This window comes from Aliidiomarina shirensis (assembly GCF_003987345.1).
GTDB classification, from domain to species: Bacteria; Pseudomonadota; Gammaproteobacteria; order Enterobacterales; family Alteromonadaceae; genus Aliidiomarina; species Aliidiomarina shirensis.
This window is the reverse complement of sequence record NZ_PIPP01000001.1, coordinates 403,700-519,042: the sequence shown is the minus strand read 5'-3', so window position 1 is coordinate 519,042 and position 115,343 is coordinate 403,700. Positions and strand designations below refer to the sequence as shown.

95 protein-coding genes and 1 tRNA gene (2 of these 96 running past the window's edge) are annotated in these 115,343 nt (G+C 45.7%); 65 read left to right on the top strand and 31 right to left on the bottom strand.

All coding sequences use genetic code 11. The features are described 5' to 3' along the window. Together CWE13_RS02325 and CWE13_RS02320 are read left to right on the top strand one after the other, a co-directional pair. Window positions 1–12, top strand: the 3' end of a protein-coding gene (locus CWE13_RS02325; protein ID WP_198677877.1) for an amino acid ABC transporter ATP-binding/permease protein. The gene continues 1,644 nt to the left of window position 1, outside the view; only the last 12 of its 1,656 coding nucleotides appear in the window; its start codon lies beyond the left edge, outside the window; the stop codon is at window positions 10–12. Window positions 13–344: 332 nt separating this feature from the next. Beyond that, a complete protein-coding gene (locus CWE13_RS02320; RefSeq protein WP_126805716.1) occupies window positions 345–2,030 on the top strand; it encodes a putative bifunctional diguanylate cyclase/phosphodiesterase in 1,686 nt (561 codons plus the stop codon). Here CWE13_RS02320 and CWE13_RS02315 read toward each other — a convergent pair. Further along, on the bottom strand, window positions 2,013–2,885 hold the full coding sequence (locus CWE13_RS02315; RefSeq protein WP_126805715.1) for a LysR substrate-binding domain-containing protein: 873 nt from the start codon (window positions 2,883–2,885) through the stop codon (window positions 2,013–2,015). The two genes, CWE13_RS02320 and CWE13_RS02315, sit on opposite strands and share 18 nt — an antisense overlap. Window positions 2,886–3,046: 161 nt before the next feature. On the opposite strand from CWE13_RS02315, the gene CWE13_RS02310 reads away from it, so the two are divergent. The 10 genes from CWE13_RS02310 to CWE13_RS02265 all read left to right on the top strand — a co-directional run bounded on the left by CWE13_RS02310 (window position 3,047) and on the right by CWE13_RS02265 (window position 16,580). Beyond that, window positions 3,047–4,165 (top strand): S-(hydroxymethyl)glutathione dehydrogenase/class III alcohol dehydrogenase, encoded by a 1,119-nt coding sequence (locus CWE13_RS02310; RefSeq protein ID WP_126805714.1) that lies wholly within the window; start codon window positions 3,047–3,049, stop codon window positions 4,163–4,165. A gap of 81 nt (window positions 4,166–4,246) precedes the next feature. Then, window positions 4,247–5,119, top strand: coding sequence for an S-formylglutathione hydrolase (gene fghA, locus CWE13_RS02305; RefSeq protein WP_126805713.1), 873 nt, complete (start codon window positions 4,247–4,249; stop codon window positions 5,117–5,119). Between the two features lie 210 nt (window positions 5,120–5,329). Further along, entirely contained in the window at window positions 5,330–6,685 is a 1,356-nt protein-coding gene (locus CWE13_RS02300; protein WP_126805712.1) for an MBL fold metallo-hydrolase, read from the top strand. A 27-nt stretch (window positions 6,686–6,712) separates the two neighbouring features. Continuing rightward, entirely contained in the window at window positions 6,713–9,355 is a 2,643-nt protein-coding gene (locus tag CWE13_RS02295; RefSeq protein WP_198677876.1) for a sensor domain-containing phosphodiesterase, read from the top strand. Window positions 9,356–9,471: 116 nt separating this feature from the next. Further along, window positions 9,472–10,281, top strand: a complete 810-nt coding sequence (locus CWE13_RS02290; RefSeq protein WP_126805710.1) for an alpha/beta fold hydrolase — start codon at window positions 9,472–9,474, stop codon at window positions 10,279–10,281. Between the two features lie 13 nt (window positions 10,282–10,294). After that, window positions 10,295–11,245, top strand: a complete 951-nt coding sequence (locus tag CWE13_RS02285) for a sensor domain-containing diguanylate cyclase (protein ID WP_126805709.1) — start codon at window positions 10,295–10,297, stop codon at window positions 11,243–11,245. A 210-nt stretch (window positions 11,246–11,455) separates the two neighbouring features. Continuing rightward, entirely contained in the window at window positions 11,456–13,240 is a 1,785-nt protein-coding gene (locus tag CWE13_RS02280; protein WP_126805708.1) for a putative bifunctional diguanylate cyclase/phosphodiesterase, read from the top strand. 126 nt (window positions 13,241–13,366) lie between these two features. Further along, window positions 13,367–14,386: a DUF3667 domain-containing protein gene (locus tag CWE13_RS02275; RefSeq protein ID WP_126805707.1), complete on the top strand. Its 1,020-nt coding sequence runs from the start codon at window positions 13,367–13,369 to the stop codon at window positions 14,384–14,386. 30 nt (window positions 14,387–14,416) lie between these two features. Continuing rightward, on the top strand, window positions 14,417–14,863 hold the full coding sequence (gene trxC / locus CWE13_RS02270) for a thioredoxin TrxC (protein WP_126805706.1): 447 nt from the start codon (window positions 14,417–14,419) through the stop codon (window positions 14,861–14,863). Window positions 14,864–14,906: 43 nt separating this feature from the next. Beyond that, window positions 14,907–16,580: an isovaleryl-CoA dehydrogenase gene (locus tag CWE13_RS02265; RefSeq protein WP_198677875.1), complete on the top strand. Its 1,674-nt coding sequence runs from the start codon at window positions 14,907–14,909 to the stop codon at window positions 16,578–16,580. Between the two features lie 154 nt (window positions 16,581–16,734). Here the strand turns inward: CWE13_RS02265 and CWE13_RS02260 are convergent, their stop codons facing one another. Beyond that, window positions 16,735–17,937: a PDZ domain-containing protein gene (locus CWE13_RS02260; RefSeq protein ID WP_126805705.1), complete on the bottom strand. Its 1,203-nt coding sequence runs from the start codon at window positions 17,935–17,937 to the stop codon at window positions 16,735–16,737. 139 nt (window positions 17,938–18,076) lie between these two features. On the opposite strand from CWE13_RS02260, the gene CWE13_RS02255 reads away from it, so the two are divergent. Further along, window positions 18,077–19,360 (top strand): acetyl-CoA hydrolase/transferase family protein, encoded by a 1,284-nt coding sequence (locus CWE13_RS02255; RefSeq protein WP_126805704.1) that lies wholly within the window; start codon window positions 18,077–18,079, stop codon window positions 19,358–19,360. Between the two features lie 4 nt (window positions 19,361–19,364). Here the strand turns inward: CWE13_RS02255 and CWE13_RS02250 are convergent, their stop codons facing one another. Then, window positions 19,365–19,910, bottom strand: coding sequence for a hypothetical protein (locus CWE13_RS02250; RefSeq protein WP_126805703.1), 546 nt, complete (start codon window positions 19,908–19,910; stop codon window positions 19,365–19,367). A 144-nt stretch (window positions 19,911–20,054) separates the two neighbouring features. On the opposite strand from CWE13_RS02250, the gene CWE13_RS02245 reads away from it, so the two are divergent. The 4 genes from CWE13_RS02245 (at window position 20,055) to CWE13_RS02230 (ending at window position 25,323) form a co-directional block, all read left to right on the top strand. Further along, window positions 20,055–20,131, top strand: a tRNA-Val gene (locus tag CWE13_RS02245). A gap of 187 nt (window positions 20,132–20,318) precedes the next feature. Continuing rightward, entirely contained in the window at window positions 20,319–22,379 is a 2,061-nt protein-coding gene (gene ppk1, locus CWE13_RS02240; protein WP_126805702.1) for a polyphosphate kinase 1, read from the top strand. A 9-nt stretch (window positions 22,380–22,388) separates the two neighbouring features. After that, window positions 22,389–23,930 (top strand): Ppx/GppA phosphatase family protein, encoded by a 1,542-nt coding sequence (locus tag CWE13_RS02235; protein WP_126805701.1) that lies wholly within the window; start codon window positions 22,389–22,391, stop codon window positions 23,928–23,930. A gap of 76 nt (window positions 23,931–24,006) precedes the next feature. Then, entirely contained in the window at window positions 24,007–25,323 is a 1,317-nt protein-coding gene (locus CWE13_RS02230) for a DUF2254 domain-containing protein (RefSeq protein ID WP_157980922.1), read from the top strand. A gap of 56 nt (window positions 25,324–25,379) precedes the next feature. Here the strand turns inward: CWE13_RS02230 and CWE13_RS02225 are convergent, their stop codons facing one another. Next, on the bottom strand, window positions 25,380–26,147 hold the full coding sequence (locus CWE13_RS02225) for an EAL domain-containing protein (RefSeq protein WP_126805699.1): 768 nt from the start codon (window positions 26,145–26,147) through the stop codon (window positions 25,380–25,382). A gap of 289 nt (window positions 26,148–26,436) precedes the next feature. On the opposite strand from CWE13_RS02225, the gene CWE13_RS02220 reads away from it, so the two are divergent. Then, the gene (locus tag CWE13_RS02220) at window positions 26,437–26,679 is read left to right on the top strand and encodes a TIGR03643 family protein (protein WP_126805698.1); all 243 of its coding nucleotides are present in this window, start codon (window positions 26,437–26,439) and stop codon (window positions 26,677–26,679) included. A gap of 89 nt (window positions 26,680–26,768) precedes the next feature. Here CWE13_RS02220 and CWE13_RS02215 read toward each other — a convergent pair whose 3' ends face one another. Both CWE13_RS02215 and CWE13_RS02210 read right to left on the bottom strand, forming a co-directional pair. Next, window positions 26,769–29,183 carry a zinc-dependent metalloprotease gene (locus tag CWE13_RS02215; protein WP_126805697.1) on the bottom strand — a complete coding sequence of 805 codons (2,415 nt, stop codon included), beginning with the start codon at window positions 29,181–29,183 and terminating at the stop codon, window positions 26,769–26,771. A 76-nt stretch (window positions 29,184–29,259) separates the two neighbouring features. After that, on the bottom strand, window positions 29,260–30,165 hold the full coding sequence (locus tag CWE13_RS02210) for a DMT family transporter (protein ID WP_126805696.1): 906 nt from the start codon (window positions 30,163–30,165) through the stop codon (window positions 29,260–29,262). A gap of 252 nt (window positions 30,166–30,417) precedes the next feature. Here CWE13_RS02210 and CWE13_RS02205 point away from each other — a divergent pair, with 252 nt between their 5' ends. The 5 genes from CWE13_RS02205 (at window position 30,418) to CWE13_RS02185 (ending at window position 35,904) form a co-directional block, all read left to right on the top strand. After that, window positions 30,418–30,639: a VF530 family protein gene (locus tag CWE13_RS02205; protein WP_126805695.1), complete on the top strand. Its 222-nt coding sequence runs from the start codon at window positions 30,418–30,420 to the stop codon at window positions 30,637–30,639. 55 nt (window positions 30,640–30,694) lie between these two features. Then, window positions 30,695–31,072, top strand: coding sequence for a YchJ family protein (locus CWE13_RS02200; protein ID WP_126805694.1), 378 nt, complete (start codon window positions 30,695–30,697; stop codon window positions 31,070–31,072). Between the two features lie 123 nt (window positions 31,073–31,195). Further along, a complete protein-coding gene (locus CWE13_RS02195; RefSeq protein ID WP_126805693.1) occupies window positions 31,196–32,257 on the top strand; it encodes an efflux RND transporter periplasmic adaptor subunit in 1,062 nt (353 codons plus the stop codon). Further along, complete coding sequence (locus tag CWE13_RS02190) at window positions 32,254–35,361, top strand: efflux RND transporter permease subunit (RefSeq protein ID WP_126805692.1); 3,108 nt, start codon at window positions 32,254–32,256, stop codon at window positions 35,359–35,361. The genes CWE13_RS02195 and CWE13_RS02190 overlap by 4 nt, the downstream gene beginning before the upstream one ends. A gap of 99 nt (window positions 35,362–35,460) precedes the next feature. Beyond that, window positions 35,461–35,904 (top strand): DUF3010 family protein, encoded by a 444-nt coding sequence (locus CWE13_RS02185; RefSeq protein ID WP_126805691.1) that lies wholly within the window; start codon window positions 35,461–35,463, stop codon window positions 35,902–35,904. A gap of 33 nt (window positions 35,905–35,937) precedes the next feature. On the opposite strand, the gene CWE13_RS02180 is transcribed toward CWE13_RS02185, so the two are convergent. Continuing rightward, the gene (locus CWE13_RS02180; RefSeq protein WP_126805690.1) at window positions 35,938–36,879 is read right to left on the bottom strand and encodes a 1-phosphofructokinase family hexose kinase; all 942 of its coding nucleotides are present in this window, start codon (window positions 36,877–36,879) and stop codon (window positions 35,938–35,940) included. A 262-nt stretch (window positions 36,880–37,141) separates the two neighbouring features. Here CWE13_RS02180 and CWE13_RS02175 point away from each other — a divergent pair, with 262 nt between their 5' ends. Then, entirely contained in the window at window positions 37,142–37,351 is a 210-nt protein-coding gene (locus CWE13_RS02175) for a cold-shock protein (protein WP_007420436.1), read from the top strand. Between the two features lie 97 nt (window positions 37,352–37,448). Here CWE13_RS02175 and CWE13_RS02170 read toward each other — a convergent pair whose 3' ends face one another. The 7 genes from CWE13_RS02170 to CWE13_RS02140 form a co-directional block, all read right to left on the bottom strand. Then, window positions 37,449–39,347 (bottom strand): propionyl-CoA synthetase, encoded by a 1,899-nt coding sequence (locus tag CWE13_RS02170; protein ID WP_126805689.1) that lies wholly within the window; start codon window positions 39,345–39,347, stop codon window positions 37,449–37,451. 118 nt (window positions 39,348–39,465) lie between these two features. Then, entirely contained in the window at window positions 39,466–40,152 is a 687-nt protein-coding gene (locus CWE13_RS02165; RefSeq protein ID WP_126805688.1) for a cupin domain-containing protein, read from the bottom strand. A 214-nt stretch (window positions 40,153–40,366) separates the two neighbouring features. Continuing rightward, complete coding sequence (locus CWE13_RS02160; RefSeq protein ID WP_126805687.1) at window positions 40,367–42,595, bottom strand: NADP-dependent isocitrate dehydrogenase; 2,229 nt, start codon at window positions 42,593–42,595, stop codon at window positions 40,367–40,369. A gap of 218 nt (window positions 42,596–42,813) precedes the next feature. Continuing rightward, window positions 42,814–44,241: an efflux transporter outer membrane subunit gene (locus tag CWE13_RS02155; RefSeq protein WP_126805686.1), complete on the bottom strand. Its 1,428-nt coding sequence runs from the start codon at window positions 44,239–44,241 to the stop codon at window positions 42,814–42,816. Beyond that, window positions 44,234–47,383, bottom strand: coding sequence for an efflux RND transporter permease subunit (locus tag CWE13_RS02150; protein WP_126805685.1), 3,150 nt, complete (start codon window positions 47,381–47,383; stop codon window positions 44,234–44,236). The genes CWE13_RS02155 and CWE13_RS02150 overlap by 8 nt, the downstream gene beginning before the upstream one ends. An 11-nt stretch (window positions 47,384–47,394) precedes the next feature. Next, window positions 47,395–48,552, bottom strand: a complete 1,158-nt coding sequence (locus CWE13_RS02145; protein WP_126805684.1) for an efflux RND transporter periplasmic adaptor subunit — start codon at window positions 48,550–48,552, stop codon at window positions 47,395–47,397. 90 nt (window positions 48,553–48,642) lie between these two features. Further along, the gene (locus tag CWE13_RS02140; RefSeq protein ID WP_198677874.1) at window positions 48,643–49,290 is read right to left on the bottom strand and encodes a TetR/AcrR family transcriptional regulator; all 648 of its coding nucleotides are present in this window, start codon (window positions 49,288–49,290) and stop codon (window positions 48,643–48,645) included. Between the two features lie 206 nt (window positions 49,291–49,496). Here CWE13_RS02140 and CWE13_RS02135 point away from each other — a divergent pair, with 206 nt between their 5' ends. From CWE13_RS02135 to CWE13_RS02110, 6 genes are read left to right on the top strand one after another with little or no spacing between them, the layout of a single operon-like run. Next, complete coding sequence (locus CWE13_RS02135; protein ID WP_126805682.1) at window positions 49,497–50,861, top strand: DUF2868 domain-containing protein; 1,365 nt, start codon at window positions 49,497–49,499, stop codon at window positions 50,859–50,861. Continuing rightward, window positions 50,861–52,228, top strand: a complete 1,368-nt coding sequence (locus CWE13_RS02130; protein WP_126805681.1) for a GTPase/DUF3482 domain-containing protein — start codon at window positions 50,861–50,863, stop codon at window positions 52,226–52,228. Before CWE13_RS02135 ends, CWE13_RS02130 begins: the two co-directional genes overlap by 1 nt. A 56-nt stretch (window positions 52,229–52,284) precedes the next feature. Next, entirely contained in the window at window positions 52,285–53,484 is a 1,200-nt protein-coding gene (locus tag CWE13_RS02125; protein WP_126805680.1) for an amino acid ABC transporter substrate-binding protein, read from the top strand. Window positions 53,485–53,505: 21 nt separating this feature from the next. Continuing rightward, window positions 53,506–54,354 carry an MTAP family purine nucleoside phosphorylase gene (locus CWE13_RS02120; protein ID WP_126805679.1) on the top strand — a complete coding sequence of 283 codons (849 nt, stop codon included), beginning with the start codon at window positions 53,506–53,508 and terminating at the stop codon, window positions 54,352–54,354. Beyond that, window positions 54,347–55,015, top strand: a complete 669-nt coding sequence (locus CWE13_RS02115; protein WP_126805678.1) for a hypothetical protein — start codon at window positions 54,347–54,349, stop codon at window positions 55,013–55,015. The genes CWE13_RS02120 and CWE13_RS02115 overlap by 8 nt, the downstream gene beginning before the upstream one ends. Beyond that, complete coding sequence (locus tag CWE13_RS02110) at window positions 55,015–55,737, top strand: TIGR04282 family arsenosugar biosynthesis glycosyltransferase (protein ID WP_157980921.1); 723 nt, start codon at window positions 55,015–55,017, stop codon at window positions 55,735–55,737. The genes CWE13_RS02115 and CWE13_RS02110 overlap by 1 nt, the downstream gene beginning before the upstream one ends. Here the strand turns inward: CWE13_RS02110 and CWE13_RS02105 are convergent. Beyond that, window positions 55,679–56,611 (bottom strand): radical SAM protein, encoded by a 933-nt coding sequence (locus tag CWE13_RS02105; RefSeq protein ID WP_126805676.1) that lies wholly within the window; start codon window positions 56,609–56,611, stop codon window positions 55,679–55,681. The genes CWE13_RS02110 and CWE13_RS02105 overlap by 59 nt on opposite strands. Window positions 56,612–56,837: 226 nt before the next feature. On the opposite strand from CWE13_RS02105, the gene CWE13_RS02100 reads away from it, so the two are divergent. Both CWE13_RS02100 and CWE13_RS02095 read left to right on the top strand, forming a co-directional pair. Continuing rightward, window positions 56,838–57,344, top strand: a complete 507-nt coding sequence (locus tag CWE13_RS02100) for a YgjP family zinc-dependent metalloprotease (RefSeq protein ID WP_126805675.1) — start codon at window positions 56,838–56,840, stop codon at window positions 57,342–57,344. Between the two features lie 131 nt (window positions 57,345–57,475). Then, window positions 57,476–57,979, top strand: coding sequence for a CC0125/CC1285 family lipoprotein (locus tag CWE13_RS02095; protein WP_241973616.1), 504 nt, complete (start codon window positions 57,476–57,478; stop codon window positions 57,977–57,979). Between the two features lie 14 nt (window positions 57,980–57,993). On the opposite strand, the gene CWE13_RS02090 is transcribed toward CWE13_RS02095, so the two are convergent. Then, window positions 57,994–59,172, bottom strand: a complete 1,179-nt coding sequence (locus CWE13_RS02090) for an ammonium transporter family protein (RefSeq protein WP_126805674.1) — start codon at window positions 59,170–59,172, stop codon at window positions 57,994–57,996. A gap of 4 nt (window positions 59,173–59,176) precedes the next feature. Next, window positions 59,177–59,515, bottom strand: a complete 339-nt coding sequence (locus CWE13_RS02085) for a P-II family nitrogen regulator (protein ID WP_126805673.1) — start codon at window positions 59,513–59,515, stop codon at window positions 59,177–59,179. A 335-nt stretch (window positions 59,516–59,850) separates the two neighbouring features. Between CWE13_RS02085 and CWE13_RS02080 the strand changes: the two genes are divergently transcribed. Next, window positions 59,851–60,756 carry a diacylglycerol/lipid kinase family protein gene (locus tag CWE13_RS02080; RefSeq protein ID WP_126805672.1) on the top strand — a complete coding sequence of 302 codons (906 nt, stop codon included), beginning with the start codon at window positions 59,851–59,853 and terminating at the stop codon, window positions 60,754–60,756. Window positions 60,757–60,791: 35 nt separating this feature from the next. On the opposite strand, the gene CWE13_RS02075 is transcribed toward CWE13_RS02080, so the two are convergent. Beyond that, entirely contained in the window at window positions 60,792–61,829 is a 1,038-nt protein-coding gene (locus tag CWE13_RS02075; protein WP_157980920.1) for a DUF3080 family protein, read from the bottom strand. Between the two features lie 89 nt (window positions 61,830–61,918). Here CWE13_RS02075 and CWE13_RS02070 point away from each other — a divergent pair, with 89 nt between their 5' ends. Next, on the top strand, window positions 61,919–62,545 hold the full coding sequence (locus CWE13_RS02070; RefSeq protein ID WP_126805670.1) for a riboflavin synthase subunit alpha: 627 nt from the start codon (window positions 61,919–61,921) through the stop codon (window positions 62,543–62,545). Window positions 62,546–62,574: 29 nt separating this feature from the next. Here the strand turns inward: CWE13_RS02070 and CWE13_RS02065 are convergent, their stop codons facing one another. Next, on the bottom strand, window positions 62,575–62,784 hold the full coding sequence (locus CWE13_RS02065) for a zinc ribbon domain-containing protein (protein WP_126805669.1): 210 nt from the start codon (window positions 62,782–62,784) through the stop codon (window positions 62,575–62,577). A gap of 126 nt (window positions 62,785–62,910) precedes the next feature. Between CWE13_RS02065 and CWE13_RS02060 the strand changes: the two genes are divergently transcribed. The 9 genes from CWE13_RS02060 to ihfA all read left to right on the top strand — a co-directional run bounded on the left by CWE13_RS02060 (window position 62,911) and on the right by ihfA (window position 72,545). Beyond that, a complete protein-coding gene (locus tag CWE13_RS02060; protein WP_241973615.1) occupies window positions 62,911–63,816 on the top strand; it encodes a DMT family transporter in 906 nt (301 codons plus the stop codon). Window positions 63,817–64,009: 193 nt separating this feature from the next. Further along, the gene (gene thrS, locus CWE13_RS02055; RefSeq protein ID WP_126805668.1) at window positions 64,010–65,926 is read left to right on the top strand and encodes a threonine--tRNA ligase; all 1,917 of its coding nucleotides are present in this window, start codon (window positions 64,010–64,012) and stop codon (window positions 65,924–65,926) included. A 6-nt stretch (window positions 65,927–65,932) separates the two neighbouring features. Continuing rightward, a complete protein-coding gene (infC, locus tag CWE13_RS02050; protein ID WP_126805667.1) occupies window positions 65,933–66,490 on the top strand; it encodes a translation initiation factor IF-3 in 558 nt (185 codons plus the stop codon). Window positions 66,491–66,568: 78 nt separating this feature from the next. Further along, window positions 66,569–66,766, top strand: a complete 198-nt coding sequence (gene rpmI / locus CWE13_RS02045) for a 50S ribosomal protein L35 (protein ID WP_040487138.1) — start codon at window positions 66,569–66,571, stop codon at window positions 66,764–66,766. Between the two features lie 14 nt (window positions 66,767–66,780). After that, window positions 66,781–67,140 (top strand): 50S ribosomal protein L20, encoded by a 360-nt coding sequence (gene rplT / locus CWE13_RS02040; RefSeq protein ID WP_007420413.1) that lies wholly within the window; start codon window positions 66,781–66,783, stop codon window positions 67,138–67,140. Window positions 67,141–67,331: 191 nt separating this feature from the next. After that, window positions 67,332–68,510, top strand: a complete 1,179-nt coding sequence (locus tag CWE13_RS02035; RefSeq protein ID WP_126805666.1) for a hypothetical protein — start codon at window positions 67,332–67,334, stop codon at window positions 68,508–68,510. A 333-nt stretch (window positions 68,511–68,843) separates the two neighbouring features. Continuing rightward, complete coding sequence (gene pheS, locus CWE13_RS02030) at window positions 68,844–69,824, top strand: phenylalanine--tRNA ligase subunit alpha (protein WP_126806151.1); 981 nt, start codon at window positions 68,844–68,846, stop codon at window positions 69,822–69,824. Window positions 69,825–69,847: 23 nt separating this feature from the next. Beyond that, entirely contained in the window at window positions 69,848–72,238 is a 2,391-nt protein-coding gene (gene pheT, locus CWE13_RS02025; RefSeq protein WP_126805665.1) for a phenylalanine--tRNA ligase subunit beta, read from the top strand. A gap of 1 nt (window position 72,239) precedes the next feature. Further along, window positions 72,240–72,545 (top strand): integration host factor subunit alpha, encoded by a 306-nt coding sequence (ihfA, locus tag CWE13_RS02020; protein WP_126805664.1) that lies wholly within the window; start codon window positions 72,240–72,242, stop codon window positions 72,543–72,545. 108 nt (window positions 72,546–72,653) lie between these two features. Here ihfA and CWE13_RS02015 read toward each other — a convergent pair whose 3' ends face one another. The 3 genes from CWE13_RS02015 to CWE13_RS02005 all read right to left on the bottom strand — a co-directional run bounded on the left by CWE13_RS02015 (window position 72,654) and on the right by CWE13_RS02005 (window position 74,763). Next, window positions 72,654–73,316: a ChrR family anti-sigma-E factor gene (locus CWE13_RS02015; protein ID WP_126805663.1), complete on the bottom strand. Its 663-nt coding sequence runs from the start codon at window positions 73,314–73,316 to the stop codon at window positions 72,654–72,656. Next, entirely contained in the window at window positions 73,309–73,944 is a 636-nt protein-coding gene (locus CWE13_RS02010) for a sigma-70 family RNA polymerase sigma factor (protein ID WP_126805662.1), read from the bottom strand. Before CWE13_RS02010 ends, CWE13_RS02015 begins: the two co-directional genes overlap by 8 nt. 108 nt (window positions 73,945–74,052) lie before the next feature. Beyond that, window positions 74,053–74,763: an LON peptidase substrate-binding domain-containing protein gene (locus tag CWE13_RS02005; protein ID WP_126805661.1), complete on the bottom strand. Its 711-nt coding sequence runs from the start codon at window positions 74,761–74,763 to the stop codon at window positions 74,053–74,055. A gap of 183 nt (window positions 74,764–74,946) precedes the next feature. Here CWE13_RS02005 and CWE13_RS02000 point away from each other — a divergent pair, with 183 nt between their 5' ends. Genes CWE13_RS02000 through CWE13_RS01955 form a run of 10 tightly spaced genes read left to right on the top strand, consistent with a single transcriptional unit; the run spans window position 74,947 to window position 83,795 of the window. Then, window positions 74,947–75,879, top strand: coding sequence for a YbgA family protein (locus CWE13_RS02000; protein WP_126805660.1), 933 nt, complete (start codon window positions 74,947–74,949; stop codon window positions 75,877–75,879). Between the two features lie 59 nt (window positions 75,880–75,938). Continuing rightward, the gene (locus CWE13_RS01995; protein WP_126805659.1) at window positions 75,939–77,441 is read left to right on the top strand and encodes a cryptochrome/photolyase family protein; all 1,503 of its coding nucleotides are present in this window, start codon (window positions 75,939–75,941) and stop codon (window positions 77,439–77,441) included. 33 nt (window positions 77,442–77,474) lie between these two features. Continuing rightward, window positions 77,475–77,936 carry a nuclear transport factor 2 family protein gene (locus CWE13_RS01990; RefSeq protein WP_126805658.1) on the top strand — a complete coding sequence of 154 codons (462 nt, stop codon included), beginning with the start codon at window positions 77,475–77,477 and terminating at the stop codon, window positions 77,934–77,936. A 57-nt stretch (window positions 77,937–77,993) separates the two neighbouring features. Next, a complete protein-coding gene (locus CWE13_RS01985; protein ID WP_126805657.1) occupies window positions 77,994–78,734 on the top strand; it encodes an SDR family NAD(P)-dependent oxidoreductase in 741 nt (246 codons plus the stop codon). Between the two features lie 34 nt (window positions 78,735–78,768). Next, a complete protein-coding gene (locus CWE13_RS01980; RefSeq protein ID WP_126805656.1) occupies window positions 78,769–80,067 on the top strand; it encodes an NAD(P)/FAD-dependent oxidoreductase in 1,299 nt (432 codons plus the stop codon). Window positions 80,068–80,072: 5 nt separating this feature from the next. After that, window positions 80,073–80,888 (top strand): DUF1365 domain-containing protein, encoded by an 816-nt coding sequence (locus tag CWE13_RS01975; protein ID WP_126805655.1) that lies wholly within the window; start codon window positions 80,073–80,075, stop codon window positions 80,886–80,888. A gap of 17 nt (window positions 80,889–80,905) precedes the next feature. After that, complete coding sequence (locus tag CWE13_RS01970; RefSeq protein WP_126805654.1) at window positions 80,906–82,150, top strand: SAM-dependent methyltransferase; 1,245 nt, start codon at window positions 80,906–80,908, stop codon at window positions 82,148–82,150. Next, window positions 82,134–82,715, top strand: coding sequence for a DUF2878 domain-containing protein (locus tag CWE13_RS01965; protein WP_126805653.1), 582 nt, complete (start codon window positions 82,134–82,136; stop codon window positions 82,713–82,715). Before CWE13_RS01970 ends, CWE13_RS01965 begins: the two co-directional genes overlap by 17 nt. Further along, window positions 82,708–83,274, top strand: a complete 567-nt coding sequence (locus CWE13_RS01960) for a chalcone isomerase family protein (protein WP_126805652.1) — start codon at window positions 82,708–82,710, stop codon at window positions 83,272–83,274. Before CWE13_RS01965 ends, CWE13_RS01960 begins: the two co-directional genes overlap by 8 nt. Then, entirely contained in the window at window positions 83,274–83,795 is a 522-nt protein-coding gene (locus CWE13_RS01955; protein ID WP_126805651.1) for a DUF3833 domain-containing protein, read from the top strand. Before CWE13_RS01960 ends, CWE13_RS01955 begins: the two co-directional genes overlap by 1 nt. 27 nt (window positions 83,796–83,822) lie before the next feature. Here the strand turns inward: CWE13_RS01955 and CWE13_RS01950 are convergent, their stop codons facing one another. Next, window positions 83,823–84,293, bottom strand: coding sequence for a hypothetical protein (locus CWE13_RS01950; RefSeq protein WP_126805650.1), 471 nt, complete (start codon window positions 84,291–84,293; stop codon window positions 83,823–83,825). A 73-nt stretch (window positions 84,294–84,366) separates the two neighbouring features. Here CWE13_RS01950 and CWE13_RS01945 point away from each other — a divergent pair, with 73 nt between their 5' ends. The 3 genes from CWE13_RS01945 to CWE13_RS01935 are packed head-to-tail and all read left to right on the top strand — an operon-like array spanning window position 84,367 to window position 86,839. Continuing rightward, entirely contained in the window at window positions 84,367–85,122 is a 756-nt protein-coding gene (locus CWE13_RS01945) for a Nif3-like dinuclear metal center hexameric protein (protein ID WP_126805649.1), read from the top strand. Window positions 85,123–85,181: 59 nt separating this feature from the next. Beyond that, complete coding sequence (locus tag CWE13_RS01940) at window positions 85,182–85,970, top strand: methyltransferase domain-containing protein (RefSeq protein WP_126805648.1); 789 nt, start codon at window positions 85,182–85,184, stop codon at window positions 85,968–85,970. Further along, complete coding sequence (locus tag CWE13_RS01935) at window positions 85,967–86,839, top strand: NAD(P)-dependent oxidoreductase (RefSeq protein ID WP_126805647.1); 873 nt, start codon at window positions 85,967–85,969, stop codon at window positions 86,837–86,839. Before CWE13_RS01940 ends, CWE13_RS01935 begins: the two co-directional genes overlap by 4 nt. A 98-nt stretch (window positions 86,840–86,937) precedes the next feature. Here the strand turns inward: CWE13_RS01935 and CWE13_RS01930 are convergent, their stop codons facing one another. Beyond that, entirely contained in the window at window positions 86,938–88,290 is a 1,353-nt protein-coding gene (locus tag CWE13_RS01930; RefSeq protein WP_126805646.1) for a DUF1329 domain-containing protein, read from the bottom strand. Between the two features lie 226 nt (window positions 88,291–88,516). Here CWE13_RS01930 and CWE13_RS01925 point away from each other — a divergent pair, with 226 nt between their 5' ends. The 4 genes from CWE13_RS01925 to CWE13_RS01910 all read left to right on the top strand — a co-directional run bounded on the left by CWE13_RS01925 (window position 88,517) and on the right by CWE13_RS01910 (window position 98,519). Next, window positions 88,517–89,650, top strand: a complete 1,134-nt coding sequence (locus tag CWE13_RS01925; RefSeq protein WP_126805645.1) for a WD40/YVTN/BNR-like repeat-containing protein — start codon at window positions 88,517–88,519, stop codon at window positions 89,648–89,650. Between the two features lie 15 nt (window positions 89,651–89,665). Next, the gene (locus CWE13_RS01920) at window positions 89,666–92,035 is read left to right on the top strand and encodes an efflux RND transporter permease subunit (RefSeq protein WP_241973614.1); all 2,370 of its coding nucleotides are present in this window, start codon (window positions 89,666–89,668) and stop codon (window positions 92,033–92,035) included. 176 nt (window positions 92,036–92,211) lie between these two features. Beyond that, the gene (locus tag CWE13_RS01915; RefSeq protein ID WP_126805644.1) at window positions 92,212–95,166 is read left to right on the top strand and encodes a TonB-dependent receptor domain-containing protein; all 2,955 of its coding nucleotides are present in this window, start codon (window positions 92,212–92,214) and stop codon (window positions 95,164–95,166) included. Between the two features lie 413 nt (window positions 95,167–95,579). Next, window positions 95,580–98,519, top strand: coding sequence for a TonB-dependent receptor plug domain-containing protein (locus CWE13_RS01910; protein ID WP_126805643.1), 2,940 nt, complete (start codon window positions 95,580–95,582; stop codon window positions 98,517–98,519). Window positions 98,520–98,634: 115 nt separating this feature from the next. Here the strand turns inward: CWE13_RS01910 and sbcB are convergent, their stop codons facing one another. Further along, entirely contained in the window at window positions 98,635–100,083 is a 1,449-nt protein-coding gene (gene sbcB, locus CWE13_RS01905) for an exodeoxyribonuclease I (RefSeq protein WP_126805642.1), read from the bottom strand. Window positions 100,084–100,213: 130 nt separating this feature from the next. Here sbcB and CWE13_RS01900 point away from each other — a divergent pair, with 130 nt between their 5' ends. The 3 genes from CWE13_RS01900 to hrpA all read left to right on the top strand — a co-directional run bounded on the left by CWE13_RS01900 (window position 100,214) and on the right by hrpA (window position 105,636). Next, on the top strand, window positions 100,214–101,335 hold the full coding sequence (locus CWE13_RS01900; protein WP_126805641.1) for an isoaspartyl peptidase/L-asparaginase family protein: 1,122 nt from the start codon (window positions 100,214–100,216) through the stop codon (window positions 101,333–101,335). Window positions 101,336–101,355: 20 nt separating this feature from the next. Then, window positions 101,356–101,772, top strand: coding sequence for a CBS domain-containing protein (locus CWE13_RS01895; RefSeq protein WP_126805640.1), 417 nt, complete (start codon window positions 101,356–101,358; stop codon window positions 101,770–101,772). A 123-nt stretch (window positions 101,773–101,895) separates the two neighbouring features. Then, entirely contained in the window at window positions 101,896–105,636 is a 3,741-nt protein-coding gene (gene hrpA / locus CWE13_RS01890) for an ATP-dependent RNA helicase HrpA (protein ID WP_126805639.1), read from the top strand. 77 nt (window positions 105,637–105,713) lie between these two features. Here the strand turns inward: hrpA and CWE13_RS01885 are convergent, their stop codons facing one another. The 6 genes from CWE13_RS01885 to ubiG form a co-directional block, all read right to left on the bottom strand. After that, on the bottom strand, window positions 105,714–105,977 hold the full coding sequence (locus tag CWE13_RS01885; protein WP_126806147.1) for a GrxA family glutaredoxin: 264 nt from the start codon (window positions 105,975–105,977) through the stop codon (window positions 105,714–105,716). Between the two features lie 116 nt (window positions 105,978–106,093). Further along, window positions 106,094–106,387, bottom strand: a complete 294-nt coding sequence (gene yfaE / locus CWE13_RS01880; protein WP_198677873.1) for a class I ribonucleotide reductase maintenance protein YfaE — start codon at window positions 106,385–106,387, stop codon at window positions 106,094–106,096. Further along, the gene (nrdB, locus tag CWE13_RS01875; protein WP_126805638.1) at window positions 106,362–107,492 is read right to left on the bottom strand and encodes a class Ia ribonucleoside-diphosphate reductase subunit beta; all 1,131 of its coding nucleotides are present in this window, start codon (window positions 107,490–107,492) and stop codon (window positions 106,362–106,364) included. The genes yfaE and nrdB overlap by 26 nt, the downstream gene beginning before the upstream one ends. A gap of 7 nt (window positions 107,493–107,499) precedes the next feature. Further along, the gene (gene nrdA, locus CWE13_RS01870; protein WP_126805637.1) at window positions 107,500–109,836 is read right to left on the bottom strand and encodes a class 1a ribonucleoside-diphosphate reductase subunit alpha; all 2,337 of its coding nucleotides are present in this window, start codon (window positions 109,834–109,836) and stop codon (window positions 107,500–107,502) included. 340 nt (window positions 109,837–110,176) lie between these two features. Then, window positions 110,177–110,869, bottom strand: coding sequence for an HAD family hydrolase (locus CWE13_RS01865; RefSeq protein ID WP_126805636.1), 693 nt, complete (start codon window positions 110,867–110,869; stop codon window positions 110,177–110,179). Window positions 110,870–110,905: 36 nt separating this feature from the next. Continuing rightward, window positions 110,906–111,619: a bifunctional 2-polyprenyl-6-hydroxyphenol methylase/3-demethylubiquinol 3-O-methyltransferase UbiG gene (gene ubiG, locus CWE13_RS01860; protein WP_198677872.1), complete on the bottom strand. Its 714-nt coding sequence runs from the start codon at window positions 111,617–111,619 to the stop codon at window positions 110,906–110,908. A 262-nt stretch (window positions 111,620–111,881) separates the two neighbouring features. On the opposite strand from ubiG, the gene gyrA reads away from it, so the two are divergent. Together gyrA and serC are read left to right on the top strand one after the other, a co-directional pair. Beyond that, window positions 111,882–114,551 carry a DNA topoisomerase (ATP-hydrolyzing) subunit A gene (gene gyrA / locus CWE13_RS01855; RefSeq protein ID WP_126805634.1) on the top strand — a complete coding sequence of 890 codons (2,670 nt, stop codon included), beginning with the start codon at window positions 111,882–111,884 and terminating at the stop codon, window positions 114,549–114,551. Then, window positions 114,541–115,343, top strand: partial view of a 3-phosphoserine/phosphohydroxythreonine transaminase gene (serC, locus tag CWE13_RS01850; protein WP_126806143.1) — the 5' portion only. It continues 277 nt past the right edge of the window; only the first 803 of its 1,080 coding nucleotides appear in the window; its start codon is at window positions 114,541–114,543; its stop codon lies off the right edge, out of view. Before gyrA ends, serC begins: the two co-directional genes overlap by 11 nt.

The following is a 115,343-nucleotide window of genomic DNA, read 5'->3' as shown; positions in this document are numbered from 1 at the left end:
ATTCGGCTTTAAATCGGTTGTTTATTATTTCATTTGATTCCTTCAGGCGGCTTCCTCAATTACAGCCTGAGTTGCCGCCGGCTAAATTCCAAGCAATTCAATAACCCCTTTAATTTAGATCAACTTTATTTTGCTTGTAGTGTTAGCGCTACAACCTTATAGGTACTACACTGTGAAAATCTTTACTTTCTTACCCTGCGCTTAATAACGTTATGTTTTATAAGCATATACTTTTTAAACACATCGGTTGTGAACTTTAGCTGGGTAAGCCATCCTCTATTTGCTCATACCGATCATTTGTTGTGAACCACCTCTAGTGGTGGCAAATAAGGCCTTATCGATACATGAAACAGGGATCAAATTCCAAAATTGGACCAAAGGCGCAGCAAACCACGTGGTTACGTAACGTCGTCGATAATCTCTTTGATGCGATTGTAGTAACCGATTTGAAAGGTACTATCATCGATTTTAATCAATCTGCGCAGCTTATGTTTGGTTACCATCCGCGCGATGTGATTGGCAAAAATGTATCTATTTTAATGCCGAGTTCCTTAGCAGTTCAGCATCATCAATATATGCAAAACTCTCAGCTTGGCTCTGGGCCTCGTGTTCTCGGGCGGTTGCGTGAGCTAGAGGCAAAACACAAAGACGGATCCCTGTTTCCTGTCACCATTGGTTTAAATGAAGCTGAGTGGTTGGGTGAGCCCTGTTACATTGGCTCTATTCGAGATATTTCAGAGCGCCGCGAAGCCGAGCACACCATTGAAAGCCTTTCTATGTTTGATCCGCTGACAGGGCTTCCAAACCGAACGCACTTTATAAAGCTGATGCAGCATCAATTGCACTATAGCAATGTGCGTGTTGTGGCAATTAACATGGATTTTTTCAACCGTATCAATATTTCTGCCGGTGAAGCGGAAGGGAATCAGGTATTGAAAGTAATCGCGGCGCGCCTCAGCTATTTAATTTCTGATTACCGCGGTGTTCTTGCGAAAGATATTGAAGATCGGTTTTGGATTGGCTTGGAGATTTCAGAAAAAGATAATACTGGCTATAACCAAGAACGAATGCGTCGGTTACTGGCGGTTCTGCGCGAGGAAATTATTATCAATGGCCACCATTATCGGCTCACCGCAAGTATTGGGGTTGCCAGTATGGAGCAAGGTGGAAGTGCGTCGGAGGTGGTTGCTCATGCAGAAACAGCCGTTCATCAGGCGAAATCAAAAGGGCGTGATCAATTTTCGGTGTACCGCCGAATTATGACAGCACAAGTTATTAGCGAATTTAAATTAGAACAACAGCTACGCCGCGGCATACAAAGCAACGAAATTGAATGCTGGTTACAGAGTAAAGTAGATGACAACGGTAACGTTATTTCCGCTGAAGCATTGGCACGCTGGCGACATCGCGGCAAAATTATTAGTCCAGATAGCTTTATTCCATTGGCGGAGCGCTTAGGACTCATTAACGATATTGGCGAGATTATTGCCGGCTACGTTGCGTGTTGCATTCGCGAGGCCCGGAAGCGTATTCCGAATTTCCAAATCGCAATGAATGTTAGCCCTCGGCAATTTATGCATGAGGATTTCGTTACCAAGCTATGCCTTGCATTTTCTCAGGAACAGGCTCCATTGGCAGGTTTGGTAATTGAAATCACTGAAAATTTATTGATACATGATATCGACGAAGTTAATGCCATCATGGAACAGTTAGCGGCTAAAGGCGTACAGTTCTCAGTGGATGATTTTGGCACCGGTTATTCCAATCTGAAGCGGTTGCAGTGGATTCCCGTAAGCGAACTAAAAATTGATCGCCAGTTTGTTGAAAACGGCATGGATGGTGGGCGAGGGCAAGCCTTGCTTGATACCATTATTATGATGAGCCAAAGCCTTGGAATGACGACGGTGGTAGAGGGTGTTGAAACGCAAGATCAGTTTGAACACCTGAAAAACAAGGGCATTACGCAATTTCAGGGCTACTTGTTTCATCGCCCTGAGCCTATGAGCACGTGGTTAGAGGCGCTTCACTAGGAACTCAACTAAGTGCCGAACTTTTGCTGAAAGATGCCTATTTTGCGGATAAACAGCCCAAATACCATCATCTGGCATTCGAGAACCTTCTAATACCATGGTTAATTTTTTGTCAGCCACGGCTTGTTTTACATAATAGTCAGGTAACTGGGCTAAACCTAGCCCGCGTAAAGCAGCATCAAGTAGCGTTGGGCCGCTATTGCAGCGCAGCCTACCTTGCGGGCGAAACAAAAACGGCTTTCCTTGTTCATTAAGTATTCGCCACCCATCGACACTGCCGAGTAAGCATTGATGTTGGGATAACTCGGCTGGCGTTTGCGGAGTGCCGTGCTGTGCTAAATAATCAGGTGCAGCAACGATATGTTGGGTTCGTGAACTCAACCGGCGTGCTATAAGTGATGAGCTTTCTAATTGACCTAAACGCACGGCAAGATCAAAGCTACCCTGAATGAGATCGAGTTTAGTGTTGGTGAGTTGCAGATCGAGTTCCACTTCGGGATATTCAACTAAGAATTGATTGAGAAGAGGGGCTAGGTGGTATTCTCCGTAGTAAACCGGAGCTGTGATCTTAATAAGCCCTCTGGGTGTAGCTTTAAGGTTCGTAATACTGCGATTTGCTTCATCGAGGCTACTCACGAGGTTTCGGCAATGCTGTAGATATAAGGTACCTTCTTCCGTGAGGCTTACACGGCGTGTCGACCGATATAGCAACTTAATATCCAGCCGCGCTTCAAGTTCGCTAATATTGCGGCTTACTTGAGCTACTGATATATCGAGGTAGCGAGCCGCCTCGGTGAAACTACCCGTATCGGCTACGGCGGCAAATTCACTAATTCCTTGCCAAATTTTTGTCATGGCGCCTCTCGATACCGTTTGTTTAAAAGAAAGAATGTGAGCCTGAGCGTTCTATTATTGCATAAATGAAAAAGTAAATTTAGTTAATTGCTATTATCATTCAATCAGAAACAATTAGAATTGCAGCATACATTTATTTAATGAAATACAAGGAATCAACTATGGATACTATTAAAACACGTGCAGCGGTTGCTTGGGGCCCAGGTGAGCCGCTTACCATTGAAGAAGTTGATTTAATGCCACCGCAAAAAGGTGAAGTGTTGGTGCGAATTGTGGCTACCGGCGTATGCCATACGGATGCGTACACACTGTCGGGTGCCGATCCTGAAGGTATTTTTCCTGCGATTTTGGGCCATGAAGGCGCGGGTATTGTTGAAGCTATTGGTGAGGGCGTTACGTCTGTTGAAGTAGGTGATCATGTTATCCCTTTGTATACACCAGAATGCGGCAAATGTAAGTTTTGTACTTCCGGAAAAACCAATCTGTGCCAAGCGATTCGCGCAACCCAAGGCAAAGGCGTAATGCCAGATGGCACCACACGATTCTCAAAAGATGGCCAGCCTATTTATCACTATATGGGCACATCTACCTTTGCAGAACGCACTGTAGTTCCTGAAATATCGTTGGCAAAAATCAGCAAAGAAGCGCCCCTGGAGAAAGTTTGTTTATTAGGATGTGGTGTGACAACCGGTATGGGTGCTGTGAAAAATACCGCCAAGGTAGAAAAGGGCGATACAGTTGCTATATTTGGCTTAGGCGGGATTGGCCTTTCAGTAATTATCGGAGCAGTAATGGCGGGGGCTAGCCGAATTATTGCCATTGATATTAACGAATCTAAATTTGATATTGCGAAAAAATTGGGTGCTACTGAGTGTGTTAATCCGAACGATTATGATAAACCGATTCAAGAAGTAATCGTTGAAATGACCGATGGCGGTGTGGATTATTCATTTGAATGTATTGGTAACGTAAAAGTTATGCGTTCAGCATTAGAGAGCTGCCATAAAGGTTGGGGTGAATCAGTGATTATCGGGGTTGCCGGCGCTGGTGAAGAAATTTCCACGCGGCCATTCCAATTGGTTACTGGGCGAGTATGGCGCGGTAGTGCATTTGGTGGTGTGAAAGGGCGCACGCAGTTGCCAGATTATGTAAACCGCTATCTTGCCGGTGAATACGAACTAGATACTTTTATTACCCATACCATGGGTTTAGAAGATATCAATAAAGCGTTTGATTTAATGCACGAAGGTAAATCAATTCGTAGCGTTATTCACTACTAAGCGCTAGGCGTGTTTAGTACGCACGAAAGGAAAATGCCTTTCGTGTAACGATACTTGATTTTCCGGCATATGGAGAGGTAAATGGCTTTTTTTACGGGTAATGCGAATGTTGAGTTAAAAGACCAGAAAAAAGTGTTTGGCGGACAGCAATTACGTTTTCGCCATGCATCAAACACACTGCAATGTGATATGGATTTTTCTGTGTTTTTACCGCCACAAGCTGAAGTAGGCAAAGTTCCAGCGGTATATTGGTTATCAGGGCTCACGTGTACCGATGAAAATTTTTCCAGTAAAGCTGGCGCTCAACGTGTAGCAGCTGATCTCGGTGTGGCGCTCATCATTCCGGATACCAGCCCGCGTGGCGAGGGTGTGCCAGATGATCCCGATGGTGCTTACGATTTTGGTTTAGGTGCTGGTTTCTATGTGAATGCAACGGAAGCACCTTGGGCTAAACATTATCAAATGTATGATTACATTGTGGATGAATTGCCTAACTTAGTAGAAAGTGGTTTGCCTGTTAGCGATGCGAGGGCTATTAGTGGTCATTCGATGGGTGGCCATGGTGCGCTTGTGATTGGTTTACGTAACAGTGAGCGCTATAGCTCGATATCTGCTTTTTCGCCGATTGTGAATCCAATCAATTGCGCGTGGGGCAAGAAAGCTTTTGCGGGTTATCTAGGTTCTGATGAGCGCAAATGGCGGCAATATGATGCATCAGTATTGTTGCAGGAACGCGATAACCGTAGCCACGATATTCCGCCAATTTTAGTGGATCAAGGTGATGCGGATAACTTTTACCCGGAGCAATTGCGAACCGAAACATTAATAGCCGTTAATACTGAAACCAGTGCTGGCGCTAAGATTCGGTTTCAAGAAGGGTATGATCACAGCTATTACTTTATTGCCAGTTTCATTGAGGAGCATTTACGTTTTCACGCGAGCAACTTGCGGTAGTTAGCGTATAGAATGTTTGGAACGCTAAAAAGTATGTTGGATTTGGAAGGCGAGCAGGTTATCTGCTCGCCTTTTTTATTTTTTCGACAAAACACTTTCTTGGCGAAACAGATTATCGATCTGCGGAAACTTTGTGCAAAAACAATAAAACTTAAGTGTTTGCAGCTATAGTTATAGAAGTATTGTGTCTTTTAGTAGGGAATAGAAATAATGCGCGTTGTGTTTTTAGGTGGAACAGAAACGGTTACCGGTTCAAAGTATTTGGTAGAAACGGAAACCACTCGTATTCTGGTTGATTGCGGCCTTTTTCAAGGCTACAAATGGTTGCGGCGCCGGAACTGGCAACCATTACCGCTCGATATTGCGAATGTTGATGCGGTTATTCTCACGCATGCGCATCTGGATCACTCAGGCTATGTTCCAGTTCTCTACAAACATGGCTTTCGCGGGCCAGTATATGCTCACCATGCTACCGTAGATTTAGCTTGGGTGTTATGGACAGATTCGGGCCGTATTCAAGAAGAAGATGCTAAGTATCTAGGTAAACATAAACTAAGCAAACACGAAAAACCGGAACCTCTATACACCGAAGAACAAGCCGATAAGGCCCACAAATTATGCCGCCCTGTTGCATTTAAAACACAGTTTCAAGTAGGTGATATCACTATTGAGTTGAATCCAGTAGGGCACATTCTTGGGGCCGCAAGCGTGGTTGTTGAAGCCGAAGGCAAGCGTATTGGGTTTTCCGGTGATGTAGGCCGAAGCAACGATCTGTTGATGTTGCCGCCCCAGCCTATGCCGCCGGTTGATGTGTTGTTGTTGGAATCAACGTACGGAAACCGTTTGCATGAAAATACCGATCCGATGCAAGAATTGGTCGAAGTAATCAGTGATACAGCAAAGGCTGGTGGTGTATTGCTAATTCCAAGTTTTGCTGTTGGCCGAGCGCAGTTGGTACAGCACTTAATTGTAAGTTTGATGGATAGCGGCCAAATCCCGCGTATGCCGGTGTTTCTTGATAGCCCTATGGCTATAAGGGTTTCTGATATCTACCGGCGACACAACGAACATCACCGTTTAACGGCAGAACAGTGTGCGCGTTCTGAACAACTGGTTGAGTATACAAAAAGTATTGATGATTCAAAGGCAATTGCTGAACAGAAAGGGCCGCATATCATCATTGCAGGCTCAGGTATGGCAACAGGCGGGCGAATTCTTCATCATTTTAAACATTGGTTGGGCGATCACCGCAGCACCGTTCTATTTAGCGGTTATCAGGCCGGTGGAACACGCGGTGCAAAAATGCTGCAAGGTGTTCAGCATATTAAAGTTCATGGTGAATGGTTGCCCGTTAAAGCTAAGATATGTTCGTTAGATGGGCTCTCTGCCCATGCCGATTATCAGGAGTTAGCCGATTGGCTTTCGCTATCGAAGTTAGCGGACACAACAAATATTCAGCTTGTGCATGGAGAGCCCGATACACTTGAAACTTTCCGGGATTTCCTTTTAGAAAACACCAAATTTGACGTTGATATTCCTGATTACATGAGTATCTTAAGAGTTTAACCGTACAAGCGCATGAGGCTATGTTTGATGGCACAAGCTTCTGAATTAATTATCTTGTTTTTGGTTATTGTCTGCTTAGTGGCATTAGCTGCTTGGTTATTTGTAAAAAACCGTAAACAAAATATTCTTTTAGAAAATGAAAAGAAAGTTCTCACGCTTGTAGCTCAGGATACTGAGCTACAAACAAAGCTTGATAATGTGTGTAAGCTAATTGAGCAACAAATTCCACACGCTCATTGCACGGTAATGATCCGAGATTTCAAAGCCCGCACGCTAAATGTGGTATCTAGCAATAGCTTTCCTGCCGAGTTTTCTGAGCAACTGCGGAATATACCGATTGGTGATGAAGGTGGTGCATGTGGGCTTGCCGTTGCAAGTGGTGAGGCCGTTATCGTTGCTGATATGTTGGCAGACTCTAGATTTGAAAGCTTTATTCCCCTCATTAATGAATACAAGTTACGTGCTTGCTGGAGTTTTCCGTTTAGTTCGAGTAAATCCGAAATTGCCGGCACCTTTGCGTTATATTTCCCGAGTAAACGAAAGCCGTGTGCCCGCGAACTACGATTAATACAGCAAACCCGCGAGCTTGTTGGCTTAGTATACACCCAACATTTGGAGCGTTTACGGCGAGAAGAGAGTGAGGAACATTATCGTTCTCTTCATACTTATAACCCAGAAGCCGTTTTTACCTTAGACACAAACGGATGCTTTGCGCAGATGAATGCTTCCGGTTTACGAATGTTAGAGCTCCCGGAAGAAACGGTACTAGGCCAGCATTATTCAGCTGTAGTGAAAGAAGAAGATAAAGAACGTACGGATAGTCATTTTCGTGCGGCGCTTCGAGGAGAAGCGCAACGCTACGAGATTCAAATCACCAGCCATTCTGGCGCGGTAATGGATCTTGATATCACCAACATGCCGATTGTTGTAAACGGCGACATTACCGGTGTTCATGGTGTTGCTACTGATATCACTCAGCATCGACGCGACCAAGAGCAGTTAAAAATTTTAGAGCGTAGCGTGGAGGCGAGCGTTAATGGCATTGTTATTGCCGATGCGAGGAAGCCAGGTTATCCATTGGTATACATTAATCCTGCATTTGAACGGATAACCGGCTATAGCCAAGAAGAAATGTTAGGTAGGAATTGTAAGGTATTACAGGGCGACGGAACCGATTCCCGAGCCATCGAGCAGATTCGTTCATGCTTGAGAAAAGAGCGTGATGTACAAACCACGATTCGCAACTATCGAAAAGATGGCTCACCGTTTTGGAATGACCTATATATTGCTCCAGTACGCGATAATAATGGTGTGCTAACGCATTACATTGGTATTCAAAATGATGTAACAGCGCGGAAAGAGCAAGAGGAAAAAGTGGCATGGCATGCCACCCACGATCCGCTAACGAGTTTACCCAACCGTTCTTTGCTTGAGGACAGATTAGAGCAAGCTTTTTTGTTTAGCCGCCGGTACAAAAAGAACTTAGCCATCATGTTTATTGATCTTGATGGTTTTAAACCGGTCAATGATTCTATGGGGCACAGTGTTGGCGATGCGCTCCTCAAAGCGGTTGCGGAACGTTTACGAGCAGCTATTCGAGACGGTGATACATTATCGCGGTTTGGGGGTGATGAGTTCGTAGTGGTGTTGCCAAATGCGGGTACTGTTGAGGATATCAACGAAATTGCGGAGCGCTTTTTATTTACCGTTGCTGAACCCTATAAAGTTGGCACGAAAGAACTCACATTAACCGCTAGTATTGGGGTTGCAGTGGGTGATGAAGCGTTAACCGAGCCACGGCTGCTTATTCAGCAAGCAGATATGGCGATGTATAAAGCAAAACGCCGCGGGAATGACAATTTTGAATGGTTTACCAGTGATATTAATGAAAAAGTAGAGCGCCATGTGTTGATGCGCCATGAAATTCAAGAAGCGCTGAAAAACGAGCAATTTTCGTTGGTTTATCAACCTATTTTCGATAGCAATAAACAAATTACCAGTGTTGAAGCGCTTCTGCGTTGGCATCACCCTGAGCAAGGGGTAATTTCACCTATTGAATTTATATCCTTAGCAGAACACACAGGACAAATTATTCCGTTAGGCCGCTGGGTTTTCGAACAAGTATGCCGAGATATGCCGGAGCTGCAAGCGCTCGGAATTCCAACCATTGCAGTGAATTTATCACCACTTCAGTTAAGCCGAAGCCGTTTTTGTAGCGATTTAGAGGTGATTTTAGATACCTATGGGGTGAGTCCAGAGCAGCTAGTGCTTGAAATTACGGAAAACGTTTTAGTAAGTGAACTTACCAACGCTTCTAGTATGCTCAATGAGCTCCATCGTATTGGCTTTAAGATTGCGATCGATGATTTTGGTACGGGGTACTCGAGCTTACGTTATTTACAAGAACTTCCTATTGATATTCTGAAAATAGATAAAAGTTTTGTAAACGATGTGGGTGAAGGGAAAAAATACGAAGGTATTACGCGCGCCATGCTCGCTATTGCGCAGGAGCTGCAACTCCGAGTGGTTGCTGAGGGCGTAGAAACGGAAGATCAGCTAACTTTCCTTAAGAATCATCATTGCCTGTACTTCCAAGGCTACTTGCTTGCTAAGCCTATGCCACTCACAAACCTCCAGAGCTTTCTTCAGAATCAATCTGTAAATGCTTAGAATCATTAAAATATCTGAAGAACTTTAGTTATAGTTAAGCGCGCTATGGTTTTTCTCGCTATTCTGTATTGATTAGCTACTATAGTATTTGCGACAACTGATGACCTAGGAGTTAAATGAACGTCAATACCGATATCATTAAACGAAACAACGTACGCATAGTTGGATCTGGTACCAAGGTACTTCTGTTTGCGCACGGTTTTGGCTGCGATCAGAATATCTGGAACGATACGGTTGCCGCTCTAAAAGGTGATTATCGCATTGTTCTCTTTGATTACGTAGGTGCCGGAAACTCTGATAAAGAAAGCTTTAGCAAAGCTCGATACAGTGAACTGCAAGGCTATGCACAAGACGTACTGGATATTATTCAGGCACTCGACCTGCAAGAAGTTACTTTAATCGGCCATTCGGTAAGTGGTGCAGTGAGTTACTTGGTATCGTTAGAAGCTTCGGAACGCGTTAAGCAAATAATAGCGATTAGCCCCTCATCATGTTACGTCAATGATGAATCATCAAACTATTACGGTGGATTTGATGAATCGGATATTCAAGAGCTGTTTGCTATGATGGAGCACAACTTTTATGAATGGGCTGGATTTCTAGCGCCGAGGGCAATGGATCAACCTGAACGCCCGGATCTTGGTGAGGTGTTAGCATCAAGCTTTCGTGCAAGTGATCCAGTGATATTGCGGAGTTTTGCGCGTGCCACATTCTTGTGCGATGTTCGCGCGTTGCTGCCAAGTGTGCACACGCCCGTACATCTTATTTATGGGAGTGCGGATATGGTGGTTCCTGATTCCGCAATTGAATATCAAATAAACCATTTACCGAATTGCACGGCAACAAAAATGGATTTTAGAGGGCATTATCCGCATGTAAGCGCACCGCACGAAATAGCCGTAGAAATTGAAAAGCACCTCAGATAAAAGGGTAGCCTAAATGACGAGTGTTGAATCAGTTGTTGGCGATATTGATCAATTACCTGCCGGTATTCTATATGTTGATTACTCTGGGGTGATTGTTGCGAGTAATCAGCGCTTTAACGAATGGGTAGGTTCTAATCATTCGTTAACTGGGAAGCATTTTAACGACGTGATATCAGGGGCTGGTCGTATCTTTAATCTTACTCATATTCAGCCAGCTCTGCAGAATACAGGCCACATTGAAGAAATGTTCCTGCACCTGAAATCGTCGAATAAAGAATTATTTTCTGTTGTTTTAAATGCGTATCGAAGCGATGCGTGTGATGTATTTGTATTTCTGCCAATGAAAAAACGCCAGCAATTTGAATCTGAACTTATGGCTGCGCGAAAAGAGGCCGAGGATGCTACTTTGGCAGCCAAAGAAGCTTTTCAGCACCTAGAAAAGGTTCAGGCGGAGCTGCAAGATAAGAATAATCAGCTCGAAGAACTGGCAAGCACGGATCCGTTAACGGGGTTACATAACCGGCGCTACTTTCAGAGTACGTTGGATCGAGAATTGGTGCATTTGCATGAAACAAATGAGCCGGTTTCACTAGTACTGATTGATATTGATCATTTTAAATCGATAAATGATACCCATGGCCATGATATGGGAGATCAAACGCTAGAGGCTTTAGGGGAACTGTTAACCGCGAACATGCGCCAATGTGAATATGTATCGCGTATTGGTGGTGAAGAATTTGCGGTAGTTCTTGCTCAGCAAAACGGGGAAGATGCCGTTCAGTTTGCTGAACGAATCCGCCGTATTGTGGAAAACGCTCGATTTCCAACAGGCCATGTTACGGTGAGCATTGGCGTAGCGGAAGCGCGAGTAGATGAAGGGGTACAAGGTTTATACATGAGAGCTGATACTGCTTTGTATGATGCCAAGGATGCAGGAAGGAACCAAGTTGTTCTCAGTCAATAGCGTGCAGGAGTTTTTTAACTATTAAAATAACGAAACAATTGTTTAGAGGGTTTTCCCTATATTTTTTTGGGTATTGCAGTTATTTGTTGAATCTAAAGGATATAAAAAGTATAGCTATAGTAATAACTTATAGATGGATGTTTCTAAATCTAGGTTAGTTCGGGTGTCTTCACTTTTCCGATATCTAGATTTTGTAGGTGATAGACAAATATGCCGAACGAAAGTGTAACTAATTCAGTTTTCCAAGCCCTTGCCGACGTGTTTACCGTTAGTGAGCAGGAAGGTTTTTTCGATATTCTTACTCAGCGGCTTGCTGAGATTCTCGCTGTGGAGCATGTTTTAATCGCCCGAGTAGATGAAGTCCAACATATTGCTATCGCGCGTTCTTTCTATTCGCTTGGCGAGCATCGCCACGATGTTCATTATTCGCTGGCGGGTACCCCTTGTGAAACTATTAATGAGCGTGCTCCTTGTATTTATGTTGCCGGCGTAGCGGAAAAATTTCCGAGCGATAAGATGCTGGTTGACCTCGGTATCGAGAGTTACTTAGGCTTTCCGATTATTGATCGAAATGGCGAGAAGCTTGGTTTAATTGCGATTATGGCAAATAAGCCGTTAGACAATGCTGATTTGTGCCGTGAGGTGCTGCGAATTGCTGGCGCGCAAGTAGGTTCAGAGTTACAGCGGCGAACGAATGAGCGAATAGTGCATGACCTTGCTTTTAAAGACCCAGTTACGGGTGGGCCTAACCGCCCAGCGTTTATGCAGGAAATTGAAGCGGAAATACGCAAAGCCGATGCAACGAAATTAGGTTTGAGTTTATTGGTGGTAAATATTCGCCGTTTTAAAGAAGTGAACGATACCTATAGCCATAGCATTGGTGATGAGCTATTAGCCGCTGTAGCGCAGCGGCTCCGATCGTTTTTGCAGGATAAAGATTTTGTAGCACGCTTTAGCAGCGATGAATTCGGTATACTTCTGCCAGAATCGCGACAGCAGGATTTACCACAAGCTATTGAGAACATTAAAGCGGCCTTTCACGATACCTTAACCGCCGGCGAGCGGCCCTTCAATATAGATGTACGTATCGGCGCAGCGCACTATCCATCAGATTCCGCGATGGTAGGCTCCTTACTTCAGCGTGCGAGTATCGCGTTAAACCACGCACGCACGGTAAGTACGCAAAGCCGAATTTATGATATATCGATGAGCCAAGAGTTATTGAATGAGCAACACATGCTTGAACGCCTTAAATTGGCGTTACAAGAAGAAACGCTAGAATTGTATTATCAGCCCCAGTTTGATGTGCGCACCGGTGCATTATGTGGCGCAGAAGCCCTGTGTCGGTGGAATGATGAAGAGCTTGGTGCAATTTCTCCAATACAGTTTATTCACTTGGCGGAAGAACGTGGCCTTATTCACTTGCTCGGTGATTGGGTGGTACGCACGGCCGTAGCGCAATTGCAAGAATGGTTGCGTGACTACGAGCCCTTTGAGGGAGCGCTTAGTGTGAATATTTCGGCTCGTCAGTTTGATGACCCGTTTATGGCAAATTACCTCATTGATAAAGTAAGCGATCTTCCGCGTGGTATGTTTGCAGTTGAGCTCACTGAAAGTATTATGATGCGCAATCCTCAGCAGGGTATGCAACAATTGCGGCGATTACACGAAGCTGGGTTTCGTATTGCGGTTGATGATTTTGGTACTGGGTACTCATCGCTTTCATATTTAACTCAGTTTCCTATTTCGCTACTTAAAATTGATCGTTCGTTTATTCAACACATGCGCCCAGGGAATCACCAGCACTCGATTGTTATGACAATTTTAGCGATGGCGAACGTATTAGGGCTTGATACGGTAGCAGAAGGCGTGGAAACTGTTGAACAAGAAAAGCTTTTGAAAGATATGGGTTGTTACTGTATGCAAGGTTTTTTAAGGGGTAAGCCAACCCCAGCAAAAGAATTTGCGGAACGCTGGTTGAACGTAAAACAATAAAAATTTGGAGTTGGTCGATGTCGTTGTTTCCCGTATTAATGCTCGTGTTTATTCCGGTAGCATTTATTGCATTAATTGCCGGTTATCTTATTTGGTTTTTCCGTAACGAAGAAAAGAAACGTTAATATGAGCGATGAAAATCCGCGTTTATGTTTGAACTGCAGCACCCCATTGGAGGGTGCTTTTTGCCATCAATGTGGGCAAGAAGATACGCATTATGTTCGCGGTGTGCTGAGTTTAATAACCGAATTTTTTGGCGAAATGGGTAACTGGGATGGGCGTTTGTGGCGAACGCTACGGCCGTTATTTCTTCGCCCAGCATTTCTTTCAAATGAATATGTGAAAGGGCGCCGCGTGCCTTATGTGCCGCCATTACGGCTGTATTTATTTATCTCGATTGTGGCCTTTATTGTATTTTCACAACTCGGAAGCGGTTTGGGAATAAACGGCAATGGTTTAAGCCCTCAGGAAGCAACCGAATTGCGCGACACTATCCGTGCCGAAATTCGTGATAATACGAACGATGGCGTGAGTAATGACACGAATACCGAAGAAAGCGCCCCCGGTGTTGAAACGCCGGTGGTAACGCCAAGTGAACGGGGAGGAGGTTCGGATATTGACCGTTTGGCGCGCGGCGAACAAACCGTATCGCTTGGATTTTTAAGTGAAGCGGAAAATATCGAGCTCAACGCAAAATTGCAGTTAATGGCACAGCGGCCGAAAATTTTAGTGGATAAGTTCTTCACCGTAGCGCCACAAATGATGCTGATAATGCTGCCTATTTTTGCATTATTTATGAAGCTAATATACATCGGTAGTAAGCGCTACTATATCGAGCATGTTGTATTAGCCTTGCATACTCATGCGTTTATGCTGATCACCCTGTTGCTTATTCTAGGGGTAAACCTGATTCATTCGCTGCTGCTGGATTATGGTATTAGTACATGGTTGATTTGGCCTTTCCCATGGATTCTGAAGGCGCTTTGGTTGTGGCTTCCGGTTTATCTGTTCTTAGCGCAGAAGCGCTTTTATCGGCAATCAAACTTAGTGACGTTTATAAAATTTAACATAACCGCGCTTTTCTATTGCTTCCTACTAAGCATATCTATTGCTTTGGGCGTAATTTGGAGTATCTGGAGTGCGTAGTATTTATGAAGTAGAGGTAGCAAAGAATACATGAGTAATACAATCGTTGTAGCTTGCCCTAGTTGTGCTCAACGCAATAAGATTCCTAGCGAGCGAATATCGGCTCGTCCACATTGCGGCGCCTGTAAAGAAGCACTTATTACAGGTTTACCCTTTGATCTTACGCTAAACAACCTAAAGGCACACATGAGCAGTGATCTGCCGGTTGTTATTGATTTTTGGGCGCCTTGGTGTGGGCCGTGCAAACAATTTGCGCCGATTTTCGAAATGGTAGCGGCCCCCTTTGCTGAACGCGCCCGGTTTGCAAAAGCTAACACCCAAAACGAAACGGTTTTGGGGCAGCGCTATAATATTCGGAGCATTCCTACTATTGCTATTTTTCATCGGGATCAGGAGCTTGCACGAGTTTCTGGCGCAATGCATCCGCAACAGTTGCATAAATGGCTTGATGAAGTACTGAACGAAGTAGGTTGGTAGCGATCGCTCAAATCATCATCCGTGGTGATTTTAGAAGGAGATAATGATGAGTAAAGTATTCAATATCGATCGATTTGTAGCGCAAACCCACGAAGTAGAGAATCAACCGAAGCCACTTGAAAACTATAATTTATTTTTAGCAGATTCTGCATTACAAGATGCGCTTATCCGCGAGGGCGCAGATTGGGCAAAACAAGATGTTACGGCGTTTGGCGAGTTGGCGGGCCGAAGTGATACGATAGCTTTGGGATTTGATGCGAATGCGCAAAAACCACAACTTCGAACTCACGATCGTTATGGTAACCGCGTGGATGAAATTAAATTTCATCCTGCTTATCACCAGCTCATGCAAATCGCGATAGAAAATGGCTTGCATGCCAGCCCCTGGAGTGACCCGAAAAGCGGTGCTCATGTAGCGCGGGCAGCAAAATATTATATGCACACCCAAGTTGAAGCCGCTCACGGATGCCCCGTAACGATGACATTCGCGGCCATTCCGGCGCTGCGCCATCAACCTGAGTTATTGGATAAATTCGGGCCTAAGATTATGACCCAACGTTATGATGGCCGGAATGTTCCTGATGCGGATAAAGCAGGTTTAACCATTGGCATGGCGATGACGGAGAAACAGGGCGGTTCCGATGTACGTAGAAACACAACGCGCGCCTATCCGCTAGAAAAACCTGGTGCTGGCGAGGCGTATGAGTTGGTTGGGCACAAATGGTTTGTTTCCGCGCCAATGTGTGATGCGTTTTTGGTTTTAGCGCAAGCTGAGGGGGGCTTAAGTTGCTTTCTTTTGCCGCGTTGGCGACCTGATGGCACCAAGAATCCACTGCAGATCCAACAGCTGAAAGATAAAATGGGGAATGTTGCCAACGCCTCGAGTGAAACGGAGCTGCGTGGTGCCTTTGCTTGGATGGTGGGCGATGAAGGGCGCGGTGTACGCACTATAATCGAGATGGTGGCGATGACCCGCTACGATTGTATGATTGGTTCATCTGCTGGCATGCGGCAAGCTGTCGTGCAAGCTATTCATCATTGTGATCATCGGGCTGCATTTGGTGCCACTTTGAGTAAGCAGCCGCTGATGCAAAATGTACTCGCGGATTTAGCAATAGAAAGCGAAGCTGCGATGACGTATATGATGCGAATTGCCCGTGCGATGGATAATCAAGATAACGAACATGAACGATTATTATCACGAATTGCAACACCGATTGGCAAATATTGGATATGCAAACGCACGCCAAACCATGCCTACGAGGCGATGGAAGTAATCGGTGGTACTGGCGTGATGGAAACGCATATTATGGCGCGCTTGTTTCGTGAATCACCGATAAATGCGATTTGGGAAGGTAGTGGAAATGTTCAGTGCTTAGATATTCTGCGCGCGATCGATAAAGAACCCAAAGTTCTTGATGCCTATTTTGCGGAACTTAAACGCGCGCAAGGCAGCGATAGCCGATTTGATAGCTTTGTAGCTGAGTTGCAAAGTAGCTTCGCGGATGCACATGATCTGCAATATCGCGCGCGTAATATCGCCGATAGAATGGCCTTGGCACTGCAAGGTGCATTGTTGTTACAACACGCACCAAGTGCGGTGGCTGATGGTTTTTGTGCGAGCCGATTGAACGGCCATTCAGGCTTAAACTACGGCAACCTTCCTGTAGGGGTTGATTGTGAGGCTATTATTAGCCGTGCTCGCCCGCATTCTTGAATATAGTGGGTGGTTTAGAGATATAAGAACATGAACTGCGGGCACTGAACTCGCAAAACGGAAAAGAATATTCCACGAAGATTAAAGGCCGGTATTCGAAAGAATAGCGGCCTTTTCTATTTTTAGAGAAACGGGTTTGCAAATGAATACTTTTTTAATTACTGAGCGTTGGATTGCGTATTCGTGATCGTGTTAATTTGATTTCGCGGCTTTGCAACGCATTCTCGGTGAGCACGGTAATCGATACTGAGCTGCCCTCGGTACCACGAAGGTTTTCTTGCACGTAAGCCGTATCGTGTTCATCTGTAAGTGCAACACCATTGATCGCGAGCACGGTATCGCCAACCGTTATCCCAGCCTTTGAAGCAGCACTTGGATGGAATAGGCCGTGTACCTGAAAGCGGCCGCGTAGCTCGTTTGGCAAAGTAATACCAATTCCCACAAATTCACTGAGTGGTGCAGAAGCGGAAAATCGCTGGCACACGGTGTCGGCAACGGTTTGATTCATCCACATGCAAGAAGTTGCTAGAAGTTGGTTATTGTTATAGGTGTAAAACCAACCGTAAATAGCATGTTGGAAGGTGGTGTACATATTGCTCATGTTACTGCCGGTATATGTTCTTACCCGGCGCATTTCATTCGCATATGGGCTATCCGTCACTGTTAAGCTATTAAATTGCGGGAACTCGGCGTAAGTCATTTGAATCCCACTAATCTGGTCGTTATTAAACTGATAACGTTGTGCTGACCACGTGGTCTGGTCGGTGCCAAAATACTCTGATTGGCTACGAACACTTGCTATAGATTGCCACTGGCCGTGCTGAGAACCATTAATCAATTCGCCTTTAATACGGGCAGTGTAGGTTGTGTTTTGTTGCGTGTTGCTGGCTAGTTTTGTATTCATAGAATATTGCACAACGGCCTCAAACGGCCCGGAAATTGCGCCTTGATTGCATTCTCCCGCGAGAAGATGCACTTGAATCGGCGATATAGTTGTACTTTGATTTAAGGTTCTGGCACCCACACGCATTATGCTCTTCGTCACATTCATTGGTGCATTTTGGGAGATAACGTATGCAGTATTTTGATCTACATCACACGGGATAGCATTGCTGGTATTGAACGTTTCCAAGTTATTTGCCGACGATCTATAGTGCGCGACGACAGCTTGATAATGTTCCATTTCCTGAGCAGTGAGTGCGGGTTGCGCTCTTCCGCCGGGAACCGGGGCGTTTGCGGCATCTGCTAAGCTTTGCATTGCTGCTCGTTCGTACATTGGCCGAGTATCAACACAGCCTGATAATGCTAAACATATAACAGAAGTAGTGGATAAAGCGATGATGGTGCTTGTTTTCATGATGGTTGCTCTTTTTATCAGTTGTTTAATATATAGGCAAAGAGTTCTATAAAATCACGAAAAAATTTAACTAATTGCGATTATCTGCGTTACGAGTACGCTGGGGTTCAACGATTATGACGTTTATAGGGAGCTTGAAATGCGGGTGAATTCGGCCGTGGATGCGGTTTCGGTGCTTGAAGATAATGATGTGATTTGGTGCCAATCAATGGCGGCAACACCTTATTTACTATTAGATGCGCTTGCTGAGATTGCTATGGCGCGCAAGAATTTAACGCTATTGCAGTTGCATACCGAAAAAAGTAGCGCATTGTGTAACCCTAATTTACAGGGGCATCTTCGCCAGCGTGCATTTTTTGTTGGCGCTGCAACTCGCGATGCGGTGAAAAAAGGGTTAGCAGATTACGTACCTATTTTTCTATCGGAAATTCCAAAACTATTTCGTTCGCAGGCACAGCACTTGGATGCTGTGTTGATTCAAGTTTCGCCACCTGATGCGCACGGATATTGTAGTTTGGGTATATCCGTTGAAGCTACGCGAGCGGCACTGCAAATGGCGAAAAAAGTAATTGCGTGGATTAATCCCCAAATGCCCCGTACGCACGGTGATTCCTTTGTGCACCTGAGCCGGTTTACCCGCTATTTTGAGCACAGCGCCGCAATGCCTTTACATGAACAACCCAAACAAAACGAAGTAACGCAACAAATAGGCCGTAATGTGGCGAGCTTGATTGGCGATGGTGATTGCTTACAGATGGGGATTGGTGCAATTCCCGAGGCTACGCTGGCGTGTTTGGGGGATAGGTGCGATTTAGGCATACATACTGAAATGTTTTCCGATGGCGTAGTGCCGTTGGTTCATTCTGGGGTTATCAATAATTCTCGTAAACGTAAGCACAGAGGGCGTATCGTAACTACGTTCGCTATGGGGAGCCAGGCGCTGTACGATTTTGTGGACGATAACCCGGAAGTTGCATTTCTAGACGTTGAATACACTAATGATACATCGGTGATCCGCCAAAATAATCAGGTGATGGCGATAAATAGCGCGCTTCAGGTTGATTTGAGTGGTCAAGTTTGTGCCGATTCATTGGGTACCTCAATTTATTCCGGCGTGGGTGGGCAAATGGATTTTGTGCGAGGTGCAAGTTTATCGGAAGGGGGCCGATCAGTAATCGCGCTACCTGCCACCGCAGCAGGAGGGACAGTTTCAAGAATTAGCGCCATGCTAAGCCCAGGTGCGGGTGTAGTGACGACTCGGGCACATGTGCATTACATTGCAACAGAATATGGGGTTGCAAATTTGCGTGCACGAAGCATGAGTGAGCGAGCTGCAGAGTTAATCAATATCGCAGCGCCGCAATTCCAAGAGCAATTAGCCCGGGAAGCTCGGGATGATTGGGGGCTGCATATCAAAGGATAAACAATTATGGACCGCTATGATTGATTCCGTGCCTGCGCCATAGCCACACAACAAAGCTGAGCCAAGGAAACGCGATGAGGATAAAAATAAATACAAAAAAGCCCCATCCACTGGCCTTACTCTCCTCGTAGGAAAATTGGGCAGCAGGGCTTAACGCATAAATAGTAGGCTGTTCGGTGAGCGTGTAAATTGCACGCTGTTGAAAGTTCTCAGGTATTTCATAGCTGTAAACTTCACGGGGGGTGGTATAACGCGAATCATCAGTATAGTTAAAGGTAAAGGAGTAATGCTCGGTATCTGTGTTTTCATCGTGAATATAATATTCATCGTTTAAATTAACATAGCGGATGCTTAAATCTGCCGCATGGTCTCTTGGATTAACCATATAGCTATCATAGAGTTGCTCTAGATAAGCAAAGCTCTCCAGCCGAGCTTTATCGTTTTGCATCGATTCATAGCCAAAAGCTATAAACACATAAGCAAATAAGGTAACAATAAGTGTTACCGCTGAGCGCCATAAAGCAGAAAACACTTTTTTGATAAACCCCACAAGAGAACCCCGAGTATATTTAGGTTAGATAGTAAAGATATATACTTTTAGCGCTAAAAAAGCACTTAAAAAAGGAAAAAAACTTGCAGCTTTTGAGGTGTAGCACTATCATACCCGCCGCTTGCACTCGTGAGTATCAAATGTGCGTCCTTAGCTCAGTTGGTTAGAGCACCACCTTGACATGGTGGGGGTCGGTAGTTCGAATCTACTAGGACGCACCATTTCTTTTTAGTTCTTGTGTTGAATCAATTTGTATCTTCAATTTCATTCGTCATGTGTAACTGCAGTTGAATATCAATTTCTGCATTCATGGTAGCTTGTCATTTTTATGTCACAAAACTTCTATAGCGTAACGGTGCGCTAATACCCTTGTATTGCGAATTTTTAATTGGCTAGGGGAATTCACCTTTGAAGTTTTTTGCAAAAGAATTGAGCTGGCTATCCTTTAATGAGCGGGTGTTGCAGGAAGCTGCGGATCGAACAGTTCCAGTGATAGAGAGGGTGCGCTTTCTCGGTATTTTTTCGGCAAATATGGATGAGTTTTTTCAGGTGCGAGTTGCCGATGTGCGCCGAGAGATATTCTTTGCAAAAGACTCAGAAGAACGAGAATCGGCGCAACTTTTACTGAAGCAAATTCAAGAGAAAGTAATTGCGTTGCAGTTGAAGTTTGATGATATTCAAAAAGACGTGGTAATTTCGTTAGCGCGCAAAAACATCTTTATTCTTAATGAGAGCCAGCTTTCTGAAACCCAACGAGAATGGGTTATTTCATATTTCCACGACAAAATTAAACGTTACCTTATTCCGCTGATCATTTCCCCAAAATCGAATTTGCTAAAACACCTAAAAGAAGACCGAATTTACTTTGGTGTAGAACTGCGTTTAGCGACTGAGATTTTATATGCAGCCATAGAAGTACCAACCGAAGAAGTATCGCGATTCGTGCGTTTACCGCATCAAAAAAGCAAACGCCGTAAAGATGTTATTTTGCTCGATAACATTATTGCGATGTGTTTGGGCCAGGTTCTGCAGTTAATGTTCGCCTGCGAAGATATTCGCGCTTTTTCGTTCAAATTAACGCGTGATGCAGATTACCGATTACCTCATGATATCGATCAGGGATTATTGGAGCGCATGGAGGAGGGCATCAAACAGCGGGAACAAGCCGACCCTGTACGTTTGGTTTATGATCGAGAAATGCCAGAAGCCATGCTGCGCTTTTTATGTAAGAAATTGCATATGAACGAATACGACTCTCGGGTTGCTGGTGGTAGCTATCGAAATACCCGCGATTATCAAAAGTTTCCAAATTTAGGCCGTAAATCATTAGCGTATCCAGCCTTGCAAACATTAGAACATCCCAGATTCTTAAGGGACAGCAATGTTTTCGATGTGATTTCTGAGGGCGATGTATTGCTATACTTCCCTTACCATAAATTTGCTCATGTTACTGAGTTGCTGCGGCAAGCGGCTTACGATCCGGCTGTGCGGAAAATTCAAATCTGCGTATATCGCGTAGCACCAAATTCACGAATTATGCGTTCGTTGATGGAAGCTGTGCATAATAATAAACAAGTAAAAGTAACCATAGAATTACAAGCCCGATTCGATGAGGAAGCAAATATTGAACTCGCGAAAGAGCTTACCGATGCGGGCGTTCATGTAGTATTTGGTATTTCTGGTTTGAAGGTGCATTCGAAGTTGTTTTTAATTCACCGCGAGGAAGAAAACAATATTCGCAGATATGCTTATATCGGCACTGGTAACTTTAATGAAAAAACCGCGAAAGTGTATACCGACTTTGCATTAATGACGTGTGATCCCGGTGTTTGTAGCGACGTTGAAAACGTTTTCGCTTATCTCGATGCGCCTTATCTCCGGCATTCGTTTAACAAATTGATGATCTCACCCGTAAATCTACGCGAACGCTTTGTTAGCTTGTTGGAACGCGAAATCGAAAATGCGCAACAGGGCAAACGCGCCGAGATATTATTGAAAGTAAACAACCTGGTTGATGAAGCTATTATTGTACAGCTATACCGAGCAAGCAGGATGGGCGTGAAAATTCGGTGTATCGTACGAGGGATGTGCTCATTGCGCGCCGGTGTTACTGGTTTAAGTGAAAATATTGAAGTGCGCAGTATCGTTGATCGCTTCTTGGAGCATCCAAGGGTATATTGGTTTCATAACGATGGCGCAAATAAAGTATATATTTCATCTGCTGATTTAATGACACGTAATATCGATCATCGAGTAGAAGTGGCTTGCCCTCTTGAGGATACTGAAATTAAGCAGCAAGTGATTGATATTATGCAGTTGCAGTGGAAAGATAATTCTAAAGCGCGGGTGATTGATGCGGAGCAGCGCAACGAATATGTGAACCGCGGTAATAGGAAGAAAGTGCGCAGCCAGATCGAAATCTATAATTACTTAGCGGCCAAAGCTCGTGTAATACCACCTTCTAAATAGGCTTTTTTCATGGTTAAACCTTCAGATCCGGCGTTTACAACAACATCCGAAGATGCACCTCAGTTTGCTACGTTAGATTTGGGATCGAATTCCTTTCACTTGCTGACGGCGCGATTTGATAAAGGAACCATGCTACCGCTGCTTCGTTTTAAAGAAAAGGTACAACTAGCCGCCGGTTTAAAAGCGCCTGGAATTCTCAATGAAGAAGCTATCCAAAGGGGCGTAGAAGCACTACAAGGATGCGCACAGCGATTGCAGGGATTTCGCCCAGAGCAAGTGCGCGTTGTGGCCACTCATACACTGCGAATTGCCCATAATAGTGATATTTTGCTTAATCGCGCCAAGGCAATTTTTCCTTTTCCTATTGAAATTATTTCGGGTCATGAAGAAGCCCGCTTAATTTATCATGGCGTGGCGCAAACAACGGCGGCCGATGATTCCCGATTTATTATCGATATAGGCGGTGGTAGTACTGAATTAGCGGCGGGCAATGAGGTATATCCAAAAATTGTTGCTTCTGTAAGCATGGGTTGCATTTCCTACACGGAGTATTTTTTTGCGGGTGGCAAATTAACCCGTAAACGCTTCGATAAAGCTATTATTTCAGCGCGGCGCGAATTAGAAGCGATGCAAGCTGATTTTCGACCTTTCGCTGCCGGAAAAGTTTATGGTACTTCGGGCACCATCAAAGCACTTACTTCTTGGTGTGAAAATCGCTTTGGTACACCTTCAGGAACTATTCAACGTGAGCAGCTTTATGTATTAATTGATACGCTGGTACCGGCGAAGCATATCGCTCAGATTGATCTTAACAATGCTGATTTTGCTGGCTTAGAAACTGATCGTGTTGGCATTATTGCCGGGGGGATCGCGGTGCTTATCGCGGTCATGGAAGAACTTGGTATCAGTGAAATCAGTGCGCATGATGCGGCATTGCGCGAGGGTGTATTGTATCAACTGGCTGAACAAGTGCTTGAGCACAAAGATGTTCAGCAACGCACAATTGATAGTTTAGCTGTGCGTTATGGTGTTGATACTGAACAAGCCGCCAGAGTGCAGGCAACAGCCTTGGAGCTTCTCGCGGCAGTAAAGCAAGAATGGCAATTGAAAGGCAAACTATTTCGTCGCCTGTTAAGCTGGGCCGCATTGCTGCATGAAATTGGTTTGTATATTAACTTCAGTAGTCGACATAAACATGCAGGGTACATTTTACAGCATGCGGATATGCCAGGCTTTAATAGAGAAGAACAACGGGCTACGGCCTTGTTAGCTCGCTATTTTCGGAAAAAAATAGATCCCCATGCGTTTCCGCCGTTTACCCTGTTTGAAACATCTAAAGTTTTGGCGTTGTTAGTATTATTGCGTTTAGCAGTGGTTTTTAATAATGATCGTCAGCATTTATCACCTATTACTTCGGTACAAGTAAAGGGATTCGAGTTACGTATTGCTTTAACTGAGCAGGCTTTGGCTGATCAAGTTCTTATAGAAGATTTAGAGTTCGAGAAAAAGCAATTCGCAAAACTCGGTTTTCTACTATATGTTGGTGAGTAGTATGGTTATGTACATGGTAGCTTAGCTTTGTTAGCTCCTAGCCAAAGTAGCCACATTTAGTAGAAAGGGAATGTCGATGTTGAACAGAATGTATCATGTATGGTTGGATATCCGCGCTAGCTTTTGGTTTTTGCCGACGCTAATCGTACTCACTTCCGTACTACTCGCTTTTGCATTGATTGAACTCGAGGAATATACATCTGCGAGCTTTTTAGATAGTTGGCCTCGGGCCTTTGCAGCAAGCGTTGATGGTTCCCGCAGCTTGCTTTCAACGATTGCTACTACAACAATCACGGTTACCGGTGTGGTGTTTTCTAGCACCTTGGTTGCTTTGTCCTTAGCTTCAAGCCAATATTCCTCGCGGATCCTGCGAAACTTTATGGCCGATAGAGGAACGCAAACATCACTCGGTGTATTTCTCGGCATTTTTGCTTATTGCTTGATCGTGTTACGCACGATAAGTGGTGGCGAGAACCAATTCGTTCCGTCGGTTGCTGTTCTTACCGGGTTAATGCTCGGCTTTTTGGGCATTGCGATACTAATTTATTTTATCCATCATCTAGCTCGGTCTATTCAAGCCAATCATATTTTAGCGGAAGTAGCCTCGGAAACGATTTGTGCGGTTGCAGCTTTGTATCCGGAGCTCTCAGCGCAGGTGAAGCCTGAATCTGATATCGAACTAGAGTTACAGGGTACAGAGCGGTTCTGGCATCCTGTAGCGGCAACGAAGTCAGGTTATTTGCAAAGTTTAGATGTAAATAATCTTGTAGCGTTTGCGGCTAAGAAAGGCGGGGTTATACGTGCCCAACAGAAGGTTGGCGAGTTTGCTGTATCTGGTGTAGGAATTCTATCGGTACATGGTTTTTTACCGAATAAAGAAGAAGCCGAGAAAATTGCGAATATGTGCGCGATTGGCCGACAACGAACGGTGGAACAAGATGTAACTTTTGGTTTGCGTCAGTTAGTTGATGTTGCTCTACGCGCGCTTTCGCCCGGCGTAAATGATACGACCACAGCAACGATGTGCATTGATCAGCTTACGGCCGTGTTTGTTGCCTTAAATAAACGGGATATTGAATCGGCGTTTCGATGTGAGCAGGGGCAAGTTCGCTTAGTGCTTGCAGGCCCGAATTATGCTGATTTGTTCGCTACCGGCTTCGATCAAATTCGGCAAAATGCAGCTGGCAATGTTTGGATATTGAAGCACTTATTATCGGCTTTTCGGATAATCGCACGCGATACCAGTGCGCATGAACGGCGTACCGTTGTGTTAACACACGTGCTTGCGGTAACTGAAGTGGTTGAAGAAACGATTACACTAACACGTGATAAAGATATTCTGCTGGCGTTCGCGAAAGAAACACAAAATGCGGTAGAGAGCATTGAGCATTAGCAACACCGATAAGCATTTCGCGACGTTTCATTGATTAACCAGCGGTTTTACCTAGGTTAAAATGATTGGTAATCAACTTCCGGCAATTCTTCAAAACCCGGTTTAGCAAAGAAGTAGCCTTGCATGAGGTCAACACCTTTAGATTTAAAGTAATCAACCTCTTCGCGCGTTTCAACGCCCTCAGCTAGTGGCGTAATACCTAATCGCATACACATGGTTAGTAGCGAATCGACGATGATTTGTTTAACCGTGATTTCATGAATATTGCGAACCAATTCCATATCGATTTTCATAACCCGCGGTTGGAAACTGGAAAGTAGGTTTAAACCTGCATGGCCGGCACCAAAATCATCAATAGCGGTTATAAAGCCTTGTTCAGAATAGTTTTTGAATATCTTGGTAAGGTGGTCTGCATCATGCACTTGTTCAGATTCGGTAATCTCAAACATTAAATTCTCAACTGGGAAATTACTCTCTTTCGCAGCAAGAAGGGTACTTCGAATACAGTGAGCAGGCTCGTAAACGGCATTGGGCAAAAAATTAATGCTAAGAACGGAATCAAGCTTTAATTTGCCTGCCAAGCGAATTGCTGTTACGCGGCACGCTTGATCGAACATATATCGGTTATCATCGTTCACCTGGCTCAGTACGGACCACGCAGAACTGCCATCGCAGCCACGAACGAGCGCCTCGTAACCGAACATTGTTTTGCTAGCAACATTAACAATAGGCTGAAATGCGAAAGTGAATTTAAAGGGGAGGTCGACGGCACAACGGTTACAACCAATCACTGGTTCCATATCTTTAGGAAAGTTCGTACTCATTCATTTCACCTTTACAAATTATCATCAATAATTTCACTATAGCGTAATTACATCGGGGAAAAAAGCCGTTAAAACCGGCACGTTTAGCGTGAGCCCGTGCGCTGATGTTGCGTGATTCATTTCTTTCACTGGTTTTAAGTTATCGGCTTGTAGTTACGAAACTGAAGTAGGTTTAGGCCAATTTTGATCTTAATTTGCGTGAACTTAAATGGATTCGCGCACGTAAATGAGAATGAACTGGAAATCCAGTTTACCGCACATAAAGCTAATATAGTGGAAAAACAGAACCATGCTTGAACACGAAAAATCGCGAATCATTGAGATGGCGTGGGAGGATCGAACGCCATTTGAAGCAATCGAAGAAACCTTCGGCTATGCCGAAAAAGAGGTGATCAAATTGATGCGTCGAGCGTTAAAACCTTCTTCGTTTCGATTATGGCGAGAGCGTGTTAGTGGGCGTAAAACCAAGCATAAAGCATTGCGCTCACCTGATGTTACCCGCGGTTACTGCCCCACGCAATATAAGCGCTAGTTCCACTATGCAAGGGCATGGCGGTTGCTAAAACAGCGCTGCACTGGTTTAGCAACCGGCTTCTTAACAAACAAATACTTCGTTATGCACTAAATAGGTGAGCCCGGTGGCATTTGCGCTGGGCTGAACGCGTCCATCCATTCATGATGTTCTAAAACGTGTGCCAAACGGCGTGCTAAGTAGGAGGAAAAATAAGCATCATCACCATTCTCAGCGTCTGCTTGAAGTGTTGTTCTCCAATTGTCTAACGCCCACTCTAATTGCCCTCGAACTTCAGGTGCAGTTGCTGAGTTAAGCATGGCTTGCGATAAATGATAAGCCGTAAGATAGGCTACCCGCTGGCTGATCTGGCTATTACTTGCTCGATTCGAACTTGCGTTATCAATTAACCGTTTCGCTAACGCGCCCGGTGTAATATTGGCTTCACCACCGCGTTGAACTTGCCAATTTAAGCGGTTTAAACGCTGTGAATTGAGCAGCAAGTTGAGTGTATGATTTACGCTGGTTTCGGCCATAGTAATGGGATCGGTAAATAGCCCCATGCGGGTTGGGAAATCTTCCCGGCTATCATACGATCCATAGGCTTTCGGTACCAAAAGCTGTTCAATTGATGGGGGTAAACTTAAGAATTCCGCATCTAACGTGCTTATCAGCGCAGCTAGAGCCCGCTGTTGTTCCTGCGCACTAACGGCTTCGTTTACGATGGGCTCACCATTTACAACGTAGCGATAATCAACACCGCCCACCAACTTTACGGCAGCCTCAACTTGATAACGATGCAGTAAGTACATGGGTGCCAACACTTGCTGTAGCTCATCTAGCGGCCGCCCCGGCGCTAAGTTATCTCGGCCAAATCGCGCTAATACATTTTCTCGAACCTGAATCAATCGGTTAAGTTCATCCGTTGCATTTTCACCATTATTCCAAAGATGGGCAGTGGGGTGGCCGCTATGCACAGGGCGGGCATCTCTATCGGAAATAAAGTGCATATCTTTTGCATAGGTTTCTGCTATTAAATTTTGCAGGCCTTCGGTTTCAGCTTCAGCTGAAGCAAATTGGGTATAGCCATAAGCTACGGTAAATTTATCCCATTTGCCCATGCCAGTGGCATACGCGTTATTTAAACTAATTTCACCGTTATCGTTAATGGTAACGAGCGGGTGAGGGTAATCCATTACCGAGGCACGATCTTGTGAATTGGCGGCAAAGTTATGTGCGATGCCTATGGTATGGCCAATTTCGTGTGCTGATAATTGGCGAATACGGTGTAATGCCATGGCTTCGATATCGGCCATAAGTTGTTCGCTATCTTTGCCGTCGGCAAATGGTGCAAGTAAACCTTGGGCAATCAACATATCTTGGCGAACACGCAGGGAACCTAGGGAAACGTGTCCTTTTAAAATTTCGCCAGTACGCGGGTCGATCACCGAGGCGCCGTACGACCAGCCCCGAGTGGCGCGGTGTACCCATTGGATAATGTTATAACGAACATCCATTGGGTCGGCGTCACTTGGGAGATCTTTTACCACAAATGCATCTTTAAAGCCGATAGCTTCAAAAGCTTCTGCCCACCAGCGTGCACCCTCGAGTAGTGCGGTGCGAACCGGCTCCGGCACGCCCGGATCGAGATAATAGATAATTGGTTCAACGGCCTCACTTACGGCCGCATCTGGATTTTTTTTCTCTAAACGATGGCGCGCAATAAAGCGCTGGTCCATCGATTCTTGTAATGGGGCCGCATAGTCTTGAAAGCCGCGCGCGTAATAGCCACTGCTCGGATGAAAAGCCCGCGTTTGGTAACCATCATCAGGCAAGGCGATAAATGAATGATGTAAGTGCACGGTAATAGCCGAAGGCTCGGGCGTTACCGAATTCACAAAACGACCAGCATTTGAGCCAGCGAACGTAACCTTTGCTTCGAGTTCGGTGTTCTTGGGAAACGATTTCATTCGCTCAGGCCATAAAACAGAGCGCGATGTATCAGGTTGGAAACTGCCTTCATTAATATTCTGCAAACGCTGTCCGATATTGTTAATGTCGGTGAATAGAAACGGCGTGTAATCAACTAACACAGCCGCATCGTTTTGAGCCACCACATTAAAACCAAATAGTGCGGATTCAGCGAAAGCCTCTTCTACACTTCTGCGCTCCATTTCATTATCGGTAAGTGCCCGGAATGTTGTGTTCTTTTCAATGAGAAGTGCACGGTTGCCGTGAACACTGAATTCCACCAACCGAGTAGCACCGAGTTGGCCACGATCAAGGCCGAGATCGTTCGAGCCTACGCCTCGCGGTAAACTACTTTGAAAGATAAATTCACCACTATCTGCGGGAATTTCGAGGTAAACTTTGTCGTTCGCAGCATCAAAGTAGAACGTATAAAAACCGCTGTTTACTTCCATGTCAGTCGTAAACTCAGTAATGCTTTTGGTATCGCTGGCAGCGGCTAGCGATGAGGCGAGCAATAGCACAGTGACAAATAGGGCTTGGAAAATTGATTTCATAGTGGTTTCCTGAGCGTGAATGAATAGCTTTTATTGTTGTGATAGGCCATAACCTTGCTGTATTTCTGGCTTGGAATCAAGGCTCTTGCTGCGGTAGGTTTTGTTTCTTGCGAATAGATTCGCGGTGGCTAATGTAAACGCCACTGGCTATTACTACACAAGCACCGGCAAGCACCCAAATACTCGGGAGTTCGTGCCAAAATATGTAGCCCAGTAACAACGCCCAAATCATCGCCGTATATTCGAAAGATGAGAGTACCGAAGGTGGTGCTTGGCGATATGCCTCGGTGAGTAGGTATTGCGCTATTGCTCCTGATACACCGAGCAATAGCAGCCAGGGCAAATCAGATATTGATAATGGTTGCCAATCGCCAAGCGCGAGCAGGCCACAACCCAGTGTTAAGCTCAACACAAAGAAGAACATTAAGGATTCCGAGGTTTCAGTTCGATGCATATAACGCACCAAAATCATGGCGAAACTATAACCTACCGTGGCGAGTAGACCGGAGATAACGCCAATGGAAGCGAAGCCCATAGCATTTGGATTGAGCATAATAACGACGCCAACAAATCCAACGCAAACAGCGCTGTATCGATGAATACCTACTTTCTCGCCGAGAATAGGTACGGATAGTAGAGTAATCATTAGGGGTGCAGCAAAGAATATGGCGTACGCATTGGCAAGCGGCAGTTCTCTGAGGGTAATAACCGTAAGAATTAAAAAAGCGATACTAATTACGCCACGTACAGCGTGGAGTAATAAATTATGGGGTTTTATTTTGTGTACGGTGCGCTGGCTTGCGAGCCATAAAAGTACGAACGGCAGTGATGTGGCACCACGAAAAAAGCTCACTTGAAATGAACTTAGGTGCGCGGCTAAATGCTTCATTGCAACATCCATAAGTGCAAAACAGAATACTGCAAGCAACATAAAGATAATGCCACGGCTGATATGTTCGGATGCTTGATGGGCAGAGTTCATTAATAACGGCTCACTGGCAATAGGCAGAGGAACTTAATGGTTAACGGCTGCTCAGAATACGCAGTGTTAAATATAATATGTACGGTAAAGCTATAGGTTCACAGTATTGTAGCGGCAATTGTGGGTCGACGAAACAGCTGTTGCTTGCCGCTGGCAACCTGCATAATAGGGTGTTAAAGCAGCCTGCAGTTTTCGTTATAGTGGGCCTGTGCAGCGAATATATTTAAACAAATTAATTCAAGAGATTCCCGAATGGCAAATGAACAACCAAATAATCCGTTACACGGCGTTACGTTAGAGCAAGTAGTAGTGAGATTACAAGCGCATTACGGCTGGGAAAAATTAGCAACAAAAATTAATATCAACAGTTTTAAAAATGATCCTTCGGTAAAATCTAGCCTTAAATTTTTGCGAAAAACGCCGTGGGCGCGCGAGCAAGTAGAGCAACTTTATATCGACACGTTCGCAAGCTAGATGAGTTTATGCGTGGGTGGAATAAATTTGAGCAAACACGATACTGGAGAATTAGATGCTTGAAGAGGCAAGTTGCCCGTGCGGCAGCGAGAAGAGCTACGCACAATGCTGTGGTGTTTTTCATCAAGGCGGCGGTGCATCAACGCCTGAACTATTAATGCGCTCTCGTTATACAGCGTTCGTGAAAGGAAATATTCGTTATTTGCAGGAAACTTGGCACCCAAGTACCCGCCCGCCGCTGGATTTAGATGGCAACCCGGAATGGGTAAAGCTACAAATTTTAGAAAGTTGGCAGCGGAATACAAAAGGGTATGTTCATTTTCGTGCCTTTTATCAAGAGCAAGGGGTGCTGCAGATGATGGAAGAGAAATCTAAATTTGTGTATGAAAATGGCTGTTGGTTTTATGTAGAACCGGAAAATTTGAAGCTGTAACTGAAATACCTTTATGTGTCGATGAGTAAAGATTCTTTGCAAATGTGATCATTTATAGGCTTTCTACGTATTCTCTATTCGTGCAAAAACTACAAACCTATCTTCGAAAAACAGGGACATAGAATGAGAGCTGGCTGGGGAAAATCCTTACTTATTACAACGCTAGGAATTGCGTGTTTGTTCTCGTATGCAACAATGGCTCAGCAAAATGGTGCTGATGACAGCACGTTAGTGCTGGTACAAAAGATTGAGCTAGAGCGCGAAAGCCGCACGATCGAAGCTGTAGGTTCGGCGCAAGCCATACAATCGATTATGTTATTTCCAGCAGTGGGCGATATTGTTACTGCCGTGCACTTTTCCCCAGGGCAGCTGGTCGAGAAAGATGAAATATTGGTAGAGCTTGATGCGCGCAGGCAGAATGTTGCGGTAGCGCGGGCTCGGATTCAATTAGCCGATGCCGAACGCACGGTTAGCCGGTTACAACGAACGCGTGAACAAGGTGGCGTTGCCCAAAGTGATCTGGATGATGCAATTACCGCGCGTGATTTACTAGAGGTTACGCTCGAAGAAGCACAAACAGAACTGGAAGACCGTTTTGTTCGGGCCCCATACACGGGGGTTGTTGGATTAACTGATGTGAACGTAGGGGATCGGATTACCCAACAAACGGCAATCACCAGCCTTGATGAACGAAATCAGCTGTTTATTAACTTTCGAGCGCCGGAAGCCGCGCTTGAGATACTTGCCGATGATCCCGAAATCACGGTTCAGCCATGGCAACGCCAAGACGTTACCGTTGCAGTAGAAATTGCCGAAATCGATTCACGTATTGACGAGCTAAACCGAACTATTCGTGTGCGTGCGTTACTGGATAATAGTGCAGACTTATATCGTCCAGGTATGAGTTTTCGGGTAAATATGACATCACTTGGCCAAGAGTTTGTTTCCATACCTGAAGCGGCACTGCTTTGGGGAGCTACCGGTGCTTATGTGTGGCTGGCAACAGCTGATGGTGAGGATTTCGTAGCTGAGCGTATTGATGTGCAAATTAAACAACGGTTAGCCGGCCGTATTCTAGTAGATGCACCTATTCAAAAAGGTGATTTTTTAGTTGTAGAAGGAATTCAAACACTTCGCGCTGGGCAGAAACTTCGTTTTACTGATGATTCTCAGGTGAACCCATGAGTAAAGGTAAGGATAGCTCTGCAGCTAATAAAGCTCGCCAAGATTTACCATCCCTAGCGATACGCCGGCCGGTTCTGATCATTGTTTTGAATTTACTGATCATTATAGCCGGCTTTGCGGCGCTTAACGCGATTGAAGTGCGTGAACTGCCTGATGTCGACCGCCCCGTAGTTACCGTTACTGCTGCATTCCCCGGTGCTGCGCCGGAAACCGTTGATACCGAAGTTACGCGGTTGCTTGAAGGTGCTGTGGCGCGGGTAAATGGGGTTAAATCGATTAGTAGTTCGAGTGAAGAAAATAGTACTCGAATTGTGGTTGAGTTTCGGCCCGGTGTTGATTTGGATAATGCGGCGAACGATCTGCGAGAGTCGGTTGCGCGTGTTGAACGTGAGCTACCACCTGATGTGGAACGCCTAGCCATTATTAAAGCGGATAACAACGCAGACCCAGTGGTGCGGGTTGCCGTAACCAGCGAAACGCTAGATTTCGAAACCATGACCGATAGGGTAGAAACCGATTTAATACCGTTGTTGTTGAATATACCGGGCGTTGCAGATATCGCTTTAAATGGCGATCGCGAGCGAGTTCTGCGCGTCATGATCGATCCGTTAAAGCTGACGAGTTTTGATTTAGCGGTTACCGATTTAGCCGATGCTTTGCGCCAAGCGCCTTTCGATGTACCCGCCGGGAGTATCCGTTCAACTGACCAACAATTAATTGTGCGAGCTGATGCTACCTCAGTTACCGCCGATCAAGTTGCCGATATTATCATTCGTGGTGATACCCGAGTGGGTGATGTTGCTGATGTCTACTTTGGCCCGGCGGATGCACAGAACTTTGTGCGTTTAAATGGGCGGCCGGTTATTGGCCTTTCAATTATTCGCCAAGCAAGCTCAAATACTATTGAAATATCAAATGAAATTCAGGCGCAAATGGCCGGCATCGCTGAGCGCTTTCCAGATTTACAAGTGCTGATAACCTCCGATGACGCTGAGTTTATTCGAGGTTCAGTGCGCGAAGTTTTAACGTCACTCGTTCTTACTGTTCTTTTGGTTATTTTAACCCTATGGCTCTTCATCGGTAACTTTCGCTCAACGATCATTCCAGCCTTAGCAATTCCCGTATCTTTGATTGGTTCTTTGGCGGCGCTTTGGATACTTGGTTTTTCGATTAATATCTTAACGTTGCTCGCCTTGGTATTGGCTACCGGCCTTATTGTCGATGATGCCATTGTTGTTACCGAAAATATTCAGCGCCGTCGTTCTATGGGCCTTGGCGCCCGTGCTGCTGCGGTAATAGGGACACGAGAAGTGTTTTTTGCTGTAGTGGCCACAACGGCAGTGTTAGTGGCCGTGTTTGTGCCCATCGCCTTTTTACCGTCAACTGCTGGCCGGTTGTTTCGTGAATTTGGTGGGGTGTTAGCAGCGGCCGTGATTATTTCCTCCTTTGTTGCGCTTTCGATGGTGCCGGCACTAACAGCGCGTTTACCGCTTTCAAAACCGAGTAGTAGTAAGCTCGCTCAGTTTGGTAATAAATTGCGCGATAGCTACAGTACAAGTTTACATTGGGCATTGAATCGCGCGTGGTTGGTATTCATTGTGTGTGCGTTGGCTGCGGTTTCGTCGGTATGGGTTTATCAAACGCTTGATAGTGAGCTCTTGCCGCCTGAAGATCGAGGCCGAATCGCGATTTTTGCAACGGGGCCCGATGGCGTCGGCTTAAACTTCATGGATCGTCAGGCCGACCGAATTGAAGAAGTATTGTTGCCTTATGTTGACGACGGCGAAATTGAAAACATTGTGACGGTTGTAGGGCAGTGGGACCCGAACCGTGTGTTCGTAGTTGTGCCACTAAAGCCTTGGGAAGAACGAACGCGTAGCCAACAAGAGATTATAAATGAAATTCGTGGCCCCTTATCTGAAATTCCCGGTGCGCCTGCTCGCGCTTCTGGGGCTAATAGTTTAAACCTTCGGGGAACCGGCGGCGGCTTGGATCTCGCTTTAACGGGCCAAGACTATGAAGAAATTTATGCTGCTGCGTTAAAATTCTCTGGATTAATTCAAGATAGAATTCCAGAACTCGGCGTGCCGAACTTAGGCTATCAACCAACGCAACCGCAGTTGCGCGTAAACATTGATAGGCTGCGGGCGGAAGAACTAAATGTTCCGCTTTCTGATATTGCGGCAACATTGCGTGTAGCAATAAATGGTGATGATTTAGCCGATTTGAATGTAGGGGATCAATCAATTCCGATTATTTTACAGGCATCTCGGAATTTAGTAGAAAATCCTTCCGATTTAACGAATTTATATGTGGGCTCGCGCGATGGCGGTTTAGTTCCGTTATCTAGCCTTGCAACGATTAGCGAAGAGGGCGTGGCGGCAGAGCTTGAACGGCAGGCTCAGCGGCGTGCTATCGAAATGGATATGGAGCTACCCGATAGCATTACTATTAACGAGGCGGTATCGCGGTTACGTGATTTAGCGCAAGAGGAACTTCCATCGGATATCGGATTAGTATTCTTAGGTGAAGCGCTGGCATTTGAAGAAACGACACGTGATGTTACGTTAACGTTCGTGTTCGCACTATTAATTGTGTTCCTAGTATTAGCCGCACAGTTTGAGAGTGTGAACAGTGCTGTTGTGGTGATGGCAACGGTTCCATTCGGCATTGCGGCAGCGCTTTTCGCACTCTTATTGACCGGGAATTCGATAAACATTTATTCGCAAATCGGTTTGGTGATGTTGATTGGCTTGCTAGCAAAGAATGCAATTCTATTGGTGGAGTTCGCCGATCAAATGCGTGATAGCGGGCGTTCAGTGCGTGAAGCTGTAGAAGAAGCGGCGAAAATACGCTTACGGCCCATTATGATGACATTACTATCGACGCTACTTGGGGCTTTACCCTTGATTTTATCCTCAGGAGCCGGAGCGGAGGCGCGTAATGCTATCGGTTGGGTAGTATTTGGCGGTTTGGGTATTTCGGTGTTGTTCACTTTATATCTTACGCCGGTGCTGTATTTAGCGTTGGCCCGTTTAGTGAAGCCACGGGCAGATGAAAGTAATCGATTGGAAAAAGAATTAGCGGATGCCAGCGACGCTTAGTGAAGCACTTGTTATGTAATCCATAAACCTTGCTGTAAGCGTTGCATACTGTACAATGCCGGCAGAAGGCTAGGAACTAGCAGAAACGGAGAGTGAACCATGCGCGTATGCGGCATCGAAATAAAAAGTAACGAAGCAATTATCTGTTTGATGGAAATGAACGATGGATTAATGCAAATTCCTGATTGTCGACAAGTGCGCTTTCAGTTGTTGAAAGACCACGATGCCGAACAAGTACGCCGTTTTCAATTTACCTTTCGGAAATTGATTGAAGATTACAAAATTGAGCGTTTGATTATAAAAGAACGCATGCAGAAAGGTAAATTTTCGGGTTCTGCGGTAGGTTTTAAGATCGAAGCAGCGTTGCAGTTAATCGATAATGTGGACACACATTTGCTATCGAACTCTGTACAAAAAGAAATTATAAAACGTAATTCGATTCCAATTGATTACTCCGATACCGGATTAAAGATTTTTCAGGAAACTGCATTTACAGTTGCTTACGCCTACTTGATGTCGAAAGAATATAACCTCCAAGGTTAACTACAGTACGTATTTCCCGAGAAACACAGCGGTTTATCCAAGCGGCTGTGTTTTTTTATAGATTTCTTGCAACAACTCTAAATCATAGAGTTGATTACCCTTGGTTTGCACGGTAACGCAGGCAGCAGCAACACCATATCGAAAGGCTTCCGCTAACGGAGTACCTTGGTGTAGTTGATAGGTTAAAGCCGAAACAAAGCTATCTCCTGCACCTACATGGCTAACAATTTCAACTTTTGGGGGCATGTAAGCAAGCTCTTCGCCGGTTTCTGTAACTAGCAGTGCGCCGCCTTTTGCAAGCGTTACAATTAAATTTCGAACAGCACCTTTTTTAACTTCTTCGCGCATTTGGCAAAATAATGTGGGGATATCATCAAGTTCAGAATAACCTAACGATGAAAACTCTTTTCGATTTAATTTTGCAATATATGCGCCATTATAAAGTGCGCCTTGTAAAGCTGCTCCTGAACTATCTAAAATTACCTTGATACCGATTTCATTGGCTTGGTGGGTAATCTCACCATAGAAATTAGCGGGCACCGAATCAGCAATACTACCACTAAGCACGAGAAGATCAGGGTGTTGTGGGCGTTCTAACAATGCATTTCGGCAGGCTTGTAATTCGCTCTCGGAAAGATCAGGCCCGGGGAAAACAAAGTGATACATCTTTCCTGAGTAGCGCTCGATAATGGCCAAGTTTTGCCGCGTATCGGCGCTGATAGGTATGGCAAAGTAGGGCGTGTTATCTCTGGCCAAAAGTTGTTTGAGTAATTCCCCATTGAAACCACCAGCAGGGAATATGGCGAGTGCAGAGGTGCCCATACGCGAAATATTGCGCGCCACGTTAATTCCGCCACCGCCAGGTTCTTGGTGTGATTGTTGGCAACGGCTTTTGCTATCATCAAAAATGCGCTCTGTTTCACCGAAGGTATCTACAGCTGGGTTCATAGTGAAAGTGATGATGGGGAAACGCATAATTTTCCTTTTTAGCCAATTTGCAACTTAATTGCTTGTTTTTATCTTCTTTTATTAAAGTATAGCTATCTTTTCTTTACGGATGCTGTATAGTAGCCACCAATGCAAGAAAGATACAATTTAACACTCCAATTCGTCGTATTACCATAATCTTCGTCCTGTAGTTCTTAAGTTTCAGTTTATTTTTCCCGCATGACCGCACTATCCAAGCTGATACCAGCTGGAGTGCACATTTAACATTTAAAAATTTCAGGATAATATTATGTCTAATACAGTTACTGGTACCGTAAAGTGGTTTAACGAAACTAAAGGTTTTGGTTTCATCGAGCGCGAAGGCGGTCCAGATGTATTCGCTCATTTCAGCGCGATCTCTGGCAACGGTTTCAAAACTTTGGCTGAAGGCCAAAAAGTTTCTTTCACCGTTACTCAAGGCCAGAAAGGTCCTCAGGCTGAGAACATCGTAGCAATTTAATTTGCCATGATTTCTGCCTAGTTTAACTTCGGTTAAACGGACGTGAAATAAATAATAAAGGGTAGCCGTTGCGGCTACCCTTTTTCGTTTATGGGTGTTAATTCCCTAAAGCATGTTTTATTTCGTTAATACTTTCCGGATCGTCAATCGTGGATGGAACAACATAATCGTGTCCATCGGCAATTTTTCTCACTAGGTTACGTAGGATTTTACCCGATCGCGTTTTTGGTAATTGCTTTACGGTAACTGCTTTTTTAAAACATGCGAGTGCACCAATTTCTTCTCGTACCAGGGCTACTAACTCTTTCTCTAATTGCTCTGGTGTAATATCCAGACCATTCTTCATAATAATTAACCCAATAGGTTGTTGCCCTTTTAAGCTATCGCTTGCACCTACCACACAACATTCGGCAACTGCGGGGTGGCTGGCAACTACTTCCTCCATTTCACCTGTTGATAATCGATGACCGGCAACGTTAATGACATCATCCGTTCTTCCCATGATAAATACATAGCCATCGCTATCAATGTAGCCACCATCACCGCTCGCATAATAGCCGGGGAACTGTTGCAGATAGCTCGTTTGAAAGCGTTCAGAGTCGCCCCAAATTGTGGTTAAGCAGCCCGGTGGAAGCGGAAGTTGAATGGCTATGTTTCCTTGTTCATTGGCTGCAATAGGATCGCCTGAATCATCAAGTACCATAACGTTATAGCCAGGTACAGGTAGTGAAGATGAGCCCGCTTTTACACTAAGCTTTTCAATACCCGCTGGGCTTGCGCAAATCGGCCAGCCCGATTCAGTTTGCCACCAGTGATCGATAACGGGCTTTCCGGTTTTTTCTTGGGTCCACGCAAACGTTGCAGGATCTAATCGCTCGCCCGCCATGAAGATATTTTCTACGCTACTGATATCGTATTTGCGGAGAAAATCAGCTTCCGGATCTTCCTTACGTATAGCCCGAAAAGCCGTTGGCGCAGCAAAGATAGCGTTCACTTTATATTCTTCACATATTCGCCAGAAAGCGCCAGCATCAGGGGTGAATACGGGCTTTCCTTCGTAAAGAATGGTGCTGCAACCGGCAAGAAGGGGCCCATAAATGATATAGGAGTGGCCTACTACCCAACCAACGTCCGAGGCAGAAAACATGACATCGCCCGTTTCCAGATTATAAATCGCCTTCATACTGTAATGCAGGGCAGTGGCGTAACCACCGGTGTCGCGTACCACGCCTTTGGGCTTACCCGTGGTTCCTGAGGTGTACAGTATGTAAAGCGGATCATTGCTAGCGACGGTTACAGGATTGGCCGGCGTTGCTGATTCCATGGCGCGTTGCCAATCAATATCAAAACCTTCTTGCATGCTGCATACTACTTTTTTCGCGTCGGGTACGTTGTTCCGCTGATAAATTACAGTACCTAGCGGTTTGTGCTTAGCTTTAGTAATGGCCAAATCTAATAGCGGCTTATAAGGGATTAAGCGGTGCGGCTCAATGCCATGTGAAGCTGAAACAACCAATTTAGGCTGGGCATCATCAATGCGCACGGCTAATTCGTGTGCGGCAAAACCACCAAACACAACCGAATGAATAGCGCCTAAGCGGGCAACGGCAAGCATTGCTATGGTGGCTTCTGGAATCATTGGCATGTAAATAACAACACGATCACCTTTAGCGACACCTTGTTGCTGCAGAACACCCGCAAATCTTGCCACTTCGTGAAGTAGCTCAGAATAGGTATAGCTATATTTATTGCCGGTGATGGGTGAATCGTAGTAAAGCGCTATTTGCTCGCCACGGCCTTGCTCCACATGATAATCGAGGGCTAGGTAACAAATATTCAGTTCACCTCCAGCAAACCATTCATAACCGCTGGGCTGTTCAGGGTTATTGCTTAGAATTGTTTTTGGTTGCCGGAACCAGGCTAATTTCGACGCTTGTTCGCGCCAAAATTGCTCTGGATTATTGATAGAATTCTGATGTGTTTGCCGATAGTTCATACTGCTGCGCTCCGCTGCTCACAGGAAAGTGATGCGTTTTAGTGATTAAGTGACTACTGTAATTTAATCTACTCGGAACTTTAAAAAATGGAATTCGACTTTAGGTTAATGCCGCACTTTAATCGGTTGATGGAAGTTGCATGAAATCAGCGCCTATGTGCCCAACTTTCACATAAATAAGTGCTCCTTCAGAGCCGGTAAAAGGAGTGTGTTTACTCCAGCGTGGGCTGCGTAACCAGGAACCAGCAGGGTATTCGCCGTGCTCATCGCGAAATAGCCCTTCAAGCACGAAAATCTCTTCACCACCAGGGTGCATATGCGAATTAAATTGTGTGTTCGGTGCCCAACGCACAAGCGCGGTACTCATGCCATGGTGTTCATGTAAGGGCAAAACCGATAGGCCAGGAACTAAGCCAGGGCGCCATTCCATTTCATGGGTATTTAAAGCCATTTGTTGATGATCGCCACTAGCAAATTGCCAGAGCTTTACCAGTATTGTGCAACCGTCTTTACTGAATGGCGTATGTGAACTTCCTGGGGGATTGCGAATGTAGGTCCCTGCAGGGTAATCACCATGTTCATCGGAAAATACACCATCTAATACAAATATTTCTTCACCGCCACCGTGGGTATGCGCTGTGTAACCGGCGCCGGCGGAGTACTTTACAACACTCGTTGCACGAGCAATCTCACCACCTTGGCGATCAAGCATCATTCTAGATACACCGGGGAGTGGTGATTCAACATAATTGTAATGTTGTGGCGTAACTACCTCACGCTTTTCGAAATCGGCTCTTACTAACATGTTTTAGCTAACCTATATAATTACTACGATGCTGGTATGTTCGCAGTTTTGTATGAAGCACTTTAAATGTGAAAAGGATAACGTCAGTTTAACCGAAACAGTTTCATATGAGTGGCTGAAAAATCCGATAGGGGTAATTGTGTTGTACAAATAAAAAAGGCCCCTGAAGAAGGGGCCTTTTGAATTACTTAGATATATTGATGCAACCAGCTATTTATAAGCTAGCCAACACATCGTTCAAGATTTCGCTTGGACGCATCGCCTTGCTTACTAAATCTGTGTTTGGCTGGTAGTAGCCTTCAATTTCAACCGCTACACCTTGCACTTCATTTAGCTTCGCCACAATTGCATCTTCATTGCTGTGCAGCTTCTCAGCTAGTTTTGTGAAACGCGCTTTCAACTCAGCATCACTATCTTGATTAGCTAAGGCTTCTGCCCAATACATGCCAAGATAGAAGTGGCTGCCGCGGTTATCAATTTCACCCACTTTACGTGATGGTGATTTATTGGTTTCTAAGAACTTCGCAGTGGCTTGATCTAACGTATCAGCCAACACTTGCGCGCGATCGTTGCCGGTAACACGGCTCAAGTGCTCTAGAGAAGCCGCTAACGCCAAGAACTCACCGAGTGAATCCCAGCGTAGGTGGTTTTCTTCAACAAACTGCTGCACGTGTTTAGGAGCAGAACCGCCAGCACCTGTTTCAAATAAACCACCGCCATTCATGAGGGGTACAATTGAAAGCATTTTTGCACTAGTGTTCAGCTCAAGAATTGGGAACAAATCGGTAAGGTAGTCACGTAACACGTTACCCGTTACAGAAATGGTATCTTTGCCTTCTTTCATGCGCTTCAGCGTATGCACAGTCGCTTCAACAGGCGCCATGATTTGAATATCCAAACCACTGGTATCATGCTCTTGCAGGTAATCTTCTACTTTGCCAATCAACTGGCGGTCGTGAGCGCGTTCGCTATCTAACCAGAATACCGCAGGCATGCCGCTTTGCTGTGAGCGGGTTACGGCTAGTTTTACCCAATCGCGAATTGGTGCATCTTTCACTTGGCACATGCGCCATAAATCGCCTTTACCGACAGTGTGAGAGAATACAATTTCACCTTCGGTATTCAATACTTGCACTGTACCTGCAGCCGGTATTTCAAATGTTTTATCGTGCGAACCGTATTCTTCTGCTTTTTGTGCCATCAAACCAACGTTTGGCACTGTGCCCATGGTTGCTGGATCAAATGCACCATGTTCTTTACAGAAGTTGATAGTTTCCGCATAAACACCAGCGTAACAACGATCTGGAATCATTGCTTTGGTATCTTGCTGGCCACCAGCGGTATCCCACATTTTACCGCCATCGCGAATCATAGCAGGCATTGAAGCATCAATGATTACATCGCTTGGAACGTGCAGGTTGGTGATGCCCTTATCGGAGTTTACCATCGCAAGTTCAGCTTGGTTTGCATATACCGCTTTGATATCGGCTTCAATTTCTGCGCGTTTTTCCTCTGGTAACTCAGCAACTTTTGCTACCACATCGCCGAAGCCATTGGTTAAATCAACGCCGATTTCTTTAAAGGTATCGCCGTGTTTCGCGAACAAATCTTTAAAATACACTTTTACTGCGTGGCCAAATAAGATTGGATCGGAAACTTTCATCATGGTGGCTTTCAGGTGCAGTGATAATAGAACACCTTCAGATTTTGCCGCAGCCGTTTCTTTAGCGTAAAACTCTTGTAGTTTGGTTGTATTCATTACTGCCGCATCAACAACCTCGCCGGCTAGTACTTTAACGCCGTCTTTTAATACTGTTTCTTCACCGTTTTCGGCTTTTAAAACAATTTTCAAGGTATCGGCATTCTCGAACGTAGTAGATTGTTCGCTGGCATAGAAATCACCACCGTCCATATGTGCTACGTGAGTTTTCGAATCTTTACTCCAAGCACCCATGCGATGCGGATGCTTCTTCGCATAGTTTTTAACCGAAGTAGGGGCCCGGCGATCGGAGTTACCTTCACGTAACACTGGGTTTACCGCACTACCTTTAATTTTATCGTAACGTGATTTTACATCGCGCTGTTCATCGTTTTGTGGGTCAAACGGATAATCTGGTAGCGCGTAGCCTTGGCTTTGCAGTTCTTTGATAGCTGCTACAAGCTGTGGAATTGAAGCACTAATATTGGGTAATTTGATGATATTGGCTTCTGGGGTTTTTGCTAGCTCGCCTAATTCAGCTAGGGCATCACCGATGCGCTGATCTTCGCTCAAGTATTCCGGGAAGTTGGCAATAATACGGCCAGCAAGAGAGATATCACGAGTTTCAACAGAAATACCAGCTGCCTTCGTGAATGCCTGGATAATTGGCAATAAAGAGTAGGTGGCTAAGCGAGGCGCTTCATCAGTTTCGGTATAAATAATCGTTGATTTATCAGTCGACATTGTGATTCCTATTGGTTAGAGCAACGCTTTCAGGCTCCGGAAGGTAATTCCGCCGGAAAATAATGCGTTGGGAAAAAGGGTGGTAAAACACAACCCACACCCCTCAGAATTCGGCGCACAGTATGCCACTTTTATACGCAGAACTCAATGCAGATAGGTTATCTGGGGAGCCAGCACAGATAAGCAAAATCGCTTATTTGTGCTGGGTTTAAGAGGAATTACCAACCGCCGCCAAGGGCTTTAAACAGATTGGTGCTTGCGGTAAGTTGCGCATTGCGCGCGCTACTTAACGCCATTTCAACGTTTAATAATGCACGTTGTGTTTCTAGAAGTTCAAAAAAGCCAATAGCGCCACCATCGTATTGCATTTTTGCTAACCGATAGGTATCTGCAACAGCTTCGTATTCAGCTTCAGTAGCAGTTAAGCGCTGCTGGGCAATCTCGAGTAACAGTAACGCATCGCGTGTATCGCGAAATGCTGATATAACCGCTTGTTGGTATTCAAGCTCGGCAATTGCTAAACCGGCTTCCGCTGTTTCTACGGCATTGCGGCGGCGCCCAAAATCAAATATTGGTCCTGCTAAATCAGCGCCAATACTCCATGATTCTGATCCTGAGCTAAATAAATCACTTGTATCTACTGCGGCGGTGCCGAGTAGGGCATTTAGATTTAAGCTCGGGAAACGCTGCGCCACGGCAACACCAACTTCCGCTGATGCAACTTGCAGGCTAGCTTCAGCAGCACGCACATCAGGCCGGCGTTGCAGTAATTCTGAAGGCGCTATCGGTGGAAATGCAGTAGGTTGCGTTACGGCATTTAATTCACCTTCAGCAAACTCAATTTCGGCCAGCATTTCTCGTGGTGTATAACCAACTAAGATTGCCAGTGCAGAGCGAGTGGTTTGCGCTGCCTCTTCTAAATCCGGAAGCGACGCTTTCGCACTCGCCAAACTTGCTTGTGCTCGGCGCACGTTTAACGGGCTACTCGCGCCACGCTCGTGGCGATACTCCTCTATTGCAAGGGTTTGTTCTTGCGAAGCAATCATATCGAGTGCGGCTTGCCGCTGTTGCTCGATAGCAAGCAATGAGAAGTAGGTAGAAACGACATCGGTAATGAGGTTTAAGCGAATGGCTTCAGTTCCAAAAATGGATTCTTCGAGCATAGCTGCAGCGGCTTCGCGCTGCCGCGCTACTCGACCCCAAAGATCAACTTCATAGCTAAGTACACCAGCTATTGAAAACTGATTGCTTGGCTCACCGCCACCCAGCGCCGCTGGCATTACTGTTGTTGGCTGTTGCTCGCGAGCTGCAGAAGCTTGTGCGCTTAACATCGGCCATTGGTTGGCACGGCTTAAGCCAAGCTGTGATCGCGCTTGTTCAATTCGCTGCAATTGAATTTGCAATGATAGATTTTCATCAAGTGCGCGTTCTACCAGTGTGTTCAATGCAGGATCTTGGTATTGGGTCCACCATTGTTGCCACTGTTCAGCATTCGCGCTTGATTGATGGTTGGCTGCCGTTAGCAGATCGGCACCTTGTGCGTTCCAAACCTCGGGCACATCAACTTCTTGGGCCTGATAATCAGGCCCCATTGCGCAACCACTGATGATCAGAGCCGCAGCAACCGTTAGTGTAAATTTATGCATGGTTTGATTCCTCAGCATTCTCTTGCGTATCGGTTTTGCGTTCGTTTCGCCATGTGGTTATATCTTCCAAGAGCTTATAAGCGAGCGGTACGAACAATAGCGCAAGTGAACTTGCCGCTATCATGCCGCCCACCACAACGGTACCAATTTCTTGGCGGCTAACCGCACCGGCGCCACTTGCAAAAACTAACGGTAACGTACCGATAATAAAGGTTGCAGCGGTCATAATAATTGCCCGGAAACGTTGCCGAGCGGCTGCTACGGCAGCATCCGTTGAGCTCATACCTTCCTTGCGATTTTGCGCAGCAAACTCAACAATCAAGATAGCGTTCTTAGCGGCCAAACCAATGAGAACCAATAAACCTACTTGGAAATAAACATCATTGGGGAAACCTTTTAACATCGAAGCGAGTGCGCCACCGAATACTGCAAATGGAACCGCGGTTGCAACGGCAAACGGTAGGGTAATGCGCTCATATTGGGCAACGAGGATTAGCAATACCATCAGCAGGCCTAAACCGAAGGCTGAACCTGCGGCACCTGCGGCTTCATCAAGCTGGAATGCTTCACCAACCCAGCCCATTTGAATATTCTCTTCCTGCTGAAATTCACGAACCACCGCATCAATAGCATCCTTTGCTTGCCCAGTCGTGTAGCCAGGCGCTGGATCGCCCATGATTTTAGCCGCACCATAAAGATTGAAGCGATTTAGAATATCGGCACCCGACACACGTTCGAGTGTTACCAGAGAATCAACCGGCACCATTTCACCGGCGTTAGAACGCACATATACGTTGCGTAAATCATCGGGGTTATCACGATATTCGCCTTCCGCTTGCAGGTTCACTTGCCATAAGCGGCCTTGGAAGGTGAAATCGTTTACGTACATTGAGCCGATTGTAGCTTGCATAGTGCTAAACAGCTGATCTAAAGGAACACCAATTGCTTTAGCTTTTTCCCGATCAACGTGAATCATGTAGCGTGGAATATTGGTTTCCAAAGTACTGCGTACCCCAACCAGTTCCGGGCGTTCATTTAAGGCCGCAACTACTTTTTGGGCAATGGCGCTGATTTGTACTGAATCCGATTCACCACGCACTTGCAGGTATCCTTCTACACCTCCAGTTAACGAGAGCCCTTGAATTGGAGGGGGCACGAATACGAATACATTCGCTTCTTGCATACCAAAACCCATACCCATAATTTGTTCTGCAATTTCGGTTGCACTTAATCCTGGCGCTTGGCGTTCGCTCCAATCGGAAAGGTTTACGAAGCCGGCGAGTGCATTTGAACGCAGTGAGCTAGCAATGATATCGAAGCCTGCAAAAGTGGTGAAGTCATCTACGCCATCTACCGCTCTGATTTGCTCTGATAGCTGGTTTCGAAACTCCTCCGTGCGTTGCAACGAAGAAAGAGCAGGAAGCTGAGCTACCGCTAATGCAACCCCTTGATCTTCGCCCGGCACTAAGCTTGAAGGCATGCGCAGCATAAGCACAACCGTAAGCGCACAAAAGCCAACGAATAATGCAACGCCAAGTATCCAACGGCGAATCAAGAATGCAACGGTGTTTACGAAACCGTTAGTTAGTTTTTCAAAACCTCGGTTAAACAGTTGAAATGGTTTTGCTACCTTCTTGGTTTGTTTGTCCAGCAATAGAGCACACATAGCCGGAGTGAGGGTAAGTGCTACAACGCCTGAAACCACGACCGATACAGCAATTGTTACCGCAAATTGGCGGTATAATTCACCACTCAAGCCACCTAAAAATGCCACTGGTGCAAACACCGCAACCAAAACTAGGGTAGAGGATACTACTGCACCAGAAACCTGTTTCATGGTTTCTATCGAGGCTTCTTTTGCCTTCATGCCTTTTTCTGCAATCAACCGCTCTACGTTTTCCATCACGATAATAGCGTTATCAACCACAATACCAATCGCTAACACTAAACCGAACAGCGTAAGCATATTGATCGAGAAGCCCATGGCCTGCATACCTGCAAAGGTACCAATGAGCGATACTGGAATAGCCGCAACAGGAATTAACGTTGCGCGTAAGTGTTGCAAAAACAGGAAGGTTACGAGAACAACCAAGAAAACCGCCATAATCAATGTAATGATTACTTCGCGCACCGATATTTCGATGAATTCCGTGGTGTCATAAGGAACATAGTAATTCATTCCTTCAGGAAAACGGTCCGACATATCTGCTAGGGCATTGTGTACATTTCTCGCGGTTTCTAGTGCATTGGCGCCCGGTTGTAGATAAATCCCCATGGGAACCGCATCTTGGTTATTAAAGATCGCGGAAAATGCATAATTCTGTGCACCTAGCTCAGTACGGGCAACATCACCAACGCGAATTACATTGCCGTTTTCATCTGAACGAATGATAACGTTGGCAAACTCTTCTGGCGTTGTAAGTTGTGTATTCGTGGTCGCACTGATAGTAAAGGCAGTTTCCGAAGGGGTGGGTTGGGATCCGAACTGACCTGCAGCGTACTGTGCGTTTTGTTCACGGATCGCGTTCGCAACTTCGGTAGGTGAAAGGTTGAACTCAGCCAGTTTTGCTGGATCTGTCCAGATGCGCATTGAATAATCTTGTGCACCAAATAGTGAGGCATCACCCACACCTTCAACACGAACGAGCTCATCAAGCACGTTCAAGAGCGCGTAGTTACTCATTTCTAAGGTATCAACTACACCGCCTTCGGAATATAAAACGGGCACCATCAGAATATTCGTAGAGCGCGATTCCACCCGCACGCCTAGATCACGCACGGTCTGTGGTAAGCGTGAAGTAGCGGCCTGTACACGGTTATTCACGTTAATGGTTGCTTGGTCCGGATCGGTACCCATCGCAAATGAAACAGAAATTTGCAGCATGCCCGAATCGGTGCTGGTGGTTTCCATGTATAGCATATCGTCGACACCATTGATCTCTTGCTCGAGTGGTGCAGCTACTGAATTCGCAAGTACATCGGCACTGGCGCCCGGGTAAGTAGCTGAAACGACAACCTGAGGTGGCACTACATTGGGGTATTGTTCAATCGGCAACGCCCGTATGGCCACGATTCCGGCAATCATGATGATGATTGAAATAACCGACGCGAAGAGCGGCCGGTCGATAAAAAAACGTAACATTGTATTCCCTCTTAATCGCCGTTAGTAACGTTTACTGGCGCACCATCGGCAAGTGCAACATGGCCATTCACTACCAGCATATCGCCATCGTTGAGCCCACTCAGAATAACTTGTTGGCCATCTACTATTGGGCCGAGAACAACCGGTTTAGCTTTTGCGCTCTCGCTACCGTTAATAACAAAAACCTGCGCACCTTCGGGCCCTTGGCTCACAACTGAAGGGTCAACTAAGGCTACGGATGAGAATTCCTGCAGCGTGATCCTAACGCGCACAAACTGACCTGAGCGGAGTTCTTGGTTCTCGTTCGGAAATTGCGCACGCATTTCAACTTGAGAAGTTGCGGCATTCACACTTGTGTTGATGTAGTTCACGGTACCCATTTCTGAATAGGTTTCACCATCGCTGAACACTACCCAAGCGTTTGGCGTTTGGTTCGATGCGGCCTTCAAGTAGGCACGATAAATTTCGCCATCTTTTTCTGGAATCGCAAAATGAACCCGCACCTGATCGGTTTGTACTACGTTTGTTAGGAGCGCGCCGGAGCTAATTAAATTTCCTTCCGAGAGCGCTTCAATACCGGCTATGCCGCTAATTGGCGCTTCAACTCGTGCATAGCGAAGGTTACGCTCGGCATCTTTTAAATTTGATTGCGCTTGCGCTAGATTTGCATTTGCAGCGGCAATACTAGCGCGCGCTTGATCAAATTCACGCGTACTGGCGGCGTTGTTCTCATATAAATCAGCCACACGTTCCCATTCATTCTGGGCTTGTGCTTGATTTGCTTCTGCCGTAGCAAGCGCGGCTTCAGCCGAGTTTAACGCTAGCGCAAAAGGTTCTGGGTCGATCTGAAAAAGTGTTTGTCCTTTTTCGACATATTCACCTTCTGAATATTTACGTTCCTGCAGAATACCGGCAACTTGCGCACGAATTTCAACTTCGCGAACGCCCTGAATACGCCCGGGGTATTCAACGTGCTGAGTTGCAGATTGCAATGATACTTCTGCAACGGTAACCGGTGAGGGTGGCATACCACCGCCCATGCCTTGGTTTTCTGCAGAAGGTTCTCCGCTACAAGCGGCAAGAATACTAACTGCACCTAAACCAAGAACGCCACGAAGGGCAGTTTGACGCCATTGGCTATTGGATGCAGAACTTGAAACTGCTTTCATGAATAAATCTCCGTACTACGTTTTATACTGCTATCTGCACCATGAACCTTTGTATGTATCAACAAAGAGCGTGGGAGTATGCGTAAGAATTTAAAGGTTATGTAATTGGTAAATCTCATCGATACTTGCGTTGGTAACGAGACCATGCAGGTAAAATCTAAATACTTGCTCTAAGCGTTCGTGCGAAGCGCGGCTAGGAACAATGGCCTTACTTAAATAAACAGCGCCGTGCATTATTTCTCCGCATAAACACATCATTTCCTCAACGTCGATATCACGCATAGGTAAAGCAGCTTTTACCGCTTCAAACATGGGAATCCAATCATCGGTGTGTTCATGCATACGCGCGAAGTACAGCGGGGTTTCATCATGGCCAAATTCGGCACGTTCATGGACGAATAATTCAATGGTTTCTGGATGATCATCGAAAAATTGAAAGTAGGTACTCATTACCGCTTTTAATTGCTGTAACGGATCGGAATAGGCATCGTGGGCGCGCAGCATTTTGCAGCGAAGAATATCTAACTGCCGAATCAGTGCCTGCTTAAATAGCTCCTCCTTGGTAGGAAAGTGCCGATACACCGTGCCTTTACCAACACCAGCGTGTTCCGCAATGGTTTGCACATCCGCTACCTGATAACCCTTACTTGCAAAAATCAGTACAGCTGCATCAAGGATTTCTGCTTGACGCTCTTCTGCTGGTTTGTGCACGCGTTTCTTTTTCAATTCTTCTACCATGATTACCCTTAACGCCGTATTTTTGTTCACAATGGAACATGCCTGCAAAGCAAGCCATATAACTAAACCGAACGTAAACTATGCTTAAATATCAACCGGACGGACTGGTCGGTCAGTTATGTTAAAGTGCTTTTCTATGGGTGTCAATTCTTAGCTTTACTGGTAACATCAAAAAAAAGCTAAAACTTACTTCGATAAGGTGGAAAGTGAATAAATTTGAAGGGTTTGTAGTTACTGAGTTAGTACGCAAGTATGAACTACATAATGGCCCCGTTGTGGATCAGCATATACTCGCCCAAGCACGCGAAGCAGAAACTGCGGAAAAGCGCGTGGTTTCGCGCGCCGTGTTACTCGCCGAGCCACTCGGCTTTATTCAAGGCCTGAAAGATTGGTTAACCGTGCGGTTGTTGATGTTTTTCAGCCTTGCGATTATTGCTGCTATTGCTGGTTGGGGTTTGGGTAGAAGCGTTTTGGTGAGTAGCTCCGAGCCATTGAGTATCGCTTGGATTTTTATGATATTACTTGGGTTGCATGGCATTACCTTTCTCTTGTGGCTTGTACTAACCGTAGTATCGGGTAATGGCGGGGGCTTGGGGGGTAAGCTACTCGAGCTTGTTACGTCTCTACAACGAAATAAGTTTGGTATCCCTATTTTTATGGCCGTTACTCAGGTTGCCGCCAGGCATGGCTTGATGAAGCCGGCTATGTCGGTCGTAACCCATTGTTTCTGGCTGTTACTTTTAGCCGTTGCCATGCTTACCCTGTATACCCAGTTTCTCTTTAATGAATATAGCTTCCGCTGGGCAACTACCGTGCTTTCGGATGTTGAAATACGCGGTATCAGTGAAATGATTGGATGGTTGCCCGCGCAGTTCGGTTTTTCCGTACCTGAACTTGAACATTTGCTCAGCAATAACAATTTCACAAGTAATGCCATAGTGAGTAAATGGATTTTGGCGGTGTTGTTTTTCTATGGCGTGTTGCCCCGGTTATTGGCCGCGGTTATTTGCTACATCTGGTTCCTGTGTGCGAAACGTAAATTGCAACTGGATTTAACCCAACCGGGTATTAGTCATCTCTTGAATCGATTAACCCCTGTAAGTACTTCAGCGCAAGTAGTCGATGCGGACACTCATAAAGCTTCATCGTTGCAGGCTGGTGTGCCTGTTCGCACCGGGAACGGCGAGGTGGTGTTTAGCCTAGAGCATGAACTAGAGCCGGATTGGAATCATTTACTGTGGTTGAACTCTGCTGGTGTAGTTGCCAGCTCAGATGATCGCAAAATGCTGCTACAACAAATTCAGAACAAGCCACCAGCGCGAATATTAGTGCGGATTAATAGTAAGCTTTCACCTGATAGAGGTAGCTTACGCTTTCTGCAAAGCTTGCAAGAACGCTGCGGGTGCTTAAGCGCTTGGTTAGTGGGGCAAGGCTCATACGATGAACATTGGAGTGAAGCGTTGGCGGAAATTGATGTTTCTGTATTTTCACTGGCAGAAGAGGCTGTGCGCTGGGCACAGGGGGATACTCTAAGTAACCGCGAAAAAAACAAGCATAAGGACAAGCAATAATGGCGGAGTATACTCAAGATAAGCCGCTTCGGCTTGCTGTTGTAGGGCACACAAATGCAGGTAAAACCTCGTTGTTACGTACCTTACTGCAAGATGCCGCCTTTGGTGAGGTATCCTCACGGCCAAGCACTACCCGTGAAGTGGTGGCAGCACATTTATTGGTAGGCGGCGAGCCGCTTATTGCACTCTATGATACACCGGGCTTGGAAGATGGATTGAGTTTGTTTGCGGTTCTTGCCGAACAGCAAAATGAAAAGCTTCGCCACGATGGCCCCGCTCAGATTCAGCAGTTTCTTGCTTCAGCGTTAGCGGCTGATGATTTCGAACAAGAAGCAAAGGTGCTGCGGCAATTACTGCAATCCGATGCGGCACTTTACCTGATTGATGCGCGCGATCCGGTGTTACCCAAGCACCAAGATGAGCTCGATATTCTCCGCCGGTGTGGCAAACCTATTTTACCTGTTCTGAATTTTACCGCCTCGGCTGAGGCAAACTCGCAAGCATGGATGGACGCGCTCGCGAGGGTTAATCTACATGGTTGGGTTGAATTTGATACGGTAAGTTTACCTGATTATGGTGAGAAACCATTATTTGAGCATTTAAGCACATTATTACCAAGGGCGCGTGCGTTACTTCAAGATCTGTTGCGTGAGCGTTCGCAACGAGCGGTACATAAAGAACAAGCCGCAAAGCGGATAGTTGCTGAATTACTGCTTGATGTATCCGCTTATGCCGTAACGATCAAAGATAAACACAACCATGATGCGCAAATACAGGTGATGCAAAAAGCGGTAGCAGAACGCGAACAGCACTGTTTGCATGATCTCTTACGGCTTTATGGTTTTAATAAATCGGCAGTGAACTTACCTGAAGTAGCCGTAAAATCGGGAGAATGGCAATCCGATTTATTCTCGAGCGAAACCTTCAAAGCGTTTGGGATAAAGGCAAGCAAGGGCGTTGCGGCAGGTGGCGCAGCCGGAGCTTCGGTTGATCTACTGTTTGGCGGCATGACATTGGGTGCCGGAACGGTTATGGGGGCGGTTGCCGGTGGCGCCTGGCAAACATGGCAAAAGTATGGCCGTAATCTAAAGCACAAAATGCAAGGGTATTACGATGTACACATTGATGAAGCTGTCGTTCGTTTACTTGCAGCGCGGCAACAGCAATTAATTAAAGCTCTGAATAAGCGCGGGCATGCGGCTATTGAACCTTTGCAGCTTCTGAATAATGAGCAAAAATTCGAGAACCCCGAAAAATTTAAAAAGTTCTTTATGTTAGCGCGTGAACACCCTCAGTGGTCGTCTATTGATAGAACTGAGCATGTAGATAGCAATGAACGTGAGGCCTGTATTCGATTGATACTCTGAAGCAATTCGTTGTTGAGATTGTAAAGGGGTTTGGGTCAAACAACTAGGGAATAGCTATGAAGGGTAACATTAAACAAAGTGCTGGGAAGGGTGCATACCGAAGCCTGGTGTTGACCACATTTATGGCGATGGTGTCGGTGGGATGCTCCGGTGATAACAGCGCCCCAATTCGTATTGGTGCGACCATGTCGGAAACAGGTGCGTACGCAACACAAGGCATTGCCGCCCGAAATGGATACTTGCTCTGCGAAGCGCATGTGAATGCTGCCGGTGGTGTGCTCGGGCGCGATATTCAATTTATTATCCACAACGATGAATCAAATACAGAGCGTGCTCGCGAGCTTTATTCTCAATTACTAGATGAAGAAAAGGTTGACGCTATCATGGGGCCGTATGGTTCTACGCTTACTGAAGCTGTAGCCCCCATCACAGAGCAACATCGTATGGTTCATATCTCGCCGCTGGCAGCTACGAGCTCTATCTGGGAGCAAGGGCGGCATCACTTGTTTATGGTGCTACCACCGGCAGAACTCTTTTTAGTGGGCCTCATTGATTTAGCCGATGAACAAGGTTTCACACGCGTTGCGGTACTGCAAGAAGATTCCCTGTTCCCTCGGGCTGCCGGCGGTGGCGCTGTTGCCGAAGCCGAAGCGCGGGGTATGCGGGTGTTAGTGAACCACACGTATCAAAGTGGCACGGACGATTTTAGCGATGTTTTACAGCGCATAGCAGATGAGAATATTGAAGTAGTGGCCATGGCAGCCTCGGCGCTCGATGATTTTGTAAAAGTAAGGCAACAACTTGATGCGCTGGGTATTCAAATCAAGATGTTTGGTAATTCGGGGGCGGTTAGCCAATATCAAGAGGCGTTAGGTACTGCCGCTGAGGGCGATTTAGGCCTTTCGGCTTGGGAAGCCAGTTTACCAAATCCGGGTGTTGCTGAATTTGTAGCTGATTATGCCGAACGTTTTCAAATGCAGCCAAGCTTCCATGCTGCGGGTGGCTACGGTAGTTGCCAGTTATTAGTTGAAGCAGTAAGACGAGCGGGGAGTTTGCATACCGATGCCTTGCGGCAGGAGCTTCTAGAAATGGATCATACCACCGTGTTCAGCCGTTTTAAGGTAGATAGCCGCGGCTACCAGATCGCCAATCAAGGTGTATTTGTACAATGGCAAAACGGTGAGAAAGTAGTGGTTTGGCCGCCAACGCTGGCAACTGCAGAGTTGCAGCTTAGAAACGACGTTGAATCTGAATAAATACAGTATAGAGGATATTACATGCTAGCAATTATTGGCGGTTCGGGGCTGTATTCCCTCGAGGGTTTAGAACTTATTCAAGAGCATGATTTAGAAACGCCTTTTGGAAAGCCTTCAGCACCGGTTGTTGAAGGGAAACTTTACGGGCAGCGAATCCTATTTCTTTCTCGGCATGGTGCCGGGCACGCCCGTTTACCGCACGAAGTTAATTATCGCGCTAATATTTTTGCCTTAAAACAATTAGGCGCAACGCATGTGTTAGGGGTTTCAGCGGTGGGTAGCTTACGTATGGAGCTGCCACCTGGTGCGCTGGTAGTACCGAAACAATACTTTGATCATACGCGAGGTTTGCGCGAACGCTCGTTTTTTGGCAACGGCATCGCCGCGCATGTGAGTACAGCAGAGCCCGTATGCCCAAACTTGGTCGCTGATTTACAAAAAGCAGCGCAAAGTGCTGGCGTAGAATTACACACTGGGCAAACGTATGGTTGTGTTGAGGGCCCCCGGCTAGGCACACAAGCCGAGAGTTTCTTTTTACGAAACGCCGCCGCGTGTGATCTGGTGGGGATGACGAATGTGCCTGAGGTGTTCTTAGCACGAGAAGCGCAATTGGCCTATTGCACACTGTGTTTAGTAACAGATTACGATTGTTGGCTAGACGATCCTGAGCAACATGTAAGTGTTGAGAAATTCTTGGAAACCTATGCCGCAACATTGCAGCAAGGTTTAAAGGTAATTCAAGCGCTGGTACAAACACCACTTACAGAGCCTTCATCAATGGCTAAAACTGCCCTTGCCATGGCGGTGATGACGCCAGATGAAGCCCTCACGCCTGAACAACATGAATGGTTGCAGGTTTTACGTGCTTGAAAACGAAAACCAAGATAATCGCAGCACGGGTGGCCAAGGTATTCACCTTTGCGTTGTGATTCCGGTTGCTCCAGAGGAAAATCAGCACACCCAGCTGCTTGCTGACCTCGAGCAGTTGGCTTTTGTGTTTCAACAACATGAGATAGCGCTCACGGTAAGCGTTGTTTCTGCTGGTGGCAGGGCAAAAAGCTTGAACCAGGGGGCTGAGAGAAGTGCTGATGGCTTTATTTGGTTCTTGCATGCCGATTCCCGTATTACAGCTGAAAACGTCAGGGCATTAGCGCTGGCGCTGAAAAGGCAAACATCGTTGCGAACCATCTTTTATTTCAACCTTTATTTTCGGGAAGGTGGTTTGGCACGGCTAAATGCGATAGGTGCCAACCTGCGCTCTCGATTATTTAGCGCGCCGTACGGTGATCAAGGTTTTTGTATGCACCGTAGTTTATGGAAGAGGCTAGGTGGATACCGCGAAGATGTTGCATACGCTGAAGATCTATTGTTTGTGCAAGCCGCACGAAAAGTGGGTGCCGAGGTAGTTCGGGTGCCGAGCACGCTCAGTTCGAGTGCACGTAAGTATCAGCAGCAAGGCTGGTTGCACTTAACGCTGCGTTACCAACGCATTTATTGGAAATTAACGTTTAAAAATAGGTGGCAGAAGTAGTGAAGCCAAAGCATACGAATACAACCGCCGTAGCCGTTTTTGTGAAAACGCCTGGTGTATCACCGTTGAAGACAAGGCTTGCTGCAGGTATTGGTGCCGAGGCTGCCGCGGAGTTTTACCTCTTGAGTATTGCGGCGGTTGAACAGCAGCTCGCGCAGATTAAAAAACATATCGGTATAGAGCCATTTTGGGCGATAGCGGAAGAAACCGAGTTGGATAATCCGCTGTGGCAGAATCACCAGAGGTTATGGACGGGGCCGGGTGATCTTGGAGAACGACAAAGCCAAGTTTACGATGAGCTTCGCCAGAACTTTTCGCAAGTTATTCTCATTGGTGCCGATGCGCCGCAACTTTGCGAACATCAGTTTTCAGCGGTGCTTAGCGCGTTGAACGATAACGAATTCGTATTCGGCCCAGCTCATGATGGTGGTTATTATTTATTTGCTGGCCGCAGTAATATCGCACGCTCGGTGTGGCAAAACGTACCGTGGAGCACGATGAGCACGCGAGCAGTGTTACAAGAAAAGTTAGCAAAGCGATCGGCGGCATTAAAGCCATTGATGGATGTTGATGAAGCCGCTGATTTGCCGGTTATGCAGGAAGAATTACAGAAGGTGCCGGAAACTATGCGAGTTCCCGGCCAAACCGCAATTCTTGAATGGCTTAAGCGCTACACGAACCTCCACCAAGAACACAAAATTTTGCACAGTGTGGATGATTAAGCGGAACAGAGCCTGCGGCATCAGCAAGCGTTTTGCCTAAATTAAACTGCTGATCGTAGGCGAGTAGTGTGCATGCCATAACACTGGTATCACGATCACCTTTGTGTTTTACCACCATGCGCGAGCTGGCGCACATCATGGCATCAGGATTCACACCAAGAATGTCCCAGCATTCAGTGGTGATTTCTGGCACCGGCGCAGTTTCGTCCATTTCCGGAAACAACACTAAATGATGAGCGTCCCAAGCATTTAAATTGATACCAAGTTGCGCGAATAATTGCTCGTAGCCCTTGCGGAGTTCTTGTTCATCGTCGCCCCAGCGAGTGCGGCCAGCCACATCGATCTGAAAACCATTTTCAGCTAACCACTGCATACCCTCAATCATAGGCTGCCAGGAGCCGGGGCCACGCTCTTCTTCATGAAGCGCTTGAGAGTAATGATCAATACTGATGCGCATGGTTATCTTTTTTGGAAACGCATGTTTCATTTCGAGTAAACGTTTTTGTAGCCGAGGTTTAAACCGCATCGCATTGGTGAGCACGAGTACTTCAAACCCGTGGCTTAGCGTGGTTTCGAGAATATCTGCCATTTTTGGATTCAGAAAGGGTTCACCACCGGTAAAACCAATCTCCTTCGTGGGCAGATTGGTTTGCTTAATTTCGGTGAGGTAGGGCTCTACATCCGCAACATCGAGGTAAACTAAGCGATCGTTCTCTGGCGATGATTCAATGTAGCAATTCTCGCAGGTTAAGTTACAGCGAGTTCCGGTATTAAACCAAAGCGTATGTAAATTTTTTAATTCAACGCTAGCACGCGGCTCGCCCTTAGCGGTGAGCTTTGGATCCTTAAATTTCGGCCGTTCAGTTACTTCCATTCCGATACTCTCATAATCTGCATGAATGCTAATTCGTTTAGTGATTTTAGTATGTCAGGGCAAATCTAATGGAACAAGGTATAACTAACCCTTACAATAACTTTTAGTTTTCAGATCAATTTTGTCATCATGTTAGTATTTTTAATGGATAAATAGGTTTCGCTTGCCGCTTTCAACCACAGAACATACACACCTTGGTATTTACTTTAGCCTCACGCGTAAACGCATGAAGAATATTCGCTTGCGCGTGATTGCCCCTTCTGGGGAGGTTAAGGTTTCTGCACCACATCGAGCTCGGGTGGAAGATGTGTTGCATTTTATTGCCGAAAAACAAGTTTGGATTCGGCAGCATCAGCAACGCATTCAAGCACAAATTCCAGATACGCCGGTGCCAGAACAAGATCTAGAGCACCTTCGCGAGCCTATGAAGCAGCGTATTGCTGAATTACTACCAATTTGGGAACAGCGTATGCATGTGCGCGCGAGTAGTTTCGGCGTCCGGAAAATGAAAACACGGTGGGGTAGCTGCAATATTCGCACAAGAAAAATATGGTTAAGCTTGGCACTAGCGGCAAAAGACGAAGATTTGCTCGAATACGTGTTAGTACATGAATTGGTGCACTTAAAAGAGGCGGGCCATAACGCCCGTTTTTACGGGTTTATGGACGAGTACATGCCGGATTGGCGAGAAAAGCACAAACGCTTAAATCCTAATGCCCGTATTCGTTTATAGTATTTTTCATCTTCTTTACGCTTGGTTTTCTAAATCTGCATTACACTCATCATTAGCAATCGTGTTTTCTGGCCGAAGGCATGCCTACGTAATCAATAGGTGGCTTCGCGTTTATATTGATGAGGTGATGTATGCGAATACTTTTGGAAACGACAAAACGGCGTTTGGCGAGTGTGGCTGTTATAGGCTTAGCGTTAGTTCTTACGGCTTGTGCGGGTCAGCCAGATTATAGAGCAGCAGAAAATGGCGGATTCGGATATTCCGAACGGCAACTTACGGATAATCAATACCGCGTTAATTTTAAAGCCCGAGGCGACGATACGGGGGCTGCCATGGACTATGCGATGCTCCGTGCCAGTGAGTTAACCTTAGAAAATGAGTTTGAATGGTTTGTAGTGTCCAGCCGTGAAACTTTTGTCGACCGGGAACGGGTAACGAACAACAACTTCGGTTTCGGTTTTGGTTACGGATTTCGTCCTCGGAGCAGCTATCACTTAGGGATGACATTAGGCGATGGCCGCAAGGAAGTAGCCGTAAATTTAGAAATCCGGATGGGCACTGGTGAAATGCCAGAAAGTGATCAAGCGTATAATGCAGCTGAGCTATTTGAAAACCTACGCCCACCAACAGAGTGAGCGTAGGTTGCCTTTTATTCAGATTTACTGTTAACAAACTCAGGGTAGGCGGCTATACCGCAATCGGTTAGGTCGCCACCAAGGTATTCGTTCTCCATACTTACTCGAATGCCGAGTGTTTTCTTCAATGCCCACCAGACGACAAAACTGGTGATAAACACCCATGCAAAAATAACACCCGCACCATAAAGTTGCGCAACAACCGTGGCTTCTGCATTGGTAAGTGGCACAATCAGCAAACCATATAAGCCTGCGACACCGTGAACTGAAATAGCGCCAACAGGATCGTCTAGGCGTACGCGATCGAGCACGATGATAGCGATCACCACCAAAATACCGGCCCCCGCGCCAATTAAGCAGGCTACGATCGGGCTCGGGCTTGCCGGATCTGCCGTGATAGCAACCAACCCAGCAAGCGCACCGTTTAAAATCATGGTTAAATCGGCCTTTTGCCAAACAAAGCGCATGGTAAGAAACGCAGCTAATGCACCACAAGCGGCAGCAGCGTTGGTGTTTACGAAAATTAATGCAATGGCGTCGGCGTTGCCTTCACCGGTAAGTTGCAACTGTGAACCTCCATTAAAGCCAAACCAGCCAAACCAAAGAATAAGCGTACCCAGAGTAGCTAATGGCATATTGGCTCCCGGGATAGCATAAATCTCACCATTCTTGCCATATTTTCCGCGCCGAGGCCCTAGTAGCAAAACACCGGCTAACGCGGCGGCAGCGCCGGCCATGTGTACGATTCCTGAACCGGCAAAATCACTAAAGCCCGCTTCCGCTAAAAATCCTCCGCCCCAAGTCCAAGCGCCTTCAAGTGGGTAAATAACACTGGTTAAAATAACGCAGAATATTAAGAAGCTCGTAAGTTTCATGCGCTCCGCCACCGCCCCGGAAACAATTGACATTGCTGTGGCAACAAACACCATTTGAAAAAAGAAATCGGCATCGGCACTGTGGCTTTCAATTTCCGGTTGCCCATACATGATTTCATAACCAAACAATAGGAAGCAGGTACAAGCAATGGCATAAAGTAATATGTTTTTTACTAATATCTCCGATGTATTTTTGCTCCGTACTAGCCCAGCTTCGAGCATCGAGAAACCAGCGGCCATCCACATCACCAGGGCAGCGCTAATGAGTAGGTAAAAGGTATCAATTGCGTAACTAAGTTCGATGATTTCCATTGTCATCTCCTTATATAGCTGATGAGCCGGTTTCGCCGGTCCGAATACGAATAACTTGGGCTAGCGGCATAACAAAGATCTTGCCATCGCCGGTGTTGCCCGTATGTCCGGATATTTGGATGGCTTCAACAATGGCATGTGCATGGTCATCATCGGCAGCAATATCGATACGTATTTTAGGTAGAAACTCGGTTTGATATTCGGCACCACGGTACATTGCGCTGTGGCCTTTTTGTCGACCAAAACCGCGAACTTCGGTAACGGTCATGCCTTTGCATCCAAGTTCTGTGAGAGCATCGCGAACATCTGATAGCTTTGCGGGTTTAATAATGGCGGTTATGAGTTGCATGTATTATTCCTCTTGTTGAACTCGTAGTGTGCTGTTTAGCGCCAAACTAGCGTTCTTCAGCAACTACAAAAAATGTGAGCAATACACATGCCATGTTTCTTATGCTTTTGTTTTTACATTACTAATTCCAGCGCGCCCAATTTAAACGAGGGGGGAACTCAGGGCAGCGGGGTGTATGTGGTGCATTTTTGTGCACCTAATCAGTGCATAGATTTTATCCCAGCACCTATTTGGGGCAGCGGGCGCATTTGGGGCAGCAGGCGCGCATCAGATTTGATTAGATTCGAAAACGACACTGAGATATGCTTTGATTTCGATGATCAAGGAGCGTTTGAGTGCTAAGCAGCCGAAAAGTATTAATTTTCCTCAACCCGTTAGCAAGTAAACGGCGTCAGCTACTACTGAACACCCTCATCCATGAGCTTGATGCTCGTGGGATTTCGTATACGTACTTTGAGACATTTCCCGACGTTGCAAAAACTATTGATGCTATATCTGCAAGTGTGGTGGATTGCAGCGAAATAGTAGTGCTCGGGGGCGATGGCACACTGCACCAAGCTGTGAACGCCTTAATCGGTTTCCGCTTGCCGATTGGATACATTCCGTGTGGAACCGGGAACGATTTTGCTCGCGGATGGTTCGCAAACTTACAACTATCCGCCGTAGAATGGGTGCAGCAAGCACTTGATGCGGCAACGGAAGTGATTGATGTTGGGCAAGCTGGATCGCGCTATTTTATCAATGTGGCGGGTGTCGGCTTTGATGGTGAACTGGTTAAGCGGATGGGGAATAAGAAGTTCATTTGGCCTAAGTTTAGTTATCTTTTAGCTGCGTTACGCGCGATTAGTGGGTACCAAGCGCGTTCTTTTGCATTAGCAGGTAGCAATGCCAAAGTGATGGCTTTAGCACAGCGCCCGGGATTTCTGTTAGCACTTGCTAATAATCAGTACTTTGGTGCGGGCATGCATATCGCACCGCACGCGAAAGTGGATGATGGCACCTTAGCTTATTGTTTTATCGAGAAATGCAGTTGGCTAAGTCGGTTTAAAATCTTAAATCGAGTAGGGAAAGGTGCACATGCAAGCCACCCGAAAGTACATTGTGGGCAATTGCATGCGGTGCAAATAAAAACGCCTAATCTCCCGGTACAAGCCGATGGTGAGTATATTGGCGATACGCCGATGATTGTTCGAACGATTCCGGCAGCTATCCAGTTGCGCCGCGCACGCCGCGTGAATTAGCAGAAACGCTCGGTTTTAGTAAGCCGGAACAGCGTTTATCTAACGTTTAATTCGCAGGCGGAAAGAAATGCTTGCCATTCCTCTGCGTGCTCACGAGCAAGCTGCCGAGTTTGTGCGATGTAGCTATCATTACCGAAAAGCTCGATTAAGTATGCGTGCCACTCTGCGCTCTGAACTTGCGGATTAATACGTTGCAGCGTTTCATTAACTTGTCGATATTCATTATCCCAGCGCGCCAAAGCCGGTTGCAGTTTCTGGATCCAAACCGCGTTAAGTACGTTCTGCATGTATTCTGCATTCTGTGGTGGCGCTAAACGGTTGCTATTATCATCTTTGCAGCCCAAAGCTTGAGCGCCCGTGGCGAGTTGCTCCGTAACCGCCACTAACCATCCGGCAACATGTTGCTGCGTTCGAAGTAGCTCAGGTATCGCGCGTCCGTTTCCTAGGGCTTCCATGTGCCGCTGCCATTCGTTGCGATCAAGAGATATGGTGTGGGGGTTATCTGCTATTTCCGCAAAAAAACTGGCGAAATAATTCAACGCCGCTAGGGATTCTTGGATATTACTATTCGCATTAATATCTCGGACACTGCGCCCTGGGCGAAAGGTATCGCGAATCGCCGGTTCGCTGCTCCAAAATCGGTCGATCCACAAAGGGAGATTGCTTATTTTCTCCTGTAGGTTTAACGCTAGCGCCTCACCAAGGCTGGATTCTGCAATATCAGGGTTCTGTAAACACTCGGTGAGCGCAGGTATCATTTCAATTTCATACAAAACCCGCGCTTGCACCGATTGTACGCGACCGAGCGAGCTATTTCGTTGGGCAATGAGTTGACCCGCCCGGCATTGATTTAAGCGCATACTTTCCAACAAGCTAATATTTCCCTCAGGAATATTCTGGCGCACATCACTCACCCCAGGTTGACGCGGGATGATCGGCATTTCTGGCTCAACCGCAGGCTCATCAAGCAGCCGCTGCATGCGTTTTTGGTAATCTGCAAATACCTTATCGACATCATTCGCAAAACACCCACTTAGAAATATGCTAAGCGCAATGACAACGGTGCTTTTCATGATCCTTTGCGGTAAACTCTGCTTATAATTCATGGCTATTATCGCTTCGGTAGGATGTTTGTTTAATTGAATATTAGCACGGGAAAATTATGTTTACGGGTATAGTTCAAACGAAAGCAGTAGTGAACACGATCACCGATAAAGGCCAGTTTCGCCGTCTTGAGCTGCGAGTTGCCAGCGAGCACCTCGATAACATCGAAACCGGAGCCAGCATAGCGATTAATGGTTGCTGCCTTACTGTGGTGAGTTTTGCGGCAAGTGATTCGGAAGCGCTTGTTTGCTTCGATATTATTGATGAAACACTACGGCTCACTAATTTGGGCGCGTTAAAACAGGGTAGTGAAGTTAATTTTGAGCGCTCGTTAAGTTTTGGTAGCGAATTAGGTGGGCATATTGTTTCTGGCCACATTCACACTACGGCAACCCTAGCCAAGCGTATTGATAGTGAAAATAACTGCCGTATGTTCTTAACGCTCGAACCTAAATGGCTGGAGTTTATTTTAGCAAAAGGGTTTGTGGCGATTGATGGCGCCAGCCTAACAGTGGGTGAGGTTGAAGAAAATGGTTTCTGGCTGCACTTAATACCAGAAACATTGGCGTTAACCATTTTAGGTGACGCGCAGGAAGGTCAAAAAATCAATATTGAAGCGGATCAACAAACGATTACTATCGTGGAAACGGTAAAGCGTGTCTTGGCGCAGAAATTTAGTGGCTGATACGTTATGTTTTGATCAGTAACCGTTTTTTAATAGTACTGTTCATCATCCGAACGAATTTGTAAGTGAAAACGGTCGTCACCAGCATCTCGATATAGCCGTAGGTAAATAACGGCACCGCACGCTCGGCATTCATCATCGAAGTCTTGGTGCTCTTCTGATAGATCGATATCGAGATGAATATTATGTCCACAATGAGGGCAGTGTACTTTGGTATCATGAATTCTTTCGGTATTCACGGTAAGCTCCTTTTGTTACAACTTAGCTTAACTATAGCAATAGCTTATACTTTTGCTGAGCCTAAGGTGCAGTGGCGCGCTAACGTGCGGTGATAACAGATGTTTTTTCTAGAATAGGCATGTTACGTGAATAATTTAATTGCTCCTCTATTTCTTGGTCAGCTTGCGGCTCTCACAGCCGCGTTTTGTTGGGCTCTGGCAACCCTAATGTATAGCCGTAGCAGCCATCACTTAAGTTCCGCACAATTGAATTTAGTGAAAGGGATGATCGCCTCGCCGTTGTTGCTTATCGGACTTTGGTTGTTTGCTGACTTAGAGCTGCTGCAATGGCAAAGCACACCGTTTATTCTGTTACTGCTAAGTGGCGTTATTGGTATCACTGTTGGTGATACCTGCTATTTTTCGGCGCTGCGCCGCTTGGGGCCCGCCCATACTATTTTATTCGAATACCTAGCGCCGCCATTTGCCGCACTTATTGCTTGGCTCGTGCTCAGCGAAAGCATGAGCATCGTAGAGATCGGCGCAGCACTTGTTGTTATTATCGGCGTGTTATTAGTGCTAACCGAACGGCAACCCGTTGCGGGGGTTGCACTGAGCCGTTCGGGGTTGCTATTCGCGGTTGCCGCAGCATTATGCCAGGCGATTGGCTTAGTGATGGCGTTTTATGCGTTTCAGAATTTTGATGTAAATGCCTTGCAGGCTGCAATGTTGAGGCTCTCAGCAGGAACCGCTGCGCTTACTGTCGCGTTATTGTTGTTAAAACCGCGGATGTTGATACAAACCTGGAGCGCGGTACAAAAAACTAAAAAATCGGTTCTGCTTACCGCAATCATATTAGGAACGTTCTTGGCTATTTGGTTACAACAAATTGCTATTGCTTACGTAACGCCGGGTATTGCGCAAACATTGCTGTCGACGGCACCACTCTTTATGTTGGGGCTAAATTTATTCCGCGGCCGTACCGTAAGCTTCCGAGCATTGCTAGGAACCTTCGTGGCTATGATAGGAATAGGTTTACTATTTCTCCGTTAGCATTAATACGCTTGGAAATTAATTACCTGTTATTCGGGCTAAAATGCGTTGAAGGCGTTGCGGGCTGGCGATGTTTTAGCTATAGTTCCCGGTCTATTTTTTGCATAAATTTTATATCTCTCGGTTACTAACAATCGAATTCACTCATACAAGTGGCACTTGGTAGGTGTCACCACTGTAGAAAGGAAGAATCATGCCTGTAATTACTCTCCCCGATGGAAGCAAACGCGAGTTTGATCATGCAGTATCTGTATTAGATGTTGCCAACGATATTGGCCCTGGTTTGGCGAAAGCTACCGTAGCAGGGCGTATTAACGGTGAACTAGTGGATGCCTGTGAAGTGATGGAAAACGATTCCACGCTTGAGATCATTACCCCGAAAACCGAGGCTGGCGTTGAGATTATCCGCCATTCTTGTGCGCATTTGCTAGGCCATGCTATCAAACAGCTTTGGCCAAATACGAAAATGGCTATCGGGCCGACGATCGACAATGGTTTTTACTATGACGTGGATATTGATCGCCCACTTTCGCAAGATGATTTAGATGCGCTGGAAAAGCGTATGCAAGAATTGCAGAAAACGGGCTACGATGTTGTTAAAAAGCGCGTGAGTTGGGAAGAAGCACGAGAAACCTTCGTACAACGTGGTGAAAGTTACAAAGTTGAAATTCTAGATGAAAATATCGCCCGCGATGATCGTCCAGGCCTTTATCATCATGAAGAATATATTGATATGTGCCGTGGTCCGCATGTACCCAATATGCGGTTTTGCCAACATTTTAAAATCATGAAAGTAGCAGGTGCCTACTGGCGCGGCGATTCTGATAATAAAATGCTGCAACGTATTTACGGTACTGCTTGGGCAGATAAGAAAGAATTAAAAGCATACTTGCAACGTTTAGAAGAAGCAGAAAAACGCGATCACCGCAAAATTGGTAAAACCCAAGATCTGTTCCATTGGCAAGAAGAAGCACCTGGAATGGTGTTCTGGCATCATAATGGCTGGACAATTTTCCAAGAATTGGAAAAATATGTTCGTGAAAAGCTTAATGAATATAGCTACCAGGAAGTAAAAGGTCCGTTGATGATGGACCGGGTTTTGTGGGAACGTTCGGGCCACTGGGAAAAATTCTCAGAGCTAATGTTTACTACTTCATCTGAGAACCGTGAGTATGCGGTTAAACCAATGAACTGCCCAGGGCATGTTCAGATTTTCAATCAAGGTTTAAAATCATACCGTGATTTACCGTTGCGTATGGCTGAATTTGGTTGTTGTCACCGGAACGAGCCAAGCGGTGCTTTGCATGGCTTAATGCGGGTTCGTGGTTTCACTCAAGATGATGCGCATATTTTCTGCACACAAGAGCAAGTGCAAGATGAAGTAGCTGGCTGTATCCGCATGGTGTATGAAACCTACAAAACTTTCGGCTTTGATGAAATAGTAGTGAAGCTTTCTACGCGTCCAGAAAAACGCTTAGGCGACGATGCTATGTGGGATCGTTCAGAAGCTGCGTTAGCCGAAGCGCTGAAGAGCCACGGTATCGAATTTGAGTATTTGCCGGGTGAAGGTGCCTTTTATGGCCCGAAAATTGAATTTACTTTACACGATTGCTTAGGAAGAGCGTGGCAGTGTGGTACAATACAACTTGATTTTGCCTTACCAGATCGTTTAGGTGCTACTTACGTGGGTGAAGATAACGAACGCCACGTACCGGTAATGATTCACCGAGCGATTTTGGGTTCACTAGAACGCTTCATGGGCATTTTGATTGAAGAGTATGCTGGTTTCTTCCCGCTTTGGCTCTCACCAATGCAGGTTGTGGTAATGAATATTACCGATAATCAGGCAGAATATGCCCAGAATTTAGTGGCAGAATTGAAAAAACAGGGTTTTAGAGCAAAAGCTGACTTGAGAAATGAGAAAATAGGCTTTAAAATCCGCGAGCACACGCTTAAGCGCGTGCCTTACTTATTGGTGGTTGGTGATCGTGAAGTCGAAGATGGACAAGTAGCGGTACGAACCCGGCGGGGTGAAGATTTAGGCAAACTAGCAGTAGCCGACTTCATGTCTCGCTTACGCGATGAAGTTAATTCACGCGTAATTTCTTAAAATCGTTTGGAGGAAGACACAATTAAAGGCGGAAAAAAAGGTCAAAAGGCCGATAAAACTCGGATTAATGAAACTATCACAGCTCCTGAAGTACGTTTACAAGACGGCGAAGGTGAACAGCGTGGGATAGTTAGTTTAAGCGAAGCTCTCGAAGTTGCTGCAGAAGCGGGAATGGATTTGGTGGAAATCAGTCCTAACGCTGAGCCGCCTGTGTGTCGTGTGATGGATTACGGCAAGTTCCTCTACGAAAAAAGTAAGCAGCAGAAAGAGCAAAAGAAGAAGCAAAAACAGATTCAGGTTAAGGAAGTTAAATTCCGGCCTGGAACTGATGAAGGCGATTACCAGGTAAAACTACGCAACCTGCGTCGCTTTCTTGAGGGTGGTGACAAAGCAAAAGTTACTATTCGTTTCCGTGGCCGAGAAATGGCGCATCAAGAGATTGGAATTGAATTGCTAGAACGTATTAAAAACGATCTAGAAGAAGTTTCAAGCCTTGAATCGTTCCCTCGCAGGGCTGAAGGGCGCCAAATGATTATGGTTCTGGCCCCAACAACTAGCAAGTAGCACTGGTACACAAGAAGGTAATCATCCCGATTGCCTCACCATGTTATCTTGAATGGCAACCAATGCGGAGTTTATGCAATGCCTAAAATGAAAAGTGTAAAAAGCGCCTCGAAGCGTTTTAAGAAAACTGCTTCTGGCGGTTACAAGTGCAAGCAGTCTCACTTGCGTCACATTTTGACCAAGAAGAGCTCAAAGCGGAAGCGTCACCTGCGTGCAAAGAGCATGGTTCATAAGAGCGATGTTGCTTTAGTAGATCGCATGTTACCGTTCGCATAAGAGGAGACTGACCCATGGCACGAGTAAAACGTGGTGTAATGGCGCGCGCGCGTCACAAGAAGATAATGAAGCAAGCCAAAGGTTACTATGGTGCACGTAGTCGCGTATTCCGCGTTGCGAAGCAAGCAGTAACTAAAGCCGGTCAATACGCATACCGCGACCGTCGCAACAAGAAACGTACTTTCCGTCAATTATGGATTGTTCGTATCAATGCTGCTGCACGTCAAGGTGGCCTTTCTTACAGCCGTTTCATCAATGGTTTGAAGAAAGCATCAGTAGAGATCGACCGTAAGATTTTGGCTGATATCGCTGTTCACGATCAAGCAGGTTTCTCTGCATTGGTAGCGAAAGCGAAAGAAGGACTTTCTGCGTAAGCAGGCGTTCTTTAGCTAGCAAAGAAGGGAGCCTTATGGCTCCCTTTTTGTTTAGGTATTATTTAAATTTTGAAAATAGATATATTTATTAGTAGATGTATTGTTGAAAAAATTTGCGCGGAGATGCTTTTTTGTGCAGTCTTAATCCATAGGTTGAATTAAGGGACACAAAGCACAAGGACGCACACCTCATGGAAGCAAACTATAGATCCGAGCATAAACACGTGAAGTTTCGCCTCATTATCATGGGCTTTTTTGTTTTTATATTGCTGAATATTATCAATATAAACACGGCAACGGCGCAAGATACCGATACGGTTTATGCATGTGATACCTGCGATTATGATAAAGCGTATTGGATCGCTGGGCAAAATGTACCTGCTCCAACTTGCACACTGAACCAAGAACTAGAGGAAACTCCCGGCTCAAGATATACGTATTGCTCATCAGAGTTTCGAACATTTATCGTTGCTAATCCGGTAACTGAGCAAGCGTTTAAATTTAATGTACACATTCCTTGTGTTAACGGCACATGCAATTATTTGGTCCCCTCAATAAGTAAGATACCAATACCATCTAACGAACAGAATGACTTAGAGGCGTTCTATGCGCTTGATCAAGAACTCCGCGCTGCTGTTAATTCTTTAAACTCAGGCTCGCAAAGCATACAAGATATTCCGGCGATAGCATTTAATCAAAATGAGCAAACGTTGCTTACAAACTACGGCGTGTCCATAGCTCAATGCGAGAATAGCCCGGTTCAATACTTTTTGAGCGATCAATGGAAAAACGATCTGAAAGAACAAATGGCTTCAGATTTGGGAGCTGCGAATCAGTTTCGAACCTTTACAGCTTTGAAGAAGTCAGATGAATTAGGTGACTTCTCTGTGGGTAGGCAACAGATAGAAGTTAACTTCGCATACAATAGAGGTGAGCAATATGTGCGCAAGAACTTCGGTGACCCGTTTCGCAATGCATTACATTTTCGAGTTGAATATCGCGGTAATGTGTATTCGGAAAGCGCTGATGAAACACAGTTAACGTTTATTTTGGTTCCTGATGTTTCCTGGATAGATGGCGTGAATCTTGCCGATTTCATGAGTGGTGGCCATGAGGATTTAGTATCTAGAGGTACTGATTTAGGCTGTTTACCGCTAATACTCGAGAACCTACTTTATGCAGATCCTGTTTCTGAAGGTAACCCCGAATGGGTAACGAATGATAACGCGGTTCCGCCGTTCGCGGATAAAGTGGAACGATGCTACAAGGTTGTAAAGGGATCTGGCTCCGCTCCTTTCTGTGAAAACCCAGATATATGCCACACTATCACAGTAGGCTTTTTGGGCATGTGCAGCAGTAATATTCCTTAGCTATCAAATAGTTGATCACTTTTACCAGCAGCTTAAACTTGTCAGTTAGGATAACTAACTGGCATTTTTGTATATGTGACAAAGCACTATCACTAAGTTCGAGTTGAGGAAATACTTAGCGCAGTTGGATATTCGCAGTTCTACGTGGGTTACGTGTAAATTTTTATGCAGGAATAGTGTTCAATCTGGTATGATGCGGCCTTATTTCTAACGAAAATATTATCCTGACAAGCGCTGACCTTGTTGGATGCAGCTATGCATTTAATGACGGTGAAAGCGCGTTCACGTTGGGGTCAACTGCACCCAGAAGACGAAAATGCACTTGAGGAAATCATGGATTTAGAAGCGATTCTGCAAGCAGGCAAAGCTGCTGCTGCCGGGGCTACGAGCCCGAATGAACTAGAAGATGTTCGTGTTGAATTTATGGGCAAAAAAGGCCGCTTAACCGAGCAGTTGAAAAGCCTAGGTAAATTAAGCGCGGAAGAACGTCCGAAAGCAGGGCAGTTAATTAATCAAGCCAAACAAGAATTGCAGGATATTCTTAACGCGCGCCGTGATGAATTGAAAGATGCAGAGATGAATGCTCGCCTTGATGCAGAGCGCATTGACGTAACCTTAGCCGGCCGTATGGGGCAGTTTGGTGGGTTACATCCGGTAACGCGCACTATTCAACGTATTGAAGATTACTTTGGTCAATTAGGCTTTTCTGTGAAGGAAGGCCCTGAAGTGGAAGACGCATTCCATAACTTTGATGCACTCAATATTCCAGCGCAACATCCGGCACGTGCAGATCACGATACCTTCTATTTCACACCAGAAACAATGCTGCGTACGCAAACATCAGGCGTGCAGATTCGTACCATGGAGCATGAAGAGCCACCATTACGAATTATTTCTCCAGGCCGGGTTTACCGCAATGATTACGATCAAACGCACACGCCAATGTTCCACCAAGTGGAAGGCCTAATGGTCGATGAAAACGTGAGTTTTACTGAGCTGAAAGGTATTTTGCATGATTTCCTTCACCACTTTTTTGAAGAAGATTTAGAAATTCGTTTTCGCCCCTCGTATTTCCCATTCACAGAGCCTTCGGCAGAAGTGGATGTGCGCCGTAAAGACGGTAACTGGTTAGAAGTTTTAGGTTGCGGCATGGTGCATCCAAATGTATTGCGTTCAGTTGGCATCGACCCAGAGCAATACACTGGTTTTGCATTTGGTATGGGCGTAGAGCGTTTAACCATGATTCGTTATGGCGTAAACGATTTACGGGCATTCTTTGAAAATGATTTGCGCTTCTTAAAGCAGTTCAGCTAAACGGTTACGAGGGAATAAGTATTATGAAAATCAGTGAACAGTGGTTACGTGAGTGGGTTAATCCGCAACTGAGCACCGAAGAACTCGCCGAACAGTTGAGCATGGCCGGTTTAGAAGTAGATGGCGTTGAACCTGTAGCCGGTATTTTTAACGGTGTGGTAGTTGGCGAAGTAAAAGAATGTGGGCAACACCCGAATGCCGATAAACTGCGCGTAACCAAAGTTGATATTGGTGCTGAAGAGCTACTCGACATCGTTTGTGGCGCGCCAAATTGCCGTGTCGGTATCAAAGTTGCTGTAGCAACGGTAGGTGCGGTGTTACCTGGCGATTTTAAAATTAAGAAAAGCAAGCTCCGTGGTGAACCGAGCCATGGCATGCTGTGTTCAGCTTCGGAGCTCGAACTTAGCGAAGAACATGATGGTATTTTAGAGCTGCCAGCGGACGCCCCTATTGGTGAAGATTTCCGTGCTTGGATGGGCTTGAACGATACTGCGATGGAAATTGATTTAACCCCAAACCGTGCCGATTGCTTGGGTATTCGTGGCTTAGCACGAGAAGTAGGGGTGTTAAATCGCTTAGATGTAACCGTACCAGAATTTGAAAACGTGGCGGTTACCATTAGCGATGAGCGGGCTATTCATTTAGATGCACCTGCGGCTTGCCCACGTTATTTAGGCCGCGTTATTCGCAATGTCGATGTAACGGCCGCTAGCCCATTATGGTTGCAAGAGCGCTTACGCAGAAGCGGTATTCGTTCTATTGATCCTGTGGTTGATATCACAAACTATGTGTTGCTTGAACAAGGGCACCCAATGCATGCATTCGATCTTGCAGCTATTGAGGGTGATGTTCATGTTCGTATGGCCAACAACGCGGAAAAAATAACCTTACTTGATGGCCAAGAAATCACGCTTTCAGAAGATATATTGGTTATTGCCGATGAAAGTAAAGCGTTAGCCATGGCGGGTGTATTTGGCGGTGAAGCAAGCGGTGTTACTGAAAATTCAAAAGATATCTTCTTAGAAAGCGCGTTCTTTGCTCCTGACGCCATTATGGGCCGAGCGCGTAAGTTTGGCTTACACACTGATGCTTCTCATCGTTATGAGCGTGGTGTTGATCCTGAGCTGCAGCGCGTAGCTATGGAACGTGCAAGTGCGTTGATTTTAGAAATATGTGGCGGTGAGGCCGGTCCAATCGTGGAAGCGGTAAGCGAACAACATTTACCGAAAGCAGCTGAAATTAGTTTACGGGCTTCACGGTTACAACGTTTATTAGGTATTGAAGTAGCGGCAAACGACGTTGAAGCTATTTTGCAACGCTTAGGTTTTAAGGTTGAAAAGAGCCTCGAGGGTTGGCAAGTCAACGTGCCTACATATCGTTTTGATATTGCAATCGAAGAAGATTTGATTGAAGAAATAGCTCGGGTATACGGTTACAACAATATTCCAGTTAAAGCACCGGTTGCGCCTTTGAGAATGCAGCGCCAGGAAGAGGCGCAACTGCCGGTAAGAGCGTTACAACAAGTAATGCTCGCTGCTGGATATCAAGAAGCGGTTACCTACAGCTTCGTTGACCCGAAACAACAAGCGCAACTGTATCCAGAAGCAGCTGCACTAACGCTACCGCATCCTATTTCTATTGAGATGTCGTCGATGCGCTTGGGCCTTTGGCCAGGTTTGCTCTCTGCTGCTGGCTACAACCAAAAACGCCAGCAACAGAATGTGCGTTTATTTGAAACCGGGTTGCGTTTTACGCCAGATGAAAATGCTGAGAACGGGATTCGTCAAGAGCCAATGATTGCCGGTGTAGTGCTGGGTACTGTGCAAGGTGAACATTGGCAAGATGGCGTAAAACCAGTTGATTTTTATGATGTTAAAGGTCACGTTGAAACCCTATTAAGGGCTTCTGGGCGCTTTAATGAGTTCCGTTTTGTAGCCTCAAGCCATTCAGCGCTACACCCAGGGCAGAGCGCAGCAATATATCGCGGTAGTGCTTTAATTGGTTTCTGTGGTGCACTGCACCCTCAATTCGAGAAGCTATTCGGTATTAAAGGGCGCGCCTTTGTATTCGAACTTGATTTGGCAGCGATTCGGGAACGTAAGGTTCCAGTAGCTGGTGTTGTATCGCGTTACCCTTCAATTCGTCGCGATATCGCTGTTTTGGTTGATCGCAATTTAGCGGCTGGCGAGATTCTTGAAGTTATTCGAAGAGTTAGCGAAAATCAGTTAGTTGAACTAAACTTATTTGACGTCTACACTGGTGATAATCTACCGGCTTCAGAAAAGAGCTTGGCGATTGCATTAACGCTGCAGGCAGCGGATCGAACGCTAGAAGATCAAGAAGTTAATACGTTAATTTCTGAAGTAGTAACTGCACTGCAAAATGAATTCAACGCGGTTTTGAGGGATAGTTAATATGGCGCTAACGAAAGCTGAAATTGCTGAGCATCTATTTGAAAAAGTAGGTATTAATCGCAAAGATGCAAAGGAATTAGTAGAAACTTTTTTTGAAGAAATTCGCCATGCTCTAGAAAGTGGTGAACAAGTAAAAATCTCTGGTTTTGGTAACTTTGATCTTCGCGATAAATCTGAGCGGCCCGGGCGCAACCCTAAAACCGGCGAAGATATTCCAATTTCAGCACGGCGAGTAGTTACCTTCCGCCCTGGGCAAAAATTTAAAGCGCGGGTAGAAGACGCAACACCAATTGATGAACAAGAATAAGTAGTAATTACCGCAAGTCGTTAACCGGTATACAACGTGAAGCATAAAAAAAGAGCTATTCAGAAATGAATAGCTCTTTTTATTTAGTTCGTTAATCAAATCGAAGCGTTAGCGAAAGAATAAACTACTAAAGGGATTTAGCAGCCGAGCTATGCCTGAAGTAAATTGTAGCGGCGCATCTAGCCACGCCAACGTAAGGCAATCTTCTTGCGCTGTTTGTGGGCTATGGCGGTGTGAATCACCTAGATAGATAAAATCACCATCACCGTAGTTATCAAACTCGTCAGCGAATGAGCCATTCAATACTAATGTTGCTTCACTACCTCTGTGCGTATGTTCAGGAACAGAAGCGCCAGCAGCCATGTATATCAGATTTACGTTGTGTTGCCCTTCAATATCGACAGGCGCGCGCCAAACTGAACCAGGAACCTTGCTCCAAGGCCCTAAACGCGATCCTAAACGCCCCAACGATGGAGGTACCTTAAACTGCTTGCCTTCAAGCATTACTTCCTTCAGTGCAGGCTCACGAAGCATTGCCTCAGGCGCGCTCGAATTCATTATTTGTTCAAGCATGTTATCAATATCGGTATTGGCAAAGCGAGAACCACTATTTAGGGCTCGTTTAGCAACTTGCTCTTCTATGTCTTTCACGGTATTTGCACATACTGGACACATATCAATGTGCGTTCCGATTACCAGACACAACGAAGCATCAAGCTCACCTTGCGTATATTTAACTAGTAACTCTTCAGTAGGATGAAATTTAATCATGTGCAGTAATCAACTCTTTTAGTTTCTGTAGGGCTAAACGCGTTCTCGATTTAACCGTTCCCAACGGAATATCTAGTTCGTCAGATACTTCCTGTTGCGATTTACCTTGAACATAAATTTGTTCTATCACAATTCGTTGTGCATCGGGAAGTTGACGATAATATTCACCAATTTCCTGCATCAGAATGTTTTGATCCAATGCGAAATCTTCCTCCGAGGAATCACTCATCTCCTCAGAAAGAACCGGCCATAAATCTTCCGCGCTCACGTCGTTTTGCCGATGTTTATTCTTGCGTAAGATATCGAATCGAATATTTCGCGCAATTGTAAAAATCCAAGTTGTAGGCGAACCTTTTTCTGGACTAAACAAGTGTGCTTTATGCCAAACGTTCGTCATCGTATCTTGAACAAGATCCATTGCCGTTTGCTCATTACCGAACTGCCGTGTAGCAAAAGCTTGAAGTCTTGGTGCAAAATGTTTAAATAACTCACTAAATGCGCGGCGCGAACGCGTGTTAGCAACGTCCGCTAATAATTTTCCGAGATATTCTGTGGTTACTTCCTGGGTCTTACTTGGCGAAGTGTTCATGTACTCTCGCGTTACCCGATTCTTAGGCATGACATGCATATTATTGTACGCCTTCTTGTTATTTTTCACCAATCAGTGCATTAATTACGTGAAAACATTTGCTACTGGATCAGTTGCGAATGAAAATTGTTCGATCGTTACCACTTTTTAGCTTGCATAGTTTGTATCTTCGTTAGAATTTTCTTCAAATAGCTGGCGTAAAAACGCCTGTAGCTGTGGCGCATCTTCTTGGTTTAAAAGCTCTTGTTTGGTTTCGGCCTGCAACGGCAAAATTTCCAACCAGCGATTACATACCCAATTTGCATCATCAAAATTTTGTTCAGGGTAGAGGCTGGCAAACTCAGGGTAGTTCGCGAAAACTTCCTGTAACCGGCGTTTCAATTCACATTCATCACTACTGGCCACGGCTGCAGCTTCTGAATTATCTGCCGATATCGTTGTGGTGGTGCTAGCGCCATTATTGGTCGTATCGGTGCTAGGGGTTGCACCGTGCTCGGATGAGGTTATCGCTGGATTTCGTAAAACCACCTCACCAACTCTAAGTCCATCTTTTTCGGTAACAATACTTTGGATATCAAATAATTGTTCGCCTACAATGGTAATACCGAGATAACCATCATCTAAACTCTCGAAATCGATTACCTTTACAAGGGTACCAACACTATAAATATGTTGGTTTGTGGTTAAATCACCATTTGGATTCAACATGCATAATCCAAATCCTTGTTGGTTGCGTAATGATTCTCTTACGAGGCGCATGTATCGAGGTTCGAAAACGCGCAACTGCATCCGTCCACCCGGAAGAATGTGGGCGGTTAGCGGAAACAAACCTATTTTTTTTACATCATTTTGAGACATCGCATCAAAGCCCATTGGTCGTCATTCGGTTTACAACCCAGTTTCGGGTTAATGAAAGCAGTTACGTTTTAAGCGGGAATGTGGATCTAAGTGAAAATAATTTTTTTATCATCAGTATTCGGTAGCTTCTAGTGTTGGTTATCTAATGGACAATACAACGATCGGTTTTTTAAGGAGAAGATATTGATATACGTGGGCGTGAGTGCTTGTCTTCTTGGGCAAAAGGTTAGATACGATGGTGGGCACAAGGCTTCTGATTTTTGCCAGCATGAACTTGGCCGACATGTTGAGTATTTACCGCTGTGTCCGGAAGTGGGAGTTGGATTGTCGGTTCCGCGGCCAACGATTCGCCTGATTGGCGATGTTGAGAATCCGCGCGCGGTGGTGCAAAAAACGGGAGAGGACTTAACATCTCGGCTGGAGCAGTTCGCGAATGTTCGTTCTGAGCAACTCGCAACATTATCAGGTTACGTGCTGTGTGCTAAATCACCGAGCTGTGGCATGGAGCGGGTGCGTGTTTATGAAGAAGATTCCAATGCGAATGTTAAGCAGGGCATGGGAATCTTTGCTAAACGGTTGCAAGAGATGTTCCCAGCGATGCCCATGGAAGAGGATGGGCGTTTAAATGATCCGCTATTGCGTGAGAATTTTGTGCTGCGTTTGTATGTATACGCTGAGTGGAAGCAACTTACCGAGAACATGACAAAAGGCATTTTATATACCTTCCATGCGCGGCATAAGCTCTTGTTACTCGCGCACAATCAAGCTGTGTATCGCGAGCTCGGCCGCGAGCTTGGTGAGCTTGATGATGTTACGCAAGCATTTCTCGATTACTACATTTTACGGTTGATGACGGCTTTATCGAAACCAGCAAGCCGGAAAGATCACACGAATGTTTTGCAGCACGTACAGGGTTACTTTAAGCAGCACATTGATTCGAGTTCTCGAGTAGAACTCGCGGATCTCATTTTACGCTACCACCATGGAGAAGAACCCTTGGCGGCGCCGCTTACTTTAATGAGCCACTATTTAAAACGGTTTCCCGATCCATATTTAGAATCGCAATCGTATTTTCATCCGTATCCAGATGATCTGCGATTGCGGTATGGCTTATAGAGAAACGTGTGGCGGCATTTGATTTGGTAGATACATGTAAATAATTTTGAAGGTTTAAAATGACGGCTTTGGTATGGTTTCGGCAAGATTTACGGCTCCTGGATAACGATGCGGTTTTGCAAGCGTGCGAGAACCATGATGCCGTTCGTTTTTTGGTAACGCCTACACTAAGTCAGTATGCGGATCATCATTGGTCGCGGATCAAGTGGGATTTATATCAACGCCAATTAAATGCGCTCGGTGACGACCTTGCGGAAATGGGATGTTCGTTAGAGGTTGCCGCACTTGATTACTTTTCTGATTGTGGGCCTTTTCTGCAAGCTTACTGCGATGAGCACCAAATTACAGATATTTATGTTAATCGCGAGTACGCACTGGATGAAGTTTGCCGTGACGCCAAGGTGATTGAACTACTGCAAAAACAAAATGAAAGAACAACAACTGTGCATCAGTTTGATTCCAATCTATTAGTTCCACCTGAGCAGATAAAGAATGGCAAGGGTGAATACTACAAAGTATTCACGCCCTTTTTTAAAGTATGGTTAAAACACCTCCGCCAATCTGGTGTAGCGGCGCCTTATGGCCGCGATAAACTCGCGCGTGAAGGCGTTGGAAAGTTTGAACACGCGAAGCTTTCGCTACCGAAGGGGGAATCGCGAATTCCTGATACTGATTCGGCAGAACTTGCAAACAGCAAGGATTGGCCTGTAGGTGAAGCCAATATCCGGAAAAAAGCACAAACATTTGTGCGTGAACTCGTTGACGATTACAAAGGTAACCGTGATTTTCCAGCTGTTGCTGGCACTTCAACGCTGTCGGCTTACTTTGAGATCGGCGCACTTTCACCGCGTGTAGCTGCGCATCTGTTGCAGAAAACATCACCTGAGTTTCCGGAAGGGTTGAGTGAAGGCGCTTATACATGGTTATCGGAGTTGGCATGGCGAGAGTTTTATCAGCATTTAATGTTCCATGAACCGCGATTAGCTAAAGGTGAACCGTTTCAAGCGGAACAGGCGGCGTTTCCGTGGCGCAACGATGCCAAACAATTCCTTGCGTGGTGCAATGGGCGTACCGGCTTCCCGATTGTTGATGCCGGAATGCGACAGTTAAACACAACTGGCTGGATGCATAATCGCGTGCGTATGATAGTGGCTAGCTTCTTAGTAAAAGATCTGCATATCAATTGGCAGTGGGGTGAGCAATACTTTATGCAGCGGTTGGTGGATGGCAGTTTCCCAGCGAATAATGGTGGTTGGCAATGGAGCGCAGGCACGGGCACTGATGCCGCGCCTTATTTCAGAGTATTTAACCCTACCAGCCAGAGTGAGAAATTTGACCCAGACGGTGATTATATTCGTAAGTGGGTGAAAGAGCTTAAAGATGTACCAAAAAAGCACATTCATAACCCGCATGCCTACCTTGAACAAAGCGTTCAACAGCAGGGAATGTTTAACAGTAATGAGGAAGATCAAACGCGCTATCCGAAGCCTATCGTTGATCATAAGCACGCTCGAGAAACCTTTATAAGTACCTTTAAGCAAGTGAAAAACACAAGCGAATAAAGCGCAACACACAAAAATATTAGGCGGTGAATTATGACGGATCTAACGCAAGACGACCGAGAAGAATTAGTTGCCGATTTGCAAGCCATGTATAGCGACTTTAACAAAGATTCGGTGGCTAAAGCTGACTCAATTTACCATGCTGAAATTAGTTTTCGCGACCCGATTCTGCAAGTAAATGGGATCGATGATTTGCAACGATATTTTAATCACGGTATCGCCAATGCCACGTCATGCCACTTTGCGTTTGATACTCAGGTGGTGAACCGCGAGAGAGCATTTCTTACCTGGCAGATGCGATTGCAACATGAAAAACTTGCGGGTGGACGCGAAATCGTAGTGCCCGGCTGTACGCATCTGGAATTTGCTGATGATGAGAATTCGGTACGCCACCACGTAGATTATTATGATGTGGGCGCGATGGTGTATGAACATGTTCCCGTGATTGGTTATTTGGTGAATAAGGTTCGGCAACGGCTTGAATCATTTGACTAAGCCTTGGCTTGTTCGACTTACTTTCACCCGTGATTATCAGATTTTTAGAGGCAAACAATGAATATTCTAATTACAGGCGCTACATCAGGTATTGGTAAACAATTGGTATTGGATTATTTAGCGGACGGCCATCATGTTATTGCATGCGGTAGAAGCCAAGATAAGCTTGATTCTTTAGCTGCTGAAGCAAAAGCTGATGAGCATCTTAGCACGTGTATATTTGATGTTACTGACCGCGAGCAAACCCTTGAGGCCCTGCAAGCGTGCCAAGAACAGAACAACCTTGATTGTGTCATTCTTAGTGCTGGGGTTTGTGAATATATCGATGATGCCAAGCACTTTGAACCGGAATTGGTAGATCGTGTATTCGCCGCGAATTTCTTTGGCGTGGTGAATTCTATCGCCGGTGTATTGCCCAGAATGAAGCGAGGTAGCAAGTTAGTTGTAGTGGATAGTATGGCGCGAATGTTTCAATTTACGCGCGCCGAAGCTTATGGCGCAAGTAAGGCGGCTATTCACTACTTCGCGGGCTCGTTACGTACCGATCTAATAAAAGAGGGCATTCAGGTAATTACCGTATCTCCGGGCTTTGTAAAAACCCCAATGACGGATGCCAATGATTTTGAAATGCCAATGCGGGTTACGGTAGAGCAGGCTTCGGCTGCAATTAAAAAAGGTATAGATAAGGGTAAACCGCATATTGCATTTCCGCGTATATTTGGTTTCATTTTAGCGTTTCTTCAACGCTTACCGTATCGAGTGCAAATTGCGCTTTCGAAGCGTATGAAACAATCGTAATAATTTTGCGGAAATCCGCGGCAAAGGATAATAAATGAAAATTGCAGTTATTGGCTCGGGTATTGCGGGGATTACCGCCGCAAATTTATTGAGCCAAAACCACGAAGTGTGGGTGTTTGAAAAAAATAATTACATTGGCGGACACACTGCCACAGTAGATGTTGAAGTCGAGGGCAAAGCGTACGCTATTGATACCGGGTTTATCGTATTTAACGATAGAACTTACCCAAACTTTCGCGCTTTACTGCGTAAGCACGGCGTGGCTTGGCAAGATACGCAAATGAGTTTCAGTGTGCAAAACCCGGAAACGGGTTTGGAATATAATGGCCATACGTTGGCTACTATGTTTGCGCAAAAGCGAAATTATTTGCGGCCGAAGTTCTACAAAATGCTGTTTGATATCGTGAAATTCAATAAGGCAGCAAAGCAAGCTCTGAACGAACGAAGTGAAAGCGAACTCGCTAACCTTACGCTTGCTGAGTTCGTGCAGGAACTCAATTTAAGCAATGAGTTCTCAACAAACTATCTCTATCCGATGTGCGCGGCTATTTGGTCGGCGAGTTTAAAAGAATCATCGGCATTCCCGCTTAGCTTTTTCTTACGCTTTTTCTTAAATCATGGCTTACTTGATGTTGCTAACCGGCCGCAGTGGCATGTTATCAAAGGTGGCTCTAGAAATTATATCCCAGCGCTAACGCAAGCCTTTGCTGAACGTATTGTTTTAAATGCCAATGTGATTAGCGTTCGCCGTGATGCGGATGGCGTAGATATCGCCTTTGCGGATGGCCGTATAGAGCGCTTTGATGAGGTTATTTTGGCTTGCCATAGTGATCAGGCTTTAGCGTTGCTAGCCGAACCAACTGAGCGTGAAATTGCTATTCTTGGGGGGATTCCTTATCAAGAGAATGATGTTGTATTGCACACGGATACCAATCAATTACCGAAACGCAAAGCGGCCTGGGCGAGCTGGAACTATCTTTTGCCAGACTTACAACAGGGCGGTTTGATCAAGCCGGCTACGGTTACCTACAATATGAATATTTTACAGGGTTTAACCGACGCACCCGCAACGTTTTGCGTAACGTTGAATAACACAGCAGCGCTTAACGAAGCAAAGATTTTACGCCGCTTCAGCTACGCTCATCCGGTATACAGTGTTGATTCCTTTAAACAGCGAGCTCGGCGTAATGAGATCTGTGGTAAGAACCGAACACACTTCTGTGGGGCCTATTGGTACAGCGGCTTTCATGAAGATGGTGTTCGTAGTGCAGTAGATGTGGCAGAGCGATTTGGTGTGGCGCGCCCGGAGCATGATTCGCGGTATCAAGGCTAGTATTCATGGATAATCAGCACATATCTGACACGTCGTTAACAGGTACAAAGCATTCGCGGCATGCGGTGTATTATGGGAATGTTCGGCACCGACGGTTCACACCGAAAGAGCATCGTTTTAATTACCAACTGATGCAGTGGTGGCTTGATTTAAGTGATTTAGAAAACGCTAATGGTTTAAGTAGATTATTTTCTGTGGGCCCCAGTTGGGCACCATTGCAATTTCGAGCCGAAAATTACTTACCAAATGAGCATCGGGAATATCCCGAACAACCCTTAAATGAGGCCGTGCTGGCTAAAATGAGTGAACTAGCGGCACAACCGCTCTCGGGAAATGTGTTCTTTTTGGGGAATATTCGTAATTTTGGGATATTCTTCAGCCCGATAAATTGCTATTACCTCCAAAATAGCAACGGTGAGTTTACGCATATGCTTGCTGAGGTAAGCAACACACCTTGGAATGAACGGCACTACTATTTATTGGACGTTGAAAATCCGCAAGATCATGATAAAGCATTTCATGTTTCTCCCTTTAATCCTTTAGAAATGCGCTACCACTGGCGGCTTTCCGCGCCACAATTGCTTACGCATTCAAAACTTTTGGTGCACATCGAAGCGCATCGCGAGCAGCGCGTGTTTGATGCCAGCATGACATTAACGCGATATGCATTGAACCAGAGTGAGATTAAGCGCGTATTAAGAAAACATCCGTGGATGGCATTAAAAATTGTTTCCGGAATTTATTGGCAAGCTTTAAAGCTATTTGCGAAACGAGTTCCGTATTTCGGTCATCCCGGGAATAAAAAAGATAGCGGCAGATAACGAGCAGGGTTGAATACATGAGAACGACAACAGATACAGTAGCGATATCTGAAATTAGCATGACAAAGATGGAACGCTTTGCGCAGAAAATTATGTTTCGCGTACTAAATCACCTTAAGTTTGGCGAACTAATTCTTCTGCAAGATAAGCAAGTTGTAGCCCGTTTTGGCCAAGAGGGCGCTGAACCCTGCGCCCGGATAGAGATTTTGCATCCGCGCACCTACTCGAAGTTCGTTTTCAATGGCGATATTGGTGCGGGCGATGCGTTTATTGCCGGAGATTGGTGTTCTCCCGATTTAACCAAAGTAATTGAATTATTTGCCGCTAATTTGGGTGTTATGGATAAGCTTAACAAGCGTTTGGGCTGGATTTCGTGGCCACTACAAATGCTTTCTCACTTTCGTCGGCGAAACAGCAAAACTCGGGCGAAAGAAAATATTGCTTCGCACTACGATTTAGGTAACGAGCTATACACCCGGTTTCTCGATGAACGCATGCAGTATTCTAGTGCTGTTTATCCTCATGCAAATGCTTCACTTGATGAAGCACAAGAGGAAAAGCTACGTCGGCTTTGTGAGATGCTGGCATTGAATGAAGCTGACCACTTGATAGAGATTGGTACGGGCTGGGGTGGGTTAGCGATATACGCCGCAGAAAACTATGGTTGTAAGGTAACCACAACCACGATTTCCGAAGAGCAGTATAAATATGCTCAGGATTTGGTGGTGCAAAAAGGCTTACAGGATAAGATTACGCTTCTAAAAGAAGATTATCGCGATTTACGTGGACAGTACGATAAGCTCGTTTCCGTAGAGATGATTGAGGCCGTTGGTGCTGAGTATATGGCTACATTCTTCCGTAAATGTAATGCCTTATTGAAACCCGGCGGTACGATGGTACTGCAGGCCATTACTATTGCTGATCAACGTTTAGATAGCTACAACCGCAATGTTGATTTTATTCAGAAATATATCTTTCCGGGTGGTTACTTACCTTCGGTAGAGCTCATTGGCCGGATGTTTCGGAAAAACACCGACATGGTAGTTCGAGAGCTGAGTGATATCGGTTTAGATTATGCGCACACGTTAGCGGATTGGCGCACCCGATTTAATCGTCGTTTTCAGGAATTACAAGAATTTAACTACGATGATCGGTTTTATCGGATGTGGAATTACTACCTGTGCTACTGCGAAGGCGGTTTTAACCAACGGAGTATTAGCGCAGTGCAGATGAAGGCCACGAAAAATGCAAATTTGGCATAAATTAAAACAGCAAATATTAAATCTACACCGAAATCCGCGTTTAGCGGGTTTTGTGATCTTTGATTTTGTTTGGCTAAGCGCTGTGCTAGGTCGAGAACAATGGATTTGGCTGACGGGCTTACTTATCTTGCTTATGTTTGCAGCAACGCCGAAGCTCCTTTGGCAGCGGCGGTTTGCGTTCTTAATTTTACTATTTGCTGGCTTACTCGCAGAATTTCTCACGGTATATACAGGGGTAATTTCCTTCACCGGCACCAATTGGCTTCCGCCATGGTTGATCCTGCTTTGGGTTGGTTTTACTGGCATGGCGTTGATTGTTTTTGATTGGCTGCGTGGTAAAGCATTGCTAGGTGCCTTATTTGGCGCTATTTTCGGGCCGATCACATATTTTGCAGGTACGCGTATCGATGCGGCTGAAATACTTATCGGCTTCCCATATGCAGTGGCTGTATACGCACTCATGTGGGGGCTTTTGATGGTACTCGTGGCTAAGTTAGTAACGCCATTACCACCTGTGGTTCCAGAGGAATCGGATACGCAACATAAGGATAAACACCATGGTTAGTAACAAGGTATTAGCGATTTCACTATCTCTTTGCTTAACAACATTGGGATGGGCAACGGTGAGCTCTTCAGCGTATGCAAGTAGTTGTGGAAGCTCAGTTATTTCCGGCGATGATGCTGCCAGTGGGAAGGCATTGGAAAAGGTAGGCGAAACCCGCTTGCGGGTAATGCTGTTTCGGATTTATGACGCTGAACTATATTCAGATAACGGCAGTTATTCAGATGCAAATGAGTTTCTGCTTAAGCTCGAATATGCGCGGGATTTCAGTGCTAGCAAATTGGCCGAGCAAACACAGGATGAGTGGGAGCGAATGGGATATCAGCAAAACGAGCAATCTCGCGAGTGGATTCAAACTTTAGAATCGATGTGGCCTGATGTGAGCTCGGGCGATTGCATTGTGGCGCATAAAACGCCCGATAGCGGTATTACATTTTATGGAACTGATGGCGAACTAGGGGTTATTGAAAGCTCTGAATTTGCAGATCAATTTTTAGCGATTTGGTTATCAGAAGATGCTCGATATCGCGGTAGCCGTGATGAGTTAGTAGGAGTTAAGTAATGCGCGCATTTATATTGGTTACAAGTATTGTTCTTTTCTTAACCGGATGCTCGGCAAAGATTGAGGACTACCAAGCCGATACACCCAAGCTTCATTTAGATGAATATTTTGTTGGCGATATTGTGGCTTATGGAATGGTGCAAGATCGTTCTGGAAAAGTAACTCAGCGCTTTCGCGCCGATATCGTCGGTACTTGGGAAGGGAATCAAGGTGAACTTGATGAGGTGTTCTACTGGGATGATGGCCGTGAGCAAACGAGAGTGTGGCGTATCACCAAAACCGGTGCAAACAGTTACGAAGGTACTGCTGGCGATGTAGTAGGTGTGGCGAAAGGCACAACGGCTGGAAACGCATTGCATTGGGTATACCAGTTAGAAGTGCCATTCCGCGATGATACGATATCCGTAACACTAGACGACTGGATGTATTTGCTCGACGAAGATCGTCTAGTGAACCGCACTGAAATGCGGAAGTTCGGATTTCGTGTAGGTGAAATTACCATTTACATGGAAAAGAAATAAGAAAGCATGAGTAGCAGCTTTCGGCTGCTACTGCATTCCACGCGGAAGGCGAGCATCGTTGCTTTCTTCCAAGTGCTGTTTCCATTGTTCCTTCGCAGTTAAGCCACCGCTACTGTTTTGTTTCTTCGTAGCTGATTTCTTAGCGGTACTCTTTTTCGCTGCTGTTTTCTTCGGAGCCGCTTTTTTCGGTTTATCTTTTACCGAGTTTTTGGCCGCACTTTTGGCTGTGCTTTTCGCCGCACCTTTCGTTTTATCTTTCGCAGTATCTTTTTTAGCGGCCGCTGCCTTTTTGCCAGTTTCTTTCTTTGCGCTCGCTTTTGCAGCAGGCTTTCCAGATAACTCAGCAGTAAGTTCAGCGACATCCGCTAAACGAATATTCTTATCGCCGTTGATGCTATACCAGCCATTATTGTCTTCAACTTTAGGCGCTTTCCCGTGAGCTTTTTTATAAGCCGCGCTAAAATCGGCAAGCACCTGTTCTTTATCAAGTTTGCTCATCGTCTATTCCCTTTGTGTTAAGATAATATCGTGCTCCCTTTTTATACCTATTTTTAACGTGAGTGTCTAATATATGCAGCGCAATGATTTGGTAAATCAACTCAATAACTGGTTACAACCAGAAAACGTTCAAGATTATTGTCCGAACGGTTTGCAAGTTGAAGGCAACGAACAGGTTAATAGTGTGGTAACGGGCGTAACTGCTAGCCAAGCGCTTGTTGATGCGGCGATCGCACGTGGGGCGGATACATTATTGGTTCACCACGGCTATTTCTGGAAAGGGGAGGCGGAGCCTGTTGTTGGCATGAAGCGGAAACGTTTAGGCGCACTATTAAAGGCAAACATAAATCTTGTGGCTTATCATCTTCCCTTGGATATTCATCCAGAGTTTGGCAATAATGCCCAGCTTCTTACCTTACTAGGCGCCAACCAAATCGAACCCGTGCCTAACGTTGCGCCATCAGGTATTTTGCAGGTTGGGCGGTTGCCACAAGCGTTATCTGGTTTGGAACTAGCCCGAAAACTTGAACAATTACTTGGCCGGCAGTTGGTTGCTTCTGTGCTGTTCGAACAACCCATTACACGCGTTGCGGTATGCACGGGCGGCGGCCAGGGCTTTATTGAGCAAGCTTTGGCTGCAGGTGCGGATGCCTTTATTACCGGTGAAGTTTCCGAGCAAACGATTCATGTAGCCCGTGAGTGTGGTATTCAATTTTACGCTGCGGGGCATCATGCAACAGAGCGATATGGTGTGAAAGCCCTAGGCGAGAAACTTGCAGCTGAGTTTGGCCTTAACGTAAGCTTTATCGATATTGATAATCCTGCGTAACTATTCATATTATTAGATGCGCAACTTATTTGCGCTTATACGCCTCTGAAACGGAAAAAATGAGAGAATTCATGGTTGATCGCGCATTTGGCACTGATGTAAAACGCTTTGATAAAAATATTTATCAAACCGAAAAAGGCCAGATACGAGAGGCTGTGCTTTCCGCTGATCTAGCTTTTCTTTGGCAACCCAGCCTTACTTTGAATACAAACGTACCTACCTGTATCGATATTGGTGGTGGTTTAGGGCAGATCAACGGCCGTTTTGCGAAGGCGGGTTATCAGGTTACTCATACTGACATTGCTGCGGAGATGGTAGCCAGCGCAGAAAAGGAACACCGTAAACAAGGTATTGTTGAACATTATCGCTACTTTCAATCCAGCTTACAGAACTTAACGGATGTTGTGGGCGATGAGCAGTTTGATGTAGTGCTGTGCCATGCCGTTTTAGAGTGGTTAGCAGATCCTTACGCCGCATTAAGCCCGTTAATCGACCGCCTGAAACCAGGAGGATGGCTTTCATTAATGTTCTATAACGTTGATGCAAAGCGCATGGCGAATATGATTTACGGTAACTTTGATTACGTGAATGCGGGGTTACAAGTTAAGAAAAAGGTGCGTTTCAGCCCCAATAATCCACTTAAACCCGAGAGTATACTGGCCCGCTTAGGCCAGTTTCCGGTAACCTTAGTGACACACTCCGGCGTTCGCTGTTTTCATGATTACATGCGCAAACCTGATCATAACGCTGAGCAGTTGCTTGCGCTCGAGCTTCAGTATCGAAATAAAAATCCATATCGGCAGTTAGGCCGATATCAACACTTGTTATTAAGAAAGGATAGAACATGACAACTTCAGTAGCATTTATTGGGCTTGGTGTAATGGGCTACCCCATGGCCGGGCATTTACAAAAAGCAGGCTATGATGTGTGTGTTTATAACCGCACTTTCGCGAAAGCTCAGAAATGGCAAGAAGAATATTCGGGCCGTACAGCGGAAACGCCCGCAAAGGCAGCTAGTGGCGCCGAAGTAGTATTTGTGTGTGTTGGTAACGATGATGATGTGCGCAGCGTTGTATATGGTGATACGGGCGTTCTTGCGGGGATGTCGGCTAAGGCTATCTTAGTTGATCACACAACGGCATCAGCTGAATTAGCTCGAGAGCTTGGCGAAGCCGCTGGCAAGCAGGGCGTTGCGTTTTTAGATGCGCCAGTATCAGGCGGCCAAGCGGGTGCGGATAACGGCCAGCTCACTGTTATGGTAGGTGGAGAAGCAAGTGATTTGCTACAAATTTCTGCGATGTTAGAAACCTATTCCCGCCATGTTGGCTTGCAAGGGCCGGTAGGTTCTGGGCAGCTTGCTAAAATGGTAAATCAAATCTGCATAGCTGGCGTAGTGCAAGGCTTAGCAGAAGGTTTGCAATTCGCTAAAAACGCAGGGTTAGATCAAGAAAAGCTTGTTGCGGCGATTAGCAAAGGTTCAGCGGGTAGTTGGCAAATGGAGAATCGCTCTAAAACTATGTGGGAAGGTGAGTTCGATTTTGGCTTTGCCGTTGATTGGATGCGCAAAGATTTGCAGATCGCCTTGCGTGAGGCGAATAAGAATGGCTCTCGGCTACCGGTTACCGCACTTATTGATCAATTTTATGCAGACGTTCAGGAAAATGGTGGCAGCCGTTACGATACATCCAGTTTGATTACGCGCTTTATGGCAAAATAACCTTTCCACACGTTCTGTAAACGTAAGTATTAAAAAAGGCTGAGTTTTTCAACTCAGCCTTTTATTATTGGATTTCACATTAACTCAAGATTCTTGAATTAACGAATACCCATGCGGCGTAGAGCCTGCTGTGTGAAATCTTGGCGGCTCGGTTGGATTTCAAAATCCATGAAATCGCCTTCTTCGTTCGCTAAGCCTAATACTAGGTAACGGCCATTGTTTAGGTCGTAAAGCGCTTCAGCAGCCATCCACGGCACATCGTTGCCATAATACTGTACGTTATAGGCTTCACCAACACGCCATAATTCACCACGGCCATCGTAATGGTCGATAACAGACGCTGTCCAAGTATCTTCATCGATAAAGAAGTTCCGCTGAGCATAAATATGGCGCTCACCGTCTTTAACTGACGCTTCTACAACCCATACACGGTGCAACTCATAGCGCACGTGATCTTGGTTCAAGTGGCCAGGCTGAATAATTTCTGAGTAGCTCAGGCTGTCGTCTAAAAGCTTGTAGTTATTGTAAGGGATATACATCTCTTTCTTACCTACAAGTTTCCAGTCGTACTTATCAGGCGCGCCGTTGAACATATCGAGGCCGTCAGAAGTACGGAGGCCATCTGATGCAGTACCTGGGCCATCATACGCTACGTTTGGTGCGCGGCGAACACGACGTTGACCTGCATTATACAACCATGCACGGCGGCTTTCTTTCGCTTGGTTAATAGTATCGTGTACTAATAAAACCGTACCGGTTAAACGAGCAGGGGCTAGTACTTCTTGTAAGAAGTAGAACAGAACGTTATCGTCCGCACGTTCGTCACGACCACCTTGTAAATGCTCTGGCCATACAAGCTGCTCGCGCAGGCGAACCATTTCGTAGTTACCATTGGCTTGCACAGGGAATTGACCCACGGTACGTTGCACCGCACCGCCACGGTAGCGGGTTAGGTGGTTCCAAATAACCTCTAAGCCATCATTGGGTACAGGGAACGGAACATAACCACTGAAGCCTTCTAAGCCATTACCACCTTCTACCAAACGAGCGTTTTTCGCGTTCGCTTCTACGATATCGTAGATATCTTGCGGGTACGCAGCTGTACGCCGAGTTTGGTAAATATGCATTTTATAGGTATCGTAGCGCTCGAACATGGCAATTTGCCCCGGGCTTAAACGCTCCCGGTGTTCATCTAAGTTTGCGCTGGTAATAGTGTAAAGCGGCTCGTCATCGGCAAATGGGTTCTGCGGACGATGAATATCTTCACCTGGCTTGGATAAACCACCAGTCCATTCTGGGATCGAACCGTCGGCGTTTCCAGCACGCTCAGCGCCTAACGGAGTCAAGTCTTGCGCCAAACGTGCGGCATTTTCTTCTGAAACTGCTGCGTTGACGCCAGCGGAGACCAGCGATAGCGCCATGACCCCAGCAGTAAGCATGATTTTTTTCATTGTCGTTGTCCTTAAGTTCCTGTGCGTTCTTTATTATTGGAACACCAGTCCGGAACGATCCGGATGGGGTTAGTTATGTAAGCTACACCAATTTTCAACAAAATAAAATACAAGAAAATTTCAATTCGGGGGTTTTCAAACGCCCGTTAGACTATACAATCGTGTACGAGAATAATTTTAATCAGATCAATATTGAATCTGTGATGACATCTGGAGTACCCAAATTATGAAACGGATTGCTTTAGCAGGTATGGTTTCAGCCCTATTAAGTGGGGCTGTACTGAGCCAACCGGTGGTTGCCGAAACCTACGATCCGCTATTTACACCTTCACCTACCGCACCTCGAGCGACACAAGGTTTACTTGTGGGCGCTGAGAAATTTGGTCAGAAATTCGTTGTGGTAGGTGATTATGGCACTATTTTAACGGGTTCCAACAACACAGAGTGGCAACAAAGCAACGTTCCAACAAGTGTTTTGCTCACCTCCGTATCGGTAGTTGATGAACAATATATGTGGGCAGCTGGCCATCAAGGTGCTCTTTTACGCAGTACAGATGGTGGCCAAGAGTGGTCGATGATGATGGATGGTCATCAATTATTGGAATTAGAGTACGCGTGGCTGCAACAAAAAGAAGAAGAGCTGATTGCCGCAATTGAAAACGCAGAAGATGATTACGAGGCAGAGGAACTTGAGTACGCACTCGATGAATTATCATTTCAAATGGGTGGCGCTGAGATTCAATATGAAGTGGGTCCAACCAAACCGTTTTTAGATGTTCATTTTTTTAATCGTGAAGTAGGTTTGGCTGTAGGCGCGTACGGAACTATTCTCCGCACAACGGATGGTGGGCAAACTTGGCGTGTTGAAAACGACGCAATTGATAACGTTATTGGCTATCACATTAATAAGCTTGTACCCGGCCCGGATCAAAGTTTAATTCTGATTGGTGAAGCAGGGCTGCTAGCTCGCAGTGATGATATGGGGGCGAGCTTCGAAATGCTGGATTCGCCTTATCACGGCTCATTGTTCGGCGCCTTGTTTGATGATTCAGGTAATTTATGGGTTTACGGGCTTCGTGGTAACGTATTTGTTTCCGAAGACGGTTACAGCTTTGAAGCGATTGATGTTGATACGCGTTATAACTTAAATGGCGGTTTAGCGCTAAGTGATGGGCGTATCGTGTTAGTGGGGCACGCTGGTGTTATGGCGGTCATTGAACCCGACACTATGGACATTGATATTTTCAGCCATCCTTCTGGCTCGCCAATTAGCGATATTCAGCAAGGAATTGGGAACGAAGTGATTTTATTGGGCCGTGCAGGTCTGCAAACTTTTGCGCTACCTGCCGCAAGCCAATAAGGGGATAGAATACACATGCAAGATTTAAATAAAGCAAACGCAATGAATGCGGAAGCGCATGGTAAAGCTTCGTTCGCCGAAAATATGCTGTTTCGTTACCGCATGTTTTGGGTTTTGGTATTCGCAGCACTTACCGCTTTTCTACTTTATCACGCGGCACAAGTGCGGCCAGATGCCAGCTTGCAGAAAATGATTCCGGCAAACCATGAGTTTGTGCAGAACTATTTTAAATATGGTGATGATCTCTCGGCTATGGGGAACGCAATCCGCGTTTCTGTAGAAACTACAGAGGGTGATATTTTTGATCCGGAGTACCAAGATTTACTTCGTCAAGTAACCGATGAAATTTCGTTTTTGAATGGTGTTAACCGCTCAGGTATGCGCTCTATTTGGACACCGAACGTGCGTTGGTCGGAAGTGACTGAAGATGGCTTTGTGGGTGGTCCAGTTATTCCACAAAACTACGATGGCACTGAGGAATCGTTAGCGCAACTTCGGCAAAACATACTGCGTTCTGGCACAGTTGGCGATTTGGTGGCGAATAATTTCCGCTCTGCACTTATTTATGTGCCGTTAAATGAAATCGATCCGGAAACTGGCGAAGCACTCGATTACCATGAGTTTTCACAGCGTTTGGAAAGTGAGATTCGCAGCCAGTTTGAATCGGAAAATATCAATATTCAAATTGTCGGTTTTGCCAAGGTTGTAGGTGACCTCATTGATGGTGCGCTGCTCGTTGGTGTGTTTTTTATTATTGCCATGGTTATCACCTTTGGCATGTTATTTTGGTATAGCCGTTGCGTACGGAGTTCCGCAGTAGTGTTACTGTGCTCGGTAATTGCGGTTATCTGGCAGCTGGGTATTATCAAGCTGATTGGTAGCGGTATAAACCCGTACTCAATGTTAGTGCCATTCCTAGTGTTTGCCATTGGTGTGAGCCATGGTGTGCAAATAATCAATGCAGTAGTTGCCAACCATGCTGATGGTGCTAGCAAGCTTGATGCTTCTCGCTTAGCATTCCGCGGCTTGTATATCGCTGGCTTAACCGCACTCGTGTCCGATGCGGTTGGTTTCACTACATTAATGGTTATTGATATCGCGGTGATCAAAGAACTGGCGATTGCTGCGAGTATCGGTGTGGCCGTTATCGTACTCACCAACCTTGGCCTATTGCCAATTCTTACGTCCTACTTGGGGGTGAGCAAAGGTGGCGTGGCGTACATGAAGAAGGTACAAGGTGAAGAACACCCGATGTTCCAACTGTTTGACCGCTTCACACAAAGAAAGTGGGCTATTGGTGCAGTAAGTATAGCCGTTATTATGAGTGTTTGGGGTATCTACCAGGCGCAAAACTTGCAAATAGGCGATTTAGATAGTGGGGCACCTGAATTGCGTGCCGATTCACGCTACAACTTAGATAACGCATTTCAAGTTGCTAATTACAGTGCCAGTACTGATATTTTCGTTGTTATGGCGGAAACGGCACCAGGTGAATGTATCGCTTATGAAAACTTAGCGCTTATCGACCGCTTCCAATGGCACATGGAAAATGTTCCGGGCGTGCAAGCGGTTCGTTCTATCGTATATGTTTCTAAGCTTGGTATGGCAGGTACCAACGAAGGTAATTTGAAATGGTCGAGTGTTAACCGTGATAACTTCATTATTAACGCATCTATCTCGCAAGCACCAAGTGGCTTAATTAACAACGATTGCAGCATGGCGCCGATCATCATTTATTTGAATGATCACAAAGCTGATACGTTAAACCGGGTTGCCGATGAAGTTCGCAACTTTTCTGCTGATTACCCAACTGATTCGGTTAACTTCTTATTAGCGGCCGGTAACTCGGGCATTGAAGCGGCAACCAATAAGGTTATCGACGACGCGCAGTTCCGCATGTTGGTATGGGTTTACGGTGTTGTGATTGTGCTCTGCTTTATTACCTTCCGTAGTATCCGCACAGTGCTCTGCATTGTATTACCGTTGATGTTCACCACGATCATGAGTCAAGCGTTGATGTCTATGTTAGGTATAGGCGTAAAAGTGGCTACATTGCCGGTGATTGCACTTGGTGTCGGTATCGGGGTTGATTACGGTATTTACATCTACAGCAAAATGCGGGAAGCCCTGAATAAAGGGGAAAGCTTAGCGGAAAGCTACTTGTTTGCGCTTTCGAAAACAGGTAAAGCGGTTGGCTTTACGGGCTTAACGTTAGCAATCGGTGTAGCAACTTGGATTTGGTCGCCTATCAAGTTTCAGGCGGATATGGGCTTGTTGCTCACATTTATGTTTATATGGAATATGCTCGGTGCTTTAATTCTGATTCCTGCACTGGCGTGTCTATTTAGAGTAGGTCCGAAGTCGGAACCGAAATCAATTGCGTAATTAATGTTAATATATTTTAACAAATACGTTGATTTTATGTTTTGTTTCGATTTATTCTTGAGGAGCTTAGGGTAGGGGTTTTCCCTTACCCTGATTAAATGGGAACGATGGTAGCCCAAAAGAGCCACATAATAATAAATCTAAAGTCACTAAGAGTGATCCAGGGAGAGCTCTACATGTATACAAACAGCAAACTAAGCAAATCGATCCGCTTGGCGTTAGCATTCGGTGCTGCGTCATCGTTGGCATTTGCGGGTGGTGTAAACGCCCAAGAAGAGAACGACGAAGAAGAAGAAGCTCAAAGCGAACGCCCTGAGCGAATTCAAGTAGTTGGTTCACGTATCCGTACCGACGGCCTCGATAGCGCTACGCCAATCGATATCATCAGCACTGAGATTGCTAGTGAGCAAGGCTTGAATACACTGGGTGAACTGTTGCGTACCTCTACTATCGCATCAGGTTCAGATCAGCTTATCTCTGCATACTCTGTAGGTTTCGTAACCTCAGGTGGTGCAGGTGCAGAATCAATTTCAATGCGTGGTTTAGGTTCAAGCCGTACCCTAGTATTATTGAACGGCCGTCGTGCCGGTCCTGCTGGTACTCGTGGTCAGGTTTCTGCGTTCGATATGAACTCATTACCTATCTCTGCAATTGAACGTGTTGAAATCTTGAAAGATGGTGCATCTTCTCTATATGGTTCTGACGCGGTAGCCGGTGTAATTAACATCATCACTAAACGTGGTGATGATAAAAACATCAACGTTTCTGCTAGCCAACCTTTCGAATCAGGTGGCGAAACTTTCCGTGTAAATGGTACTTACGGAACTACATTTGACCGTGGTTCATACCGTATTGTTGCCGACTATAACTTAAACACTGGCTTGAAGCGTGGCGATCGGGATCACTTCGGTTGTCCTACACGTTATTTCTTTGATCCAGAATCTGGTGAGCGTGCAGATCCAATCGATCCGCGCACCGGCGATTACCATTGTAACGATTCAGGCTTCGGCTTGTGGGTTAACAACGGCGGCCGTTTCCAGTTTGACCGTGATGGCTTCGGTTTCCCGAATGCTGCATCGCCAGACGAATACGGCAACCCTCTGCTAGCGCAAGCTCCAGATGGCTGGTATTGGGCTGGTCACACCAAGGAAACTGATGGTTGGTTTGACAACACTTCTGAGTTGCATAAAAACCGTACCATGATTCCAAAAACTACAGTTTGGTCAATCTATCAGCAAGCTGATTACGATCTAACCAACAATGTTTCTGCATACGCTGAGTTAATGCACAGCCAACGTACTACTGAAATTGATTCAGTACGTCAGTTCTGGACATCAAACCCAGGTTTGGCTTCATACATTCCGGTGAACACTTTACCAGGTTGGGAAGCATCTAACCCTGCACTTGGCGTAATGCCAGTAGCGTTAACCGATCACTACAGCAGCGAAACAACTGTAGATTACAGCCGTTTCGTACTTGGCCTTGAAGGTGCTCTTGGTTACTGGAACTGGGATGTTTCTTGGCAGCGTTCATTGAACCGTGGTGAATACGCACAAGAAATCATCTATAACGATTCTATGATCATGGCTCACGAATCACTTTTAGGTTTACGTGATTGTGGTCCTGGCGAAGTTACTCAATACTCTCAGAAGCAGTGTGTAGATTTAAACTGGTTTACTGACGGTCACTTGAGTGGCATGAACGTAGGTGATGCGCAGGCTGACTTCATCTTTGGTCATGACAAAGGTAAAACTGTTTATAAGCAAGATACCGTAGATGCTTACATCACTGGTGATGTATTCGATTTACCAGCGGGTCCATTAGCGACAGCTGTTGGTGTTGCTTATCAAACTGACGAAATTCAGGACACTCCTGGTTTCCATACTCGCAACGGTAACTCGTGGGGCTTAAGCTCTGCAGGTATCACTGCAGGTCGTTCAACCACTACTGCAGCTTATGCGGAAATTCAAGCGCCATTAGTACGTGACGTGTTCCTTGTTGAAGCATTAGATTTAACCGCTTCTGCGCGTTACACCAACGTAAACACTTATGGTAGCGGTGATACATACAAGTTGAGCGCGAACTGGACAATCGGTAACGGTTTCCGTATGCGTGCATCTCGTGGTACTTCGTTCCGTGCTCCTGCATTGTTTGAATTGTTCTTGGAAGGCCAAACTGGTTTCTTGGGTCAAAACGTTGATCCGTGTGTAAACTGGATTGAATCAACCAATGAAATCTTACAAGCTAACTGTCAAGCAGCTGGCGTACCTGAAACTTACATCGCAGGTGTTGGTGGTTCAATGACTACTATCACTGGTGGTGGTGCAGGTGTGTTGGAAGCAGAAACTTCAACATCTGAAGGTATCGGTTTAGTTTATACTAGCCCTGAAAACACCTTTGCAGCGTCTGTGGATTACTACGATGTAACTATTCGTGGTCAAATCTCGAACGTGGCGGGTAGCGCAGTACTAAGCAACTGTTACTTCAGTGAGAATGGCTTTGAGAACGAACCATTCTGTGACCAAATCACTCGCCGTACTGGTACTGAAGGTAATAACTTCGACTGGGGTGTTGATGAGGTTCGTGGTGGTTACTTGAACACTTCTGAACAGCGTGTACGTGGTGCTGACTTCGTGGTTACTTATCAGAGCGAAACTCCAATCGGTCACGTTCGTGTTCGTTTGAACCACACTTCTACAGTTGAGCGTTACTTCAAGCAGTTCGCTGATAGTGATCCAACACAATATGTTGGTCGTGTTGGTAGCCCGAAACAATCAGGTACTTTAAACACTACGCTAACTCGTGATGACTGGCGCTTCAACTGGAACATCCAGTACGTAGACCGGGTATCTAACTACCACTTATACACTCGTGGTAACCTAACTACTTACCGTGGTGAAGATGTTGAATTCGTAGCTGATGCACCGCGCTACTTTATGCACTCAGTGTCAGTAAACACCATGATTGGTGATAGCTTAGACGTAACACTTGGTTTAGCTAACGTGTTCGATAAGCGTCCACCACAAGGTTCACCTGCAGCTGTTAATACCGCAGGTAACACCATGTTGTTTGCTTCTCAATACGAGTTATTGGGTCGCCGTGCATTCTTGAACATGTCATACGCGTTCTAAGTTAGGCTCCCTAACTAAAACTCGATAACATATTTGAGCAAAATATAAACACCAACCAGCAATGGTTGGTGTTTTTTTTGTGTTTTTGGGAACTTTTTTGTAAAAATGGGCCGAAACGCCCAATAAATGCCGCGGTTTTGTTGATCTTTACCTTCCATTAACATTATTATGACTCATTGGCACATTCGGAATTTATCCGTTTGCTAATCTCATGAGCAATGCTCACTGATATTTATTAAAAAAAGACACACTTATACATGTTGCTGTTCGGCTAAAATTTATTTTGTTGCTCTGTTTTGGATTTGCAACTAGCTTGTTGAAATCCAGTGATACGGAAACTGCCAGAGCATTAAAATGAAATCCAAGCATGATGTTCTTTCGAGCATTGAATAGCACCCCCAGGGAGTAGATGAATGTTTACTAATAATAAAATAAGCAAATCTGTACGTATTGCGTTGGCCTTCGGTGCCGCGTCTACGTTAGCATTTGCGGGTAGCGCAAGCGCCCAAGAAGAAGACGAAGAAGAAGAAGCACAGAGCGAACGCCCTGAGCGAATTCAAGTAGTAGGTTCGCGTATTCGTACTGATGGTTTGGATAGTGCAACACCTATCGATATTATCAGTGCTGAAATCGCAACTGAACAGGGCCTAAACACCTTGGGTGAATTGCTACGTACAGCAACTGTTGCATCAGGTTCTAACCAGTTAATCTCAGCAATGAGTGTTGGTTCAGTAACTGCCGGTGGTGCAGGTAACGAATCAATTTCAATGCGTGGTTTAGGTTCAAACCGTACATTGGTATTGTTGAACGGCCGCCGTGCGGGGCCTGCGGGTACTCGTGGTCAAGTAGCGGCGTTTGATATGAACGCGCTGCCAGTATCTGCTGTTGAGCGTGTTGAAATCTTAAAAGATGGCGCTTCTTCTTTATATGGTTCTGATGCTGTTGCCGGCGTAATTAACATCATCACCAAACGCGGTGACGAATCAAGCGTTAACGTGAGCGGCAACCAACCGTTTGAAGTTGGTGGCGAAACGTTCCGTGCAAACGCAACTTGGGGTAAATCATTCGACCGCGGTTCATTCCGTGCAGTAGCTGATTACAACCTACAAACAGAAATGAAGCGTGGCGATCGTGAACATTTTGATTGTACGCAACGTTACTTCTTTGATCCGCAAACTGGTGAGCAAATCGATCCAATCGATCCGCGTACAGGCAACTTCCATTGTAACGATTTACCTTATGGTATGTGGTTATGGAACGCAGGTGCGGGTAACTATACATCGCAAATTACATCGTTCGATTATAGCGGTTATAATGGTCAAAATGGCACGCCGGGCTACGATCCACAGAACCCAGGTGATATTTCGGCACCAGATGGTTGGTATCCAGTAGGTTACTCACGCGAAACAGATGGTTTGTTAGATGCAGATCACCCGTTTGTTGCTGAAGAATCGATGATTCCAAGAACGGAAGTAGTTTCTTTGTACTTGCAAGGTGATTACGACCTAACGACGAATGTTTCTCTGTATGCAGAAGCGATGCATAGTTCGCGTGAAACAACTATTAACGGCTATCGCCAATTCTGGGAACCCTTCATTCCAGCATGGGCTGGCTTAGTTGATGGCTGGGACGGTGATGTTTACTTAGATCCAACCACAGTGACTAACCACTCAGGTTCAAATACTGAAGTTGATTACACTCGTTTAGTGTTAGGCGCTGAAGGTGCTATCGGTTTCTGGAACTGGGATGTTTCTTACCAGCGTTCAATTAACAGTGGTGTGTATAAAACTAAAGTAATTTTACAAGATGCCTTAGAAATGGCCTCCAATGCAATTTGGGGCGATCCTTGTGAAGGTGAATTCTCGCCAATTTCTAACCGTCCTTGTTACGCAATTGACTTCTTCGATCCAGAATACCTTCGCGGTAATCATGATCAAGGAACACGCGATTTCCTATACGGTAATGAACAAGGCAAAACAACTTATAAGCAAGATACATTAGATGCTTATATCACGGGTGAGTTGTTTGATTTACCAGCCGGTACATTGGCAACGGCAGTTGGTGTTTCTTACCAAACTGACCAAATCGTTGATACTCCCGGTGAAGTAACGCTAGCGGGTAACTCTTGGGGTATGACGAGCTCTGGTATCACTGCAGGTAAATCGAATACTACAGCGGTATACGGCGAAGTTCAGGTACCTGTGTTACGTGATTTACCATTTGTTGAAGCGTTAGATTTAACGGCATCTGCACGTTGGACTGATGTATCAACTTACGGTGACGATACTACTTATAAAATCAGTGGTAATTGGACAATTGGTAATGGTTTCCGTGTTCGTGCATCGCGCGGTACGTCTTTCCGTTCACCAGCATTGTTCGAGCTGTTCTTACAGAACCAAACAAGTTTCTTCGACCAAAACCAAGATCCATGCTGGAACTGGGGTGCGGGTGAAGATGCAGGTACGTTAAACCCTGTAGTGGCTGCAAACTGTGCGGCTGACGGCATCCCACGTGATTACCAACAGAACTTCGGTTCTGGTACAGCAATCACCGGTGGTGGTGCGGGTGTTCTGGTAGCAGAAACATCAATATCTGAAGGTATTGGTTTGGTTTGGTCTACCGATGACAACCGTTTTGCGGCATCAGTTGATTATTATGATGTAGTGATTAACGACCAAGTAAGTAACGTAGGTGGTTCGCAGATTCTAGCGCTTTGCTATACGTCTGAAAACTTCGCTAACGAACCGTTCTGTGACCAGTTCGATCGTAACGATGGAACCGCAAACAACTACAACATCACAGAAGTTCGTGGTGGTTATGTAAACGTTGCACAGCAACGTGTGCGCGGTGCTGATTTCGTGTTTACTTACATGGAAGAAACAGACTACGGCTATGTGCGGATTCGTTTAGATCACACGGTACAACTCGAGCGTTCATTTAAACAGTTCCCAGATAGCATTCCAACGCAATCTGTTGGCCGTTTAGGTAGCCCGAAACATACCGGTACCTTGAACACTACCTTAACCCGTGATTCGCTGAGCTATAACTGGTCAGTGCGTTACACTGGTCAAGTAGACAACTACGATCTATACACTGATGGTGCCTTTGGTACTTACCGTGGTGAAGATGTTCGTTTTGTAGCTGAAGGCCCAACCACGTTCTACCATACGTTGTCTGTAAGCAAAGACTTCAATGACGGTTTAGAACTTACTGTTGGTGTAGCAAACGTGTTTGATAAGAAGCCGCCGTTAAGCAGCCCAAGTCGTGCGTCTGTTGTTGGTAATGCAATGCTTTACTCACAATACGATCAACTTGGCCGTCGTGCATTCTTGAACCTTGGTTACACGTTCTAAGAAACACGTTAGCGAAAGCTAATCGGTAAAATAATGAAAGCCCTAACCGCGAGGTTAGGGCTTTTTTGTGGGGGCGATTCGGCTAAATTGAGAATAGTATCGGTTTGAAAAACGTCTATAACGCCATGAGATAATCCGCGAGCGATTTTAAGATCGCCATTTTCCGTGGATCTTGTTGATGTAATTCGGCCAGTTGTTCCAATTTGAGCACGAATTCATCGCTACTTAAGAATGCTTCACCACCATGCACTAATCTGTTTTGACAATGTTGTTTCCAACGCTCAGCTTCAGTTGCGCTTAATGTTTGCGGGAAGTTGCGGGCCCTATAACGAAACAGAAGCACTGGTAGGCGCGGATCGTCAAGTGGCAGTTCAATACCCGCGAGTTGCTCTGGGCTTGATTGCTTTATCATATTCATGTGCGTTTTTGCCTGTGCACTGAAGAATCCACCAGAGTAGAGCGCTAAATCAGCATCAACGCGTTCAGCTTCTTCGCTTGCATCTTGCTCACTATCTTTTTCAAGAATAGCGCTTAGCAAGTGATCGCGAAGCACGCTATCACTCGCCAACAACTTTCGATATGCAGAAACTGCAGCACTATCGATTCCGGCACTTTTAGCTTGCGACTCGGAAAGCGTTTTTTCAGGTGCCAAAAACGGGCACTGATTCAATGTAATCGTGATTAAACCAGGGCGTTGCCCTTGCAATTGATCACGGCTGGCGAATAGTTCTGCTTTGATGTCAGCAGATGTTTTATTACGCCATAACTCGGGATCACAATCGAGCCGCCAAGCAATCAATTGATTTGAGTTTTCAGGATGAAAAGCAAGCGGGTACACCCATTGTACATAACGTGATTCGGCGCCAAAGAAGCCGCTTACATATACCAACATACTTTGATTAATCAAAGCTGCTTCTACTAAATCAATGAGTTTTTTCTTGCGGCGAATATCAAAGCTATAACTATAAAGCTTGGGTTGTGCATGCATGATTTTCTTCGCTAACTCAATGCTGGCGTGCACATCCGCCATCGCATCGTGCGCATTGCTGTGTTCGATACCGTTTGCCGGTGCAAGTTGGTCGAGTTTAAGGCTTACGGTGCCTTCGTCGTTTTCAGGCCATTCAATACCTTCAGGTCTTAAGGCATAGGTAGCGCGTACCAAAGTTAATAAATCCCACCGAGAATTATTGTTCTCCCAGCTGTAGGCATAAGGGTCGATGAAATTTCGATAAAAGAGAAAGCGGGTCATTTCATCGTCGTAACGAATATTGTTGTAGCCGACGATGGTTGTGCCTTGTTGGCTAAATTCTTGATGAATTCTTCGGGCAAATTCGCATTCGGGCAGGCCGCGTTGATTTGCCGCTTGCGGTGTAATACCGGTGATCAAACACGCTTCTGGCTGAGGGAGGTAATCAGGCGATAACTGACAATATATTTCTAGCGGCTTACCAATGATATTGAGCTCGTGATCAGTGCGCACGCCGGCAAACTGCATTGGCCTATCGGCGCGGGGGTTGATGCCGCCAGCTTCGTAGTCGTGCCAATAAATTGTAGGGTTTGTCATGGCGAGTTTTCTCTTATGGTTTAAACTTATAACTTAAGGATAACACCGCAGAGGGCTTGTAAGCGAGCAACAAGCATGTTGATATTAGCTTATTGTTAACGCGCTTAGCACAACCAATAACGAGGAATTCATGAATAATAAAGTGTGTGAAAAACGTAGTAACCCATTTAACCGTAAGCTTGCCAATAGAGCATTCTTACCCGCGGCTATTTTTGCTGCAGCCTTTGGTTTAACTGCATGCAGCGATGCTCCTGAAGAAAAATCGGCAGATTCAGATTTTGCGGCGACACCAATAGCGATTGTGATTCATGGTGGGGCTGGAACTATTACCCGTGAAAGTATGAGCGCTGAACGCGAGGCTGAATTTAATGCTGCCCTCGAACTTGCTTTAGATTTAGGCTATGAAATTCTTGAAAATGGCGGCACTAGTACCGAAGCGGTGATCGCAGCGATTCAAAGCATGGAAGAGAACCCGTTATTTAACGCCGGTAAAGGTGCGGTATACACTTATGAAGGCGGCCACGAGTTAGATGCGTCGATAATGCACGGCGGTACCCGCAATGCGGGGGCGGTATCTGGTGTAGGCCGGGTGAAAAGCCCTATCGAGTTAGCACAAGCGGTAATGGAAAAATCGCGCCATGTTATGTTAAGCGGTGTGGGCGCTGAGCAATTTGCTCGGGAGCAAGGTTTAACCATGGTTCACAATAGTTATTTTAACACCGAGCACCGTTTTGAACAGTTACAACATGCGCTCGATAACTTGCAGAGCCAAGCGCCTGATGGCGATTCTCGGGCTATTGCGGCCACTGAACATACCAACCCAATATTCAACATGGGAACCGTTGGCGCAGTAGCACTTGATGTAGAAGGGAATTTGGTAGCGGGTACATCAACAGGCGGTATGACCGCGAAACAATATGGCCGTATTGGTGATTCACCGATTATTGGTGCGGGTACATGGGCTGATAATGAAAGCTGTGCAGTTTCCGCAACCGGGCACGGGGAATACTTCATTCGCTATCATGTGGCTGCAGATATATGTAATCGTGTGAAATACCTTGGCGAATCGATTGATCAAGCGGGCGCTCAGGTGATTCATGAAACGCTTCTGCCGGCCGGTGGCACCGGTGGTGTAATCATTCTCGATGCAGCAGGAAACGTGAGCATGCCGTTTAATACCGAAGGAATGTATCGCGGGTTTAAAACCAGCAAGGCGGGCACGCAAATAGGGATTTACGAACAAGAAGATTAAGCAGCAATAGGAGTAATAATATGCGTTCGATTAAAGTACAAAACTACATGAATCGACATCCATTAAAATTTACTCGAAAAATGCCGGTGGAAGAGGCGGTGGCACTTCTGGTTGCCGCAAACCAAAGCGGTGGCCCAGTGGTTGATGAAAATAAGCAAGTAATTGGCTTTTTATCGGAACAAGATTGTTTGCGGATGATGCTAAAAGGCACATATCACAACGAACAATCGGCGAATGTGGAAGATTGCATGAGTTCAGAGGTTCTCACGGTGAACATGGATACTGCCGTTGTCGATCTTGCACAAACCTTGGGTAGCAATAAACCAAAAGTGTATCCCGTTGTTGATTATGAGAAACAATTAGTGGGCGTAATTAGCCGAACTGACGTATTACGTGCAATTGATTTATACCAACGTGAATCGCATGGGAAGCATTAGTTATTCGGCGAATAGGTTTCCGCCAATAACATAGGCTTGGGCCGCTAGGTTTGCTAAACTTAGCGGCCTTATTATTTCCGGTTTTTTATTATCTTGTCGTGCTTTTAGGAAGTGTCTGTCGTCATGTCTGATGTTGTATCCAGAGTTATTAAATATCCCGAACAACTACCTGTGGTTGCCGATAAGGCACGCATACAGGAAGCGATCAGTGCGCATCAGGTAATTATTCTGGCCGGCGAAACAGGTTCCGGTAAAACCACTCAGTTGCCAAAAATGCTGCTGGAAATGGGTTATGCAGAGAGTGGTATGATCGGCCATACCCAACCTAGGCGTTTGGCGGCTCGTTCTGTGGCACAACGAATCGCGGATGAGCTCGAAGAACCGCTGGGTAAAACCGTAGGTTTTAAGATTCGTTTTCAAGATACAGCATCGGCTGATACATCGATTAAGTTAATGACCGACGGTATTTTGCTTGCCGAAATGCAACACGATCGGTTACTGCGCAAGTACTCTGCAATCATTATTGATGAAGCTCATGAGCGCTCTCTCAATATCGATTTCCTGCTTGGTGTTTTACGGCAGCTGATTGATAAAAGGCCAGATCTAAAAGTAATTATCACCTCGGCAACTATCGAAACAGAGCGCTTTTCTAAGCACTTTGCTGATGCACCGGTAATTGCTGTCGAAGGGCGTACCTTTCCTGTAGAAACCCGCTACAGCCCTTTACAAGAAGGCACTGATGAAGGCGAGCAAGATGTTATTCAAGGTATTTGCGATGCCGCCAGTAGCTTAGTAAAAGAAGGCCCTGGTGATATCCTGGTATTCCTCAGTGGTGAACGGGAAATTCGTGATACCGCTGATGCGCTGAATGATACCTTTCGCGAGTTGCCGCAACCGATAGAAATAGTGCCGTTGTATGCACGGCTATCGGCAAGCGAACAGAATAGAATATTCCAACCGCATAGTGGCCGGCGTATTGTACTTGCAACGAATGTGGCGGAAACATCATTAACCGTGCCCGGAATTCGCTATGTAATTGATCCGGGTACCGCCAGAATATCGCGCTATAGCTATCGTACGAAAGTGCAGCGATTACCGATTGAAGCTATTTCGCAAGCCAGTGCGAACCAACGTGCAGGCCGCTGTGGCCGTGTTGGCCCGGGCATTTGTGTGCGCCTATACAGCGAAGAAGATTTCTTGAATCGCCCTGAATTTACCGATCCGGAAATTCTCCGCACGAACTTAGCCTCGGTAGTTTTACAAATGGCTACGTTAAAACTGGGCGATATTCGTAAGTTTCCTTTTTTACAGAGGCCTGATGAGCGCTTTATTACCGATGGCATTCGCTTACTCGAAGAGCTCGGCGCTATGCAAGGCGCAGGCCGCCGGCAGCAGCCCAAACTAACGGCGGTAGGACGCTCTATCGGGCGTATGCCGGTAGATCCGCGGCTAGGACGAATGCTGCTTGCCGCTAGTGAGTTAGGGTGCGTTAGAGAGCTTCTTGTTATTACTGCTGCGTTAAGTATTCAAGATCCGCGAGAACGGCCGCATGATAAGCAACAAAAAGCAGATGAACTGCATAAACGCTTTGTTGATAAAGATTCCGATTTTTTAGGGTATTTAAACCTTTGGAATTACGTTCAGGAATTACAAAAAGAGCTCAGCGGAAACCAGTTTCGTAAGCGTTGCAAGCAAGAGCTTATTCATTATTTGCGCGTTCGGGAGTGGCAAGATCTATACACGCAACTGCGCCAAAGTGTTCGTGAGCAAGGGATTCGAATTAACGAGGAACCGGCCGACTACAGCAGCATACATAAGGCGCTCCTAACGGGTTTACTCTCGCATATCGGTAACAAAGATGAGAAACACCAATATCTTGGTGCACGGCAAAGCCGTTTCTTTATCTTTCCTGGTTCGGCGTTGTTCTCAGCGAAACCAAAGTGGCTTATTGCTGCAGAATTGGTGGAAACTTCGCGGCTGTACGGGCGTTATGTAGCCAAGATTGAACCGGAATGGATAGAACCAGCCGCGGAACACTTAGTTAAACGAAATTATCATGAACCACGGTTTTCTAAGAAGCTAGGCGCAGTTGTTGCTACTGAACAGGTTACGCTTTACGGGTTACTGATTGTGGCTGGTCGCAGGATTCAATATGGCCGCATTGATCCGGTTGAATCACGCCGTATTTTTATTTTGGAAGCCCTAGTGCATGGCAACTTGCGCGAAGCATTGCCATTTATGAAGGCTAACAAAAAATTAATTGAATCGGTTCGTGAACTTGAAGATAAATCGCGCCGCCGCGATATTTTAATTGATGAAGAAGCACTTTTTCACGCCTATGATGATGTGCTTCCAGAAGACATTTATGATGAACGCCGCCTAAAGCGTTGGTGGCAGAATGCGCGTAAGGCTGAACCACAAATACTTTGCTTTAGCCGCGAGCAGCTGATGCAGCAAGATGCAAACCATGTCACCGCAGCGGATTATCCCGATGAGTGGGTACAGGGGCGCTTACGCTTACCACTCACATACGTATTTGAGCCTAACGATATTGATGATGGTGTTTCGGTGGATATTCCGTTACCCGTATTAAATCAAATTGAACCCTACGGTTTTGATTGGCAAATCCCAGCCTTGCGTGAGCAGCTTGTCGTCGCGTTAATTAAGAGTTTACCGAAGAATTTACGCCGTAACTTTGTACCGGCGCCGAATTATGCGCAGGCATTTTTACAGGCAATTAGCTCGGAAGAGGCGGGGGGCGAACTGCCACTGTTACAGGTTCTGAGTACGAAATTGAAGCGCATGACCGGAGTAGAGGTTCCAGCGGATGCGTGGAACCTAGCCGCAGTGCCATCTCATGTGCAAATGAATTTCCGGGTATTGGGGGAAGATGGCAAGGTGCTAGCGCGTGCGCGCAAGTTAAAAGATCTCCAGCAGCAATTACAACCTAAGTTAACGGAAACATTAAAAGCAACTGCGGGTGATGATATTGAACGTGAAGGCTTAACCGATTGGAATTTCGGCGAGGCGCCCAAGGCAGTGGAAAAGAAAACGGGACGTTTTGCCATTAAAGCGTTCCCAGCATTGAAGGATGAAGGGAAAAGCGTGGCTATTCGGGTTTTCGATAGTGAAGCCGATGCAGAGCGTTCGCACCGGCAAGGTTTGCGCAAGTTAGTTATGTTGCAAATTCCTTCGCCGGTTAGCTATTTACGCGCAAAGCTTCCGAACAAAGCTAAGTTAGCGCTCTATTTTAATCCTTGGGGCAAAGTAGAAGCGCTCATTGAAGATTGTATGTTGGCGGCAATCGATGCTCTTATTGGTGATGAGCTGCCGAGCAACGATGAAGAGTTTCGTGCACTCACCAATATGATTCGTTCAGAGTTAAACGATAAAACCCTAGGTATTGCTGAGCAAGTTGAGCGTTGTTTGTTGTTAAGCCATCAAGTGCAGAAGCTAATTAAAGGCAAAATCCCATTAACTTTAGTGCAATCATATAATGATGTTAAAGCACACTTGGGGCGTTTAGTTTATCCTGGGTTTGTGAGTGATTTCGGTGTGGAGCGTTTGCTCGATGCTGAGCGCTATTTGAAAGCCTTGGTGCAACGGGCAGAGAAGCTTCCCGTCGATCCGAATAAAGATCGCATTCGCAGCTTGCAACTTGAAAAACTTGAACAGCGTTGGCATGAACTCTACAAAAAGGTACCGAAGGGTGATCCGGTTCCAGTTGAACTTGCTGATTTTCGCTGGTATTTAGAGGAATTTCGGGTGTCGACGTTTGCGCAACAGTTGGGAACGGCCTTTCCAGTATCCGAACAACGGTTAAAACAGCGGTTAGATGAGATCGAAAAACTGCTCCGTTCCTAGTTCTCGTGGTTGTTGAGCGTTAGTACGGAGCAGCTAAATATTGCACTTTAAGCGCTACTTCAAGCGTTGGTAATGAATTACGCGTACAAACCGAGGTTTGCTTTTGCGTAAGCTTCAAATTCAGTACAGCCGCCAACATGGGTTTCATCAACAAAAATCTGCGGCACTGTCATTACCGGTTTGCCAACGGTTTTTTCTAAATCAGCTTTGGTAATACCTTCTTTTTGCATATCTACGTAGCGATACTCGAAATCATCACGCTTCGTTGATAATTGTTGTGCGATTTGCTCTGCACGCACACAAAAAGGGCAGCCAGGTCGGCCAAAAATTACGGTTAACATCATGTGCTCCTGTAAAAAATATGCTCTGTTTGATTAATTGCGCCGCATTATGTCAAAGCTACTGGCGCTCTGAAAATCGATTAATACGATACGGCTGTTCTGCTTAAACGATTGTATTATTTGTGCTCTAAATCGAGGTCGGTTTCTGCTTGGCAAACGCAGGGTAAAATATCGCCAGGCCGAATATAGGCAAGTGGGTCGGTAGTGTAGCGAACCGAGCCACTTATAAGTTTCGTTCGGCAGGCACCACAAAAGCCATTGCGGCAATGATAGCGGGTTTCTAATCCAGTTGTTTCCATAACTTCAAGCAAAGAGGCCGGGGCATCAGCCGCGACCTCAATGTGAATCACTTCATTTATGGTGATATTGAACGAAGCCATGGGATCAGAGATCAAAATCTCCGAAATCATCAATGCTTACTTGGCTATCAATCTGGCCAACTAAGTAAGAACTAATCTCGGCTTCTTGCGGTGCAACTTGCACGTTATCCGATACCAAATATTTGTTCATCCACGGTAATGGATTATTCTTTTGCTCAAACTCAGATTCAAAACCAATGGCTTGCATACGCAAGTTCGCAATGTACTCAACATACTGGCATAGAATTTGTTCATTCAAACCGATCATTGAACCATGCTGGAACAAGTATTTAGCCCATTGTTTCTCTTGTGCTACGGCTTTCAAGAATATTTGGCGGGCTTCCTCGCGGCATTCCTCAGCGATTTCCTTCATTTCCGGATCATCTTCGCCGTATTGCCATAGATTGATAATGTGCTGGGTAGAGGTAAGGTGCAGGTTTTCATCCCGAGCAATAAGACGAATGATTTTGGCATTACCTTCCATAAGCTCGCGTTCGGCGAACGCAAATGAACAGGCAAAGCTTACATAGAAACGAATAGCTTCTAGTGCATTTACTGAGTTAATGCACAAGAACAACTTCTTTTTAAGATCGCGCACGCTTACGTGGTAGGTTTCGCCATCGATAGTGATGTCGCCTTCACCGTGGGTTTGCCATAATTGAGTGTAGAAAATCAAATCATCGTAATACTTCGAAATATCAATCGCACGTGTTTGAATTTCTTCATTCACCATGATGTCATTAAACACATGGCTTGGATCCGTGAACAAGTTCCGCAATATGTGTGTATAAGAGCGCGAATGAATGGTTTCCGAGAAAGCCCAGGTTTCAATCCATGTTTCCAGTTCCGGCAAAGAAACAATTGGCAGTAGTGCAACGTTAGGGCTGCGGCCTTGCACTGAATCGAGCAAGGTTTGATATTTCAAATTAGAAATAAAAACGTGCTTTTCACTATCGGAAATTTTATTAAAATCAACGCGATCTCGGCTTACATCAACTTCTTCTGGGCGCCAGAAGAAGCTGAGCTGCTTTTCGATTAACTTTTCAAAAATAGGGTGGCGCTGTTGATCATAGCGCGCCACATTTACCGAGTTGCCAAAAAACATCGGCTCATCGAGTGCATTGGTGCTTACTTGGCTAAATGTTGAATATCGCATGCTTACCTCAAATTTTGCAGGCGCCGCCAGCACAATCATCATCTTCCTCGATTATGGCAGTTACGGCTTGGTTTGCTTTTTCTTCAAGCTTTTTACGCATTTCAGCAGGCATATCTGTTTGGCTATCAGAAGCACCATCGCGAGTGTTGTGATAGTACATAGTTTTTACGCCGAGCTTATACGCATACAACAAATCTTGGAGTAGCTGTTTCATCGGAACACGGCCACCTTCAAATTTACCTGGATCGTAGTTAGTATTCGCTGAAATGGTTTGGTCAACAAACTTCTGCATGATACCTACGAGCTCTAAGTACCCTTTATTACTTGGAATCTGCCACAACAGTTCATACTGGTCTTTCAAATTCTCATAATCAGGAACTACTTGCTTCATTACGCCATCTTTCGATGATTTAACGCTTACATGGCCCCGTGGTGGTTCAATACCGTTGGTAGCGTTTGAAATCTGTGAAGACGTTTCTGATGGCATTAACGCTGAAAGTGTTGAGTTTCGTAAACCGTGCTTCTTCACCGATTCGCGTAACGCTTCCCAATCATAATGCAGTGGTTCGTTACACACTGCATCAAGATCTTTCTTATAGGTATCGATAGGTAGGATACCTTCAGAATAGGTGGTTTCGTTAAACTTCGGACACGCACCTTTTTCCTTCGCAAGCTCATTTGATGCTTTCATTAAATAATACTGAATTGCTTCAAATGTACGGTGTGTTAGCCCATTTGCACTACCATCGGAATAGCGCACACCGTTTTTAGCAAGGTAGTAGGCATAGTTGATAACACCAATCCCAAGGGTGCGGCGGGCCATTGATGCATTTTCAGCTGCGGGTACCGGATAATCTTGGTAATCCAGCAGGTTATCAAGAGCCCGCACGGCCAAATCGGCTAGCTCTTCGAAGTCATCGAGCGATTTAATAGCGCCAAGGTTAAATGCCGATAAGGTACAAAGGGCAATTTCACCGTTCTCATCATTAATATGCTCTAGTGGCTTTGTAGGCAGCGCTATTTCTAAGCACAGGTTACTCTGCCGAACCGGGGCTAACTTCGGATTAAACGGGCTATGATTATTCGTGTGATCAACGTTTTGTAAGTAGATACGGCCGGTGCTAGCGCGCTCTTGCATGAACAAGCTAAATAGCTCAATGGCTTTGATCCGCTTTTTCCGGATGTTTTCATCGGCTTCATACTGCACGTATAAACGTTCAAATTCATCTTGATCGGCAAAGAATGCATCGTATAAGCCGGGCACATCAGAAGGGCTGAACAAGGTGATGTATTGGTCTTTCACCAAGCGTTGATACATGGTTTTATTAAACTGCACACCATAATCAAGATGGCGAACGCGGTTTTCTTCAACACCACGGTTATTCTTCAATACTAATAGCGATTCAACTTCCAAGTGCCAAAGTGGGTAAAAGAGGGTGGCTGCACCACCACGAACACCACCTTGCGAACAGCTTTTTACGGCTGTTTGGAAATACTTAAAGAATGGGATACAGCCAGTATGAAAGGCTTCACCATTGCGAATAGCACTACCGAGTGCACGGATGCGGCCGGCATTAATGCCGATACCCGCGCGTTGTGATACGTATTTCACAATAGCGCTTGCGGTCGCATTGATAGAATCTAAGCTATCACCACACTCAATGAGTACGCACGAGCTGAACTGACGCGTAGGTGTGCGCACGCCGGACATAATAGGCGTGGGTAGTGAGATTTTGAATTGCGAAGTGGCATCATAAAAACGGCGAATATAATCAAGGCGCTTTTCCTGTGGGTACTTCGCGAAAAGGCATGCGGCCACTAGGATATATAGGAACTGAGCACTTTCGTACACTACACCGGTAATACGGTTTTGAACTAAATACTTGCCTTCAAGCTGCTTTACCGCGGCGTAAGAAAAATCTAAATCACGGCCATGCTCGAGGAATGTGTCCATTTCTTCAAGTTCAGCTTGGGTATAATCTTCTAAAATGTGCTTATCGTAACGATTCATGCTTACCATCTTGCTCACATGATCGAACAAGTGGGGCGGTTCAAACTGGCCATATGCTTTTTTGCGAAGATGGAAAATGGCTAAACGCGCAGCAAGGTACTGGTAATCAGGCGCTTCTTCACTTATTAAATCGGCAGCGGCGCGAATAATCGTTTCGTGGATATCGGCAGTTTTAATACCATCGTAAAACTGGATACGTGAACGCAATTCAACTTCAGAAACAGAAACGTTCTTTAGGCCTTCAGCTGCCCAACTAATAACGCGGTGTATCTTTTCTAAATCCAGGACTTCGCGGACGCCGTTGCGTTTTGTTACGTGAATAGGTTGGCTCATGGTTCCCTCACTGATGTTTTTTCATAGCACTATATATTGTGTTGAATGAATGCGGTTGGAGTATTTTTACACAATATATAGTGTTGGGTTGCTGAGAGCTATGCTAGTCATCTAGGAGGATTTGATCAAGCACGAATTGATAACTTTTGTGGGTGAAAGCTGCATTTTTTTGCTTGACTCAATGCTGGTGGGCGTTACCGCGTAATAACTTTTTTTGATTAGATTTTTTGTTAACAGCTCTGAAAAGAATATATAACAAAAATTATAATCCGCTATCGGCACTGCAAATGCCATTTTTGTGCTGTAAATAAGCAATATTAAGGAAGCAACGAGCGAAACGCTAGTTGCTCGCTAAAAGCCTTAAGAGCTCACCAGGTCTCGTTATGCTGTAATCCGCTAACCAGGTGGCAACTTCATCTTCCGGGGCTATATAGCCGTAATCTGCGAGTACGGTTTGCATACCTGCGTTGCGGCCAGCAACAATATCGCGCTCTGCATCACCCACATAGATACACTGATTCGGGTTTATAGCGCGTGCGTGTTGCTTACTTAGTAATTTGCAGGCGTGCAACAGCGGGGCCGGGTCAGGCTTTGCCACTGCGAGTGTATCGCCGCACACGACAACGTTAATGGCGGCTAATGCCGGTATCTGCTGCAACACCAACTCAGTATAAAGCGTTGGTTTGTTGGTAACGATCGCTACCGGTATTTTGAACCTTTGTAATTGCGCTAGCATTGCCTCAACTTCGGCAAATAGCACCGTATCAACACATACGCGCTGTTCATAGTAATCTAAGAACTGTTGGCGGAGTGGCAAGCGATTGCTGTCGTTAAAATCATTACCGAAACCAAGTTTAAGTAGGCCATACGAACCATGTGAAGCGTATGGACGGATTTCTTGGTTTGTTTTCAACGGACGATTATGGGCGCTAAGTACGCGATTCAAGGCATGACCCAGATCTGGAGCGGTATCGAGGAGCGTGCCATCCAGATCAAACAATACTGCATCGGGTTGAATCGTTTGCTTTACCACTTTACATACTCCGCATTTTATTTAGCTAATGGCTTTTTATTTCGCTAAGGGCTTTTCACAGGCAACCAGATAGTTCACATCAAGATTACGATCGCTAATAAAGAATTGGTTCAATAGTGGGTTGTAATGAATACCTGTGGCGGCAAGCTCTCGCAGGCCTGCAGCATTTGCCATGTCCATTAGTTCAGCAGGGCGGATAAACTTTTTCGCATCATGCGTACCTTGCGGTACCCAACGTAAAAGATATTCAGCGGCATAAACACCGAGCAACTTGGCTTTAAGGGTACGATTTAACGTTGAGAAAATAATGCGGCCACCGGGCTTCACCATGTGCGCGCACGCAGCAATCACCGTCAACGGCTCTGGAACATGCTCGAGCATTTCCAAACAGGTAACAATATCAAACTGTTCTTTATGACTGGCGGCGAACTCTTCTGCGGTGGTTTGTTGATAATCGATTTCTAATTCGTTATCCAAAGCATGTAAACGGGCAACGCTTAACGCATCTGGGCTCATGTCAATGCCGGTAACCTGAGCACCTGCCTTGGCTAAACCCTCGGTTAACAAACCACCACCACAACCAACATCTAAAACCTTGCGGCCGGCAATACCCAATCCGTGTTGATCAATAAATTGAAGCCGGAGTGGGTTGATTAAATGCAACGGTTTGAAATCGCCTTCCGGATCCCACCACCGCGAGGCCATGGCATTGAATTTTTCTATTTCTGCGGGATCAACGTTTTGCTGCATGTAAATAATCCTTATGCTAAAACTGAATGCTTCGAATTTACCGAAAGATTAAAAGAAGGCCTTGCGCCACTCATACGGCTTCGTGCATATTGCTGTTTGGAAGTGTACCGAAATGAAGTTGCGCAAACCAGATATAAGTTCACTTTTCTGTGTGCTTTTGAGTCGTCATGAGCAGAGTGCTGTGGTATGCTATTTCGGTTATTCAGTAAGGCGATTTACTCGAAAACTATAACGATATGAAGAGTACTGTTAGGGAAAAAATATGAGCGATCTTGCCAAAGAAGTAATGCCGATTAATATCGAAGACGAACTAAAGAATTCGTACTTAGATTACGCGATGAGCGTTATCATTGGGCGTGCTTTGCCGGATGTAAGAGACGGTTTGAAACCAGTGCACCGCCGCGTACTGTTCGCGATGAACGTGCTTGGAAACGATTTTAATAAGCCGTATAAAAAATCTGCCCGTGTGGTAGGTGATGTTATCGGTAAATATCACCCACATGGTGATTCTGCGGTTTACGATACGATAGTTCGAATGGCCCAGCCATTTTCATTACGCTACATGCTAGCGGATGGCCAAGGTAACTTCGGTTCTGTTGATGGCGATTCGGCTGCAGCAATGCGTTATACCGAAGTACGGATGTCGAAAATAGCGCATCAGCTTTTAGCCGATTTAGACAAAGAAACCGTCGATTTCGTGCCGAACTATGATGGCACCGAGTTTATCCCCGAAGTATTACCAACCCGCATTCCAAACCTTTTAGCCAACGGCTCATCAGGTATTGCTGTAGGTATGGCAACCAATATCCCTCCGCACAACCTTACAGAAGTCATTAATGGTTGTTTAGCGATGGTGGATAACCCAGATATTCAGCTTGAAGAGCTGATGGAACATATCCCTGGTCCCGATTTCCCAACCGCAGGTATTGTATCTGGTCGCCAAGGCATTATTGATGCGTATCGAACTGGCCGCGGTAAAATTTACATTCGCGCGCGTGCCGATGTTATTACGGATGAAAACACTGGCCGCGATACGATTATTGTGCACGAACTTCCATATCAGGTTAATAAAGCCAAACTAATTGAAAAAATCGCTGATCTGGTAAAAGAAAAACGTATTGAAGGTATTAGCGCACTACGCGATGAATCTGATAAAGATGGCATGCGCATGGTGGTTGAGCTGAAGCGTGGTGAATCAGGTGAGGTGATGTTGAATCACCTATATCAGAATACGCAGATGCAAGTAGCTTTTGGCTTCAACATGGTTGCCCTTGATAAAGGCCAACCGAAGCTCTTTACCTTACGTGAAATGCTTGAGTGTTTCATTACGCACCGTCGCGAAGTAGTTACTCGCCGTACCGTTTACGAATTAAGAAAAGCGCGTGAACGCGCGCACATTCTCGAAGGGTTAGCGGTTGCGTTGGCGAACATCAATGAAATCATTGAGATGATCAAGCGTTCACCATCACCAGCCGAAGCAAAAGCACAGCTGATTGCACAAGGTTGGAACCTTGGTGATGTATCCGTAATGCTTGAACGTGCCGGTGTTGATGCGGCGCGCCCAGATTGGGTTGAGCCTGGCTTTGGCGTGATTGATGGTATTTATCATCTAACGGAAAACCAAGCACAAGCCATTCTAGATTTACGGTTACACAAACTAACTGGCCTTGAGCACGAAAAAATTCTTGATGAATATAAAGGCCTTTTAGATGTTATTGCAGAATTGATGCACATTCTTGCCAGTTCAGAGCGCCTAATGGAAGTTATTCGCGAAGAGCTGGTGCAAGCACAAGCTGAATTCGGTGATGAACGCCGCACAGAAATAACCACTGCGAGCCACGATATCAATCTTGAAGATTTGATCGAACAAGAAGATGTGGTGGTTACGTTATCGCATCAAGGTTACGTGAAATATCAATCGTTAACCGAATATGAAGCGCAAAAACGTGGTGGTAAAGGCAAAGCAGCTACGAAAATGAAAGATGAAGATTTCATCGAGCGTTTATTGGTTGCTAACACTCACGATATGATTCTGTGCTTCTCAAGCCGTGGCCGTGTGTACTGGATGAAAACTTATAATCTTCCATACGCCAGCCGCGCGGCACGTGGTAAGCCGATTGTGAATTTACTGCCGCTGCAAGACGACGAACGTATTAATGCGATTTTGCCGATAGCGAACTTTGAAGAAGATAAGTTTGTGATCATGGCTACGCGCAAGGGTACTGTGAAGAAAACCCCATTGGCTGATTACTCACGCCCTCGTACTAGCGGTATTATTGCTTTAAACCTTACTGAAGGTGATGAATTAATTGGTGTTGATATTACCGATGGCAATAGTGAGATCATGTTGTTCTCAGATGCCGGTAAGGTAGTACGCTTTACTGAAGATCAAGTTCGCTCTATGGGCCGCACAGCTACGGGTGTTCGCGGTATGCGGATTGAACCGGAACAGAAAATTGTTTCCTTGTTGATTCCACGTACCGATGAAGGCGCTGTACTTACCGTTACTGAAAATGGCTACGGTAAACGCACGCCGCTATCTGAATATCCAGCGAAGAGCCGGGCAACGAAAGGTGTTGTATCCATTAAGGTTTCTGAGCGTAATGGCGCGGTAGTAGGGGCTATGGAAGTTGTTTCCGGTGAGCACCTGATGTTGATCAGTAACCGCGGTACGTTAGTACGCACCCGCGTTGACGAAGTATCACAAGTTGGGCGCAACACCCAAGGCGTTACTTTGATTCGCACGGCTGCTGATGAGTTTGTTGTGGGTATGGCACGTGTTGCGGAACTTGAGGAAGAAGAAGAGCTGGATGCAATTGCAGACGAAGCTTCGGAAACCGTTGATGCAACAGATACTGATGAAAATTTGGCTGATGATGTAGGGAGTGATGGCGCTGAGCCAAGCTCTGGAGATTCAGGTGATGATCTATAACTTTTCAGCGGGGCCGGCAATGTTGCCGGCCTCAGTTTTAAAGAAGGCGCAAAACGAGCTGTTGGATTGGCAAGGCCTTGGTGTTTCGGTTATGGAAATCAGCCACCGAGATCCGATATATATTCAAATGACCGAAGCAGCAGAGCAAGATCTTCGCGATTTGATGGCCATTCCTGATAATTACAGTGTGTTGTTTATGCACGGTGGTGGCAGAGCCCATTTTTCTGCGGTTCCGCAAAATATCGCCAGCGCAGATGCTACCGTTGATTATTTAAATTCGGGCGTATGGTCAGATATTGCTATTGCCGAAGCGCGCAAATACGTAACGCATGTAAATGAAGTGGCTAAAGTTGCAGAAACCCCCTTGGGTAAAGCGATTCCGCCGATTAGCGAATGGGCGCTATCTAAGAATGCGGCGTACCTACATTATTGCCCGAATGAAACCGTTGATGGCATTGCTTTATATGAAGTGCCTGAGGTTGGTGTGCCAATAGTTGCGGATATGTCGTCGATGATTTTAGCCGAGCCTATCGATGTTTCAAAGTTCGGCATTATTTATGCAGGTGCGCAAAAGAACATTGGGCCTTCTGGTCTTTCTGTGGTGATTATTCGTAATGATTTGCTGGCAACACAGCAAGAACGCGTGTGCACAGTTATGAATTATAAAGTTCAGGCAGAACAACACTCGATGTATAACACGCCAAACACGTTCGCTTGGTATTTAGCCGCAGAAGTATTTAAATGGCTCAAGGCACAAGGTGGGTTAGAAGCGATGGCTGAATTAAACAGGGC

Coding starts and splice junctions, on each gene's coding strand:
- CWE13_RS02320 (WP_126805716.1), top strand. CDS start 345: ATGAAACAGGGATCAAATTCCAAAATTGGACCAAAGGCGCAGCAAACC.
- CWE13_RS02315 (WP_126805715.1), bottom strand. CDS start 2,885: ATGACAAAAATTTGGCAAGGAATTAGTGAATTTGCCGCCGTAGCCGAT.
- CWE13_RS02310 (WP_126805714.1), top strand. CDS start 3,047: ATGGATACTATTAAAACACGTGCAGCGGTTGCTTGGGGCCCAGGTGAG.
- fghA (WP_126805713.1), top strand. CDS start 4,247: ATGGCTTTTTTTACGGGTAATGCGAATGTTGAGTTAAAAGACCAGAAA.
- CWE13_RS02300 (WP_126805712.1), top strand. CDS start 5,330: ATGCGCGTTGTGTTTTTAGGTGGAACAGAAACGGTTACCGGTTCAAAG.
- CWE13_RS02295 (WP_198677876.1), top strand. CDS start 6,713: ATGGCACAAGCTTCTGAATTAATTATCTTGTTTTTGGTTATTGTCTGC.
- CWE13_RS02290 (WP_126805710.1), top strand. CDS start 9,472: ATGAACGTCAATACCGATATCATTAAACGAAACAACGTACGCATAGTT.
- CWE13_RS02285 (WP_126805709.1), top strand. CDS start 10,295: ATGACGAGTGTTGAATCAGTTGTTGGCGATATTGATCAATTACCTGCC.
- CWE13_RS02280 (WP_126805708.1), top strand. CDS start 11,456: ATGCCGAACGAAAGTGTAACTAATTCAGTTTTCCAAGCCCTTGCCGAC.
- CWE13_RS02275 (WP_126805707.1), top strand. CDS start 13,367: ATGAGCGATGAAAATCCGCGTTTATGTTTGAACTGCAGCACCCCATTG.
- trxC (WP_126805706.1), top strand. CDS start 14,417: ATGAGTAATACAATCGTTGTAGCTTGCCCTAGTTGTGCTCAACGCAAT.
- CWE13_RS02265 (WP_198677875.1), top strand. CDS start 14,907: ATGATGAGTAAAGTATTCAATATCGATCGATTTGTAGCGCAAACCCAC.
- CWE13_RS02260 (WP_126805705.1), bottom strand. CDS start 17,937: ATGAAAACAAGCACCATCATCGCTTTATCCACTACTTCTGTTATATGT.
- CWE13_RS02255 (WP_126805704.1), top strand. CDS start 18,077: ATGCGGGTGAATTCGGCCGTGGATGCGGTTTCGGTGCTTGAAGATAAT.
- CWE13_RS02235 (WP_126805701.1), top strand. CDS start 22,389: ATGGTTAAACCTTCAGATCCGGCGTTTACAACAACATCCGAAGATGCA.
- CWE13_RS02230 (WP_157980922.1), top strand. CDS start 24,007: ATGTTGAACAGAATGTATCATGTATGGTTGGATATCCGCGCTAGCTTT.
- CWE13_RS02225 (WP_126805699.1), bottom strand. CDS start 26,147: ATGAGTACGAACTTTCCTAAAGATATGGAACCAGTGATTGGTTGTAAC.
- CWE13_RS02220 (WP_126805698.1), top strand. CDS start 26,437: ATGCTTGAACACGAAAAATCGCGAATCATTGAGATGGCGTGGGAGGAT.
- CWE13_RS02215 (WP_126805697.1), bottom strand. CDS start 29,183: ATGAAATCAATTTTCCAAGCCCTATTTGTCACTGTGCTATTGCTCGCC.
- CWE13_RS02210 (WP_126805696.1), bottom strand. CDS start 30,165: ATGAACTCTGCCCATCAAGCATCCGAACATATCAGCCGTGGCATTATC.
- CWE13_RS02205 (WP_126805695.1), top strand. CDS start 30,418: ATGGCAAATGAACAACCAAATAATCCGTTACACGGCGTTACGTTAGAG.
- CWE13_RS02200 (WP_126805694.1), top strand. CDS start 30,695: ATGCTTGAAGAGGCAAGTTGCCCGTGCGGCAGCGAGAAGAGCTACGCA.
- CWE13_RS02195 (WP_126805693.1), top strand. CDS start 31,196: ATGAGAGCTGGCTGGGGAAAATCCTTACTTATTACAACGCTAGGAATT.
- CWE13_RS02190 (WP_126805692.1), top strand. CDS start 32,254: ATGAGTAAAGGTAAGGATAGCTCTGCAGCTAATAAAGCTCGCCAAGAT.
- CWE13_RS02185 (WP_126805691.1), top strand. CDS start 35,461: ATGCGCGTATGCGGCATCGAAATAAAAAGTAACGAAGCAATTATCTGT.
- CWE13_RS02180 (WP_126805690.1), bottom strand. CDS start 36,879: ATGCGTTTCCCCATCATCACTTTCACTATGAACCCAGCTGTAGATACC.
- CWE13_RS02175 (WP_007420436.1), top strand. CDS start 37,142: ATGTCTAATACAGTTACTGGTACCGTAAAGTGGTTTAACGAAACTAAA.
- CWE13_RS02170 (WP_126805689.1), bottom strand. CDS start 39,347: ATGAACTATCGGCAAACACATCAGAATTCTATCAATAATCCAGAGCAA.
- CWE13_RS02165 (WP_126805688.1), bottom strand. CDS start 40,152: ATGTTAGTAAGAGCCGATTTCGAAAAGCGTGAGGTAGTTACGCCACAA.
- CWE13_RS02160 (WP_126805687.1), bottom strand. CDS start 42,595: ATGTCGACTGATAAATCAACGATTATTTATACCGAAACTGATGAAGCG.
- CWE13_RS02155 (WP_126805686.1), bottom strand. CDS start 44,241: ATGCATAAATTTACACTAACGGTTGCTGCGGCTCTGATCATCAGTGGT.
- CWE13_RS02150 (WP_126805685.1), bottom strand. CDS start 47,383: ATGTTACGTTTTTTTATCGACCGGCCGCTCTTCGCGTCGGTTATTTCA.
- CWE13_RS02145 (WP_126805684.1), bottom strand. CDS start 48,552: ATGAAAGCAGTTTCAAGTTCTGCATCCAATAGCCAATGGCGTCAAACT.
- CWE13_RS02140 (WP_198677874.1), bottom strand. CDS start 49,290: ATGGTAGAAGAATTGAAAAAGAAACGCGTGCACAAACCAGCAGAAGAG.
- CWE13_RS02130 (WP_126805681.1), top strand. CDS start 50,861: ATGGCGGAGTATACTCAAGATAAGCCGCTTCGGCTTGCTGTTGTAGGG.
- CWE13_RS02125 (WP_126805680.1), top strand. CDS start 52,285: ATGAAGGGTAACATTAAACAAAGTGCTGGGAAGGGTGCATACCGAAGC.
- CWE13_RS02120 (WP_126805679.1), top strand. CDS start 53,506: ATGCTAGCAATTATTGGCGGTTCGGGGCTGTATTCCCTCGAGGGTTTA.
- CWE13_RS02105 (WP_126805676.1), bottom strand. CDS start 56,611: ATGGAAGTAACTGAACGGCCGAAATTTAAGGATCCAAAGCTCACCGCT.
- CWE13_RS02100 (WP_126805675.1), top strand. CDS start 56,838: ATGAAGAATATTCGCTTGCGCGTGATTGCCCCTTCTGGGGAGGTTAAG.
- CWE13_RS02095 (WP_241973616.1), top strand. CDS start 57,476: ATGCGAATACTTTTGGAAACGACAAAACGGCGTTTGGCGAGTGTGGCT.
- CWE13_RS02090 (WP_126805674.1), bottom strand. CDS start 59,172: ATGACAATGGAAATCATCGAACTTAGTTACGCAATTGATACCTTTTAC.
- CWE13_RS02085 (WP_126805673.1), bottom strand. CDS start 59,515: ATGCAACTCATAACCGCCATTATTAAACCCGCAAAGCTATCAGATGTT.
- CWE13_RS02075 (WP_157980920.1), bottom strand. CDS start 61,829: ATGAAAAGCACCGTTGTCATTGCGCTTAGCATATTTCTAAGTGGGTGT.
- CWE13_RS02070 (WP_126805670.1), top strand. CDS start 61,919: ATGTTTACGGGTATAGTTCAAACGAAAGCAGTAGTGAACACGATCACC.
- thrS (WP_126805668.1), top strand. CDS start 64,010: ATGCCTGTAATTACTCTCCCCGATGGAAGCAAACGCGAGTTTGATCAT.
- rpmI (WP_040487138.1), top strand. CDS start 66,569: ATGCCTAAAATGAAAAGTGTAAAAAGCGCCTCGAAGCGTTTTAAGAAA.
- rplT (WP_007420413.1), top strand. CDS start 66,781: ATGGCACGAGTAAAACGTGGTGTAATGGCGCGCGCGCGTCACAAGAAG.
- CWE13_RS02035 (WP_126805666.1), top strand. CDS start 67,332: ATGGAAGCAAACTATAGATCCGAGCATAAACACGTGAAGTTTCGCCTC.
- pheS (WP_126806151.1), top strand. CDS start 68,844: ATGGATTTAGAAGCGATTCTGCAAGCAGGCAAAGCTGCTGCTGCCGGG.
- pheT (WP_126805665.1), top strand. CDS start 69,848: ATGAAAATCAGTGAACAGTGGTTACGTGAGTGGGTTAATCCGCAACTG.
- ihfA (WP_126805664.1), top strand. CDS start 72,240: ATGGCGCTAACGAAAGCTGAAATTGCTGAGCATCTATTTGAAAAAGTA.
- CWE13_RS02015 (WP_126805663.1), bottom strand. CDS start 73,316: ATGATTAAATTTCATCCTACTGAAGAGTTACTAGTTAAATATACGCAA.
- CWE13_RS02010 (WP_126805662.1), bottom strand. CDS start 73,944: ATGCATGTCATGCCTAAGAATCGGGTAACGCGAGAGTACATGAACACT.
- CWE13_RS02005 (WP_126805661.1), bottom strand. CDS start 74,763: ATGTCTCAAAATGATGTAAAAAAAATAGGTTTGTTTCCGCTAACCGCC.
- CWE13_RS01995 (WP_126805659.1), top strand. CDS start 75,939: ATGACGGCTTTGGTATGGTTTCGGCAAGATTTACGGCTCCTGGATAAC.
- CWE13_RS01990 (WP_126805658.1), top strand. CDS start 77,475: ATGACGGATCTAACGCAAGACGACCGAGAAGAATTAGTTGCCGATTTG.
- CWE13_RS01985 (WP_126805657.1), top strand. CDS start 77,994: ATGAATATTCTAATTACAGGCGCTACATCAGGTATTGGTAAACAATTG.
- CWE13_RS01980 (WP_126805656.1), top strand. CDS start 78,769: ATGAAAATTGCAGTTATTGGCTCGGGTATTGCGGGGATTACCGCCGCA.
- CWE13_RS01975 (WP_126805655.1), top strand. CDS start 80,073: ATGGATAATCAGCACATATCTGACACGTCGTTAACAGGTACAAAGCAT.
- CWE13_RS01970 (WP_126805654.1), top strand. CDS start 80,906: ATGAGAACGACAACAGATACAGTAGCGATATCTGAAATTAGCATGACA.
- CWE13_RS01965 (WP_126805653.1), top strand. CDS start 82,134: ATGCAAATTTGGCATAAATTAAAACAGCAAATATTAAATCTACACCGA.
- CWE13_RS01960 (WP_126805652.1), top strand. CDS start 82,708: ATGGTTAGTAACAAGGTATTAGCGATTTCACTATCTCTTTGCTTAACA.
- CWE13_RS01955 (WP_126805651.1), top strand. CDS start 83,274: ATGCGCGCATTTATATTGGTTACAAGTATTGTTCTTTTCTTAACCGGA.
- CWE13_RS01950 (WP_126805650.1), bottom strand. CDS start 84,293: ATGAGCAAACTTGATAAAGAACAGGTGCTTGCCGATTTTAGCGCGGCT.
- CWE13_RS01945 (WP_126805649.1), top strand. CDS start 84,367: ATGCAGCGCAATGATTTGGTAAATCAACTCAATAACTGGTTACAACCA.
- CWE13_RS01940 (WP_126805648.1), top strand. CDS start 85,182: ATGAGAGAATTCATGGTTGATCGCGCATTTGGCACTGATGTAAAACGC.
- CWE13_RS01935 (WP_126805647.1), top strand. CDS start 85,967: ATGACAACTTCAGTAGCATTTATTGGGCTTGGTGTAATGGGCTACCCC.
- CWE13_RS01930 (WP_126805646.1), bottom strand. CDS start 88,290: ATGAAAAAAATCATGCTTACTGCTGGGGTCATGGCGCTATCGCTGGTC.
- CWE13_RS01925 (WP_126805645.1), top strand. CDS start 88,517: ATGAAACGGATTGCTTTAGCAGGTATGGTTTCAGCCCTATTAAGTGGG.
- CWE13_RS01920 (WP_241973614.1), top strand. CDS start 89,666: ATGCAAGATTTAAATAAAGCAAACGCAATGAATGCGGAAGCGCATGGT.
- CWE13_RS01915 (WP_126805644.1), top strand. CDS start 92,212: ATGTATACAAACAGCAAACTAAGCAAATCGATCCGCTTGGCGTTAGCA.
- CWE13_RS01910 (WP_126805643.1), top strand. CDS start 95,580: ATGTTTACTAATAATAAAATAAGCAAATCTGTACGTATTGCGTTGGCC.
- sbcB (WP_126805642.1), bottom strand. CDS start 100,083: ATGACAAACCCTACAATTTATTGGCACGACTACGAAGCTGGCGGCATC.
- CWE13_RS01900 (WP_126805641.1), top strand. CDS start 100,214: ATGAATAATAAAGTGTGTGAAAAACGTAGTAACCCATTTAACCGTAAG.
- CWE13_RS01895 (WP_126805640.1), top strand. CDS start 101,356: ATGCGTTCGATTAAAGTACAAAACTACATGAATCGACATCCATTAAAA.
- hrpA (WP_126805639.1), top strand. CDS start 101,896: ATGTCTGATGTTGTATCCAGAGTTATTAAATATCCCGAACAACTACCT.
- CWE13_RS01885 (WP_126806147.1), bottom strand. CDS start 105,977: ATGTTAACCGTAATTTTTGGCCGACCTGGCTGCCCTTTTTGTGTGCGT.
- yfaE (WP_198677873.1), bottom strand. CDS start 106,387: ATGATTTCGGAGATTTTGATCTCTGATCCCATGGCTTCGTTCAATATC.
- nrdB (WP_126805638.1), bottom strand. CDS start 107,492: ATGCGATATTCAACATTTAGCCAAGTAAGCACCAATGCACTCGATGAG.
- nrdA (WP_126805637.1), bottom strand. CDS start 109,836: ATGAGCCAACCTATTCACGTAACAAAACGCAACGGCGTCCGCGAAGTC.
- ubiG (WP_198677872.1), bottom strand. CDS start 111,619: ATGCAGCAAAACGTTGATCCCGCAGAAATAGAAAAATTCAATGCCATG.
- gyrA (WP_126805634.1), top strand. CDS start 111,882: ATGAGCGATCTTGCCAAAGAAGTAATGCCGATTAATATCGAAGACGAA.